Origin of the sequence: Grimontia hollisae CIP 101886 (assembly GCF_000176515.1) — a bacterium.
Taxonomy (GTDB): domain Bacteria; phylum Pseudomonadota; class Gammaproteobacteria; order Enterobacterales; family Vibrionaceae; genus Enterovibrio; species Enterovibrio hollisae.
Genome location: NZ_ADAQ01000008.1, coordinates 1 through 112,995 on the forward strand (window position 1 = coordinate 1; position 112,995 = coordinate 112,995).

123 protein-coding genes and 1 rRNA gene (1 of these 124 only partly in view) are annotated in these 112,995 nt (G+C 51.6%); 38 read left to right on the forward strand and 86 right to left on the reverse strand.

Annotated elements, in window-relative coordinates; all coding sequences use genetic code 11:
* From VHA_RS01795 to fkpA, 40 genes are all read right to left on the reverse strand, one after another.
* Window positions 1–78 (reverse strand): 16S ribosomal RNA (locus tag VHA_RS01795); the annotation flags it as partial.
* 856 nt (window positions 79–934) lie between these two features.
* On the reverse strand, window positions 935–1,321 hold the full coding sequence (gene rplQ, locus VHA_RS01800; protein ID WP_005501232.1) for a 50S ribosomal protein L17: 387 nt from the start codon (window positions 1,319–1,321) through the stop codon (window positions 935–937).
* Between the two features lie 35 nt (window positions 1,322–1,356).
* Window positions 1,357–2,346: a DNA-directed RNA polymerase subunit alpha gene (locus VHA_RS01805; RefSeq protein WP_002541536.1), complete on the reverse strand. Its 990-nt coding sequence runs from the start codon at window positions 2,344–2,346 to the stop codon at window positions 1,357–1,359.
* Between the two features lie 23 nt (window positions 2,347–2,369).
* On the reverse strand, window positions 2,370–2,990 hold the full coding sequence (gene rpsD, locus VHA_RS01810; protein ID WP_005501237.1) for a 30S ribosomal protein S4: 621 nt from the start codon (window positions 2,988–2,990) through the stop codon (window positions 2,370–2,372).
* Between the two features lie 30 nt (window positions 2,991–3,020).
* Complete coding sequence (gene rpsK / locus VHA_RS01815; protein ID WP_002541534.1) at window positions 3,021–3,410, reverse strand: 30S ribosomal protein S11; 390 nt, start codon at window positions 3,408–3,410, stop codon at window positions 3,021–3,023.
* Window positions 3,411–3,429: 19 nt separating this feature from the next.
* Window positions 3,430–3,786, reverse strand: a complete 357-nt coding sequence (rpsM, locus tag VHA_RS01820) for a 30S ribosomal protein S13 (protein ID WP_002541533.1) — start codon at window positions 3,784–3,786, stop codon at window positions 3,430–3,432.
* A 147-nt stretch (window positions 3,787–3,933) separates the two neighbouring features.
* Window positions 3,934–4,047 carry a 50S ribosomal protein L36 gene (gene rpmJ / locus VHA_RS01825; protein ID WP_000868186.1) on the reverse strand — a complete coding sequence of 38 codons (114 nt, stop codon included), beginning with the start codon at window positions 4,045–4,047 and terminating at the stop codon, window positions 3,934–3,936.
* A 26-nt stretch (window positions 4,048–4,073) separates the two neighbouring features.
* The gene (secY, locus tag VHA_RS01830) at window positions 4,074–5,399 is read right to left on the reverse strand and encodes a preprotein translocase subunit SecY (RefSeq protein WP_005501240.1); all 1,326 of its coding nucleotides are present in this window, start codon (window positions 5,397–5,399) and stop codon (window positions 4,074–4,076) included.
* Window positions 5,400–5,421: 22 nt separating this feature from the next.
* The gene (gene rplO, locus VHA_RS01835; RefSeq protein WP_005501241.1) at window positions 5,422–5,856 is read right to left on the reverse strand and encodes a 50S ribosomal protein L15; all 435 of its coding nucleotides are present in this window, start codon (window positions 5,854–5,856) and stop codon (window positions 5,422–5,424) included.
* 5 nt (window positions 5,857–5,861) lie between these two features.
* Window positions 5,862–6,041, reverse strand: a complete 180-nt coding sequence (gene rpmD, locus VHA_RS01840) for a 50S ribosomal protein L30 (protein ID WP_002541431.1) — start codon at window positions 6,039–6,041, stop codon at window positions 5,862–5,864.
* A gap of 6 nt (window positions 6,042–6,047) precedes the next feature.
* A complete protein-coding gene (gene rpsE / locus VHA_RS01845; protein ID WP_005501244.1) occupies window positions 6,048–6,545 on the reverse strand; it encodes a 30S ribosomal protein S5 in 498 nt (165 codons plus the stop codon).
* A 13-nt stretch (window positions 6,546–6,558) separates the two neighbouring features.
* The gene (gene rplR / locus VHA_RS01850; protein ID WP_005501245.1) at window positions 6,559–6,912 is read right to left on the reverse strand and encodes a 50S ribosomal protein L18; all 354 of its coding nucleotides are present in this window, start codon (window positions 6,910–6,912) and stop codon (window positions 6,559–6,561) included.
* A 9-nt stretch (window positions 6,913–6,921) separates the two neighbouring features.
* Window positions 6,922–7,455: a 50S ribosomal protein L6 gene (rplF, locus tag VHA_RS01855; protein WP_005501246.1), complete on the reverse strand. Its 534-nt coding sequence runs from the start codon at window positions 7,453–7,455 to the stop codon at window positions 6,922–6,924.
* A 10-nt stretch (window positions 7,456–7,465) separates the two neighbouring features.
* A complete protein-coding gene (rpsH, locus tag VHA_RS01860) occupies window positions 7,466–7,858 on the reverse strand; it encodes a 30S ribosomal protein S8 (protein WP_005501247.1) in 393 nt (130 codons plus the stop codon).
* 23 nt (window positions 7,859–7,881) lie between these two features.
* Window positions 7,882–8,187: a 30S ribosomal protein S14 gene (gene rpsN / locus VHA_RS01865; RefSeq protein WP_002541426.1), complete on the reverse strand. Its 306-nt coding sequence runs from the start codon at window positions 8,185–8,187 to the stop codon at window positions 7,882–7,884.
* Between the two features lie 17 nt (window positions 8,188–8,204).
* Window positions 8,205–8,744, reverse strand: a complete 540-nt coding sequence (gene rplE, locus VHA_RS01870; RefSeq protein WP_005501248.1) for a 50S ribosomal protein L5 — start codon at window positions 8,742–8,744, stop codon at window positions 8,205–8,207.
* 17 nt (window positions 8,745–8,761) lie between these two features.
* The gene (gene rplX, locus VHA_RS01875) at window positions 8,762–9,076 is read right to left on the reverse strand and encodes a 50S ribosomal protein L24 (RefSeq protein WP_005501249.1); all 315 of its coding nucleotides are present in this window, start codon (window positions 9,074–9,076) and stop codon (window positions 8,762–8,764) included.
* Between the two features lie 12 nt (window positions 9,077–9,088).
* Complete coding sequence (gene rplN, locus VHA_RS01880) at window positions 9,089–9,460, reverse strand: 50S ribosomal protein L14 (RefSeq protein WP_005501250.1); 372 nt, start codon at window positions 9,458–9,460, stop codon at window positions 9,089–9,091.
* A gap of 158 nt (window positions 9,461–9,618) precedes the next feature.
* Window positions 9,619–9,873, reverse strand: a complete 255-nt coding sequence (rpsQ, locus tag VHA_RS01885; protein WP_005501254.1) for a 30S ribosomal protein S17 — start codon at window positions 9,871–9,873, stop codon at window positions 9,619–9,621.
* Complete coding sequence (gene rpmC, locus VHA_RS01890; protein ID WP_002541421.1) at window positions 9,873–10,064, reverse strand: 50S ribosomal protein L29; 192 nt, start codon at window positions 10,062–10,064, stop codon at window positions 9,873–9,875. The genes rpsQ and rpmC overlap by 1 nt, the downstream gene beginning before the upstream one ends.
* On the reverse strand, window positions 10,064–10,474 hold the full coding sequence (gene rplP, locus VHA_RS01895) for a 50S ribosomal protein L16 (RefSeq protein ID WP_005501256.1): 411 nt from the start codon (window positions 10,472–10,474) through the stop codon (window positions 10,064–10,066). The genes rpmC and rplP overlap by 1 nt, the downstream gene beginning before the upstream one ends.
* A gap of 11 nt (window positions 10,475–10,485) precedes the next feature.
* A complete protein-coding gene (gene rpsC / locus VHA_RS01900; RefSeq protein ID WP_005501264.1) occupies window positions 10,486–11,175 on the reverse strand; it encodes a 30S ribosomal protein S3 in 690 nt (229 codons plus the stop codon).
* A 19-nt stretch (window positions 11,176–11,194) separates the two neighbouring features.
* On the reverse strand, window positions 11,195–11,527 hold the full coding sequence (rplV, locus tag VHA_RS01905) for a 50S ribosomal protein L22 (RefSeq protein WP_005501278.1): 333 nt from the start codon (window positions 11,525–11,527) through the stop codon (window positions 11,195–11,197).
* Window positions 11,528–11,538: 11 nt separating this feature from the next.
* Entirely contained in the window at window positions 11,539–11,817 is a 279-nt protein-coding gene (gene rpsS / locus VHA_RS01910; RefSeq protein WP_002541417.1) for a 30S ribosomal protein S19, read from the reverse strand.
* A gap of 20 nt (window positions 11,818–11,837) precedes the next feature.
* Entirely contained in the window at window positions 11,838–12,662 is an 825-nt protein-coding gene (rplB, locus tag VHA_RS01915) for a 50S ribosomal protein L2 (protein ID WP_005501279.1), read from the reverse strand.
* Between the two features lie 19 nt (window positions 12,663–12,681).
* Complete coding sequence (gene rplW / locus VHA_RS01920; RefSeq protein ID WP_005501280.1) at window positions 12,682–12,984, reverse strand: 50S ribosomal protein L23; 303 nt, start codon at window positions 12,982–12,984, stop codon at window positions 12,682–12,684.
* Window positions 12,981–13,583 (reverse strand): 50S ribosomal protein L4, encoded by a 603-nt coding sequence (rplD, locus tag VHA_RS01925; protein WP_005501281.1) that lies wholly within the window; start codon window positions 13,581–13,583, stop codon window positions 12,981–12,983. The genes rplW and rplD overlap by 4 nt, the downstream gene beginning before the upstream one ends.
* A gap of 16 nt (window positions 13,584–13,599) precedes the next feature.
* Window positions 13,600–14,229 (reverse strand): 50S ribosomal protein L3, encoded by a 630-nt coding sequence (rplC, locus tag VHA_RS01930; RefSeq protein ID WP_005501282.1) that lies wholly within the window; start codon window positions 14,227–14,229, stop codon window positions 13,600–13,602.
* Window positions 14,230–14,243: 14 nt separating this feature from the next.
* Entirely contained in the window at window positions 14,244–14,555 is a 312-nt protein-coding gene (gene rpsJ / locus VHA_RS01935) for a 30S ribosomal protein S10 (RefSeq protein WP_005501283.1), read from the reverse strand.
* A gap of 391 nt (window positions 14,556–14,946) precedes the next feature.
* Window positions 14,947–15,429 carry a bacterioferritin gene (gene bfr / locus VHA_RS01940; protein ID WP_005501284.1) on the reverse strand — a complete coding sequence of 161 codons (483 nt, stop codon included), beginning with the start codon at window positions 15,427–15,429 and terminating at the stop codon, window positions 14,947–14,949.
* A 79-nt stretch (window positions 15,430–15,508) separates the two neighbouring features.
* Window positions 15,509–15,700 (reverse strand): (2Fe-2S)-binding protein, encoded by a 192-nt coding sequence (locus VHA_RS01945; protein WP_040528006.1) that lies wholly within the window; start codon window positions 15,698–15,700, stop codon window positions 15,509–15,511.
* A 194-nt stretch (window positions 15,701–15,894) separates the two neighbouring features.
* The gene (gene tuf / locus VHA_RS01950) at window positions 15,895–17,079 is read right to left on the reverse strand and encodes an elongation factor Tu (RefSeq protein WP_005501288.1); all 1,185 of its coding nucleotides are present in this window, start codon (window positions 17,077–17,079) and stop codon (window positions 15,895–15,897) included.
* A 104-nt stretch (window positions 17,080–17,183) separates the two neighbouring features.
* Window positions 17,184–19,280, reverse strand: a complete 2,097-nt coding sequence (fusA, locus tag VHA_RS01955; protein ID WP_005501290.1) for an elongation factor G — start codon at window positions 19,278–19,280, stop codon at window positions 17,184–17,186.
* A gap of 72 nt (window positions 19,281–19,352) precedes the next feature.
* A complete protein-coding gene (gene rpsG / locus VHA_RS01960) occupies window positions 19,353–19,823 on the reverse strand; it encodes a 30S ribosomal protein S7 (protein ID WP_005501295.1) in 471 nt (156 codons plus the stop codon).
* Window positions 19,824–19,921: 98 nt separating this feature from the next.
* A complete protein-coding gene (gene rpsL / locus VHA_RS01965) occupies window positions 19,922–20,296 on the reverse strand; it encodes a 30S ribosomal protein S12 (RefSeq protein ID WP_005501297.1) in 375 nt (124 codons plus the stop codon).
* A 179-nt stretch (window positions 20,297–20,475) separates the two neighbouring features.
* Complete coding sequence (gene tusB, locus VHA_RS01970) at window positions 20,476–20,766, reverse strand: sulfurtransferase complex subunit TusB (RefSeq protein WP_005501299.1); 291 nt, start codon at window positions 20,764–20,766, stop codon at window positions 20,476–20,478.
* 9 nt (window positions 20,767–20,775) lie between these two features.
* Window positions 20,776–21,132 carry a sulfurtransferase complex subunit TusC gene (gene tusC, locus VHA_RS01975; protein ID WP_005501301.1) on the reverse strand — a complete coding sequence of 119 codons (357 nt, stop codon included), beginning with the start codon at window positions 21,130–21,132 and terminating at the stop codon, window positions 20,776–20,778.
* 8 nt (window positions 21,133–21,140) lie between these two features.
* Window positions 21,141–21,533, reverse strand: coding sequence for a sulfurtransferase complex subunit TusD (tusD, locus tag VHA_RS01980; RefSeq protein ID WP_005501303.1), 393 nt, complete (start codon window positions 21,531–21,533; stop codon window positions 21,141–21,143).
* Window positions 21,530–22,252 (reverse strand): helix-turn-helix transcriptional regulator, encoded by a 723-nt coding sequence (locus VHA_RS01985; protein WP_005501304.1) that lies wholly within the window; start codon window positions 22,250–22,252, stop codon window positions 21,530–21,532. The genes tusD and VHA_RS01985 overlap by 4 nt, the downstream gene beginning before the upstream one ends.
* Before the next feature lie 168 nt (window positions 22,253–22,420).
* A complete protein-coding gene (fkpA, locus tag VHA_RS01990; protein ID WP_005501307.1) occupies window positions 22,421–23,197 on the reverse strand; it encodes an FKBP-type peptidyl-prolyl cis-trans isomerase in 777 nt (258 codons plus the stop codon).
* A gap of 121 nt (window positions 23,198–23,318) precedes the next feature.
* On the opposite strand from fkpA, the gene VHA_RS01995 reads away from it, so the two are divergent.
* Complete coding sequence (locus tag VHA_RS01995) at window positions 23,319–24,296, forward strand: WD40 repeat domain-containing protein (protein ID WP_005501308.1); 978 nt, start codon at window positions 23,319–23,321, stop codon at window positions 24,294–24,296.
* Window positions 24,297–24,309: 13 nt separating this feature from the next.
* Window positions 24,310–24,534: a SlyX family protein gene (locus tag VHA_RS02000; RefSeq protein ID WP_005501309.1), complete on the forward strand. Its 225-nt coding sequence runs from the start codon at window positions 24,310–24,312 to the stop codon at window positions 24,532–24,534.
* Between the two features lie 72 nt (window positions 24,535–24,606).
* Here the strand turns inward: VHA_RS02000 and VHA_RS02005 are convergent, their stop codons facing one another.
* Window positions 24,607–25,575: an isoaspartyl peptidase/L-asparaginase family protein gene (locus tag VHA_RS02005; RefSeq protein WP_005501310.1), complete on the reverse strand. Its 969-nt coding sequence runs from the start codon at window positions 25,573–25,575 to the stop codon at window positions 24,607–24,609.
* Between VHA_RS02005 and VHA_RS02010 the strand changes: the two genes are divergently transcribed.
* Entirely contained in the window at window positions 25,574–25,858 is a 285-nt protein-coding gene (locus VHA_RS02010) for a hypothetical protein (RefSeq protein WP_040528009.1), read from the forward strand. The genes VHA_RS02005 and VHA_RS02010 overlap by 2 nt on opposite strands.
* Here VHA_RS02010 and slyD read toward each other — a convergent pair.
* The 4 genes from slyD to kefG form a co-directional block, all read right to left on the reverse strand.
* Window positions 25,855–26,454: a peptidylprolyl isomerase gene (gene slyD, locus VHA_RS02015; RefSeq protein ID WP_005501311.1), complete on the reverse strand. Its 600-nt coding sequence runs from the start codon at window positions 26,452–26,454 to the stop codon at window positions 25,855–25,857. The genes VHA_RS02010 and slyD overlap by 4 nt on opposite strands.
* 100 nt (window positions 26,455–26,554) lie before the next feature.
* Window positions 26,555–26,764, reverse strand: a complete 210-nt coding sequence (locus VHA_RS02020) for a YheV family putative zinc ribbon protein (RefSeq protein ID WP_005501312.1) — start codon at window positions 26,762–26,764, stop codon at window positions 26,555–26,557.
* A gap of 38 nt (window positions 26,765–26,802) precedes the next feature.
* The gene (gene kefB / locus VHA_RS02025; protein WP_005501313.1) at window positions 26,803–28,599 is read right to left on the reverse strand and encodes a glutathione-regulated potassium-efflux system protein KefB; all 1,797 of its coding nucleotides are present in this window, start codon (window positions 28,597–28,599) and stop codon (window positions 26,803–26,805) included.
* Window positions 28,599–29,162, reverse strand: a complete 564-nt coding sequence (gene kefG / locus VHA_RS02030) for a glutathione-regulated potassium-efflux system ancillary protein KefG (protein ID WP_005501314.1) — start codon at window positions 29,160–29,162, stop codon at window positions 28,599–28,601. The genes kefB and kefG overlap by 1 nt, the downstream gene beginning before the upstream one ends.
* Before the next feature lie 261 nt (window positions 29,163–29,423).
* Between kefG and VHA_RS02035 the strand changes: the two genes are divergently transcribed.
* The 6 genes from VHA_RS02035 (at window position 29,424) to VHA_RS02060 (ending at window position 35,295) form a co-directional block, all read left to right on the forward strand.
* A complete protein-coding gene (locus tag VHA_RS02035) occupies window positions 29,424–31,346 on the forward strand; it encodes an ABC transporter ATP-binding protein (RefSeq protein ID WP_005501316.1) in 1,923 nt (640 codons plus the stop codon).
* Window positions 31,289–31,804 (forward strand): TIGR02444 family protein, encoded by a 516-nt coding sequence (locus tag VHA_RS02040; RefSeq protein WP_040528011.1) that lies wholly within the window; start codon window positions 31,289–31,291, stop codon window positions 31,802–31,804. The genes VHA_RS02035 and VHA_RS02040 overlap by 58 nt, the downstream gene beginning before the upstream one ends.
* Before the next feature lie 319 nt (window positions 31,805–32,123).
* Window positions 32,124–33,104 (forward strand): hydrolase, encoded by a 981-nt coding sequence (locus VHA_RS02045; protein WP_005501318.1) that lies wholly within the window; start codon window positions 32,124–32,126, stop codon window positions 33,102–33,104.
* A 42-nt stretch (window positions 33,105–33,146) separates the two neighbouring features.
* Window positions 33,147–34,124, forward strand: coding sequence for a DUF3187 family protein (locus VHA_RS02050; RefSeq protein ID WP_005501319.1), 978 nt, complete (start codon window positions 33,147–33,149; stop codon window positions 34,122–34,124).
* 14 nt (window positions 34,125–34,138) lie between these two features.
* Window positions 34,139–34,354, forward strand: coding sequence for a YheU family protein (locus VHA_RS02055; RefSeq protein ID WP_005501320.1), 216 nt, complete (start codon window positions 34,139–34,141; stop codon window positions 34,352–34,354).
* 71 nt (window positions 34,355–34,425) lie between these two features.
* Window positions 34,426–35,295 carry a phosphoribulokinase gene (locus tag VHA_RS02060; protein WP_005501321.1) on the forward strand — a complete coding sequence of 290 codons (870 nt, stop codon included), beginning with the start codon at window positions 34,426–34,428 and terminating at the stop codon, window positions 35,293–35,295.
* A 132-nt stretch (window positions 35,296–35,427) separates the two neighbouring features.
* On the opposite strand, the gene VHA_RS02065 is transcribed toward VHA_RS02060, so the two are convergent.
* A complete protein-coding gene (locus VHA_RS02065) occupies window positions 35,428–35,835 on the reverse strand; it encodes an OsmC family protein (protein ID WP_005501332.1) in 408 nt (135 codons plus the stop codon).
* Window positions 35,836–36,071: 236 nt separating this feature from the next.
* Between VHA_RS02065 and crp the strand changes: the two genes are divergently transcribed.
* Window positions 36,072–36,704 carry a cAMP-activated global transcriptional regulator CRP gene (gene crp, locus VHA_RS02070; protein WP_002535199.1) on the forward strand — a complete coding sequence of 211 codons (633 nt, stop codon included), beginning with the start codon at window positions 36,072–36,074 and terminating at the stop codon, window positions 36,702–36,704.
* A 172-nt stretch (window positions 36,705–36,876) separates the two neighbouring features.
* Entirely contained in the window at window positions 36,877–37,071 is a 195-nt protein-coding gene (locus tag VHA_RS02075; protein ID WP_005501335.1) for a hypothetical protein, read from the forward strand.
* A gap of 17 nt (window positions 37,072–37,088) precedes the next feature.
* On the opposite strand, the gene VHA_RS02080 is transcribed toward VHA_RS02075, so the two are convergent.
* The 11 genes from VHA_RS02080 to rpe all read right to left on the reverse strand — a co-directional run bounded on the left by VHA_RS02080 (window position 37,089) and on the right by rpe (window position 52,629).
* Window positions 37,089–37,880 (reverse strand): DUF1338 domain-containing protein, encoded by a 792-nt coding sequence (locus tag VHA_RS02080; protein WP_005501336.1) that lies wholly within the window; start codon window positions 37,878–37,880, stop codon window positions 37,089–37,091.
* 18 nt (window positions 37,881–37,898) lie between these two features.
* Window positions 37,899–39,356: a succinylglutamate-semialdehyde dehydrogenase gene (astD, locus tag VHA_RS02085; RefSeq protein WP_005501337.1), complete on the reverse strand. Its 1,458-nt coding sequence runs from the start codon at window positions 39,354–39,356 to the stop codon at window positions 37,899–37,901.
* A 12-nt stretch (window positions 39,357–39,368) separates the two neighbouring features.
* Entirely contained in the window at window positions 39,369–40,385 is a 1,017-nt protein-coding gene (gene astA / locus VHA_RS02090) for an arginine N-succinyltransferase (protein WP_005501339.1), read from the reverse strand.
* 43 nt (window positions 40,386–40,428) lie between these two features.
* Window positions 40,429–41,646, reverse strand: coding sequence for an aspartate aminotransferase family protein (locus VHA_RS02095; RefSeq protein ID WP_005501341.1), 1,218 nt, complete (start codon window positions 41,644–41,646; stop codon window positions 40,429–40,431).
* A 318-nt stretch (window positions 41,647–41,964) separates the two neighbouring features.
* Window positions 41,965–42,543 carry an aminodeoxychorismate/anthranilate synthase component II gene (locus VHA_RS02100; protein ID WP_040528072.1) on the reverse strand — a complete coding sequence of 193 codons (579 nt, stop codon included), beginning with the start codon at window positions 42,541–42,543 and terminating at the stop codon, window positions 41,965–41,967.
* Window positions 42,544–42,622: 79 nt separating this feature from the next.
* Window positions 42,623–43,591, reverse strand: a complete 969-nt coding sequence (locus VHA_RS02105) for a response regulator (protein ID WP_040528015.1) — start codon at window positions 43,589–43,591, stop codon at window positions 42,623–42,625.
* Window positions 43,581–46,910: a PAS domain S-box protein gene (locus tag VHA_RS02110; protein ID WP_005501345.1), complete on the reverse strand. Its 3,330-nt coding sequence runs from the start codon at window positions 46,908–46,910 to the stop codon at window positions 43,581–43,583. The genes VHA_RS02105 and VHA_RS02110 overlap by 11 nt, the downstream gene beginning before the upstream one ends.
* A gap of 170 nt (window positions 46,911–47,080) precedes the next feature.
* Window positions 47,081–49,891: an ExeM/NucH family extracellular endonuclease gene (locus tag VHA_RS02115; RefSeq protein WP_005501346.1), complete on the reverse strand. Its 2,811-nt coding sequence runs from the start codon at window positions 49,889–49,891 to the stop codon at window positions 47,081–47,083.
* Between the two features lie 267 nt (window positions 49,892–50,158).
* Complete coding sequence (gene trpS, locus VHA_RS02120; RefSeq protein WP_005501348.1) at window positions 50,159–51,175, reverse strand: tryptophan--tRNA ligase; 1,017 nt, start codon at window positions 51,173–51,175, stop codon at window positions 50,159–50,161.
* Between the two features lie 77 nt (window positions 51,176–51,252).
* Window positions 51,253–51,951, reverse strand: a complete 699-nt coding sequence (locus tag VHA_RS02125) for a phosphoglycolate phosphatase (protein WP_005501350.1) — start codon at window positions 51,949–51,951, stop codon at window positions 51,253–51,255.
* Window positions 51,952–51,954: 3 nt separating this feature from the next.
* Window positions 51,955–52,629: a ribulose-phosphate 3-epimerase gene (gene rpe / locus VHA_RS02130; RefSeq protein WP_005501352.1), complete on the reverse strand. Its 675-nt coding sequence runs from the start codon at window positions 52,627–52,629 to the stop codon at window positions 51,955–51,957.
* 186 nt (window positions 52,630–52,815) lie between these two features.
* On the opposite strand from rpe, the gene VHA_RS18530 reads away from it, so the two are divergent.
* Window positions 52,816–53,028, forward strand: a complete 213-nt coding sequence (locus VHA_RS18530) for a DUF2970 domain-containing protein (RefSeq protein ID WP_081455980.1) — start codon at window positions 52,816–52,818, stop codon at window positions 53,026–53,028.
* On the opposite strand, the gene dam is transcribed toward VHA_RS18530, so the two are convergent.
* The 9 genes from dam to pilM form a co-directional block, all read right to left on the reverse strand.
* Entirely contained in the window at window positions 52,947–53,852 is a 906-nt protein-coding gene (gene dam, locus VHA_RS02135; protein ID WP_005501354.1) for an adenine-specific DNA-methyltransferase, read from the reverse strand. The two genes, VHA_RS18530 and dam, sit on opposite strands and share 82 nt — an antisense overlap.
* 102 nt (window positions 53,853–53,954) lie before the next feature.
* Entirely contained in the window at window positions 53,955–55,460 is a 1,506-nt protein-coding gene (locus VHA_RS02140) for an AAA family ATPase (RefSeq protein WP_040528017.1), read from the reverse strand.
* Between the two features lie 30 nt (window positions 55,461–55,490).
* Window positions 55,491–56,567 carry a 3-dehydroquinate synthase gene (gene aroB, locus VHA_RS02145; protein WP_005501358.1) on the reverse strand — a complete coding sequence of 359 codons (1,077 nt, stop codon included), beginning with the start codon at window positions 56,565–56,567 and terminating at the stop codon, window positions 55,491–55,493.
* Between the two features lie 15 nt (window positions 56,568–56,582).
* Window positions 56,583–57,101 (reverse strand): shikimate kinase AroK, encoded by a 519-nt coding sequence (gene aroK / locus VHA_RS02150; protein WP_040528019.1) that lies wholly within the window; start codon window positions 57,099–57,101, stop codon window positions 56,583–56,585.
* 283 nt (window positions 57,102–57,384) lie between these two features.
* Window positions 57,385–59,121: a type IV pilus secretin PilQ gene (locus tag VHA_RS02155; protein ID WP_005501371.1), complete on the reverse strand. Its 1,737-nt coding sequence runs from the start codon at window positions 59,119–59,121 to the stop codon at window positions 57,385–57,387.
* A complete protein-coding gene (locus tag VHA_RS02160) occupies window positions 59,118–59,648 on the reverse strand; it encodes a pilus assembly protein PilP (RefSeq protein ID WP_005501373.1) in 531 nt (176 codons plus the stop codon). Before VHA_RS02160 ends, VHA_RS02155 begins: the two co-directional genes overlap by 4 nt.
* Window positions 59,645–60,238, reverse strand: a complete 594-nt coding sequence (locus VHA_RS02165; protein WP_005501375.1) for a type IV pilus inner membrane component PilO — start codon at window positions 60,236–60,238, stop codon at window positions 59,645–59,647. The genes VHA_RS02160 and VHA_RS02165 overlap by 4 nt, the downstream gene beginning before the upstream one ends.
* The gene (locus tag VHA_RS02170; RefSeq protein ID WP_040528021.1) at window positions 60,228–60,818 is read right to left on the reverse strand and encodes a PilN domain-containing protein; all 591 of its coding nucleotides are present in this window, start codon (window positions 60,816–60,818) and stop codon (window positions 60,228–60,230) included. Before VHA_RS02170 ends, VHA_RS02165 begins: the two co-directional genes overlap by 11 nt.
* Window positions 60,808–61,743 carry a type IV pilus biogenesis protein PilM gene (pilM, locus tag VHA_RS02175; RefSeq protein WP_040528023.1) on the reverse strand — a complete coding sequence of 312 codons (936 nt, stop codon included), beginning with the start codon at window positions 61,741–61,743 and terminating at the stop codon, window positions 60,808–60,810. Before pilM ends, VHA_RS02170 begins: the two co-directional genes overlap by 11 nt.
* Window positions 61,744–61,889: 146 nt before the next feature.
* On the opposite strand from pilM, the gene VHA_RS02180 reads away from it, so the two are divergent.
* Entirely contained in the window at window positions 61,890–64,400 is a 2,511-nt protein-coding gene (locus VHA_RS02180; RefSeq protein ID WP_040528025.1) for a penicillin-binding protein 1A, read from the forward strand.
* Window positions 64,401–64,453: 53 nt separating this feature from the next.
* Here the strand turns inward: VHA_RS02180 and oxyR are convergent, their stop codons facing one another.
* Window positions 64,454–65,359 (reverse strand): DNA-binding transcriptional regulator OxyR, encoded by a 906-nt coding sequence (oxyR, locus tag VHA_RS02185; protein WP_005501383.1) that lies wholly within the window; start codon window positions 65,357–65,359, stop codon window positions 64,454–64,456.
* A gap of 144 nt (window positions 65,360–65,503) precedes the next feature.
* Here oxyR and VHA_RS02190 point away from each other — a divergent pair, with 144 nt between their 5' ends.
* The 3 genes from VHA_RS02190 to VHA_RS02200 all read left to right on the forward strand — a co-directional run bounded on the left by VHA_RS02190 (window position 65,504) and on the right by VHA_RS02200 (window position 68,175).
* Entirely contained in the window at window positions 65,504–66,235 is a 732-nt protein-coding gene (locus VHA_RS02190) for a glutathione peroxidase (RefSeq protein ID WP_005501386.1), read from the forward strand.
* Between the two features lie 80 nt (window positions 66,236–66,315).
* Window positions 66,316–67,767 carry a dihydrolipoyl dehydrogenase gene (locus tag VHA_RS02195; protein WP_005501393.1) on the forward strand — a complete coding sequence of 484 codons (1,452 nt, stop codon included), beginning with the start codon at window positions 66,316–66,318 and terminating at the stop codon, window positions 67,765–67,767.
* A gap of 162 nt (window positions 67,768–67,929) precedes the next feature.
* Window positions 67,930–68,175, forward strand: coding sequence for a DUF3624 domain-containing protein (locus tag VHA_RS02200; protein WP_040528028.1), 246 nt, complete (start codon window positions 67,930–67,932; stop codon window positions 68,173–68,175).
* A gap of 46 nt (window positions 68,176–68,221) precedes the next feature.
* Here the strand turns inward: VHA_RS02200 and argH are convergent, their stop codons facing one another.
* The 4 genes from argH to argC form a co-directional block, all read right to left on the reverse strand.
* Window positions 68,222–70,099, reverse strand: a complete 1,878-nt coding sequence (gene argH / locus VHA_RS02205) for an argininosuccinate lyase (protein ID WP_005501397.1) — start codon at window positions 70,097–70,099, stop codon at window positions 68,222–68,224.
* Between the two features lie 37 nt (window positions 70,100–70,136).
* Window positions 70,137–71,348 (reverse strand): argininosuccinate synthase, encoded by a 1,212-nt coding sequence (locus tag VHA_RS02210; protein ID WP_005501398.1) that lies wholly within the window; start codon window positions 71,346–71,348, stop codon window positions 70,137–70,139.
* A gap of 69 nt (window positions 71,349–71,417) precedes the next feature.
* Window positions 71,418–72,197 (reverse strand): acetylglutamate kinase, encoded by a 780-nt coding sequence (gene argB / locus VHA_RS02215; protein ID WP_005501400.1) that lies wholly within the window; start codon window positions 72,195–72,197, stop codon window positions 71,418–71,420.
* Window positions 72,198–72,207: 10 nt separating this feature from the next.
* Window positions 72,208–73,215 carry an N-acetyl-gamma-glutamyl-phosphate reductase gene (gene argC, locus VHA_RS02220; RefSeq protein ID WP_005501402.1) on the reverse strand — a complete coding sequence of 336 codons (1,008 nt, stop codon included), beginning with the start codon at window positions 73,213–73,215 and terminating at the stop codon, window positions 72,208–72,210.
* A gap of 497 nt (window positions 73,216–73,712) precedes the next feature.
* Between argC and ppc the strand changes: the two genes are divergently transcribed.
* Window positions 73,713–76,343 carry a phosphoenolpyruvate carboxylase gene (gene ppc, locus VHA_RS02225; protein WP_005501404.1) on the forward strand — a complete coding sequence of 877 codons (2,631 nt, stop codon included), beginning with the start codon at window positions 73,713–73,715 and terminating at the stop codon, window positions 76,341–76,343.
* A gap of 352 nt (window positions 76,344–76,695) precedes the next feature.
* Window positions 76,696–77,268, forward strand: a complete 573-nt coding sequence (locus VHA_RS02230; protein WP_040528029.1) for a PadR family transcriptional regulator — start codon at window positions 76,696–76,698, stop codon at window positions 77,266–77,268.
* Window positions 77,269–77,348: 80 nt separating this feature from the next.
* Here the strand turns inward: VHA_RS02230 and metF are convergent, their stop codons facing one another.
* The 3 genes from metF to VHA_RS02245 all read right to left on the reverse strand — a co-directional run bounded on the left by metF (window position 77,349) and on the right by VHA_RS02245 (window position 82,092).
* Window positions 77,349–78,239, reverse strand: a complete 891-nt coding sequence (metF, locus tag VHA_RS02235; protein ID WP_005501408.1) for a methylenetetrahydrofolate reductase — start codon at window positions 78,237–78,239, stop codon at window positions 77,349–77,351.
* 245 nt (window positions 78,240–78,484) lie between these two features.
* Window positions 78,485–80,929, reverse strand: coding sequence for a bifunctional aspartate kinase/homoserine dehydrogenase II (locus tag VHA_RS02240; RefSeq protein WP_005501410.1), 2,445 nt, complete (start codon window positions 80,927–80,929; stop codon window positions 78,485–78,487).
* Entirely contained in the window at window positions 80,926–82,092 is a 1,167-nt protein-coding gene (locus VHA_RS02245) for an O-succinylhomoserine (thiol)-lyase (RefSeq protein WP_005501411.1), read from the reverse strand. Before VHA_RS02245 ends, VHA_RS02240 begins: the two co-directional genes overlap by 4 nt.
* Window positions 82,093–82,328: 236 nt before the next feature.
* Between VHA_RS02245 and metJ the strand changes: the two genes are divergently transcribed.
* Window positions 82,329–82,646 (forward strand): met regulon transcriptional regulator MetJ, encoded by a 318-nt coding sequence (gene metJ, locus VHA_RS02250; RefSeq protein WP_005501412.1) that lies wholly within the window; start codon window positions 82,329–82,331, stop codon window positions 82,644–82,646.
* Between the two features lie 76 nt (window positions 82,647–82,722).
* Here metJ and VHA_RS02255 read toward each other — a convergent pair whose 3' ends face one another.
* The gene (locus tag VHA_RS02255) at window positions 82,723–83,979 is read right to left on the reverse strand and encodes a malic enzyme-like NAD(P)-binding protein (protein WP_005501413.1); all 1,257 of its coding nucleotides are present in this window, start codon (window positions 83,977–83,979) and stop codon (window positions 82,723–82,725) included.
* 423 nt (window positions 83,980–84,402) lie between these two features.
* Window positions 84,403–84,615, reverse strand: a complete 213-nt coding sequence (rpmE, locus tag VHA_RS02260; RefSeq protein ID WP_005501414.1) for a 50S ribosomal protein L31 — start codon at window positions 84,613–84,615, stop codon at window positions 84,403–84,405.
* A 249-nt stretch (window positions 84,616–84,864) separates the two neighbouring features.
* Here rpmE and priA point away from each other — a divergent pair, with 249 nt between their 5' ends.
* The 7 genes from priA (at window position 84,865) to rraA (ending at window position 92,578) form a co-directional block, all read left to right on the forward strand.
* Window positions 84,865–87,060 carry a primosomal protein N' gene (gene priA, locus VHA_RS02265; RefSeq protein WP_005501416.1) on the forward strand — a complete coding sequence of 732 codons (2,196 nt, stop codon included), beginning with the start codon at window positions 84,865–84,867 and terminating at the stop codon, window positions 87,058–87,060.
* A 160-nt stretch (window positions 87,061–87,220) separates the two neighbouring features.
* Window positions 87,221–88,249, forward strand: a complete 1,029-nt coding sequence (gene cytR / locus VHA_RS02270) for a DNA-binding transcriptional regulator CytR (RefSeq protein WP_226926545.1) — start codon at window positions 87,221–87,223, stop codon at window positions 88,247–88,249.
* A gap of 81 nt (window positions 88,250–88,330) precedes the next feature.
* Window positions 88,331–88,888: an SPOR domain-containing protein gene (locus VHA_RS02275; protein WP_005501418.1), complete on the forward strand. Its 558-nt coding sequence runs from the start codon at window positions 88,331–88,333 to the stop codon at window positions 88,886–88,888.
* 138 nt (window positions 88,889–89,026) lie between these two features.
* Window positions 89,027–89,551, forward strand: coding sequence for an ATP-dependent protease subunit HslV (hslV, locus tag VHA_RS02280; RefSeq protein ID WP_005501419.1), 525 nt, complete (start codon window positions 89,027–89,029; stop codon window positions 89,549–89,551).
* A gap of 13 nt (window positions 89,552–89,564) precedes the next feature.
* Window positions 89,565–90,899 carry an ATP-dependent protease ATPase subunit HslU gene (gene hslU, locus VHA_RS02285; RefSeq protein WP_005501420.1) on the forward strand — a complete coding sequence of 445 codons (1,335 nt, stop codon included), beginning with the start codon at window positions 89,565–89,567 and terminating at the stop codon, window positions 90,897–90,899.
* Between the two features lie 143 nt (window positions 90,900–91,042).
* Window positions 91,043–91,948 carry a 1,4-dihydroxy-2-naphthoate polyprenyltransferase gene (locus tag VHA_RS02290; RefSeq protein WP_040528032.1) on the forward strand — a complete coding sequence of 302 codons (906 nt, stop codon included), beginning with the start codon at window positions 91,043–91,045 and terminating at the stop codon, window positions 91,946–91,948.
* Between the two features lie 144 nt (window positions 91,949–92,092).
* Window positions 92,093–92,578, forward strand: a complete 486-nt coding sequence (rraA, locus tag VHA_RS02295) for a ribonuclease E activity regulator RraA (protein ID WP_005501422.1) — start codon at window positions 92,093–92,095, stop codon at window positions 92,576–92,578.
* Between the two features lie 57 nt (window positions 92,579–92,635).
* Here the strand turns inward: rraA and zapB are convergent, their stop codons facing one another.
* The gene (gene zapB, locus VHA_RS02300; protein ID WP_040528033.1) at window positions 92,636–92,878 is read right to left on the reverse strand and encodes a cell division protein ZapB; all 243 of its coding nucleotides are present in this window, start codon (window positions 92,876–92,878) and stop codon (window positions 92,636–92,638) included.
* A 232-nt stretch (window positions 92,879–93,110) separates the two neighbouring features.
* On the reverse strand, window positions 93,111–93,335 hold the full coding sequence (locus VHA_RS02305; RefSeq protein WP_005501424.1) for a hypothetical protein: 225 nt from the start codon (window positions 93,333–93,335) through the stop codon (window positions 93,111–93,113).
* A 143-nt stretch (window positions 93,336–93,478) separates the two neighbouring features.
* Here VHA_RS02305 and glpK point away from each other — a divergent pair, with 143 nt between their 5' ends.
* The 5 genes from glpK to VHA_RS02330 all read left to right on the forward strand — a co-directional run bounded on the left by glpK (window position 93,479) and on the right by VHA_RS02330 (window position 98,376).
* Window positions 93,479–94,984 carry a glycerol kinase GlpK gene (gene glpK, locus VHA_RS02310; RefSeq protein ID WP_005501430.1) on the forward strand — a complete coding sequence of 502 codons (1,506 nt, stop codon included), beginning with the start codon at window positions 93,479–93,481 and terminating at the stop codon, window positions 94,982–94,984.
* Between the two features lie 156 nt (window positions 94,985–95,140).
* The gene (glpX, locus tag VHA_RS02315; protein ID WP_005501431.1) at window positions 95,141–96,148 is read left to right on the forward strand and encodes a class II fructose-bisphosphatase; all 1,008 of its coding nucleotides are present in this window, start codon (window positions 95,141–95,143) and stop codon (window positions 96,146–96,148) included.
* Between the two features lie 206 nt (window positions 96,149–96,354).
* Window positions 96,355–96,972, forward strand: coding sequence for a helix-turn-helix transcriptional regulator (locus VHA_RS02320; protein ID WP_005501432.1), 618 nt, complete (start codon window positions 96,355–96,357; stop codon window positions 96,970–96,972).
* 38 nt (window positions 96,973–97,010) lie between these two features.
* On the forward strand, window positions 97,011–97,754 hold the full coding sequence (locus tag VHA_RS02325; RefSeq protein WP_005501433.1) for a ferredoxin--NADP reductase: 744 nt from the start codon (window positions 97,011–97,013) through the stop codon (window positions 97,752–97,754).
* Window positions 97,755–98,037: 283 nt separating this feature from the next.
* The gene (locus VHA_RS02330; RefSeq protein ID WP_005501434.1) at window positions 98,038–98,376 is read left to right on the forward strand and encodes a DUF3135 domain-containing protein; all 339 of its coding nucleotides are present in this window, start codon (window positions 98,038–98,040) and stop codon (window positions 98,374–98,376) included.
* A gap of 67 nt (window positions 98,377–98,443) precedes the next feature.
* Here the strand turns inward: VHA_RS02330 and VHA_RS02335 are convergent, their stop codons facing one another.
* Window positions 98,444–98,791 (reverse strand): 5-carboxymethyl-2-hydroxymuconate Delta-isomerase, encoded by a 348-nt coding sequence (locus VHA_RS02335; protein WP_005501435.1) that lies wholly within the window; start codon window positions 98,789–98,791, stop codon window positions 98,444–98,446.
* Window positions 98,792–99,071: 280 nt separating this feature from the next.
* On the opposite strand from VHA_RS02335, the gene tpiA reads away from it, so the two are divergent.
* A complete protein-coding gene (gene tpiA / locus VHA_RS02340) occupies window positions 99,072–99,842 on the forward strand; it encodes a triose-phosphate isomerase (RefSeq protein ID WP_005501436.1) in 771 nt (256 codons plus the stop codon).
* A gap of 112 nt (window positions 99,843–99,954) precedes the next feature.
* Window positions 99,955–100,419 carry a tRNA (cytidine(34)-2'-O)-methyltransferase gene (locus tag VHA_RS02345; protein ID WP_040528036.1) on the forward strand — a complete coding sequence of 155 codons (465 nt, stop codon included), beginning with the start codon at window positions 99,955–99,957 and terminating at the stop codon, window positions 100,417–100,419.
* Window positions 100,420–100,444: 25 nt separating this feature from the next.
* Here VHA_RS02345 and cpxA read toward each other — a convergent pair whose 3' ends face one another.
* Together cpxA and VHA_RS02355 are read right to left on the reverse strand one after the other, a co-directional pair.
* The gene (gene cpxA, locus VHA_RS02350; protein WP_005501439.1) at window positions 100,445–101,818 is read right to left on the reverse strand and encodes an envelope stress sensor histidine kinase CpxA; all 1,374 of its coding nucleotides are present in this window, start codon (window positions 101,816–101,818) and stop codon (window positions 100,445–100,447) included.
* Window positions 101,818–102,513, reverse strand: a complete 696-nt coding sequence (locus VHA_RS02355) for a response regulator (RefSeq protein ID WP_040528077.1) — start codon at window positions 102,511–102,513, stop codon at window positions 101,818–101,820. The genes cpxA and VHA_RS02355 overlap by 1 nt, the downstream gene beginning before the upstream one ends.
* Window positions 102,514–102,693: 180 nt before the next feature.
* Between VHA_RS02355 and VHA_RS02360 the strand changes: the two genes are divergently transcribed.
* The 3 genes from VHA_RS02360 to pfkA all read left to right on the forward strand — a co-directional run bounded on the left by VHA_RS02360 (window position 102,694) and on the right by pfkA (window position 105,442).
* Window positions 102,694–103,176, forward strand: coding sequence for a CpxP family protein (locus VHA_RS02360; protein WP_005501447.1), 483 nt, complete (start codon window positions 102,694–102,696; stop codon window positions 103,174–103,176).
* A 147-nt stretch (window positions 103,177–103,323) separates the two neighbouring features.
* A complete protein-coding gene (gene fieF / locus VHA_RS02365) occupies window positions 103,324–104,220 on the forward strand; it encodes a CDF family cation-efflux transporter FieF (protein WP_040528038.1) in 897 nt (298 codons plus the stop codon).
* A gap of 259 nt (window positions 104,221–104,479) precedes the next feature.
* Window positions 104,480–105,442 (forward strand): 6-phosphofructokinase, encoded by a 963-nt coding sequence (gene pfkA / locus VHA_RS02370; protein ID WP_005501449.1) that lies wholly within the window; start codon window positions 104,480–104,482, stop codon window positions 105,440–105,442.
* Between the two features lie 81 nt (window positions 105,443–105,523).
* Here the strand turns inward: pfkA and cysE are convergent, their stop codons facing one another.
* The 4 genes from cysE to VHA_RS02390 all read right to left on the reverse strand — a co-directional run bounded on the left by cysE (window position 105,524) and on the right by VHA_RS02390 (window position 108,636).
* A complete protein-coding gene (gene cysE / locus VHA_RS02375; protein ID WP_040528079.1) occupies window positions 105,524–106,369 on the reverse strand; it encodes a serine O-acetyltransferase in 846 nt (281 codons plus the stop codon).
* 218 nt (window positions 106,370–106,587) lie between these two features.
* Window positions 106,588–107,604, reverse strand: a complete 1,017-nt coding sequence (gpsA, locus tag VHA_RS02380; RefSeq protein ID WP_005501453.1) for an NAD(P)H-dependent glycerol-3-phosphate dehydrogenase — start codon at window positions 107,602–107,604, stop codon at window positions 106,588–106,590.
* Between the two features lie 18 nt (window positions 107,605–107,622).
* Window positions 107,623–108,096, reverse strand: coding sequence for a protein-export chaperone SecB (secB, locus tag VHA_RS02385; protein ID WP_005501455.1), 474 nt, complete (start codon window positions 108,094–108,096; stop codon window positions 107,623–107,625).
* Between the two features lie 99 nt (window positions 108,097–108,195).
* A complete protein-coding gene (locus tag VHA_RS02390; protein WP_005501457.1) occupies window positions 108,196–108,636 on the reverse strand; it encodes a rhodanese-like domain-containing protein in 441 nt (146 codons plus the stop codon).
* A gap of 443 nt (window positions 108,637–109,079) precedes the next feature.
* On the opposite strand from VHA_RS02390, the gene gpmM reads away from it, so the two are divergent.
* Window positions 109,080–110,618, forward strand: coding sequence for a 2,3-bisphosphoglycerate-independent phosphoglycerate mutase (gene gpmM, locus VHA_RS02395; RefSeq protein WP_005501461.1), 1,539 nt, complete (start codon window positions 109,080–109,082; stop codon window positions 110,616–110,618).
* A 190-nt stretch (window positions 110,619–110,808) separates the two neighbouring features.
* Window positions 110,809–111,972, forward strand: coding sequence for a peptidoglycan DD-metalloendopeptidase family protein (locus VHA_RS02400; protein WP_050778523.1), 1,164 nt, complete (start codon window positions 110,809–110,811; stop codon window positions 111,970–111,972).
* A 102-nt stretch (window positions 111,973–112,074) separates the two neighbouring features.
* Here VHA_RS02400 and tdh read toward each other — a convergent pair whose 3' ends face one another.
* A protein-coding gene (gene tdh / locus VHA_RS02405) for an L-threonine 3-dehydrogenase (protein ID WP_005501465.1) crosses the window boundary here: on the reverse strand, window positions 112,075–112,995 show its 3' portion. The gene runs 120 nt beyond the window's last position; 921 of the gene's 1,041 nt are visible here — the last part of the coding sequence; its start codon lies beyond the right edge, outside the window — the gene reads right to left on this strand; it ends in the stop codon at window positions 112,075–112,077.

Consider the following 112,995-nt stretch of genomic DNA (forward strand, 5'->3'; position numbering starts at 1 on the left):
ATGTCGCTGCCGCTCGACTTGCATGTGTTAGGCCTGCCGCCAGCGTTCAATCTGAGCCATGATCAAACTCTTCAATTAGAATCTTTTCTGCCCTTCCTCACTTTGAAAAAGTGAACAAAGGCGGCTCAACGAATACTGATATAAATTGACTGTGCTCTTATTGGTTTTCACGTTTGAAAACGTGAAATCAAAACAGCTCAAGGCTGTACCAATTTGAATTGGTCACTCAGTTCGTTGATAAATCTTTTGTCTATCAATGACGAGTGCCCACACAGATTGCATAGGTCAAATTGTTAAAGAACATTGACTTTAAGAAGCTTTGCTTCTCACCGTCAGGGCTGCGAATTTTACGCTGCCGGGCGATGAAGTCAAGAAGAAATTTTGAGATTTTTCAGTGTGGTTTGCACCCCCTCAAAACACCTTATTGACTTGCCTCTCGGAGCAATTTCCCCTCGAAGCGGGCGGCCATTTTACTGATCCACTTTAATGCGTCAAGCATTTATTTTTGACCCAGTTTTAAGGCTTTCGCCGTACCGGTTTGGATGGGCATTTCCGTATTGGAAGCCGCTCTCCGTGTCGGTGAGGCGGCATTATAGGGAGGCAGAAAAATCTGGCAAGACTTTTTTAATGTTTTTTATAGAAAATAGCGTTCTTGAATAAATTTCGGGCAAAAGGCTTATTTTTACTCATTTTATCCATATCAAATATACAGCAAGCTGTGAATGCCTAATAATGCACTGCGCCACAAGGTTAAATATTTGTCCATACTTGAAGTGGATATAGAAAAGCGTACAGAGCTTCGTGTAAGCATCAATCGCTGATATCAATGGCTTGTTAGAGGTTCTATCAGAATAGACAGTGATATTTGAAAAAATACAGACAAGTAAAAAGCCAGGCTTAGCCTGGCTTTTTATCAGAATGGACCGAGAGCGAGTTACTCAGCTGTTTCTTCAGCAGCTTGCTCTGGACGATCTACCAACTCGATATAAGCCATAGGGGCTTTATCGCCAGCACGTACACCGCATTTCAGAATACGAGTGTAACCGCCTGCACGAGAGGCAAAACGTGGACCCAGTTCATTGAACAGCTTCGCTACAACCGCGTCGTTGCGGGTGCGAGCGAATGCAAGACGACGGTTAGCAACACTGTCGTTCTTTGCTAGGGTAATCAATGGCTCAATTACGCGACGCAGCTCTTTTGCCTTAGGCAGAGTAGTTTTGATAACTTCATGAGTTACCAGAGAGCTAGCCATGTTGCTGAACATCGCTTTGCGATGGCTGCTGTTGCGATTGAGTTGACGACCACTCTTACGATGGCGCATGACCTAATCCTTCTAACTAAGTAATCAGAATCTGATTAATCTTCAGCGATTGATGCTGGCGGCCAGTTTTCCAGGCGCATACCCAGAGACAGACCACGTGAAGCCAGCACGTCTTTAATTTCAGTCAAAGACTTCTTACCGAGGTTTGGCGTTTTAAGAAGCTCAACCTCAGTGCGCTGTACCAGATCACCGATGTAGTGGATCGCTTCTGCTTTCAAACAGTTAGCAGAGCGAACAGTTAGTTCAAGATCGTCTACAGGACGCAGTAGGATCGGATCGAACTCTGGCTTCTCTTCTTTCTCTTCAGGAACTCGTACATCACGCAGATCTACGAATGCATCCAATTGCTCAGCAAGAATCGTTGCTGCGCGACGAATAGCTTCCTCTGGATCAAGCGTACCATTGGTTTCCATATCGATAACCAGCTTGTCTAAGTCCGTACGTTGTTCAACACGTGCTGCTTCAACATTGTAAGCAATACGGTCTACTGGACTGAACGTTGCATCAACAAGCAAACGGCCGATTGGGCGCTCATCTTCTTCAGTATGAATACGCGCTGACGCTGGTACATAGCCGCGACCACGCTCTACCTTGATTCGCATACTGATTTCAGCATTTGAATCTGTCAGATGGCAGATCACGTGTTCTGGGTTCGCAATCTCAACACCACCGTCATGGGTGATGTCGCCTGCAACAACAGGGCCTGCACCAGACTTATTTAGGGTAAGGATAACTTCATCTTTACCCTCTACCTTAACGGCCAGGCCTTTAAGGTTAAGCAGGATTTCCAGGATATCCTCCTGTACGCCCTCTTTGGTGCTGTACTCGTGCAACACGCCGTCAATCTCTACTTCTGTCACTGCGCAACCAGGCATAGACGACAGTAGGATGCGACGTAGAGCATTACCTAGGGTGTGACCAAAGCCACGCTCTAGCGGCTCAAGAGTTACTTTTGCGTGCGTCGAGCTAACTTGTTCGATGTCAACGAGACGCGGCTTAAGAAATTCTGTTACAGAACCCTGCATTGTGTCCTCTCTTTAGTTTAGCCTTACTTAGAGTAAAGCTCGACGATCAGGTGTTCGTTGATGTCAGCAGACAAATCTGAACGCTCTGGCAGACGCTTGAAAGTGCCTTCCATTTTGTTGCTGTCTACTTCGATCCAAGTTGGCAGCTCGCGCTGAGCAGCAATTTCAAGTGCTGCTTTGATGCGTGCTTGGTTTTTAGCTTTCTCACGAATGCTAATAACGTCGTTGGCCGTTACCTTGAAAGAAGGAACGTTAACCACTTTACCGTTAACCAGGATCGCTTTGTGGCTTACCAGCTGACGTGATTCTGCGCGAGTTGCACCGAAGCCCATGCGGTAAACCACATTGTCCAGACGACCTTCCAGAAGTTGCAGCAGATTTTCACCTGTGTTGCCTTTCAGGCGAGCAGCTTCTTTGTAGTAGTTACGGAATTGTTTTTCCAGTACGCCGTAGATGCGACGAACTTTTTGCTTCTCACGAAGCTGAACGCCGTAGTCAGACAGACGACCACGACGCGCGCCGTGTACGCCTGGGGCGTTGTCAATTTTACACTTGGTATCAATCGCGCGTACGCCTGACTTCAGGAACAAGTCAGTACCTTCGCGACGGCTAAGCTTCAGCTTAGGACCCAAATATCTTGCCATGATCTTTCTCCAGAATTCTAAGAAACAGCGTTATACGCGGCGTTTCTTAGGTGGACGACAACCGTTATGTGGGATTGGAGTCGCATCAACAATGTTAGTGATACGGAAACCAGCCGCATTCAGAGCGCGAATTGTAGATTCACGACCTGGACCTGGGCCCTTAACCATAACTTCCAGGTTCTTCAGGCCATATTCTTTAGCCATCTCACCACAACGCTCAGCAGCAACCTGTGCAGCAAACGGCGTTGATTTACGAGAACCACGGAAACCAGAACCACCTGCAGTTGCCCATGCAAGAGCATTACCTTGACGGTCAGTAATGGTTACGATTGTGTTGTTGAAAGACGCATGAATGTGCGCTACGCCGTCAGCAACTTGCTTGCGTACGCGTTTACGTGCGCGATTTGGTTGTTTAGCCATAGTACTTTACCTACCCCGATTATTTCTTGATCGGCTTGCGCGGACCCTTACGGGTACGAGCATTGGTCTTCGTACGCTGACCACGTAGTGGCAAGCTGCGACGATGACGCAAACCGCGGTAACAACCAAGGTCCATCAGACGCTTGATGTTCATGGAAACTTCACGACGTAGATCACCTTCTACAGTGTACTTGGCAACGCCATCACGCAGTAGATCGATCTGCTCTTCAGTTAGTTCACTGATCTTAGTGCTTTCAGCAATACCAGTTTCAGCCAAGATAGCTTTTGAACGGGTTTTACCGATGCCATAGATCGCAGTCAGTGCGATTACAGCATGCTTCTGATCAGGAATGTTAATGCCTGCAATACGGGCCACTATTCACTCCTAGTACTTTATCAAGAAGAACCGCTGCAAAGCCCGTTTAGGATACGCAGCGGCCATACCACTTCTTTTGCACACACAAAAGGTGGGCTGGCTAATGTAGCCAGCCTGCCTAAATTTTGCAAGAAAAATATTCTGCTATTAGCCTTGGCGCTGCTTGTGCTTTGGCTCACTGCAAATCACGCGAACAACACCGTTACGCTTGATAACTTTACAGTTACGGCAGATTTTCTTAACGGAAGCACGAACTTTCATTGCTAAACTCCGTAAATGACAATCTGTTATCGGCCGTAGCCTTTCAGATTGGCTTTCTTCAACACGGACTCATATTGTTGAGACATCAGATGTGTCTGAACTTGAGCCATAAAGTCCATGATTACTACGACTACGATAAGTAGGGATGTGCCGCCGAAATAGAAGCGTACATTCCAAGCAATCATCATGAACTCGGGGATCAGACAGATAAAGGTAATGTACAACGCACCAGCTAAGGTCAGTCGTGTCATCACTTTATCAATGTACTTCGCAGTCTGCTCGCCCGGGCGAATACCAGGTACGAATGCACCAGACTTCTTCAGATTGTCTGCTGTCTCACGCGGGTTGAATACCAACGCCGTGTAGAAGAAACAGAAGAAGATAATCGCTGCAGCATAAAGAATTACATACAGAGGTTGGCCTGGGCTTAGTGCCAACGACACGTCTGCCAGCCATCCCAGCTGTTCACTTTGGCCAAACCATTGGGCCAAGGTGCCTGGAAACAGGATAATACTTGATGCAAAAATCGCTGGAATTACGCCTGCCATATTTAATTTCAATGGCAAATGAGTGCTTTGCGCTGCAAAAACACGACGGCCTTGCTGACGCTTCGCGTAGTTAACGACAATTCGACGCTGACCACGCTCAACAAACACCACAAACGCAATTACCGCGAATGCAATTACCGCAATCAACAGAAGAAGAAGCACGTGCAATTCACCTTGACGCGCTTGCTCCGCTGTCTGTCCGATAGCGGATGGTAATCCTGCAACGATACCCGCAAAAATAATAAGGGAAATACCGTTACCAATACCACGCTCAGTGATCTGCTCACCTAACCACATCAAGAACATGGTACCAGTGACCAGACTCACAACAGCGGTAAAGTAGAACCCAAGGCCAGGGTTAACCACAAGCCCAGGAATCATACTTGGCAAGCCCGTAGCGATACCAATCGCCTGGAACGTTGCCAACACCAGCGTACCGTAGCGGGTGTACTGGCTAATCTTGCGACGGCCAGACTCCCCTTCCTTCTTCAACTCAGCCAAGGCTGGATGAACCACCGTGAGCAGCTGGACAATAATCGATGCCGAAATATACGGCATGATACCCAGCGCCAGGATAGAAGCACGCTCAAGAGCACCACCAGAGAACATGTTAAACAGTTCAATGATGGTGCCTTGTTGCTGTTCGAACAGATCGGCAAGTACAGCAGCGTCAATACCAGGAATTGGCACAAAAGAACCAGCACGGAAAACCAATAACGCGCCTACCACAAACAGTAGACGGCTTTTCAGCTCCGCAAGTCCACCTTTTGCACTACTAAAATTTTGTCCTGGTTGTTTTGCCATCTGTACCTCGTCCTCGAGCTAATTATTCCTCGATTTTACCGCCAGCAGCTTCGATTGCAGCTTTAGCGCCTTTAGTAACGCGAAGACCTTTAACAGTCACTGAGCGAGCAATCTCACCAGACAGTACGATTTTCGCCGTACGGATGTCTTTAGTGATCACGTTAGCTGCTTTCAGTGTCTCAAGGCTTACTACGTCACCGTCAACTTTAGCCAGCTCGCTCAAGCGAACTTCAGCTGCAGTCAGGCTCTTACGAGAAGTAAAACCAAATTTTGGCAGACGCTGTTTCAAAGGCATTTGACCGCCTTCAAAACCTGGGCGTACAGAACCACCTGAACGTGATTTCTGACCTTTGTGACCACGGCCACCCGTTTTGCCCAGGCCTGAACCGATACCACGGCCAACGCGCTTCTTAGAAGGCTTTGAACCTGCAGCCGGAGATAGAGTATTCAGACGCATTGTGATTACTCCTCCACTTTAACCATGTAGTAAACTTGATTGATCATGCCGCGTACGCAAGCAGTGTCTTCAAGTTCAACAGTGTGGTTGATGCGACGTAGGCCCAAGCCACGCAGGGTAGCTTTGTGTTTCGGCAAACGGCCGATTGAGCTACGAGTCTGAGTTACTTTGATTGTTTTAGCCATGTCGAATTACCCCAGAATTTCGTTTACAGGCAGACCACGCTTAGCAGCTACCATTTCTGGAGACTTCATACCACCCAGACCATCGATCGTTGCACGAACGATGTTGATTGGGTTGGTAGAACCGTATGCCTTTGCCAGAACGTTGCGAACACCCGCAACTTCCAGAACTGCACGCATCGCACCACCTGCGATGATACCTGTACCTTCTGATGCTGGCTGCATGTACACTTTAGAACCAGTGTGGCGGCCTTTAACAGCGTGGTGCAGCGTACCGTCGTTCAGCGCAACAGTAACCATGTTACGGCGCGCTTTTTCCATCGATTTTTGGATAGCAGCAGGCACTTCACGGGCTTTACCGTAACCGAAACCTACGCGACCATTGCCATCACCCACTACAGTCAGAGCGGTGAAGCTGAAGATGCGACCACCTTTAACCGTTTTAGATACACGGTTAACAGCAATCAGCTTCTCATGCAAATCACTTTGTTGTTTATCGTTAGCCATCTTTCCGCCTACCTTAGAATTTCAGACCAGCTTCACGGGCAGCTTCTGCCAGTGCAGCCACACGGCCGTGGTATTGGAAACCGGAACGGTCAAAAGCAACAGTCTCGATGCCTTTTTCCTTCGCACGCTCAGCAATAGCTTTACCTACAGCTGCCGCCGCGTCTTTGTTACCGGTGCTTTTCACTTGCTCACGGATCGCTTTTTCTACGGTAGAAGCAGCTGCGATTACTTCGGAGCCATTTGCCGCGATAACCTGTGCGTACACGTGACGTGGAGTACGGTGTACCACTAGGCGAGTCGCACCCAGTTCAGCAATCTTGCGACGCGCTCGGGTCGCACGACGGATACGAGCAATTTTCTTATCCATAGTGTTACCTTACTTCTTCTTAGCTTCTTTAGTACGCACAACTTCGTCAGCGTAACGAACACCTTTACCTTTGTAAGGCTCTGGCTGACGGTATGCACGGATATCAGCAGCGACTTGACCAATCAATTGTTTGTCTGTACCAGTCAAAACAATTTCAGTTTGGCTTGGGCATTCTGCTTTGATGCCTGCAGGCAGTTCATGTTCAACAGGGTGTGAGAAGCCCAGAGTCAGAGCGACTGCGTTACCCTTCATTGACGCACGATAACCAACACCTTTCAGGATCAGTTTCTTGGTATAGCCTTCAGTAACACCAACAACCATGTTGTTCACCAGCGCACGTGCGGTACCTGCTTGAGCATTAGCTTTAGCAACACCTTCACGTGGGGCAAACGTCACAGCATTGTCTTCTAGGCTGACTACCACTGCATTGTTGATAACGCGGGTCAATTCACCTTTGCTACCTTTTACAGTGATTTCCTGACCGTTCAGTTTCACCTCTACGCCGGCAGGAATAACTACGGGTGCTTTTGCAACACGAGACATTTCCTACTCCTTATGCTACGTAGCAGATGATTTCACCGCCCAGGCCCGCTTTGCGAGCTGCACGGTCGGTCATCAAACCTTTTGAAGTTGATACTACAGCAATACCCAGACCACCCATTACAGAAGGCAGCTCATCTTTTTTCTTATAGATGCGCAGACCTGGACGGCTTACACGCTGGATTTGCTCGATAACTGGTTTAGCTTCGAAGTACTTTAGAGTAACTTCCAGCTCAGGCTTAACTTCGCCAGAAACAGCGTAGTCAGCCACATAACCTTCAGCTTTCAGTAGCTCAGCAATTGCCACTTTCAGCTTTGACGAAGGCATCTTAACAGCAACTTTCGCTGCTGCCTGACCATTGCGGATGCGGGTCAGCATATCCGAAATCGGATCTTGCATGCTCATAAGTCTTTACTCCCGTGATTCAATTACCAGCTTGCCTTACGCAGACCCGGAATCTCGCCTTTCATGCAAGCTTCACGAACCTTGATTCGGCTCAAGCCGAATTTGCGTAGGTAGCCATGTGGACGACCAGTCTGGTTGCAGCGGTTACGCTGACGAGACTTAGCAGAATCACGCGGAAGAGTTTGAAGCTTCAGGACGGCATCCCAACGCTCTTCTTCAGACGCATTAACATTTTTGATGATAGCTTTCAGTGCTGCACGCTTCTCAGCGAACTTTGCTACCAGCTTCGCGCGTTTTACTTCGCGCGCTTTCATTGATTGCTTAGCCATTACAGTAACCCTTCACCTTACTTACGGAATGGGAAGTTAAAGGCAGCCAGCAGAGCTTGACCTTCCTCATCAGTCGCCGCTGAGGTCGTGATAGTGATATCAAGACCACGGATACGATCTACTTTGTCGTAGTCGATCTCTGGGAAGATGATTTGCTCACGAACGCCCATGCTATAGTTACCGCGACCGTCGAAAGATTTCGAACTAACGCCACGGAAGTCACGCACACGTGGAAGAGCGATTGAAATCAGACGCTCCAGGAAATCCCACATACGCTCGCCACGCAGGGTTACTTTACAACCAATTGGGTAGCCCTCACGGATCTTGAAGCCAGCAACTGATTTACGTGCTTTTGTGATCAGCGGCTTTTGACCTGAGATAGAAGCCAGGTCTGATGCTGCATTTTCAAGCAGTTTCTTATCGTTGATTGCTTCGCCCACACCCATGTTCAGGGTGATCTTTTCGATCCTTGGGACTTGCATGATACTCTTGTATTTGAACTTTTCAGTCAGTTCTTTTACAACAGTCTCTTTGTAGTAATCATGCAGTTTCGCCATAGTGTACTACTCCAGAATTACTTGATAGTTTCGCCATTCGATTTGAAGAAACGCACTTTTTTGCCGTCTTCGAATCGGAAGCCTACACGGTCTGCTTTACCAGTTGCAGCGTTGTAGATAGCCACGTTAGAAACGTCCACTGCAGCTTCTTTTTCTACGATGCCACCTTGGATGCCCAGAGCCGGTACAGGCTTCTGGTGTTTCTTAACCAGGTTAATACCTTCAACGATAACTTTACCGGTGGTCAGAACCTTCGTTACTTTACCTTTCTTGCCTTTGTCTTTACCAGCAAGAAGGATAACTTCGTCGTTACGACGGATTTTAGCTGCCATTTTAACCGCTCCTTACAGAACTTCTGGCGCCAGAGACACAATCTTCATGAACTTATCGCCACGAAGTTCGCGTGTCACAGGACCAAAGATACGAGTACCGATTGGTTGCTCAGTATTGTTATTCAACAGTACGCAAGCATTACGGTCGAAGCGAATGACAGAGCCGTCTGGACGACGAACGCCTTTACGGGTGCGAACTACAACCGCCTTCAGGACATCACCTTTTTTTACTTTACCGCGTGGGATTGCATCTTTAACGGTAACTTTGATGATATCGCCGATATGGGCGTAGCGACGGTGTGAACCACCCAGCACCTTAATACACATTACACTGCGAGCGCCGGAATTATCGGCTGCATCCAGCATACTTTGCATTTGGATCATTGTTAGTGCTCCGCTGTTATTACATCTAGACCCATCTCGGGTCGGGCTGCCTCATTACAAGGGCGGCGAATAATAACACTATTTTTTGAAGATGGGTAGATAAAAAATAAACGGCCCCAGAAAAGGAGCCGCTTCGTTTTTATCGCCGGAAAGCTACCTTACAGGCGTGCTTTCTCAACTACGCGTACCAATGTGTGAGACTTAGTCTTCGACAGTGGACGGCACTCACGGATTTCAACGGTATCGCCTTCTGCGCACTCGTTGTTCTCATCGTGAACGTGCAGTTTAGTAGTCTGACGAACAAACTTACCGTAGATTGGGTGTTTAACAAAACGCTCAATCGCAACAACGATAGATTTATCCATCTTGTCGCTCACTACACGACCTTGTTGAGTACGGATTTTGTCGCTCATTATGCGTTGCCCTTCTGGTTCAGAACGGTTTTAACACGTGCGATATCGCGACGAACGTTCTTCAGAGTGTGAGTTTGCTGAAGTTGACCAGTAGCCGCTTGCATGCGCAGGTTGAATTGCTCACGCAGCAGACCCAGCAGTTCTTCGTTCAGCTGCTCAACGCTCTTTTCGCGAAGTTCTTGTGCTTTCATCACATCACCGCCTTAGTTACGAAAGTGGTTTTGATAGGTAGTTTACGAGAAGCCAGCTCAAATGCTTCGCGAGCAAGGCTTTCAGAAACACCATCCATCTCGTACAGGACTTTACCTGGTTGGATTTGTGCAACCCAGTAGCTCACAGAACCCTTACCTTTACCCTGACGAACTTCCAGTGGTTTGGTAGTGATTGGCTTGTCTGGGAACACACGGATCCAGATTTGACCCTGACGCTTGATGTGACGAGTCATAGCACGACGTGCAGCTTCGATCTGACGTGCAGTGATACGACCACGACCAACAGCTTTCAGGCCGAAGGTACCGAAGCTTATGTCAGTACCTGCAGCAAGACCGCGGTTACGACCCTTATGCGTCTTGCGGAACTTAGTACGTTTTGGTTGAAGCATCGATAGACTCCTTACTTACGGCCTTTACGCTGCTTCTTAGGCTTCTCAGCCTGAGGCTCTGCTACTGGCATACCGCCCAGAACTTCGCCTTTGAAGATCCAAACTTTGATACCAATTACACCGTAAGTGGTGTGAGCCGAAGAAGTTGCGTAATCAATGTCAGCACGAAGTGTGTGCAGTGGCACACGACCTTCACGGTACCATTCGGTACGAGCGATTTCAGCACCGCCAAGACGGCCGCTTACTTCCACTTTGATACCCTTGGCACCCAGACGCATTGCGTTCTGTACCGCGCGTTTCATAGCACGGCGGAACATTACACGACGCTCTAGCTGAGACGCGATGCTGTCACCAACCAGTTGTGCGTCAAGCTCAGGCTTGCGTACTTCTGCGATGTTGATTTGAGCAGGAACACCTGCCAGTTGTGCAACGCGAGCGCGCAGTTTTTCTACGTCTTCGCCTTTCTTACCGATAACAACACCTGGACGAGCGGTGTGGATAGTCACACGGATGCTCTTCGCAGGACGTTCGATAACGATACGAGAAACAGACGCTTTAGACAGTTCTTTAGTCAAGAACTGACGTACCTTGAAGTCGCCGTCTAGGTTATCAGCGAAATCTTGGCTGTTAGCAAACCAAGTGGAATTCCATGGCTTACAGATGCCAAGACGAATACCATTAGGATGTACTTTTTGACCCATTGCTTTCTCTCCTCGTCTCTTAGCGGTCTGCTACAACAACAGTGATGTGGCTAGAACGCTTCAAGATGCGATCGGCACGGCCTTTTGCACGAGGCATGATGCGCTTCATGACTGGGCCTTCATCAACGAAGATTTTCGCGACAGACAGATCATCGATGTCTGCGCCTTCGTTATGCTCAGCGTTTGCAATTGCAGACTCCAGCACCTTCTTGATCAGAGTTGCAGCTTTTTTATCGCTGAAAGTCAGGATCTCGATTGCTTGTGCAACGTTTTTACCGCGCACTTGGTCTGCTACCAAACGTGCTTTCTGAGGCGAAATACGAGCAAAGCGATGTTTAGCAATAGCTTCCATATCTTAACTCCTTAACGCTTCTTAGCTTTCTTATCCGCAGCGTGGCCGCGATAAGTACGTGTTGGTGCAAATTCGCCCAGCTTGTGACCGATCATCTCATCAGTGATGAAAACAGGTACGTGCTGACGACCATTATGGACAGCGATGGTCAAACCGATCATCTGAGGGATGATCATTGAACGACGGGACCAAGTCTTAACAGGCTTCTTGTCACCGCTTTCCACCGCTTTCTCTACCTTCTTCAGCAAGTGCAGGTCAATAAAAGGACCTTTCTTGAGAGAACGTGGCATGGCTTATCCTCTGATATAAATTACTTGTTACGACGACGTACGATGTACTTGTCGGTACGTTTGTTCTTGCGGGTCTTGAAGCCTTTAGTTGGCATACCCCAAGGAGATACTGGGTGACGACCGCCCGAAGTACGACCTTCACCACCACCGTGTGGGTGATCCACTGGGTTCATTGCAACACCACGTACTGTTGGACGAACGCCCTTCCAGCGAGTCGCACCTGCTTTACCCAGTTCACGCAGCATGTGCTCTGCGTTACCCACTTCACCGATGGTCGCACGACCTTCAGAAAGAACTTTACGCATCTCACCAGAACGCAGACGAATCGTCACGTATGCGCCATCGCGAGCTACGATTTGTGCGTATGCACCTGCTGAACGAGCCAGCTGTGCACCCTTGCCAGGCTTCAGTTCAACGTTGTGAACAGTAGAACCAACTGGGATATTGCGCATTGGTAGGGTGTTACCTACTTTGATCGCAGCATCTGAACCAGATTGGATCTGGTCGCCAGCTTTCAGGCCTTTAGGTGCAATGATGTAACGACGCTCGCCGTCTGCGTACAGAACCAGTGCGATGTTCGCGCTACGGTTTGGATCGTATTCTAGACGCTCAACTTTCGCTGGGATGCCGTCTTTAGTACGTTTGAAGTCAATTACACGGTAGTGTTGCTTATGACCACCACCGATGTGACGTACAGTGATACGACCGTTGTTGTTGCGGCCACCAGTCTTCTGGTTTTTCTCCAGAAGCGGCGCGTAAGGCTTACCTTTGTACAGGTCAGCGTTAACAACTTTAACAACGTGACGACGACCCGGTGAAGTAGGCTTACATTTAACAATTGCCATTTTCTGTTACTCCTCCGTCTTACTCAGCGCCGCCAGCGAAGTCGATGTCTTGACCTTCTTTCAAGATAACGTACGCTTTTTTCACGTCAGAACGACGGCCTTGGCGCATACCTTGACGTTTGGTCTTACCCTTAGTGATAAGAGTATTTACAGACTTAACTTCAACTTCGAACAGTTTTTCAACTGCCGCTTTGATCTCTTTCTTGGTTGCATCCATCGCTACTTTGAAAACGATAGTGTTCGCGTTTTCAGCAGCCATGGTTGCTTTTTCAGAGATGTGCGGAGCACGTAGAACTTTCAGGATACGCTCTTCAGTGATCATCCCAGCATCTCCTCAACTTGCTTAACTGCAGCTGCAGTCATAACTACTTTGTCGAAAGCGATCAGGCTAACTGGGTCGATGCCTGCTGCGTCACGAACGTCAACCTTGTACAGGTTACGCGCTGCCAGGAACAGGTTTTCATCAACTTCTGCAGTTACGATCAGAGCTTCTGTCAGCTCAAGCTCTTTCAGCTTAGCGATCAGCTCTTTAGTTTTTGGTGCTGCTACTGAGAAGTTATCAACAACGATCAGACGCTCTTGACGAACCAGCTCAGACAAAATGCTCTTCAGAGCACCACGGTACATTTTCTTGTTAACTTTCTGGCTGTGGTCCTGTGGACGAGCTGCGAAAGTTACACCACCCGAGCGCCAAATTGGGCTACGGATTGTACCTGCACGGGCGCGACCAGTACCCTTCTGACGCCATGGCTTAGCACCGCCACCTGATACGTCTGAACGGGTTTTCTGAGCACGAGTACCTTGACGGGCACCAGCTGCGTATGCAACGACTACCTGGTGAACCAGAGCTTCGTTGAACTCACGCCCGAAGGTAGTTTCGGAAACAGTTAGCGCATCAGCGCCTTTTACTACCAATTCCATTACTATCTCCTCGACGTTACGCTTTAACGGCTGGTTTAACGATCACGTTGCTGCCAGTCGCACCTGGTACTGCACCTTTGATAAGAAGCAGTTTGCGCTCAGCGTCAACACGTACGATCTCAAGGTTCTGAGTAGTAACACGCTCAGCACCCATGTGACCTGCCATTTTCTTGCCTTTGAATACGCGACCTGGAGTCTGACATTGACCGATAGAGCCAGGAGCACGGTGAGACAAAGAGTTACCGTGGGTCATATCTTGGGTGCGGAAGTTCCAACGCTTAACCGCGCCTTGGAAGCCTTTACCTTTAGATGTGCCAGTAACGTCTACTTTTTTGATGTCAGCGAACAGATCGACATTCAGCTCAGCGCCTACTTCGAATTCTTCGCCGTTTTCCAGACGGAATTCCCACAGACCGCGACCAGCTTCAACACCTGCTTTCGCAAAGTGACCAGCTTCTGGCTTAGTGATACGGCTTGCTTTCTTAACGCCTGTAGTTACTTGGATAGCAGAGTAACCATCAACTTCAGGAGTACGTACCTGAGTAACGCGGTTAGTTTCTACTTCTACAACGGTTACAGGGATAGATACGCCTTCTTCAGTGAAGATGCGAGTCATGCCCACTTTACGACCGACTAGACCAATCATTATTAACTCCCCTCTTAACCTAGGCTGATTTGAACATCAACGCCCGCAGCAAGGTCAAGACGCATCAGAGCATCAACAGTTTTATCTGTTGGTTCAACGATGTCGATCAGACGCTTGTGAGTACGGATTTCGTACTGATCACGCGCATCTTTGTTTACGTGCGGAGAGATAAGAACGGTGAAGCGCTCTTTACGGGTTGGCAGTGGGATTGGACCACGTACCTGCGCACCAGTGCGCTTAGCGGTTTCAACGATTTCCGCGGTAGACTGGTCGATCAAACGGTGATCGAAAGCCTTCAGGCGGATACGGATACGTTGGTTCTGCATTAGACAGAGCTCCAAATTAAAAAAATACACAAACAATATCGCCACTCAACCCTGACAAGACAGGGGAATGCCGATTGATTTATGTGAAACCGTAGTATCAAGATCTGATACATTGTCAGTCATTTTATATGACTGCGAACATAAGCGGAGTGTACATTACCGACCTCATCAGACAATGTCTATAGCGATGGGTCTTCCTCCTGTGCTCATTGGTTCACAACTGCGCGTGTGAAACGAATTGTTTCGGCAGTGCGGGGCATTATACAGATCACAAATCCGTTTGCAAGTGCGGTTTAAAAAATAATCAGGAAGATTACCGTGCGATTTGTCGCTAGGCAGAAAGATAGAGAAAACAACTGAAAGTTAACCCCATGCCCTTTTTACACCGGGTTTAGGTGTCGTCGCATTCTATGATTTGTGCTTGGTTGTAATTTTGGATACCGACTTTCTCAATAAGGCCGAGTTGAGTTTCAAGCCAATCCACATGCTCTTCTTCATCTTCAAGAATGTCCCGAAACAGGTCACGCGATACATAGTCACGTACACTTTCAGCATATTCGATGGCATCACGCAGATCGGGGATAGCATCCATCTCTAACGCTAAATCACATTCCAGCATTTCTTGTGTGTCTTCTCCAATACGTAACTTTCCCAAATCCTGAAGATTCGGGATCCCCTCTAAAAAGAGGATACGTTCAATCAAGTCATCCGCATGTTTCATCTCATCGATTGACTCTTGGTACTCTTTCTCTGCAATGACGCTTAAGCCCCAATCTTTATACATACGGGCATGCAGGAAATACTGATTAATGGCAATCAGTTCGTTGGCTAGAATGTTGTTGAGATGTTGGATGATTTTAAGATCGGCTTTCATCAGGCGCACTCCTTTACTCGGCATCTATTAAACATAGAACCGCGCAGCGGCCTGTCAATGCTAAATACATGTTACAAATTCAGCATGCCTGCTTATACAGTGAATTGGCTGTGGCTTCTTGCAAAAGCTCTTTAGTTGGACGAATGCATTTACCACACTGTGAGCCCAATGGGGTCATTTTACGAATTCCACGAATATCAGTCACACCCTGATCGTAAGCAAGCTTCTTGATCACTTTGTCAGAAATTCCATGGCAAAGGCAAACATACATTTTGTTTTTCTCGTAACATGAATCTAACAATAAATATAAACAATAATGGTTCGTATTTCTAATTAATTTGTCCAATTAATGTTCTTTTTCTGAACGGGAAAAGGCAATTAAAAGGAATGGTGTTTTCATCGCTCTAAACGTAAAAAAGGACGCCGAGGCGTCCTTTCTCTGACATTGTGCTGTCAACGCTAAAATTAAGCGATGATCTTAGCAACAACACCTGCACCAACGGTACGGCCACCTTCACGGATTGCGAAGCGCAGACCTTCGTCCATTGCGATTGGCGCGATCAGCTCAACGATCATCTTGATGTTGTCGCCTGGCATTACCATCTCAACGCCTTCTGGCAGTTCGATAGTACCGGTCACGTCAGTTGTACGGAAGTAGAACTGTGGACGGTAGCCTTTGAAGAACGGAGTATGACGGCCGCCTTCGTCTTTAGACAGAACGTATACTTCTGATTCGAACTTGGTGTGAGGAGTGATAGAACCTGGTTTCGCCAGTACTTGACCACGCTCAACTTCGTCACGCTTGGTACCACGCAGCAGAACACCTACGTTCTCACCTGCACGGCCTTCGTCCAGAAGCTTACGGAACATTTCAACACCGGTACAAGTGGTCTTGGTAGTCTCACGGATACCAATGATTTCAACTTCGTCACCGACAGTGATAACACCTTGCTCAACACGACCAGTTACAACTGTACCACGGCCTTGGATTGAGAAGACGTCTTCGATTGGCAGGATGAATGGCTTGTCGATCGCACGCTCTGGCTCTGGAATGTAAGAATCCAGCGCTTCTGCCAGTTCGATGATCTTCGCTTCCCACTCAGCTTCACCGTTCAGTGCACCCAGTGCAGAACCGCGAATAACTGGGCAGTCGTCGCCTGGGAAGTCGTACTCAGACAGCAGCTCACGCACTTCCATCTCTACCAGTTCCAGCAGCTCTTCGTCGTCAACCATGTCACACTTGTTCATGAAAACAAGGATGTATGGAATACCTACCTGGCGACCCAGCAGGATGTGCTCACGAGTTTGTGGCATTGGACCGTCAGTTGCCGCAACAACCAGGATACCACCGTCCATTTGCGCAGCACCGGTGATCATGTTCTTCACATAGTCAGCGTGTCCTGGGCAGTCTACGTGCGCGTAGTGACGTGAAGGAGTATCGTACTCTACGTGTGAAGTAGAGATAGTAATACCACGCTCACGCTCTTCTGGTGCGTTGTCGATAGATGCGAAGTCACGCGCTGCACCGCCGTAGTTTTTCGCCAGTACAGTACAGATTGCTGCGGTCAGAGTAGTTTTACCGTGGTCAACGTGGCCGATAGTACCAACGTTAACGTGCGGTTTCGTACGTTCAAATTTTTCTTTAGACACGATCGTGTTCCTTCCTAGTTGTGAGCCGCACCCACCGTCGTGAGTGCGATCAGAAGTTTTTATCAATGCGGGCCAATAATGCCAGCATTAAAACCGCCTATCAATCAAGAACGCTCTGCGATGATTGAATCAGCGATGTTCTTTGGAACTTCAGCGTATTCACTGAACTCCATAGAGTAAGATGCGCGGCCCTGAGTCGCTGAACGCAAGTCAGTTGCGTAACCAAACATCTCAGCCAGTGGGACCTGTGCGCGAATGATCTTCAAGCCAGCTGGACCTTCATCCATACCACCAATCAGACCACGGCGACGGTTCAGATCACCGACTACGTCACCCATCCAGTCTTCTGGCGTGGTGACTTCCACTTTCATCATGGGCTCAAGAATGACAGGTTGTGCTTCAAGCGCACCTTTCTTGAACGCCATCGATGCAGCGATCTTAAACGCCATTTCGTTGGAGTCAACATCGTGGTAAGAGCCATCAAACAGGGTCGCTTTTACATCAAGTACTGGGTAGCCAGCCAATACACCGCTACTCATTTGTTCTTCAACGCCCTTACTGACAGCACCGATGTATTCCTTCGGTACCACACCACCAACGATTTCATCTACGAAAACAAAGCCCTCACCTGGCTCAGATGGCTCCAGTTTCAGCCATACATGACCGTACTGACCACGGCCACCAGACTGTTTGATAAACTTGCCTTCGACTTCAGTCTTACCACGGATGGTTTCGCGGTACGCCACTTGTGGCTTACCTACATTACATTCAACGCTGAACTCACGACGCATACGGTCTACGATGATGTCGAGGTGAAGCTCGCCCATACCGGAAATCAGGGTCTGGCCTGACTCATCATCGGTTTCAACGCGGAATGATGGATCTTCTGCTGCCAGTTTACCCAGCGCAATACCCATTTTTTCCTGGTCAGCTTTAGAGCGTGGCTCTACGGCGATCTGAATGACCGGCTCAGGGAAGTCCATACGCTCAAGGATCACCTTAGCGTCTTGTGCACACAGAGTGTCTCCCGTTGTGACATCTTTCAGACCAATGGCCGCAGCGATATCACCTGCACGAATCTCTTTGATTTCTTCACGCTTGTTCGCATGCATCTGTACGATTCGGCCAAAGCGCTCACGCTTTTGCTTCACTGAGTTGTATACAGTATCGCCCGTGTTCACCACGCCTGAGTAAACACGCAGGAATGTCAGGCTACCCACGAATGGGTCAGTAGCAATTTTGAATGCCAGCGCAGAAAACGGTTCGTTGTCATCAGAATGACGTTCGATCTCGTTACCGTCTTCGTCTTCACCTTTGATCGCTTTCACATCAACAGGGGAAGGAAGGAACTCAATCACAGCATCCAGTACTGCCTGCACACCTTTGTTCTTAAATGCCGACCCACAGGTCGCCAGCACGATTTCGTTATTCAGTGTACGTTCACGCAGAGCTTGCTTGATTTCGGCTTCGGTCAGTTCAACACCTTCTAGGTACTTGTCCATCAGCTCTTCATTTGCCTCAGCTGCGGCTTCTACCAGATTCTGGTGCCACTCTTCAGCCAGCTCTTGCATGTCTGCCGGGATGTCTTCATAGGTGAAGCTCATGCCCTGATCAGCTTCGCTCCAGTTAATCGCCTTCATCTTGATAAGGTCGATAACGCCGCGGAAGTTTTCTTCAGCACCGATATTCAGGTGAATCGGCACTGGGGTTGCGCCCAGTCGAACTTTAATTTGTTCAACCACACGCAGAAAATCTGCACCTGCCCGGTCCATCTTGTTGACGAACACGATACGGGGAACTTCATATTTGTCAGCCTGGCGCCAAACGGTCTCAGACTGAGGTTCAACACCGGAAGAACCACAGAATACAACTACGGCACCATCCAATACGCGCAGAGAACGCTCTACCTCAATGGTAAAGTCAACGTGTCCTGGGGTATCAATGATGTTGATGCGGTGCTCAGGGAATTGTGCATCCATACCGCGCCAGAAAGTTGTAGTCGCAGCGGAGGTGATGGTGATACCACGCTCTTGCTCCTGCTCCATCCAGTCCATGGTTGCCGCACCATCGTGCACTTCACCAATTTTGTGGGAAAGACCGGTATAAAACAGGATACGCTCTGTTGTTGTAGTTTTACCTGCGTCTACGTGCGCACAAATACCGATGTTACGGTAGCGCTCAATAGGGGTTTTACGAGCCACAGTAGTATCCTCTTACTAAGGGTATCCTTAGAGTGTGGTTTAGGCGCGACCGGAGCCGCGCCCAAAAAGGTATTACCAGCGGTAATGAGCGAATGCTTTGTTCGCTTCTGCCATACGGTGAACGTCTTCACGTTTCTTAACGGCAGTACCTTTGTTCTCAGAGGCATCCAGCATTTCGTTAGCCAGACGCTGAGCCATAGATTTTTCACCACGCTTACGCGCAGCTTCAACCAACCAACGCATAGCCAGCGCGTTACGACGCACAGGGCGCACTTCTACTGGTACTTGGTAAGTTGAACCACCAACACGGCGAGATTTAACCTCTACCGCAGGGCGTACGTTTTCAAGAGCTTGCTCGAACACAGACAGGTGCTCTTTACCAGAACGTTCTGCCATGATGTCCAGTGCACCATAAACGATTTTTTCAGCAGTCGACTTTTTACCGTCAACCATTACGATGTTTACAAATTTTGCCAGCAGCTCTGATCCGAACTTTGGATCCGGCAGGATTTTACGCTGACCAATTACGCGACGACGTGGCATGGAAATTCTCCGTTGTCTTCTTCAGGTTTTATCCAAAACTTTTCAGTTTTTTCAAAATTACAAATTAATTAGTGTTTGGCCTTACTTAACGGATTCCATTAAGACTTAGGACGCTTCACACCGTACTTAGAACGACCTTGTTTACGGTCATTAACACCTGCACAGTCAAGTGCACCACGAACAGTGTGGTAACGCACACCTGGAAGGTCTTTAACACGACCGCCACGGATCAGAACAACGCTGTGCTCTTGCAGGTTGTGACCTTCACCACCGATGTATGAAGTCACTTCATAACCGTTAGTCAGGCGAACACGGCAAACTTTACGCAGTGCCGAGTTAGGTTTTTTAGGCGTAGTGGTGTAAACACGAGTACATACACCACGTTTTTGCGGACACGCTTCCAGCGCAGGCACGTTGCTTTTTGCAACTTGCTTCATGCGTGGCTTGCGTACCAGCTGGTTAATAGTTGCCATTAAATAGCTCCTGATATTACTTACGTATAAGTGTGAAAAATCTATGCCCCACAAAAGTAGGGACGCGAAATTTTAGATGTCGTCAATTTGGGTGTCAAGATTTATACAACGATCTTTCCCCTGAACGTTTTATAACCGCCGCATTCCCAAGCCTTTACGCTAGTCGAAAACAGGCCTTTTCACCATGTCATTTGCGTGACATTCCGGACGGTAAGCTCAACAAACCCTTCCATATCAACAAGTTCAAATTGTGACGCGATCTGCGATCCGATCCCACGGGCTACGAGGTCCTCTTTCAGTACATAAATACGGCGTCCGGACGAAATCAGGCGCTCTTGCCACTCTCCGCCACAAACGGCCGCGATAACGGCATCTTCTAACAGCAGGATCTCACTGTGTTTTTCCGAATATCGCAGACAATGCCCCAGAGCTGAGGAGGTATACGGTGAGGTTTTTACAATATGAAGCATGGCCAATCCTTAAAATTGAAGCACCTTAGCACACTGACTGAGGGAAGCCGCTATCGCTTGTGGCGACACTTTTTCAGCCTCAATAATCAGTGGCAGTGCATCTAGGCCACGTTCTTTGAGCGACTCGGCACAAACATAGATCTCTTCCACATCACAAAGGGACAGCATTTTGAAGGTGGAAATATAGTCACGACAAAGGATGTCATCAGGCTGCTGGCCAGCAAGCAGTTGCATCACGCCATCGCCGACAAAATAGAGCACCAAGTCTTCGCTGTAATTGGACGTTGCCAGGATCGCATCCAACCCTTCTCGTCCAGACGCGCAGCCATGAGGCGCGGAGGAAAAAACAAACCCCAGTTTTTTCATATCTCCCCCTAAAACTGGATAACGCGATCGGCGGTCAACAGCGCTTCAGAAAGTGCACCAAGGCCCGCCTGAGAAAAACCCTCAGCCATATTTGATGAAGGCAGCCCATGCTGGCTGGCTTCATCCTCACTGACTTGCCCACGGCGCAGCGCAGCGGCGACGCAGGTTTCCAGCTCAACACCGTGCTCATGGGCAAGGGATTGCCACGCGGCGACCAAATCAAACTCATCATTGGCAGGCACGGTCAGGGACGAGGCATTTGACACACCGTCCTGATAGAAAAACACACGCGTTAACGTGTGTCCTTTCCCAATCAGCGCTCTGGCAAAACGGTACGCAGTCCGTGATGACTGGCGTCCGTAAACCGGGCCATTCACCACCAACACATATGTCAGACTCATTTTTCGCCGTCCTCACCTTTACGCTGACGGATATAGAGATACACCGTGTGCTTGGAGATATTGAGACGGTCCGCCACCCGGTTGATGGCATCTTTGATATCGAAAATACCCTTATCAAAAAGCTCCATCACGATCTGGCGATTCTTGGTGTTGTTCGAGACCGACTTATCCGCATTGATTTCTTCAATCGTACGTTCTACCGTTTGGTCTACCAATTCATCCACATCGCTGGCGAAGTTAACGCTAGACACCGCCTGCCGGGCTTCCTCCGTTGGCATAAACGCCTGCAAGACCTGGGAAAACGGCGCATCTAGGTTGATGTTAATACACAATAGGCCAATCACACGATTATCCGCATTTCGGATAGCCACCGTAATGGATTTCATCAGGGTGTTGCCCTTGGCACGGGTAAAGTAAGCGCGGGAAAAGTTACGTTCAGAGCCTTCAATATCACGCAGCATACGCAGCGCCAAATCCGTGATCGGCGAGCCGACCTGACGGCCTGTGTTTTCACCATTGGCAATTTTGATCGCGGAGGTATTCAGATCTTCCAGCGAGTGCAACACGATTTCACAGTGCTGACCAATCAAGGCCGCCAGACCATCAACCACGGCCTCATAAGATTTCAGGATAACGCGGTCCGTGTCTGTGAAAGGATTACTCTCGATAACGTCACTCTCGACGATTACGTCCGCACCAAAGCTGTCTGTCGATACCACAGGCTTATCTTCCTTATTATTGGATTTCGTTTACCGCGGGCAAAGATAAACGAAAGCTGCAAACTTTAAAATCTAGCAGTAAGTTTAACAGACTCGCTTCAAAAAGACGCAAAAACCCCCGGCAAAAAGCCAGGGGTTTCTATGGTCAACAAAGAGACTGCTGAGGGATTACCCTTCCGCTTTGTCACCTTTGTCTTTAATTTCAAGTAACTCGACTTCGAAGACCAGCGTCGAATTAGCCGGAATTGCAGGTGTATCCTGAGAGCCGTATGCCAGTTCAGGCGGAATAACAAACTTGAACTTGGAACCCACAGGCATCAGTTGAACCCCTTCTGTCCAGCCCGGGATCACACGGTTCAACGGAAACGTTGCTGGCTGGTCACGATCATATGAGCTGTCAAACTGGGTACCGTCAGTCAGGGTGCCCTTGTAATGCACTACCACAGTGTCTTCTGCCGCAGGCTTGTTACCTTCGCCCATTTTCTCGACCAGATACATCAGACCAGAATCGGTGGTGTTTACGCCTTCGGTCTTCGCAAACTGTGCGCGGAATTCTTCACCGGCTTTCACCGCAGCCGCGGCTTTCTCCTGTGCTTTTTCCTGCGCCAACTGGGCAACACGTTGGTCCAGCGCCTGCAGTGCCTGTTGCGCTTCTTCTTCGTTTAGTTTGGATTTGTCGGCAAATGCATCCTGCACACCTTGCAACACCAGATCGTTGCTCAGTGACAGACCCAGCTCTTGCTGCTGTTCCAGGTTGGCTTTCAGGTATTGCGCCAAAGACGCACCAATCGCGTATGCCGCTTTGTCGTCTTCGGTTGCGAATGTCACGGTTTCAGCAGCCACAGGCGCTTCTACTTTCGCCGTTTCCTCTTTCGCTTCTTCCTGACAACCGACTGCAAGTGCAACAGTGGCAGCCAGCAACGACATTTTAAAAACTGATTTCATGAGTAACTCCGTTGGTATAAACCCACATTTCTTCTATTCGCTTACGCGACAACGGTGCGAAAGCCCAAAACGATCAATATACTCGACGTTATAGGGGTCCAAGATAAGGAACACAAGGGCTATGCGACAATTCGTCCGCACATTTTGCTTATTTCTGACACTGTTAGCACTTTCAGGATGCTTTCATTCCACTGATGAAGCCCAGCGATGGGCGCTGGATCCTGACGGTGTCACCCGTTTCAGCCTGAGCCGCGACGGGCGTTTTGCCCTTATCGCCTCGACATCACGTGGCATTGATTTGTGGGATTTAGTACAAAACAAAAAGCTGGCCGAGTTCGGTGATCAGGACCCGGATAAAAACACCGTCATCGCCAGTCACATTTCCGACAACAACCGTTATGCCATTACCGCCACCTCACAAAATTTTGCTGTGTGGGACTTGGCATGGGGACAAGCCGAAGGGCTCTGGTCGATTTCTGACGGCATTATCCGCGATGTGGGCATCAGCAATAATGGTCAGAAAGTGCTGCTTGCCCTCTCTAACGGCAAAGCCCTGTTCGTGGACTTAGGCACAGGAAGGCGGCTGGAGTTCCTTGCCCACCGGGATAAAGTGAACAGCGTTTCCCTTGCCCCCAATGGCAAGTTCGCCCTCTCTGGTGGCAATGACCACAATGCCTTTTTCTGGAGCACCGAGACCGGGCAAATTCTCAACACGTTTCCCCACGATCACCGCATTACCCGTGTCGCGCTTCACCGCTCCGGCAAGTATGCATTCTCGGCAGACGGCGATGACACCGCCATCATCTGGGATTTGTCCACCGGTGAGCCCAAAAGTGAGCTCAACATGTTCCATCGCCACCCTAACTTTTCTACTGCCCGTTTTTCTGATGATGGCAGTAAACTCGTAACCGGCACACCCGGCAGGCGCGTAGAGTATTGGGATACAGAAAGTGGCGACAACCTCGGCCGCTGGTTAGCCCGGGAACAACAAAATACCCGCCCTCCCAGCGCGGTGGTGTATGATGTGGCGATTGATCCCACCGGCCGCGTGATTTCCGGCTCCTCTGCCGGTATTGCCCAGGCCTGGATAGCCGAGTAACAGAGAAACCCGCATGACTGAGACAGAACAACTTCTGCAGAAACAAATTGACGATCTGGAAATCAAGCAGGCATTTCAGGAACAAACTATTGAAGAGCTGAACGACGCCTTGACCCAGCAACAAAGAACCCTTGACAAGATGAATACCCAGATTGCCTTTCTGGTGACCAAGCTGAAGGCCATGGAACCAGCAAATATTGCCAGCATGTCAGAAGAGACACCGCCACCGCATTATTAATTTCGGGATACCGGGAAGAGCCGGTCCTTGGTACGGGGAAGAGCAAAGCAGCTCCTCCCCAGGACCCAAGGCCTAGTTTCCGCTCTCTACCCGCAGTGCCTCATCCGCAAAAATCGCTACCAGCGCTTCGCCGTTTTCATTGGCTGTTGCACGGTACATCCCCGGGCAATTCAGTTCAAAATTAACCTGCCCAGTAGCGTCAATCGCAATCACCCCACCTTCTCCACCTAGGCGTAAAAAGTCGCCGTGAATCACATCACGACATGCCTGCTCAATTGATGCATTGCCAAATTGCATGCGTCCTGCAATGTCTCCCGCTACGGTACAGCGCATAAGAAGCTCGCCCATGCCGGTTGCCGAAACAGCGACATTACCGTTGCGGGCATAGTTACCACCACCAATAATCGGTGTGTCCCCCACCCTGCCCCAGCGCTTGTTGGTCAGACCGCCAGTGCTGGTTGCTGCCGCAAGGTTGCCGTCTTTGTCCATCGCCACCGCACCAACCGTACCGTATTTCTTTTCATCCGGGTAGCGCGCTTCCGACAACGCAACACCACCGATCTTTTTCATCATTTTCAGTTCGTTGTAGCGACGGTCTGTAAAAAAGTAATCCTGCTCGATGTAGTCATAGCCGCACTCTTTAAACGCAAACGTTTCTGCACCTTCTCCGGCCAACATGGCATGGGGGCTTTTTCGCATCACATCTCGGGCAAGCTGTACTGGATTTTTGATGTGACGGATCAAAGTGACCGCCCCGGCATCCAGGTTACTGCCATCCATCACCGATGCATCCATCTCCACAGTCTCTTCATAGGTGAGCACCGAACCTTTCCCGGCGTTAAACAGCTCACTGTCTTCCATCACCGTTACCGCGGCGACAGTGGCATCCACCGCCGTTCCACCCTGCTCCAACACTGTGTATCCTGCCAGCACCGATTGCGCTAGTGCTTTTCGGTACCCAGCTTCCAGTTCAGGTGTCATCAAGCTGCGTTCAATGGTGCCGGCACCACCATGGATAGCTATAGAAAATGGGGGGGTCATGACGATTCCTTTCGTTGATGGGTACTGGGTACTGGGTACTGGGTACTGGGTACTGGGTACTGGGTACTGGGTACTGGGTACTGGGTACTGGGTACTGGGTACTGGGTACTGGGTAAGACATGATTTTGGATGGTGTCGAAATATAGAGTCAAGCTCTGGCTCTTCCCAGGACCCTCATTTCCCAGAACCTAGGTCCTATCCAAAAAAAGCAAAAACGCCACCCAGTTTCCCGGATGGCGATATATCAATCAAAGGTCTAAAGCCTGCGGCTATTTACGATTAGTGCGAGCCGCAACCGCCGCCACCGCAGCACTCGTGGTCGTCGCCTTTGTCTTCGCCGCCACAACAGCCATGACCGTCACCACCACAGCAGCCGCCTTCGTGGTCATGGTCGTGACCGCCGCAGCAGCCGCCAGACTGGTGAATATGGCCATGGGCAATTTCTTCTTCTGTTGCCGCACGCACGTCAACCACCTCCACGTTGAACGTCAGAGTCTGGCCCGCCAGCATGTGGTTACCGTCAACCACCACTTCGTCACCATCCACTTCGGTCACTTCTACCGGGATCTGGCCCTGATCAGTCTCAGCCAGGAAGCGCATACCGACCACGATCTCGTCAACACCCTGGAACACGTCCGCAGGAACACGCTGAACCATGGCATCCAGGTATTCGCCATAAGCTTCTTCCGGCGCCACTGTCACTTCGAAAGTATCGCCAGCTTCACGGCCTTCCAATGCATTTTCCAGCCCTACGATCAGGTTGTTATGACCTTGCAGGTATTGCAATGGCATCTCTTTGGTTGACTCATCAACCACAATGCCGTCTTCATTTTTCACTTGGTAAGCAATGCTTACTACCACGTCTTTAGTGATTTTCATCTTAACTCCGGAAGCGGTTTGGGGTACCAGCCCTGCGTTTTTGCCAGCGGCACCTGCTCATTTCGGCGCCGATGATACAAAAACTTTGGGCAGGCGACTATTACTGCGGTTTAAATATCCCTATTACTTGCGCATCCTGCTGCTGAACTGTTGCCCCAGCCTCCTCTGATGAGACTGGCGATCGGCGGTCAGTATGACCACATTTTACACACTCCACCACTTCCACGTGGTGCTCTTTCCACCAGCGCAGGGTATCGCTTTCTTTACATGAAGGACACGTTGCGCCGGCAATAAACCGTTTCTTGGCCATATACTTCCTTGCCTTGATGTTATTGTTGTCTGAATCTGCTATTCACGGTTCCAACTCTGGTGCCGTTCTGTGTCCCCTTTCATTTCAAGGTCGAACAGCTCTTCAAGCTCCAGCCGGGCTTCTTTGGTTCGCGTTGCCGCGGTGACATCCTCACCGTGGTAGGGTTGCATCTCATGAAGGTGCGTTTCATCCAGCTTTCTGAAAAATGCTTCCGCGCGTTTGGCTTTATACGGGTGCATCCCGAGGGCGATCAATGTCTGTTTGCCCAAATCCAGCGCACTTAAAAAGGTTTCCCGGGAAAACCCTTCCACATTGTGACCCAACAACTGGTTTGCTTCTACCCGGCTGCGAGCGCGGGCGAGCACTTTAAGGTTAGGAAAGTGCTGCTGGCAAAGGTGCACAATTTCCATCACCTCTTCCGGCGAATCAGCACAAACGATAATCGCTTCTGCTGTTGAAGCGCCGGCTGCCCTTAGTAAATCAAGTTGGGTGGCATCACCGTAATACACCTTATAGCCAAACTGCCGCAACAGTGCGATTTGTGAGGGATCGCGCTCCAAGATAGTCAGTTTGATTTTATTGGCAAACAGCAAGCGCCCAACCACCTGACCAAAACGGCCAAACCCGGTAATAATCACACGTGCACCGTCATCATCAAAGGATTGGGCTTCCGGCATGGCGGATTCAGCATTGATGGTGCGGGCAAACCATTTAGATTGCAGCATCAGCAACACCGGCGTTGTCATCATCGACAGGCTCACTACCACCAGCAGGAAAGCATTCTGATCAGGATTTAATAGGTTTTCACTGCGTGCTGCGGTAAACAGCACAAAGGCAAACTCCCCCCCCTGACTAAGCAGTAAGGCGACCTGACTACGTGATTTTGCGCTCCCCCCAAAAAGACGGACCAGGCCATAAATGATCGCGGCTTTCACACCAACTAAGGCCACCACTGCGGATATAATTTCCACCGGATACTGCAACAGCAGACTCAGATCCACCGCCATGCCAACTGCAATGAAGAAAAGACCAAGCAACAGGCCTTTGAACGGTTCGATGGCGATTTCCAGCTCATGGCGATATTCACTTTCCGCCAGCAGTACGCCCGCCAGAAAGGTCCCCAACGCCATCGACAGCCCCAGAGATTGCATACCAAGGGCAATACCTATCACCAACAGTAGGGCGGTCACGGTAAACATTTCTTTGACCCGGCTAAGCACGACCCAGCGAAGGAGTGGCCGCAGCAGGTAATGACCACCGACCAGCAGCGCCAGTATCGCTCCCAGCATGATCACCACATCCAGCCAGGTACCGGCGGCACCACCCGCCATCGCCGGCAACACCGCCAGCATGGGGATCACGGCGATATCCTGAAACAGTAACACCGCAAAGCCAGACTGCCCCGCCTCGCTGCGCATCAGCCGCTGTTCTTCGATAATCCGCATCGCAATGGCGGTGGAGGACAACGCCAATCCCATACCTACTACCAGGGCATCGACTCGCCCGACATCCCAGAAATAGGCGATAAGGGCAATCACCAAGGTGCTAATGAATACTTGGGAGCCACCAAGGCCAAGGATCGGCCGGCGCATCTGGATAAGCTTTTTCGGGTTCAGTTCAAGACCAATCAAAAACAGCAGCAGTACAACACCGAGCTCAGCAAAATGCAGAATGGCTTCTACATCGGTGATAAGACCCAACCCCCAGGGACCTATCACCACACCGGCAATCAGATACCCCAGCACCGATCCCATTCCCAGATGCTGGGCCAGGGGCACGGCCACCACCGCCGCAGCAAGGAAGATAAGGGCATCCGTGAGATAGTTATACTCCATCACACCACCTCCGGCACCGGATTACAAAGCCAGTCCACATACAGCTCGGCATGTGCTTCCCTGTCTTCATCACTCACCCGACGCGCCCAATGGAGCACCAGAGGGGCAACCCAACGCATCTGGCATAGGAGTGCGGTCAGTTCAAACGGCTGGAGTAACTCGTCCATGCTGTATTTGTTATAACCCGTCTGACTGAAGGCTTCGGCCGCTCCACCGGTGGTGACAGCAAAGCGGCAGGTTTTGCCTGCCAGTGCGTTACCACCACCATGGGCAAACCCTTTGCCCAGCACCACATCAATCCACTCTTTAAGCAATGAGGGGCAGGAGTACATTTGCAACGGGTGTTGGAATACAATCACATCGTGTCCGAGCAACAGTTCTCGCTCATGGTGGACATCAATAATAAAGTCCGGATAGGCGGCATAGAGGTCATGTACCTTGACATGTTCAAGCTGACCGGCAGCTTCAATCATCCGCTTATTCGCCACTGATTCGTACGGATCCGGGTGAGCAAAGACCACCAATACTTTTGATTTGAACAAAGATGTTGTAAGGGTATCCATTTCGCAGCAAAAATCCTTTTAACTGTGACCGATTAGCCGGGGAAAAAGGCAATAACGTCGTCGTTTTATACTCTTTTATCATGACACAAAACTGACCCGTCTGTGGTGCTCGGTGCCTGCCCTCCACCATACGGTAAATCGCCTTTTTTTTCATCGTGGTCCCTCTTTGACTGCCATTTACTTAAGGAAACGTCTGGCCTGTGATATAAATGCGCCAGATTTTTTCGACACCCAATCCTGCGGCCGGAGCCGCCCAGAGTCATGATCACTATTTCTGATATTCAGCTACTTCGTGGCGGCAAACCGCTGCTTAACCAGGCATCTGCAACCATTCACCCCGGAGATAAAGTCGGTCTGGTCGGTAAAAATGGCTGCGGTAAATCCTCCCTGTTCGCGTTATTGAAAGGCGAATTGTCCTTAGATGCTGGCAGCTGTAATCTCCCCAGTGGCTGGCAAATGGCATGGGTAGCTCAGGAAACCCCGGCACTTGAGCGAGAAGCTATCGAGTATGTCATTGATGGCGACCGTGAATACCGCGCGCTGGAGCAGGCACTGCGCGCTGCCGAAGCCGCTGATGACGGCCATAAAGTGGCCACCCTGCATGACAAGATTGATGCCGTGGGGGGGTACAGCATTCGCGCCCGTGCGGCAGAGTTGCTCGACGGTCTGGGGTTCCGCCAGGAACAGATGCGCTGGAACCTGACCCAGTTCTCCGGTGGCTGGCGTATGCGCCTGAACCTCGCCCAGGCACTGATCTGCCGCTCAGACCTGCTACTGCTTGACGAGCCGACCAACCACCTGGATTTGGATGCCGTCATGTGGCTGGAAAAATGGCTGCAAAACTACCGTGGCACCCTGGTACTGATTTCCCATGACCGTGATTTCCTCGACCCTGTGGTCAACCGGATCATCCATATCGAAAACGAACAGCTGAACGAATACACCGGTAACTATTCGGCGTTCGAAACCATGCGTGCAGAAAAACTCATTCTGCAACAGGCAATGTACCAGAAGCAGCAAAAGCAGATGGCACATATGCAGTCCTACATCGACCGCTTCCGCTACAAAGCCAGCAAGGCTCGCCAGGCACAGAGCCGTATCAAAGCCCTCGAACGGATGGAAAAGGTGCTGCCCGCGCAGTTTGATAATCCTTTCAGCTTTGAATTCCGCGAACCGTCGGCGCTGCCAAACCCTATCCTGATGATGGAAGATGTCTGCGCGGGTTACGGTGATACCCTGATCCTGGAAAAAATCTTCCTGAATCTGGTGCCCGGCAGCCGCATTGGCCTGCTGGGACGCAACGGTGCAGGTAAATCAACACTTATCAAGCTACTTTCCGGAACCGTGCCGCCAAAAGCCGGCGAGCTCCGTTACTCCCAAGGGGTGAAAATCGGGTATTTCGCCCAGCACCAGCTGGAGACCCTGCGTGATGACGAAACCGCCCTGCAACACCTGATGCGGCTGGCACCGGAAGCCACTGAACAACAGCTTCGCGACTACCTCGGCAGTTTCGGTTTCCATGGCGACAAGGCACTGGACGTGATTGCACCTTTCTCCGGTGGCGAAAAAGCGCGGCTGGTGCTGGCACTGATCGTATGGCAAAAGCCCAACCTGCTGCTACTCGACGAACCGACCAACCATCTGGATCTCGACATGCGCGCCGCACTGACCATGGCATTGCAGTCTTTTGAAGGTGCAATGGTGATTGTCAGCCACGATCGTTACTTGCTGCGCGCCACCACCGATGATTTGTATCTGGTGCACGACCGTAAAGTGGAGCCGTTCAATGGTGACCTGAATGACTACTACCAGTGGCTGAGTGAACTGCAACGTTCAGAGCGCCGTCAGGAGCAGGCAGACAACCCCAAAACCACCGGGGCGAATACGCAGGCGGCCCGGAAAGAGCAAAAGCGTCTGGAAGCCGAGTTCCGCCGCCAGACCGCGCCAATTCGTAAGAAAATTGACACGCTGGATACACAGCTCGAAAAATTCTCTGTCAAAATTGCAGACATTGAATCTCAATTGGCAGAACCTTCTCTTTATGACGCATCCAACAAAGAGAAGCTCACGGAATTGCTGCGAGAGCAGGCAACAGCGAAATCATCGCTTGAAGAGGTTGAACTGGAATGGATGGATCTTCAGGAACAACTGGAGCAAATGGAAGCGGCGTTCCAAAGCCGCTGAAACAACAAGCCACGGTCGATGGGCTGTGGCAGTTTTGTCTGCATCACTACGGTCAGCAGGAAGTCAAACACGCCTGTCTGAAGCTGCAAGACCAGTGTAAAGGCAATGTAAACCTTGCCCTTTTGCTGGCCTGGCTGGAAGATGCCGGTTTCACCCTTTCGGCCCCTTCCCTGACAGCGCTGCGCCATTCGCTGGTGCAGTCAGAAACCCTGATAAGCCGCTACCGCCTGATGCGACGTGAACTCAAACCCCAGCTTTCACGGGGCGCCTACCAGAAAATGCTCAACTATGAGCTGACACTGGAAAAATTCCAGCAACAGGCGCTGATCACCTGCATCAACCAGCTTCCCTGGGAAGAACACACTTCCTCAGCGCTGGCGGCGTATTGTTCCCAACTGGAAGGCGACGGAGGTCATCTCTATCCAACACTGATGAAAGGGCTTCACACTTTCTCCTGATAAAGCCCCAATATGGCAGTCTTCGCGTTGCTATACCAAGAGTCTGCCTGCCCCACCTTTACCCATAAATGGCGGTGCATTGACATCTTACACCCAGATAAAAATCAGGCAGGATGCCGTCAATGTCCCCATCAGGCGGTTGAATACCATCCAGCTTCGCTCGCAACATCAGCCAAACATCATAGACCGCGCACAGATAACCCGTTTCAAATAAAACTAGGCAAATAGAACTGGCACTTTGGTAGAGCCGTATGAAAAACTGGCACGGTTGCTTGCCAACCCACCTATCACCGAATTTACCTTGTAAGAGAAAAAGATAGTGACTGAATCACTCCCCTTTGTTCCACTGAAAGGCGGTAAAAACCCGCACATCCAGACCCTGTTGCCCCGTTTTCTGCGCAGAAAAGCGGTGTTTGAGCCAGTGTGGGAGCGCCTTGCCACGCCGGATGGTGATTTTCTGGATATCAGTTGGACAGAGCCACCGTCACAGGCGAGCAACAAGCCGGTTGTGGTCTTATTTCACGGCCTTGCAGGCTGTTTTTACAGCCCGTATGCCAATGGACTGCTTAATGCTTTTAAACAGCAGGGATGGCTGGGCGTACTGATGCACTTTCGCGGTTGCAGCGGTGCGCTGAACAGGCTGCCACGCAGTTACCACTCGGGTGAAACCAGCGACGCCCGCTTTTTTCTCGAACACTTGCAAGCACGCTTTCCAGACAGTCCCAAAGCCGCAGTTGGCGTCTCTCTCGGTGGCAATATGCTGGTCAGGTATCTGGCGTCATACCGAAGTGACCCCATCATCCGGGCTGGATGTGCAATTAGCCCTCCCCTCAATCTGGCGGCCTGTTCGCAGCGTATTAACCAAGGGTTCTCTAAGATCTATCAGGCCTACCTGTTACGTTCAATGAACCGCACTCTCCATAACAAGTTGGCGCGCCACCCACAAATTGGCCATTGGAAAAGCGGTGACACTATCGATATATCGACCTTGTACCAGTTTGACCAAACTGTCACCGCTCCCCTCCATGGTTTTGGCGATGCAGAAGATTATTACCGACAATGCAGTGGCTTAGATGTGTTGCAAGATATTGCGACGCCATTAAAAGTGATCCATGCTAAAGACGATCCCTTTATGACCGAGGCGGTGATCCCTAATGCGCCGCTGCCGGAAAATATCGAGTATCACCTGACCGATTATGGCGGTCATGTTGGATTTATCTCAGGCACCTTGAAGCAACCGGATTTCTGGTTGGAAAGAGAAGTGCCACGCTGGCTACCCCTGCACATTGAGGCCGGATAACGGCTCTACAACACGAATAAAGCAGGGTAAGAGAGGTGAACCATGGCAACATTTCGCGCTGTTTGTTTATGTTTTCTGTTGTTCTCTCATATTGGACAGGCAGATGACAGTACGCCACCGAGCTTCGGACCGCTGATTGTCCAAAGTCAGGCGCCGCTGCAAATCACTGGGCTTACCCCCATCTTGCAAGATCCCTTGTCACTCAACGCTGGACAAAGCGACCTCTTTGCCAGCGCCACTGTTGGCAGCGTTTGGGCCAACACTCCGGAATACCAACTCGACTATTACCACAACCAATTTATGGCAGGCTTTCTCCATGCATTGGATGAGCAAAAACGGGTAGGTCTATGGCTGCAATACCGCTACGCCGCCAACAACCGGCTGGATGGCCTGACTGAAGCCTTCCACCGCTTCTTTGGTATCGACCAAAATGGGCGTACAGAGGTCGATGAAGATAGGTTCTACATCGATATTCCCGCAACGATGGACGCGCCGGCAAAGGATTTTGTCGGCGATGCTATCATCAGTGCCATCAATGTCTATGGCGAGCAAACACTTTATCAAACGATGCACCATGCCGTCAGTGCGGGGGTTACCCTGTTCTTCAACCGCGTAAACCACGGGGTATTTGCCAATACGTCTTTCGAGCAAGCGGCACAAATCAACTATGGTTATCACCATGAAAAACACCGCCTGACTGCAACAGTCGCATTGGTTCACCGTCCGGATAAGCCCCAACACGTTATGGCGGTGAAACCCTGGGGCGTACATGCTGGTATCAGCTACCAATACCGCTGGCTTGATAACCACGAGCTTATTGGCGAATACCTTATTTCTCAGGGCAAAGGTGATGATCCCAGGCTGGGTGAGTTTAACGCCCTGGTACATGAATTTGCGCTGGGCTACCGCTACCTTTTTGGCTCCAGTGCGCTAGAATTGGTCGCGCTTGAAAATATGTTTAACCACGACAACAGCACCGACATTGTCTTTAGTGCTACTTTCCGGCACCGTTTTTTGTAGTAGGTAATGCCCCCATGATTGTTCCCTGGCAAGAGATCCCAGAAGAGACCCTGAGAAATCTGATTGAACACTTCGTGCTGCGTGAAGGCACGGATTATGGCGAGCAGGAAGCCAGTTTTGCGGACAAGGTAGAACAGGTTTATTTCCTGCTCAAAAACAAAGAAGCTGTCGTCGTGTATTCCGAACTGCATGAAACGGTGGATATCAAACCTGTGCGATCACTTGCTTAGCCCCCCCAACTTGACCCAGACACCAAGACCCTGTTAACTGTTGCCATCTTTCTACATTGACAGGGTTTGTCATGTCTGCAAAACATCCCATTATTGCAGTCACCGGTTCATCCGGCGCAGGAACAACTACCACCTCTGATGCTTTTCGCAAAATTTTCAATATGATGAAAATCAGCGCAGCCTGGGTGGAAGGTGACAGTTTTCACCGTTATACCCGTCCCGAAATGGACGTAGAAATCCGAAAAGCGAAAGAGCAGGGCCGGCATATCAGTTACTTTGGCCCCACCGCCAACGACTTCCCAAGGCTCGAATCTTTTTTTAAGGAATATGGCGAGCAAGGTACCGGCCAGTTCCGCCGCTATCTCCATACCTTTGATGAAGCAGTGCCTTACAACCAGATGCCAGGCACCTTTACTGCCTGGCAGGATTTACCGGCCAATACTGATCTTATGTTCTATGAGGGGTTGCATGGCGGTGTGGTCGACGGTGAAAACAACGTCGCCCAACACGTCGATTTGCTGATTGGTATGGTACCAATTGTAAACCTGGAGTGGATCCAGAAGTTCGTCCGCGACACCCGCGATCGCGGCCACTCCCGTGAAGCCGTCATGGATTCTATTGTCCGCTCGATGGATGATTACCTGAACTACATCACCCCACAGTTCAGTCGTACCCACATTAACTTCCAGCGGGTGCCGACAGTAGACACGTCCAACCCGCTCAATGCCAAAGGGATCCCCAGTCTGGATGAAAGTTTCGTGGTGATCCGTTTCCGGGGCATCAAACATGTTGATTTTCCTTATTTGTTGGCGATGATCCAGGGATCTTTTATGTCACGCCACAATACCCTGGTGGTCCCCGGCGGCAAGATGAGCTTTGCCATGGAGCTCATTATCCGCCCACTTATCCAACAGCTGATTGAAACCGGCAAGATAAGCTAGACCTTTTGTCCCCCAGGTAAGCACCGCAACGGTATAAACAGAAACTTGTCTGATAGCCTCCCCCCCCCAAAAAGAAACCGGAGGAGAAGCTTCCCCCTCCTTCGGTTTCAGATTGGTAACAATGTTACACATTCAGACGGTCTCAATAACTTCATAACTGTGCGTCATTTCTACCCCCGCACCGAGCATCAAACAGACCGAGCAGTATTTTTCAAGGCTGTCTTTTACAGCCGTCGCCACCAGGTTTTCATCTAAATTTTTGCCCGACACCACGAAATGAATGTTAATACGGGTAAACAGGCGCGGTGCTTGCTCACGCCGCTCTGCGCTGAGCTCTGCCACGCAAGACGTGACCTGCTGTGCGCCTGCTTTCAGTGCAGCGACCACGTCAACGGAGCTGCAACCGCCAGCCCCCATCAATACCATTTCCATTGGACTTGGCGCATTTTCACCACCATTTCCATCCATCACAATACTGTGACCAGAATTTGATAGTCCGAGGAAGGTCTCATTTCCACACCATTTGACGTTCGCTTGCATTACTTGCCTCCAATTACTTTCAGTGTCGTGATCTTGTCCACGTTTTTAGCCTTTAATAGCGGCCTAAGTCCATATCAAAATCAAGAAATCGTGCTGGAAAAAGGATAAACTCAATGGCTCAAACAGAGAGCTTGTAGCCTGACTGCTGACACTTTATGCTATCCAACGGACTTGTGCCGCAAAACGGTGGGCTAAGGAAGACTCATCAGGCAACAACTGCAGAGGAAATGAGAGATATGGTTCCAGGAAAACCTCAAACAGACCCAACATTAGAGTGGTTCCTTTCACACTGCCACATTCATAAGTATCCGTCGAAAAGCACACTTATCCATGCTGGTGAGAAAGCCGAGACGCTGTACTACATTGTCAAAGGTTCTGTGGCGGTACTGATCAAGGATGAAGAAGGCAAAGAGATGATCCTCTCTTACCTCAATCAGGGCGACTTCATTGGTGAGTTAGGCCTATTTGAGGAAGATCAGGAGCGTACCGCTTGGGTTCGCGCGAAATCTCCATGTGAAGTTGCAGAAATCTCATTCAAGAAATTCCGCCAGCTGATCCAGGTGAATCCGGATATCCTGATGCGCCTGTCTTCTCAGATGGCTCGCCGTCTGCAAGTGACCAGCCAGAAAGTCGGTGACTTGGCGTTTCTGGATGTCACCGGTCGTATTGCACAGACACTGCTGAACCTGGCAAAACAACCCGACGCAATGACCCACCCAGACGGTATGCAAATCAAGATCACCCGTCAGGAAATCGGTCAAATCGTTGGCTGTTCACGTGAAACCGTCGGCCGTATCCTGAAGATGCTGGAAGAGCAGAACTTGATTTCCGCACACGGTAAAACCATCGTGGTATACGGCACCCGTTAGGCCTAGCCGCGCCACAGCGGATAAGAGAAGCCACCGTTTTTGCGGTGGCTTTTTTGCTGGTTAAGTGATCACAATCACGTCGGTTTCCCTGCCATTCGGGCAGTTGAGTGCTAAATTTCAATACAAATTATGCATGCATTTGCGCACAGTCGTTGTAGCAGGGAGCATCGACATGGACATGGAACTTCAGCACTTTTCAACTCCATCACCCAAGCCGCCCATCATTGCGCCACCCGGACACCTCAGTACAGAGTTGACCGGTTTCAGCGATCCGGGGCACTACCAGATCCAGCGTATGCTGGGAGAAGACCGTCGACGCTTTGATACCCCGGTTAACGGCGAGTGGCCTTCGCCACAGGCCTACTGAGCAAGCAAAACATCCCGTCAGTTGGTGCTTTCAAATATCTTGTCTGCCGAGGCCTCCACAAAGCCCTGGTAGAGCGAGCCATCATCCAGCGGATAGCGCTTGGCAAACTCATAAAACCCACCCGGCACACATTTTTCACCGTCACTGAAGCGCACCATTACTTTATCCGCCATGGTTGATGACTGTTCAAGGAAAACCTCTGGACTGCCTTTGACTTCACCACCCGATTCATTGATAGAAAAGCCAGATTGACGCAGCACATCATTGACCCCTTTCACCGAATCTAAGGTGCTCAACGGATTCACACTGACAGTAAAGTGATTGGCACCAAAGCCATGGGCTGACAGCCAACCGGCATACTCACTCTCACTTGCCAGCGTCTGGTAGGTATCAAAGTCGATATCCCACAACCTGCCGCCATAGAGAAAGGCGGGATCGTCCAGCGCCGTTTCATCAACCTGATCCACCAACGCACGCACCGCCATCTGTAACCTTGAAGAACACTGCCCGACTAAAAGCTCACTGATAAACACTTTGGGCGCATCAGGATTCGGGTGCTCAAAATGGCGCGCAAACAGCTTCTTCGCTTTGAACTCATATTCCCCTTTGGGTTCATAGCCGATGGCGATAAAAGGGGCCGCCAGACGATCAAGCCCCACTTTGGGCAGCGCAAAAGTGCGCAGCGCGATGTGATCATTGAGCAGCGGTGCACCTTCTTCCAACAGCGCATGTACCTTCGCTGCGGAGGGACACAAACGCGTGATGTAATCTTGCCAAAGTCCGTCGAATAAAGCCTGAACGCGTTCCATCATATCCTCCTGATACCATTAGAGAGTAAGCCCCGGGCTAAGCTGTGAGGGAAGCGATACGTCGCTCCCTTCCATCGATGCCATTGGGTAGGCACAATAATCAGCGGCATAATACGCACTGGGGCGAAGATTACCGGACGCACCCGGCCCACCGAATGGGGCATCGCCGCTTGCGCCAGTAAGTTGCCGGTTTCGGTTCACAATGCCGGCACGGATGTGATCAAGAAAATATGCCCACTCCGCATCATCTTTGGACACCAAGCCCGCTGACAGGCCATAACGGGTATCGTTGGCAAGCTCCACTGCCTGCTCAAAGGTGTCATAGCGCACCACTTGCAGCAATGGGCCGAAATATTCCTCATCCGGCAGTTCGACGATGTTGCTCACCTCAATGATACCGGGAGACACCACTGCATCATGCAGCAATTCCGCCTGCAGCAGCGGCTCACCACCCAAAGATTGCAGATTCGCCTGCGCTGCCAGAATGCCTTCAGCGGCGCGGACAGACACCTGCGCTCCCATAAACGGGGCGGGGTTGTCAAACTGGCCGCCGACACGGATATTTTTGGTCATTTCAACCAGCCGGTTTAACAGGGCGTCCCCCCGCTCCCCTTTTGGCAGATACAAACGGCGGGCACAGGTACAACGCTGCCCGGCGCTGATAAAAGCAGACTGAATAACCGTATAGGCCGTGGCATCCAGCTCGCCGAACTGTTCGGAGATCACCATCGGGTTGTTCCCCCCCATCTCCAGCGCCAGCATTTTTCCAGGCTGGCCAGCAAACTGGCGGTGTAGGATATGCCCGGTATTGGCACTGCCGGTAAATAACAGGCCATCAATATCTTTGGATTGCGCCAGCGCTTCACCGGTTTCCCGGCCTCCCTGAACCAGATTGATAACCCCTTGCGGCAGACCGGCTTCAATCCACAGCTTGATGGTTTCTTCTGCGGTTTTGGGTGTCAGGTCTGACGGCTTGAACACCACGGTATTTCCGGCAAGAAGTGCAGGCACAATGTGCCCATTTGGCAGGTGCCCCGGGAAATTATACGGCCCGAAAACGGCCATCACTCCCAGTGGGCGGTGACGTAATACCGCCTGGGTGCCGGCCACATCTTTGGCACGCTCCCCGGTGCGTTCGTGGTAGGCGCGCAATGAAATCGCAATTTTGCCCACCATAGCCGCCGCTTCGGTACGGGTTTCCCACAACGGCTTACCGGTTTCCTCTGCAATCACAATGGCGATATGTTCGCTGTTTTCTTTCACTTTTTCGGCGAAACGCTCAACCAGGGCCTGGCGCTCCGAGAATGGCGTATTCTTCCATTTGACAAACGCCTTCCGTGCAGCACTAACAGCGGTGTCAACCTGAGCAGGCGTTGCCGCCTTGCCCGACCAGATAGTTTCACTGTTAAACGGGTTAAGCGAATCAAATGCCTCACCTTCCCCAGTCACTGTTTTATTATCAATCCATTGAGTCATTGATTGCGTCTCCTAAACTGACACCAGCCGTACTGTCTCACCGTCTTCCACCCCCAGCGCTTCTGCCACATCCCTACCGATAAGGGCTTCGTTGCGCTCCTCATCAATGGCCACCTTGGTTGCGGTGGCACGGAAGTTTTCAAAATCGCTGTTACAAACCAGATAATCCTGTGCACTGCTGTGCTCGGCGATCTTCACTCTGGCGGTGAATGACCGTCGAATGGAATCTATATTCTGGCGAAGGCATTCCACCGTCGGGCCTGCATCGAAAATGTCGACATAGCCACGGCAGGTGAAACCTTCTTTTTCCAAAAGGCGGAGCGCCGGTCGGGTTTTCTCGTGCACCTGACCAATCACAGCCCGGGCCTCCTCGCTCAGCAAGCTGGTATAAATTGGCAATTTTGGCATCAAATCGGCAATAAAGCCTTTCTGGCCAGTGCCCGTCAGATAATCCGCCAAAGTGAAATCAATTGAGAAGAAATGCTCTTTCAGCCATGCCCAGAACGGGGAATTACCGTCTTCGTCTGAGACACCACGCATCTCGGCAAACACCACGTCTGAAAACTTTTCCGGGAATTGTGCCAGCATGAGAAAGCGACATTTAGACAATAATTTACCGTTCAGCCCGCCACGGAATTCCGGACGCAAGAACAAGGTGCAGATTTCTGTTGCACCGGTGTAATTGTTGCCAAAAGTCAGCACCTCCACCACATTGTGTACATTAAGACGGCGCGAATGGTGGACGATTTTGCTGATGTGATAGCTGTAGAACGGGTTATCCATCCCAATAGCGGCTTCAATGCCTGTGGTGCCGGCCACGTCACCCGTTTCGGTGTCTTCCGCCACCATCAGGTAGCCTTCCATTCCCGGCACCTGAGCGTTACGGGCAAAGCTTTCCAGTGAATGATCAATCCGCCCTTTGATAAGGGTTTCATCCACTGGCAACGAGGTAAAACCATGTCCCGACTCCTCGGCACACAGCATCAGGGCACCAAAATCCGTTTCCCTGATTGGGCGAATTACCAGCATCGTACTTCCTCCTGATGCAACGGAGAGCCTAAACCGCCAGGGGTTAAGCCGCCGTCAGCGTTGCCAGCGCGCGATCCAGCCGCGCCAAACCTTCGTCTACTTCTTCTTTGGTAATGACCAGTGATGGGGTCATGCGCACCACATTAGTGCCAGCAACCAGCAACAATAAGCCCTCGTCCCCGGCAGCTAACAACACATCCCGGGCACGCCCTTTCCAGTCGTCATTCAGCACTGCACCCATCAGCAGCCCCTTGCCACGGATTTCGCTGAACATCTTGTATTTGGCATTCAGCGCTTGCAGCCCTTCACGAAACCAGCCTTCTCGCGTTTTCACGCCTGCAAGCACCTCCGGTTTACTGACTTCGTTCACCACTGCCTCTGCCACAGCACATGCCAGGGGATTACCACCGTAGGTTGAACCGTGGGTGCCGACCTTCATGTGGGCCGCCAGTTTTTCCGTGGTCAGCATGGCACCGATAGGAAAACCACCACCCAGTGACTTCGCCGTGCTGAGGATATCTGGCGTCACGCCAGTTTGCTCATAGGCGTAAAACGTACCGGTGCGACCATTGCCCGTCTGGACTTCATCGAAAATCAACAGGGCATTGTGCTTATTACAAAGCTCACGCACCCCTTGCAAGAATGCAGGATCTGGCGAAACAATACCGCCTTCCCCCTGCAACGGCTCCATCATGATGGCGCAGGTTTGGTCAGACATAGCCGCAGCAAGCGCGTCGAGATCGTTATAAGGCAAGTGGGTGACCCCTCCCGGCTTGGGACCGAAACCGTCAGAATAGGCGGCCTGACCGCCAACTGTCACGGTGAAGAACGTTCGACCATGAAAGCCCTGCGTAAACGCAATAATTTCGCTTTTCTCCGGCCCGTGGACATCCACCGCCCAACGGCGCGCCAGTTTCAGTGCCGCTTCGTTAGCTTCTGCCCCAGAGTTGGCAAAAAAGACCCGCTCAGCAAAGCTCACTTCCGTCAGTTTTTTCGCCAGACGCAACGCTGGGGCATTGGTCATCACGTTACTCAGGTGCCACAGTTTGTCAGCCTGAGCCTTCAGCGCGTTGACCATCACAGGGTGGCAATGGCCGAGACAACTTACGGCGATACCGCCGGCAAAATCGATGTATTCACGACCGTCCTGATCCCAGATTCGCGACCCCTTGCCCCGATCAGGGATCATTGCCATCGGTGCATAACACGGCACCATTACCTCATCGAACAGTTTACGTTCTACTTTATGTTCGGCTGTCATCGCTCATATCCTTCTGTCGATTCTGCTATAAGCATAGTATTTACATTTCATTAACCACATCAATAGCAGAAAATTTCATTATCCCGGACTGTAAATAAAGGGAAATTCATCCAAGTATCATAGTTATGCGCGAAGAAGGCGAAATGATTAATAGAACAAGCGGTAAGAGTGTCTTTCCTGTTGGGAAACAAATAGAAAGTTGTCAGACAGAAATGAATAAGGTTTCACTGTTAATAGCAGGAAAGTGACGATACGAAAATGTAAAAACAGTGATAACGATCGGCTTTCACCGGCGGTAAAAGCCCGCATAAAAAGGCGTCAGTAACGGGAAAGAAAGTTTTGTAGCAACTGGTGCCCCTGCTCAGTCAGAATACTTTCCGGGTGAAATTGTACGCCTTCCAGTGCCAGAGTCTTGTGACGGATCCCCATGATCTCATCAAACTGCCCATCCCGCTCTGTCCACGCGGTGATCTCAAAGCAAGCCGGCAAGGAGTCGGCCTGCACGACCAGAGAGTGATAGCGGGTCACGGTCAGCGGATTCTTCAGCCCGTGGAATACTCCACCGTTATTGTGTTTGACCGGGCTGGTTTTGCCATGCATCACTTCTCTGGCGCGGACAACCTTGGCACCAAAGACCTGTGCCAGCGCCTGGTGCCCAAGGCAAACCCCCAGAATAGGCAGTTTCCCGGCAAAATGGGGAATGGCTTCAAGGGATATACCAGCATCATCCGGGGTACAGGGGCCGGGGGAAATCACCAGATGGCTCGGTGCCATGGCTTCGATATCAGCAATCGTGATGGTATCGTTGCGGTGCACGTCAACATTGACACCCAACTGACAAAAATATTGATACAGGTTGTAGGTAAACGAATCGTAGTTATCAATAATCAGCAGCACTGTTGTTCCCATCGCGTCCTGCCCGCCACACATCCGCGGGACTGGGCGCAAATCCTAACACAGCATCATCACGGCTGCATCAGTACTCGTTAATGGGAAGCACAGGCGTTGGCCAGGGTGAAGACAGCCAGTCACCATACAGGCGGCAGAGCTCTTCACTGTTTTCATCGAGAAGATGAATTAACCGGGGATCAATCAGGGTGCCTGCCTGATGTGACAAGGCTAAAATCGCCGCATTTACGCGTTCAACCACGCTGCCGAAGCTTCTTTCTACGGCTTGATCAAGTGCCTCTGCTGCCGTCACTACCCGGCATTCCTCGGGGATTTTATCTGCCCCAATTTCCGGGAAACCCGTGCCGTCCCAACGCACATTTTTGTAAGTCAGCAAGGTGGCAGCCACGCAGGCAAACCCTTTGGTCGCTACGGATAACAGCAATAAACTGCGGTTTTCTGCCGTGATGCTGCTCCCCCTGTCATCCCACAGCCCGCCAATAAAACAGAGTGGGTACGCCAACCCAATGTCTTCGGCTTTAGATTTGGTAAGGCCATATTTCACCGCCAGCCATTCGCAGCATTTGGCAATACGCGGGGCGGCTATTTCCACCTCGTTGTGGCGCAATGCCGCAACAGCAGCAATCTGGTTCACGATCAACTGGTAATTTTCCCGCATAATAGTCGCCCGCGCCTCACCAAGCAGGTTGGCGACCCGGCTTTTCACCAGATCAGGTGACACTGGCTTTATCAGAAAGTCGGCCGCACCACTTTTCAGTCCTTCTACCTCACTTTGATACTCATCAAGCGCCGACACAATGATCACTGGAATATGACTGACCGAGTCTTCGTGCTTCAGAGCACGGCACACTTCATAGCCGTTCATCCCCGGCATCATAATATCCAGCAGGATCAGGTCCGGGCGCTGTTGTATCGCCAGCTCAATGGCCCGCTCACCGCTTTTGGCAAAGATCAGCGTGTAGTGTTCTTGAAGAATAGTCCGCATCACATGCAGGTTGCTCGGCTCATCGTCAACCACCAGCACCTTATACTCCATAACCTTGTACCCCCGTGTTCTGTGACACTGGCATCTGCTCCATCAACGTCACCACCAGACGGTATGCCTCATCCAGCTCGAAGTTTTCCACGGATGTTACAAACTGCAACAGCTGGGAGGGCGACACGAACCCCGCCATGATTGGCACCAATTCCTTATACAGCGCCTCGTCGTATTGCCCTTCCGCCAGCTTACTGATAAAGACTTCCGCTTTCCGTTCAAAAACATCCTGAGGAAGATTGGCGACGATAGCTCCCTCTTCCAGTTCTTGCTCCCTAACCCCCAGATAAGCGAGCGCCCGATCAAACGTTGCCCGGAGCAATGCGTTCAACGGTTCGAGCTTCGATTCAGCCTTGGCCACATCCCCAGCCTCCACATCCCACAACAAACGTGTAAGATCATGCTCAACCATCGAGAAACCGATACTTTTTGCCGCATCCCGCGCCTGTTTTAGCAACGGCTCCAATGCTTCTGGCTGCTCTTTCATCTGTTGACGGAGCTCTTCCGACAAATCGGCATAGTGACGGTGAAACTCCCGAATAACGCTGATTAGGATTTCATTGGTTGGCCAGTGCTGAAATGCCCAGGCATCGTCAAATAAATCCAGCGCTTCACTGGGTGGGTTAAGGACTGCAATATTGTCATCATTCGCCCCATAGCACTGTGCCAGCATGGTAAAGATATCCTCGCAGATAAACGGCTTGTCGACAGTGAAGTCAAAGCCAAGTGCATCCCACTGATCATAGGAAGTAGCATCCACGGCAAGCTTCATGGCCACCACTTTCAACGGTTCATCACGGCAAACCGCTGCCCAGCTTTTGAGGGTTTCCGGGGTCGGATAGTGCGCGCCACTGAGATAGGCATCGAGAAAGACCACATCCACCGGCTGGGTTTTCAGCACATCTTCCACAGCATCGAGATGGGTAACAGTGAGCACTTTCACCCCTTGTCGCAACAACATATCCCTCAGTTCTTGCTGGTTCCGCTGCACATCGTCAATCACCAACACCTCAAGGGGCGGCAGGGTGACACTGACACTTCCGTTATCACGCATTTTTGACGAATTCTGGGCAGGGATCAGCGGTAGGTCAGCGTACATCACCGAACCGTGAATCGACTCGCCATCAAACCACAGGTGTCCCCCCATCAATTCAATCAGCTGAGTGACCAATGTGGCCGACAGGGTTTGCCCCGTGTTGATCGACTCATCTTCCCTCACCGCGTTTTGGTCACGAGCAAAGCTTGAGACGGCAAAACGTACCATGTCGTAAGTTGGCAACACATGCAGCGCCACGTATCCTTTCTCGGTCCGGGTCAACGCACTGCGCATCATGTTTTGCAGGAGTTGTTTAATACGGCGTGAATCCCCGACATAGTGTTCCCAGAGTGCTTCGTTGTAATGCAAGCTGACATGGAGATCACGAGCCTGCACGGTTTCACGGGCGATAAATTCAATCTGACGGCAAAGCTGCACCAGAGAAAAGTCAACGATATCGAGCGGCAGGGAATGGCTTTCCAGTTTTGAGGTATCCAGAATGTCGTTGATCAGCCTGAGCAGGCTGTTACCCGATTCACGGATCACCTCCAGATGGTGACGGTGAGTGCGGTTTTTCGTCTCCTCAATCAAAATATCCGTCAGCCCGAGAATCGAGTTCATCGGTGAGCGGAATTCGTAACTCATGTTGGCAAGAAAAGAGGTTTTTGACTGGGCTGCCCTTTCTGCAAGGCGTATTTTCTCTTCAACAACCTCTTCCTCTTCATGTTTTTCGGTGACATCAAGAATCACGCCATCAATCCATGTACTGCCATCCTCAGCGCGATAACTCTGGCCAATCTCCCAGAACCACTTCTGCTCATCATCACGGGTGGTAAACCGGTACTGACAATCATATCTACCGTTGCGGCGGGGTGCCTGTTCCCGCGCTTTCTGGTAGCAGCCGATGTCTGCCGGGTGAATACGGCCAACGAAATGGGAAAGCCCGTTTTCACTGGTCAGAAGAGACGCGCTGTACCCGGTCAGGGACTTGGCTGCATCACTGATAAATACAATATGCCGGCTTGCCCCGGTCATTTCCCGAAACGCCATACAGGGTAAATTGGCCACCAGCGCACGGTATTGCTTGGCATTCTCACGTAATGCCCATGCCATGCTGCGCTGTTCGGAGATATCTGATACCACGGCCACGAACTCATGCTGCCCCATGCTCCCATGGTGGCCAATTGACAGCCTGACAGGCAGCAGGGAACCATCTCGGCGTTTTGCCATCACCTCACGCACCGACCCCACCACCGAAGGGCCACGCCGTTCAAGGTAATTTTGAATGTACATATCGTGACGGTGCTGATGCTCATCAGTGACCAGCAAACGGATGTTTTTTCCTATCACTTCATACGCAAGCCAGCCAAAGATCCGCTCTGCGGTCCGGTTGAAGAAGGTAATGTTACCCTTCCTGTCTATCGCGATGATGGCATCAGTCGCCGTCTGCAGGATAGAGGTAAGCTGTTCTTCACGCTGGCTGTACAAGCGCGCTTCGGCGTGACTGCAAAGCCAGGCATTGGCAAGCTGGTTGAACACGACGATAAACATCAACAGAAACGCCAGAACCAACACCACATCCAGCGTCGAAAACACCACCGTTCCATCACGAAGCGGTTGGGCAGACAGCACAACCGACGCACTGGATGTCAGCGTAATCACCAGCAATGCCAACGTAATACAGGCGCCACTGACCAAACCTTCAGTCAGGTTTTTATCCCAAAAGCCGCTTCTGGGCGGTGAAAAGCGACGCCAGATAGCAATAGTCACTAACGCTGCTGCGACCATAACAGACAAGCTGAAACGGGCCATATCGAGATGTGCAATCGACACCCTATTCACTCCGGCAAACACCAGCAGGTTCTGAAGCACCATGGCAGTGACGATCAATCCTGACGCGATAATGATCCGGGAAGAAGCATTTTGGGCAAACGCAACCATACGCAGGGCGACAACATTTAATGCAACCGTGACCAACAAGGGCAAAAACAGCAACAGGGGTTGAAACCCGAACGCCTGGTAAATGGGACTGATGGAGACGTTAGCGACAACAATCATCGACATGCTGACGCTCAGGGTCAGGGCATTGACCGGCACAGAGGAGAGCCGTAGCCAGGGTTGCCGCTTCTCCTGCAGCGGACGATGAATAAAACTCATGGTCGCCGCTAACATGGCGGCCATGGCGGCCAACAGCTGGAGCCAAGGGTCAACGAATACCACCGGCAACAGTTTTTCTGTTCCCGAAGGCAGGAGAAACATCGACAGTGATTCAATGATCGACATGAAAACTTCCGAAACCATAAGGCGGTGCTTTACATTCAGCACCACAAATTCAAGACACCGCACCGCTCGTGAGACACGTTTAAAGCTTAGTCAAGAATCTGCAGGCAACCCATTAAAAGGGCAGAAAAAAACAGGCTCCGGGAGGAGCCTGCTCATGAAGACATTGAGGACTATCTGATCTTACAGCTAAATCCCTGAAAGACAGCGCGGGCATTGTCCCCCAGTACGGTCTCACCGCAGGGAATGCGGATAACACCCCACAGGCGGTAACCCAGCGTGACTTTATCGCCATACCGGGCACCGATATCATCGAAGTAGGCACTCTTTTCGGTATATTTACGGTTGGCTTTCCAGCGCAGCCAAGGACGCTCACCATCCACTTTCCCGTTCACTGTCGGCTGAACCCAGAAGAAGCTCTTGTTCTTAAAGTGCAGTTTGAACGCCTGCGGTTTTTCCGGATAGCGCAAGCTGACAATCACCGGATCATGGTCGGACGACGAGTACGGATTGGTCGATTTCACCAAATCGCCGGTAAAACGGCTGGGGTATTCAAACAGAGAGCTTTCTACCGAATTGATATGCCAGTCCTCAATCCCAGTCATTTTTTTCAGCACGCTGGCGTTACCCAGGGCGTGGTCAAGGCTGCCCAGCTCCCCGTCGAAGGTGTAGGAGAAAGCCTCATCACCCAGCACTTCGCTGGCAAGGTTGATGTAACCAAAGCCGTCACCCACTTCACGGGCGGTTTCATCAAGCGTCACGCCTGCAACCGAGGTGCCAGCGGCGGTGACAATCTTACGTTTTGCGGTATCGGCATCGTAGTCAGTCAGCAGACGAATAGGGTCTTCCTTGGCATAGGCATTGAAATCCCCCAGCGCAATCACGTCACCTTTTACGTCAGCCAATGCATTCCCCAGCGTTTCTGCTGCCGAAACACGGAACGCATTGCAGCGTCCCTGAAGATCTGCCGGATCATCGTCAAACTCACCCGCCACCCAGTCTTCATAGCAACCTGATCCTTTCGACTTGAAATGACTGACAGCAACAGACAAGGTTTCACCGTGGTTGAGGCTGAACGTTTGCATCAGGCTGTCACGTTGGAATTTGTCCAGCTGGCGAATTTCGCCCTGAGGGTTTTCACCGCTAATGTGCTGCTCAGGCATGCGTATCACCCTGGCATCCCCTTTCAGTTCAACGCGGGCCGGACGGTAGATCAATGCTACCTGAATCGCATCGCTGCCAAGGAAAGCGCCTTCGGTCAGGTCAGCCTCAGCAGGGATAACATACGCATAATGATCAGCGCTATCCGCAAACTGGGCATTCAGCTCAGCCACCAGGTTTGCCAGTGCCCCATTGTCGCCAAAACCGTTGTTTTCAACTTCCATCAAACCCACGATATCAGCATCAATAGCGGTCAGAGCATTGACGATTTTTGCCTGCTGAAGTGCAAACTCTGCCGCATCTTTGGCACCACGGTTACACCCATTTGATGCGTCGGCATCGGCCTGATCGTCACAGGTAACATTAAGATCCCCGCCAATGGCGCTGGCACTGGTGAAATAGTTGAGCACATTGAAACTTGCGACTTTCAGGTTAGTGCCCTCAAACACTTTAGGGGCCGCAGTGCGATCTTGTTCACGGACAAAATCACTGGCTACCAGCGCATTGGTGGCTACCAACCGGTAATCATGGAAACTGTACCCAATCACCCCTTCAAGGTTGGTGACAGTATCGCCAATCCGGATATAACCTTGCTCGGCATCCAGACCGGGGAAGTAAGGCACTACGCCATCCGGCGCTTTACGGTCAGATTCGATAACCAGCTGGTTGGCATCATTCGCAGCGGCTAAGGCCACTGCATCCCCAGAGCCAGCCATGTAAAGCTGGGTCGGTTTGACGTTTGGCGCTTCATGTGACAGCACCATGTTGTTGCGGAATGCATCGAAGTCAAAACCGAAGTTACGGGTCACCACCAGATCGCTTTCACGGGTCAGGCGTACTTTCATGCCTTCATGGCGCTCCAGCGCGTCATCCAACGTCTCACCGTCTTCAACTACCAGCGCGGTTGCAGGCAGTTCACCCAGGGTATCGAGCACTTCCCATTGCTTGTCTGACGCATCCAGTTGAGTCTGGTTAAAATACTCTTTCACTGTACCGGCAACACATACCTGCATGCCCGGTTCAATCCCTTGTGGTGCGTCGCCCGTGTAGATAAACAGGCCATCAGAGGTTGTCTTGTCGCCATCGCCGTTGGCATCCTGCAGCCAGAAACCTTTATACAGGCTTTCCGTGACCGCAGTCACTACGCCTTCGACATAGTACGTTCCCGGCGCTTCAAAACGGCCTTCCGGCACCAGCGGGCTGCGATCGCCACTGCCTTGAATAGCATAGGTTGGGGTCAGGGTTTCCCCGTCACAACTAAAGGTACTTCCGCCGCCACTGTCACAAGCATCAACACCGTCACACCCCAGACCGTCAAAGGTATCCTGGGCGAAAGGCAGCCATGCGACAGCAGCATCAAATGCGGAGGTGGGCTCGGTGCGTCCGGTACTGCCATCACGACGGCGCAGTGTCACGTCCTTACCATAATTGCTGCTGTTGCCCAACTGCCCAAGGCTGTCCAGCACCTTCTCGTTGTCATCGACCAGAGCGACCACATCATTGCCATTAAACGTCAATGAGCCTGACGTTTGTCGGGAAACGCCGGTGATCTCTCCGTCTGCATTGCTGTTGGCAACCACATAGCTTTCACTGGCGCCAAGGGAACCGGAAAGAGGAATGCTGCGACTAAAAGTAGTGTCGCCGTTAAACGCTATCTTTAGCGAGAGGGAGTCGAGGGAGACTGAAGCTGGCCCGGTATTGGTCAACTCAATGGCTTTGTTATTCGACAATCCTTCGACATATTCCGTAATGATCACATCGGCACTGGCAGGCCATGCCGAAACGAGAGCCAGAGCTAAAGGGCTCCATGTAAAGTTCTTCATTTGCGGTCCTTATTTGCGAGTGAAGTCATAAACACTGCAAATGATTTAACAGCTCGCCATGTCATTTAAGTGACGGACACCACAATTTTTTATTTCAACAATAAGTCTTGCATGATTTATTGGGATGGCGTTCCGCAATCAACAGTTTCAGATAACAACGGGGTTAAGTTGAAAGCGTGAGGTGGTGGCAATCAGGGTGTTCGAAGGGGGAAAACAAAGAAGCAGCGGACGTCCGCTGCTTCTTGGGGAAGATTTTTCTGGGAAGGATTATGGACGCACGACAAAGCCGACCACGTCGTAAACCTTCTTCAGGGTGTATGCAGCCCGGGCTGACGCTTTCTCTGCACCGGTTTTCATCACCTGATCCAGATACGTACGGTCCGCACGGTACTCTTTGTAGCGGGCCTGAACCGGCTCCAGCATAGCAACGACGGCATCCGCAGTGTCGGTTTTCAGGTGGCCGTACATCTTGTCTGCATACTCAGCTTCAATCTCGGCAAAGCTTTTACCTGTCGCCACAGACATCAGTCCCATCAGGTTTGCCACACCCGGTTTGTTTTCAATATCAAACAACACACGTGGAGGCTCATCAGAGTCAGTGACCGCTCGTTTGATTTTCTTGGCGATGGATTTCGGATCTTCCAGCAGGCCAATCACATTGTTGCGGTTATCGTCCGACTTCGACATCTTCTTGGTCGGATCTTGTAGGCTCATCACCCGGGCACCCACCTGTGGGATATAAGGTTCCGGTACGGTAAACACCTCACCATAGAGGTTGTTGAAACGGATAGCGATATCGCGCGCCAGCTCCAGGTGTTGCTTCTGGTCATTACCGACCGGCACCTGGTTTGCCTGATACAACAGGATATCAGCGGCCATCAGTACCGGATAGCCAAACAGGCCAGCATTGATGTTTTCCGCGTGGCGCTGGGATTTGTCCTTAAACTGGGTCATGCGGTTCAGCTCACCCATCTGCGCGTAACAGTTGAGTACCCAACCCAGTTGTGCATGCTCTGGCACATGTGACTGGATGAAAAGGTTACTTTTCTCCGGGCTGACCCCCACGGCCAGACACAGCGCCAGCGAATCCAGGGTGGCTTCACGCAGCTTTTCTGCTTGCTGACGAACCGTGATCGCGTGCAGGTCAACGATGCAGTACTGGCAATCGTAATCATCCTGCATTTGCTCCCACTGACGCAAAGCTCCAATGTAGTTGCCGATACTGAGTTCACCAGAGGGCTGAACACCGCTGAGTACAATGGGTTTGGTCGTAGGATTGCTCATGTTGTTTCTGTTCCTGTCAGTCAATTCAGCCAGCAGGACTGCTGGCTGTCATTTCGAGAAATACGCGACGTATTAATTTACGCTGTTTTTCCGGTGCTGAGAACCGTTAAAAGCTGGTTGAAGTGGTCAGCCACAAATTCTGGAGCACTGTCGCTGATGGGTTCACCATAGTTATATCCGTAAGTCAGGCCAACTGAAGCGAAACCGGCGTTTTTCGCGGCGAGGATATCGTTTTTGGAATCCCCCACCATCAGCATGTTGGCATCTTCCAGACCATGCTTATCACGCAAGCTGAAAAGACCTTCCGGATCCGGCTTGTTGGTAGGCAGGGAATCGCCACCAATCACATCGGTGAAGTAGTGCGCCAAATCCAGATCTGCAAGGATTTCCGGCACAAACTGATACGGTTTGTTGGTCACAATGCCCAGGATATAACCTGCTGCTTTCAGCGTTGACAGGGTTTCTTTCACCCCCGGATAGATGATGGTTTTACTGTGACCGTTGTTGGCGTAGTGGAAGTCAAAACGCGCGCGCACTTTTTCGTACAGCGCCTGATCCAGATCCGGTTTAATGGTGACGCTCTGGCTCAAGGCACGCTTGAGCATGATTTCTGCACCGTTGCCAATCCAGTGGCGCACCTCATCGTCAGTCACGGTGTGCAGGTTGTTGTCTGCCAACGCCATGCGGATAGCTTCCGCCAGATCCGGCACGCTGTCTACTAGCGTTCCGTCCAAATCAAACGCGATATATTTGATCGTATCAAAGTTTACCGTCACGGTTTATTTTCCTACTTTACTGAGTTCTGCCCGCATTTCGTCGATCACGGCCTTGTAGTCTGGCTGGCCGAAAATGGCAGAGCCTGCCACAAACATGTCCGCGCCAGCTTCTGCGATTTCACGGATATTATCCACTTTCACGCCGCCATCAATTTCCAGACGAATATCTCGGCCACTCTCATCAATACGACGACGCACTTCACGCAGTTTGTTCAGGGTTTCCGGAATGAAAGACTGGCCGCCAAAGCCCGGATTCACCGACATCAACAGGATCATATCCAGTTTGTCCATCACGTGATCCAGGTAATGCAGTGGGGTCGCAGGGTTGAACACCAGACCGGCTTTACAACCGTGTTCTTTGATAAGCTGCAGACTGCGATCGATATGCTCACTCGCTTCGGCGTGGAAGGTGATCATGCTGGCACCCGCTTTAGCAAAATCCGGAATGATACGGTCAACCGGCTTCACCATCAGGTGTACATCGATGGGCGCGGTAATGCCGTAGTCACGCAGCGCTTTACAGATTGGCGCACCAAAGGTGAGGTTGGGTACATAGTGGTTGTCCATCACATCGAAATGAACCACGTCAGCCCCTGCCGCCAGCACTTTTTCTACGTCTTCACCTAAACGTGCAAAATCCGCCGAGAGAATCGACGGCGCAATGAGAAAATCCTTCATCCTGTAGCCTCACTGTAAAATGGCATTACCCGAAATTCGACGCAATTCTACCCGATTGCACCCCATCTGTCTTATCAGATCCATAGATGCCAACCATAAGCGTTAGATGTTGAAGTTGGGACAGACTCATACCGCCTGCCTGAACTAAGCTAGAAACAACAGCCAGTCAGGAGCACAGTCATTACTATGCCAGGAAACAGGTCTGAGCAGGAAAAAGTCAACGTGGCCGACGTCGTGAAAAGTGTCTTCGCAGCCATGTTTGGTGTGCAGTCAGACAAAAACCGTCAACGGGATTTTCAGCAATCCAGTATGGTGCCTTATATCGTTGTCGGTTTTGTGTTTGTCGCGGTGTTTGTATTGGCGCTGATAGGGCTGGTGTCGCTTGTTACACCGGAGTAAGGCAGTTCAGGGCTTTCAAACAGGGCCAACAGCTCATCCACTTTATTGCGGCCGCCGCCATTACGGCTGATAGTGCGTTTCACTTTGACCATATTGAAGTGTGCGCCATGATACAGACTCCGGGTCAGCGCCGTGTCGTGGTTGGAAATCAGTACCGGAACACGTCTTTCGATACTCACCTTTCTTGCCCACTCGCCAAGTAATGCCTGATCATCGAGGCTGAAACCGCTGCTGGCATAGGTGGTGAAATTCGCGGTAGTCGACAGCGGCGCATAAGGTGGATCGCAATAAATCACGCTGCCACGGCGGGCACGTTTAAAGCTTTGCGGGTAACTTTCACAAACAAACGTCGCTTTTTTGGCTTTTTCTGAGAAAAACTCAAGCTCGGCCTGCGGGAAGTAAGGCTTTTTATATGAGCCAAACGGCACATTGAACCCGCCCTTTTTGTTGTAACGGCAAAGGCCATTAAAGCCATGGCGGTTCATGTACAGGAAATAGAGTGAGCGTAGATACGGATCTTTGCTTTGATTAAACTCTTCACGAATCGCAAGATACGCCGATTTCTGGTTGTATTCCGGCGTAAACAAGCGCTTTGCATCGTCAATGTAGCGTTCAGGATCTTGCTTAAGCAGATTATAGAGATTGATCAGATCTGGATTGATATCTGCCAGGCGGTATTGCTCATAGTCGGTATTGAGAAACACCGATCCTGCACCCACAAACGGTTCAATCAGCTTTTTGCCTTCCGGCAGGTGCCTGCGGATATCTTCGACCAGGGAATACTTACCCCCCGCCCACTTCAAAAAGGCACGATGCTTTTTCATTAATATGTATCCACCACCACAGACGCTCGAAAGGTGGCGGATTGTATCTCATTTTTCACCATCAATCAGCGTAAATTCGTGCCAGTTTGCACCCAGGACCAATCAGTTAACCAGTTCGATTTCTTTATGAATTTGGACAAATGACTTTGCCCAAGGCGCCAGTGCCTGAATATTGGCTGGCAGCTGCAGTTCAGCACGCCGGGCTTCGACCACCGATGGGTAGTCGCCAAGCAGCACCATAAACCAGGCCTCACCATTGCGGCGTGTTTCATACACCATCACACGATCCGCTATCTGGTATTGCTGTACAAACGCATTCACTGCCTGCCGAGATTGCAACGCGGCCAGTTGCAGCGCGTAGCGCGATTCCGGTACGGTCAGCAGCAGTTGATTCGCTAACGGGACATCGGCACTGGTTGAGGGCTGTGCCAAAGATTCAGCAGCGTCAGCCTCTTCGATCTCGTTCTCCTCAACCGGCGCGGCAGGCGCTGGCTCAACGCGGACGGTATTTTCCGCTGGTACAGCCAATTCAGGGATAAGGGGTTCATCCACTGCGCGGGTGCCATCGCCCCCTACCGCCTGCTCATCGATAATGGCATCCACGACCTTGTCAGGGACGACAATCCGGCGGCTCTGGTCACGGCGACCGACGGTCATCCCTTCCACGGAAGGCGTTTGCGGCAAGACGACCTCATCGTCGGTCACTTCTGTTGTATTCGTTGTTGCCTGCCCGTTGTCCTGCGTCCCATCCTGCGGCTGCTTCGCCTCTCTTTCTTCCAAAATGGCCGCCCGTTCTTTCACGCCGTCAGGCACAACCGCTTCTGCAACACTCTCTTCTGATAACAAGTTTGGACTAATAGACCACCAAACCAGCCCTCCTCCCAAAACCAATAGCAGCAACACCAATAAAACCAGTGGGAGGGGGGAGCGACGTTTCTTTTCTTCCATTGCAGCGGTCTCCTGCTGTTCCAGCCCTCGAAGGGCTCCGGGTAAAGAAGGCAATGATGCAGCTTTCTGTTTCAGGGCGCGCCGTTGAGCGGCATCCAACTGGCGGCTGACCATCATCACCTCAATAAACATTTCACGTTCATTGTCCGCCAGAGGGCTGATTTCAAGCTCTAGTGGCTTGATGCCCTGCCCATACGAGACTTTATGCAACCACTTGTTGAGCTTGCCGCGCAGGCTGAACAGCAAGACATTGATTTGCCAATTGTCGCGCTGTTGGGCTTCAGTTACCAAGGCCCAAAGCTCGGCAATCAGGTTGGCACTCAACCGCTGTGCATTATCAATCACTACCAACGCGTGGATACTGCGGCCTTCGAGCATAGAATCAAGACTTTGCAGCATCGAATCCTGCTCATTGAAGACACCATCACGCACGATTTGCCTGAGAATAATGGCACGATGCTGGGCATCCTGCTGACTTGGATTACAGATTAGAAGGGATTGGACAGGTTCATTAGCCCAGTTTTCGAGATAGCGTTCACTGAGCCAGGTTTTTCCCGCCCCTGATTCACCCGTGATCTGGACAAGGTTGGAGCTGAACCGGGTTAGAAACTGGATTCTTGATAAAAGTTGGATCTGGCTGTCCAGATCCAACGCAATCATTTCATGGGAGCCTGTCATATACAAACCCGCTTAGTGTGTCTTAATGACCTCAGCAAGCGTTTCAGGGGTTACATTTGCAACGACTTCGGCTGAACCAATGGCGGTAGGCAGCACGAAGCGCAGTTGCCCGGAAAGCACTTTTTTATCGCGTTTCATGTGTTTAATAAAGGCATCATAGCCCATGGAGGTGGGTGCTTTCACGGGGAGATTGGCTTTTTCAAGTAAGGAAGTGATACGGCTAACATCTTCTGGTGTCAGCAATTGTTGGTGAGCCGCTGTCACCGCAGCCATAACGGTGCCAGCAGAGACTGCCTCACCATGCAACCAGTTTCCGTATCCCATTTCAGCTTCAATCGCATGACCAAACGTGTGTCCGAGGTTGAGCAGGGCACGGATACCGGATTCTTTTTCGTCTTTCGCCACCACATCAGCCTTGATCTGGCAACAGCGTTTAATGGCGTACACCAATGCATCGGCATCCAGTGTATTAAGTCGTTGATAGTTTTGTTCCAGCCAAACAAAAAAATCATGATCGGCGATAATGCCGTATTTGATGACTTCAGCCATCCCGGCAGCAAACTCGCGCTGGGGCAAGGTTTTCATCACGTCAATGTCTATCACTACCGCTTTGGGCTGATAAAACGCCCCAATCATGTTCTTGCCCAGCGGATGGTTAACGGCGGTTTTACCCCCGACAGAAGAGTCTACTTGGGAAAGTAAGGTGGTAGGCACCTGAATAAAGTCCACACCACGTTGATAGCAGGCAGCCGCAAAACCAACCACATCGCCAATCACTCCCCCACCCAGGGCAACAATCAGCACGTCACGGCCGTAATTCCCCTCTAGCAGGAAGGTGTTGATAGTATTGAAGGTGTCGAGGGTTTTATACTGCTCGCCATCAGGAAGTGCCAGCAACGCTGGCTCACCGCCAGCGTTGCGCAGGGTTTCCATAAGCAAGTCCGCATAAAGCGGCGCGATGGTGTCATTAGTAACCACCACCACGCGACGTCCCAGCGCGTCAGAAAATAAACCAGGATTGGCGAGCAATCCGGCACCAATTGAAATGGGGTAACTTCTGTCGCCTAAGCTTACGTCGATCCTTTCCATGGAATCCCTTGTTGATTAATGATTTTCCAACAGTTCGATGATTTGGTTTGCCACCACTTTGGCGCTTTGGTCGTCAGTACGCACCACATAGTCCGCAATTTCTTCGTACAGTGGGTTGCGCTCAGCCGCCAGCGCTTCCAGCACTTCACGCGGTTGCTCAGTTTGCAGCAGTGGACGTTTTTTGTCGCGCTGCGTACGTGCCAGTTGTTTCTCAATGGTGGTTTCCAGGTAAACCACAATACCACGGGCAGACAGACGGTTACGGCTCTCTTTACTCTTGATTGAGCCACCGCCGGTTGCCAGAACGATACCTTGTTTTTCAGTCAGGTCGTTGATGACGTTCTCTTCGCGAACGCGGAATCCCTCTTCACCTTCAACATCAAAAACCCATGCAATGTCTGCCCCTGTGCGTTCTTCGATCACAGTGTCAGAATCGTAAAATTCCATGTGTAGTTGTTGTGCCAGGTGTCGACCAATTGTGCTTTTGCCAGCCCCCATTGGACCTACAAGAAAGATATTTCGTTTTTCAGCCATTTTAAGCAGTTTACGCGCGGTTAAATGAAAACAACATCGCCCACAGGCTTGTTAATCGAAAGCCTGAGGCGCCAAATTCCTCACAGATAATTCGTGATCAGACCAAAAATTATCTCAGGTCGACTGGGCATTTGGCAACTTAAAATACGTTTCGTGGATGCTTTAAATTCCCGGTTACTGGCAGAAAGGCATATAAAAAGGCAGAAGTTCACACTTTTTGTGACCTTCTGCCCCTCCTTATCATGTGCCCATGAGCTCATGTAAGACAATGATAAAATTAAAGTTATTGAGTCATTACTCTCGGAGTAACAAAGATGAGCAGTTCCCGTTTGCCAGTGGTTTCATAGTTTCGTCTAAAGAGCTGCCCCAGCCCGGGAATATCCCCCAATAACGGGATCTTATCGACGCCTTCCATCATTTCATGTTGATAGATACCACCGAGTACCACCGTTTCTCCGTCATTGACCAGCACCTGGGTACCGATGCGTTGGGTATTGATGGCCATTGCCTCACCGGTTCCGGCTTTTACCGTGCCCGCGGGTTTATCCTGGGTTACCTGAAGATCCAGCACCAGCTTATTGTCCGGGGTGATTTGCGGTGTCACCGACAGGCTCAATACCGCTTTTTTGAATGACACTGCCGCCGCGCCACTGGAAGAGGCTTCCAGGTACGGCAGCTCAGTGCCCTGCTCAATGTAGGCTGGGCGCTTGTTGGTGGTCAGGAGGCGGGGGCTGGAAATAATCTCAGCACGTGATTCCGCTTGTAGCGCAGAAAGCTCTAAATCCAGCAGCAGGTCCTTACCAAGATTGGCGACAGAAAATGCGATACTGGTGGCATTCGGACTAATAGCCCCTAAGTTCACATTCAAAAGGTCATCCAGCATCAGCTCATCAGGTTCATTGTCCGCACCAACGTCAATTCGATCTGAGTGCTGCCAGTTACCTTCAATTGACCCACCCATGGTGAAATTACCATTTTGGCTGTTCAATCCCCAACGCACCCCAATTTCATCCAGTGTGCCTTCATCCACTGTTACAATGCGCGCTTCAATTTCTACCTGATCGACCGGAATATCCAGGGAATCAATCAGCGATTTCACCACCTCGATATTGTCAGACAGGTCTTTGATCACCAGCGAGTTAGTCCGTGGGTCAACGGCGATACTGCCGCGCTCTGACAGCAGGCTGATCCCCCCCTCTTCGGCATCACTGCCACCCAGCATCTCTTTAAGGTCAACCGCATTGGCATACTTAATCTGGATAACTTCCGAGCGCAGCGACGCAAGCTCTCGTGCCTGACGGCGTTTTTCCAGAACCAGACGCTCTTGCTCATCAAGCTCGATTTTAGGGGCCACCAACAAGATGTTACCCGTCTGGCGTTTATCCAGTCCTTTCACATTGAGAATAGTATCCAGGGCTTTTTGCCAGGGCACATCATCAAGGCGCAGTGTCAGGCTGCCCTGAACGGTGTCGGAGACCACCAGATTAAAGCCATTGTGTTCGGCGACCATCTGCAGTACAGAACGGACAGGGATATCCTGGAAATTAATGGAAATATTCTTATTACGTTTGCCTTTTTTCGGGCTGGTATTCCTGCTGGATGGTAAAGAGGCGTAGGGAAAAACTTCTACCGTCAGGACGTTGTTGGTCTGGTAATAGTCATAGCCAAAGTGACCGGATGTGGTAACTAACAGCTCAACATCGTCTTCTATGGGTTTAACCGCCAGGTTTTTTGTGCCTTTCCCGACATCCCTGAGGCTTCTGACACCAACGAGGTTATCCTCTACCGACGTGCCTTTAAGGCTGATAGCAAGGCCAGTGTCCGTTTTATTAAAATTGGTCACTACCGACTTGTCTTCTAACGTCAGGGTTAACAGGGTTTTACCGTTTTCCCCATCTGTGACATCAATTTGTTGCAATTGGTTCTCCGCCAGTGCCCATGGTGCGGCAAAGATAGCTGCAGCTACCCATCCGGCCATGGCCAGCTTCTGGCGTTGGCATCCTTTCCTCAGGCTTTTCATTGCTTACCCTTTTGATTGTTATTCAGTGCCAATCTGACGTTGCGAACCTGCCAGCAACCCAAACCGTCAGGAAGGTGTTCTGTAATTGATAACGTGTGTTGACTGATGCTGTCGACCCGTCCACGGTTGTTCCCTAATACCCGTCCAAGCCCCACCCGATGGATGGTATCGTCCGGCGCAGCAACCAGTGCCCAATAGCTGCCAGGCAAACCGATAACACCTTTGAATTCGAGTGAAGACAGCTCATAACTCTCTAGAGGATCTTTTAGCGGTAAGCCATCCGGCTGCCAGCAGTCCCCTTTCACCAGCTTCTCTTCTTCTGTGGCGGACGGTAGGACAAAGGGGTCGGTATCCACGCCCGGAGAGAAAGGAACCGGGAAATATGTCGGCTCTGGCGGCAAAGGGGTCGCCGTGACTTTTGCCGATGCGTAGGTTTTGACGATAAAACGTTCCAGGTCGTCGTTTCTTCCGTCAGACATACAGGCAGTCAGCAACAGGGTGCCAGCAGCCATGAAAATCACTCTCATGGTGTCGCCTCCGGCTGGTTTTCATAACGGTAGGTATGGGCGGTAACAGAAAAGCGCAGTTTTTCTCTCTGTTCACTTTCGCGGGAGAGCGTGAAGCCCTGCAAAGCAACAATCCTCGGCAACCTCGCAATCGCCGCAGAAAACTGCCCCATGCTGGCATACACACCGGTCAATTCGATATCCAAGGGCACCTGATACAACCAACCCACATGCTTTCCTGTCTTCCAGTTCAGTTTTTCAAAGCTGAGGTTGTATTGCAGGCCCGTATCGTTGATGCCAGCCAGCAACAGAGCAAGTTCATCTTCACCCGGTAACTGCTTCGTTAAATCGCTATAAAAACGCTGGAGTTCTTCAACCTGCTCATCCACATCTGGCAAGGCAGCAACCTGTTCAGCTTTGATGCGAAACTGAGTTCGTAACAGATTTTCTTCCTGTCTGGCAAGCTCCACGTCCTGCGTCGCGGGCAACACCACGAAAAAAAACGCCATCAACAACAGGACCGTCGCCAAGGCTATCAGGAGGATGTTTTGTGCCGTCTCCGGCCACTCGGGGATCTCATCGACCTCCCAATCGCGCCAATCAGCGGCCATTGTTGTTATCCTCCTCAGGCAATTCCAACGTCACGTAATCAGACAAGTAGAAGGTTGCCCGGAAATTTTTTGCGACCCGTGACGGGCTTCCTGCATTGTTGATGATCGAATGGATCTGGACGTGTTCAACGCCTGCATTTGACTCAAGCAGCGCTAACAGGCTGGCGAGTTTAGCATTGTCCCGACTACGGCCTTCAATCATGACGGAGCCCACCGTCATAGAAACCTTGTCCAGTACCACACCATCTGGGATAACCTGAGGCAGGAGGTTAAACAGTAAGGTGGCATTATTACGCTGCTTTTGCAGTGAGTTCACCAGAGTAAGGCGACGTTGGAGTTCATCGCGTTCGACTTCGCGCTTAGCAAATTCCCTCAGGGAAGTGTTCAACTGGTCAATTTCCTGCTGCAAACGGGCATTCCTTGCCTCTTGCTGTGTCAGCTGGTGATACACCACCCAACGCCCAGCGACCACTAACAGGCTGACCAGTACAAGCCCAAAGACAGCTTTGTTGAAAAAGCGCCGGCGCGTCGCCTGGCGCAGCATCTCTCGCCAGGGAAGGAGGTTGATACTAGAGCCCATCCATCACCCCCCTGAGCGCCAGTCCAATCGACGTCGACCAAGCTGCAGCGGGCTCGTCCAAACGTTCAACCAGTGAGGGGGAATAGCTCAATCCCTGCAAGGGGTTCAGCGCCCGGACTTTCCAGCCAAGCGCCTCCTCCAGCGCAAATACATCCAGCTTTTTTGCCCTATCGCCCGATAGCCACACAGTAGAAATCCGGGCCCCCTGGAGCTGGGTAGCAGCGAGCTGGTACTGGCGCTGGACCGTCTCGGCCAGCTGTTGGGTATACGGTGTCCTGTCGCCATCACCGTGTTCCTCCACGTCAACCGGTACAGGAATTTCACGGTAGAAGTGCCCGCCCTTGTTATCGTCCAGACAGATTTGCAGGCGTTCAGTGCCTACATCTACCATCAGTGACAACCCGTTATCAGGCTGAAAACGCTGATGCTGGTTATACAGACGCATCAGGGCATGGGTTTGCAGTTCGATCACTGTCAGCTTGTAGCCGACCGCATCGAGTGCGGACAAGATCTCTTTGAGCATTGGCTTACGGCAGGCATAGGCCTCTACCCCATCGCTGCCCGGCAGAGGGCGGTAGTCGTACAGCAGGTCGTCCATCGGCAATCCCAGGCTTTCACTGAGTTGCAGGCCAACCTGCACATATTGCTCATTTTCCGTAATATCCGGCGAGGTAGGAAAACGTTTGGTGGCCACATTGCTTTGTGCCACCCCCATGATTTGCCGGACAGGCCATTGCCAGGGAGCCCTGCAAGCTTTACGCAGCTGTTTTTTTACAGTGTTGAGGGCTTCCTCAAGGGACATACTGTGACGGGAAGCAACAACGAGTGCCTGCAGCCTTAACGTCTTCCCGCGTTTCTGGATCATGGCTGCCCTCACGCATTGCGTGCCGACATCGATTCCCATAGCCGAAGTACTACCAAACATTTGAAATGCCACCTTCTAAAAAGTCAGCATCAAGTAACTTTTTTGAAAGTTCTCTCAGCAGATTCGTTATTTTTTGCTCAGTTCTCTTTATACTACGGACACTATTGGTTTGAACGACTCGACTGAAAACTTACGGGAAATATCAAGTGAAGTTCATTAAGCGACTGCTTATTCTTGCAATAATTTGCATATTACTTGGAGTGGGTACAATTTTTGGGTTTTATCTCTATGTAAAACCGGAATTGCCAGATGTTGCCACCCTCAAGGATGTTGAACTGCAAACCCCGATGCAGGTATACAGCGCCGACGGTAAACTGATTTCCCAGTTTGGTGAAAAACGCCGTATCCCAGTCATTTATAAAGACATCCCACAGGATCTCATTGATGCGCTTATCGCCACCGAGGACAGTCGTTTCTACGATCACCCAGGTATTGACCCTATCGGTATTACCCGTGCGGCTATCGTGGTGGCAATGTCCGGCAGTGCCAAGCAGGGAGCGAGTACGATTACCCAGCAGCTGGCACGTAACTTCTTCCTTTCCAACGAGAAGAAGATCATGCGTAAAATCAAAGAGATTTTTATCGCTATCCACATCGAGCAACTGCTGACCAAGCAGGAAATCATGGAGCTGTACGTTAACAAGATTTTCCTGGGTTACCGTTCTTATGGTTTTGGCGCAGCAGCGCGGGTTTATTTCGGCAAAGACCTCAATGATCTGACTCTGAGTGAAATCGCGACCCTGGCCGGTATGCCCAAAGCCCCCTCAACCATGAACCCAATTTATTCATTGGAACGTGCAACCCATCGCCGCAACGTGGTGCTGAAGCGTATGCTCGATGAAAGTTACATTACCCGCTCTGAATATGAACAGGCGAGAAATGAGCCGATTATCGCCCGCTACCACGGCGCAGAAATCGAAATCGACGCGCCCTATATTGCAGAGATGGCACGCGCCTGGGCTGTAGAAAAATACGGTGAAGATGTCTACGAGTCAGGCATCAAAATCTACACTACGGTTGACTCACGCCTGCAACAGGCTGCGGAAAACGCTGCGTTAAACAACCTGCTGGCATATGACGAGCGCCATGGCTACCGCGGCGCTGTCGCTACCCTTTGGAAGGCTGGTACGGCCCCCTGGGATGCAGAAAAGATTGCAGAACACCTGAATAAACAACCGACGTATGGCTGGCTCAACCCAGCCGTCGTGATGGCAGTGGCAGGTAAAACCGCACAAGTGATAATGCAAAGCGGGGAAACGGTTACCCTGCCTTGGAATGGCCTGAAGTGGGCACGCCGTTACAAAACGGATAACCGCCAGGGCACAGCACCAAAACAGGCAGCCGACATCCTGACTGCCGGTGAACAAATATGGGTTCGCCAGGTGGGTAACGAATGGCATTTAAGTCAGGTACCGGATGCAAACACTGCCATGGTTGCGATGTCGCCGGAAAACGGCGCTATCAAGGCACTGGTTGGTGGCTTTAACTTTGTCCACAGCAAGTTTAACCGCGCCACCCAATCCGTACGCCAGGTTGGTTCGGCTATTAAGCCATTCATTTATTCCGCAGCCTTGGATCAGGGCATGACGCTGGCCACCCTGATTAACGATGCCCCCATCAACAAATGGGACTCCAGTCAGGGGACTGCATGGCGTCCGAAAAACTCGCCACCGACGTATAGCGGTCCAACCCGCGTTCGCATCGGTCTGGCTCAGTCAAAAAACGTCATGGCCGTTCGCGTGCTACGTAAAGTAGGTCTGGATGAAACCATTGACTTCCTGACCCGCTTTGGCTTTAAACATGACGACCTGCCACGCTCTGAAACACTGGCGCTCGGGGCAGGCAGCCTGACACCAATGGAAGTGGCGCAGGGCTTCAGTGTGTTCGCCAATGGCGGCTACTACCTCAAACCTTACTATATCAGCAAGGTGGAAGATCCGTTTGGTGAATTGCTGTTTACGGCCAAACCACAATCCATCTGCCATGAAAACTGTGGCAACATGCGCTCCCAGCTAGACGCTGACAACCTGATGGAAGAAGAAAACCTGCTTGAGCAAACGGCAGCAATGGAAAACGAACCGGCATATGCCCCCCAGGTGATCAGCGAGCAAAACGCTTTTCTGGTGCGTGAGATGCTGGAAGCCAACATCTGGGGCGGTGGTGACTGGGCGCAGGGAACAGGTTGGAACGGCACTGGCTGGCGCGCCCAAAAGCCACTGAACCGACGTGATATTGGCGGCAAAACCGGTACCACCAATGATTCAAAAGATGCCTGGTACAGCGGTTTTGCACCGGGGCTGGTGGCCACCGTCTGGGTTGGCTTTGACGACCACTCACGGACACTTGGACGCACCTCACACAACGCAAATCTGGACAATACTCAGGTTTCCGGTGCGGAAGCCGGCGCAAAGACGGCCCAGCCCGCCTGGATAGACTTTATGGTCGATGCCCTGGTTGACGTCCCGGAGCAACGTAAGGTGATCCCGTCAGATATTGTGAAAGTGCGCATCGACCGTGACACCGGCCTGCTGACCCGCAGCAATGACAGCAGCTCGCTGTTTGAGTACTTCGAGAAAGGCACCGAGCCGACCGAGTACGTGTCTTCTGCTGCCACCAACGGCAATATTTATGAATCAGAAGGTGAGGAGCTGTTCTAACGCTTTCATCAAAGACAACAAAGGCGCCAACCGGCGCCTTTGTTGTCTCTGTTTTAGCTGACCGGATTGCAAACTCCGGTCATGGTCTCAGAGATCACACCAGCCAGCTTCTCATAGCGGGCGCGCAGCGGTGAACCCGGGCGGTAAGCTAAAATGACCAGCCGCTGTGGCTCAGGATCAACCGCTTTGACATACACAACACCATCACGATGCATACTCTCCGGCACAGACAATTTCGGCAGCAAGGTGATACCGGTTTGTGCTGCAACCATGTTTCTCAGGGTTTCCAGACTGGTTGCACGAAAACGTGCGTCTTCCTTGGCACCGGCGGCAAAGCAAAACCCCATCGCCTGATCGCGAAGGCAATGACCATCAGCCAACATCAGTAACGTCTCTCCCTGCAGATTGGGCATTGGCACTTCTTTCTCATTGACCCATTTATGGCCTTCAGGCAACGCCAGCAACATAGGTTCAAGATAAAGCGGGATTTCCTTGAAGTGTTCTGTCTCTTTCACTGACGCCAGAATGATGCAATCCAACCTCCCTTCATCCAACTGCTGTACCAATTGTTGGGTCTGGGCCTCATGCAGGAAAAGCTCAAGCTCCGGGAATGCTTTTTTTACAACAGGCACGATGTGTGGCAACAAATAAGGGCCAACCGTTGGAATAAAACCCACATGCAGTGGACCGGCCATCTCCTCCCCCTGCTGACTTGCCATCTCTTCAAGCACCCTGACTTCCATCAGGATCTTCTGCGCCTGGCGAACCAGTTGCATCCCCGCATCCGTAAACAGCACTTTGCGGCTGGTACGTTCCAGCAATACCACACCCAGCTCATCCTCCAATTTGCGGATTTGGCCGCTTAATGTTGGCTGGCTAACAAAACAGGCTTCCGCTGCTTTTCTGAAATGCTGGTGCTCAGACAGCGCTACCAGGTATTCGAGATCGCGAATATTCACACCACACCTCTTGATAGTTTTCACTTATTAAAATGATAAACCCAATCAATTAGAACTATCCACCCCTTTCCCCCTAATATACACACATCAACCGGGAAATCCGGGCTAACAAATTGAAATAAAACATATTTAAAAGGTAATACAATGGAGTTTATGAACAAAGAAGGCCAAAAAGTACCAAGCGTGACATTCCCAACCCGCCAGGGTGATCAATGGGTAAACGTGACGACCGACGAGCTGTTTGCCGGTAAAACGGTAGTGGTATTCAGCTTGCCAGGTGCTTTCACCCCAACATGTTCCTCAACACACCTGCCACGCTATAACGAGCTGTATCCGGTGTTTAAAGAACAGGGTGTTGACGACATTCTTTGTATCTCTGTGAACGATACATTTGTGATGAACGCATGGAAAGCCGATCAAAAAGCAGACAACATCACCTTCATCCCAGACGGCAACGCAGCATTCACCCGCGGCATGGGAATGGCCGTTGCCAAAGATGACCTAGGTTTCGGTGAGCGTTCATGGCGTTACAGCATGCTGGTAAAAGACGGCGTGATCGAAAAGATGTTCATTGAACCTAACGAGCCAGGCGACCCGTTTAAGGTGTCTGACGCCGACACTATGCTGAACTACATCGCACCGGATCATAAGCTGCAAGAATCAATTACGGTATTCAGCAAACCAGGTTGTCCTTTCTGTGCCAAGGCAAAACAACTGCTTATCGACAACAAGCTACAATTTGAAGAAATTGTGCTGGGTCAAGATGCGACCACGGTGAGCCTGCGTGCAGTCAGCGGCCGTGCAACCGTGCCTCAGGTATTCATTGGCGGTAAACATATCGGTGGCAGCGACGAGCTGGAAGCGTACTTCGCATAACACCGACAGGGGCAGCGCAAGCTGCCCTGCCTTTTCAAAACGACATTAACGCTTATCACTGGAATGACCCGGAGAAAAACATGAACACCTTGAATGTAGATGTTGCCATTATCGGTGGAGGCACGGCAGGCCTTGGTGCATACCGTGCAGCCAAAGCCCATACCGACAGTGTTGTGATCATTGAAGGCGGCCCTTACGGCACCACCTGTGCACGCGTGGGATGTATGCCATCCAAACTGCTGATTGCCGCCGCAGAAGCAGTGCACCACATTAAGAAAGCGCCGGGTTTTGGAATACATCCTCAAGGTGACATCAACATCAACGGCCGGGAAGTGATGGATCGCGTCAAGCGCGAGCGTGACCGCTTCGTTGGCTTTGTTCTTGAAGGTGTCGACGAGATCCCCGCAGAAGACAAAATTGCCGGTTACGCAAAATTCGTCAATGACAACACGCTGTTGGTCGATGACCACACCCGCATTGAAGCGAAACGCATCGTGATCGCGACTGGCTCACGTCCAACCTGGCCTGCCCCCTGGAACGAGCTGGGCGATCGCCTGGTCGTCAACGACGACGTGTTTGAGTGGGATGACCTGCCAGAATCTGTCGCTGTTTTTGGCCCGGGCGTCATCGGCCTTGAGCTTGGCCAGTCACTGCACCGCCTTGGCGTGAAAGTGAACGTATTCGGGGTCGGCGGTCAGGTGGGCCCACTGACAGACCCAGCGGTAATGGCCTATGCCAACAACGCGTTTAACGAAGAGTTTTATCTCGACGCTGACGCCAACATCGAAGAGATGGTGCGCGAAGGCGATAAGGTTCATATCCGCTACCTCGACAAACAAGGCAAGCAACAACAGATTCAGGTCGACTATGTGCTGGCAGCTACCGGTCGTCGCCCAAACATCGACAAGCTGGATATCGAAAACACCGGCATGGTACTGGATGCGCGAGGTGTGCCAACGGCTGACCCCTACACCATGCAAACCAGCGTGCCGACGATTTTCATCGCCGGGGATGCCAGCAACCAAATCCCTCTGCTGCACGAAGCGGCGGATCAGGGTCGTATTGCTGGTGACAACGCAGGTCGTTTCCCGGATATCCGTGCCGGGTTGCGCCGCAGCAAAATCGCTGCCGTGTTCTCCGACCCGCAAATCGCCATGGTGGGAGAAACCTACAAGGAAATCACTGAACGCCTCGGTAAATGTGGCTGTTTTGAAACCGGTGTGGTGTCATTTGAAAATCAGGGCCGCTCACGGGTGATGCTGCGCAACAAAGGCGTGCTACACGTTTACGGCGAACAAGGCACTGGCCGTTTCCTTGGTGCAGAGATGATAGGCCCGAATGCGGAGCACCTCGCACACCTGTTGGCCTGGGCACACCAGAACCAGATGACCATTTCGCAGATGCTGGATATGCCTTTCTATCACCCTGTGATTGAAGAAGGTGTCCGTACTGCCCTGCGAGACCTGAATGCCAAACTGCACTTAGGTCCTGAAATGATTAAACATTGCCTGGATTGCGGTCCTGGCTGTTAAAAGACTCAAGCGACAACCAGAAACCTGAGCAAAGTCATCCCCTTACTTGCATAACTTGCACGTTCACAAAACTCCCCCAAGAGTTTGTGCTTTGCCCTCCTTTGACGGAGGGCTTTTTTCTTTGTAGGCTGCAACCTGTTGATAAATTTAGGCCAGTTATCCATGAGTTGCCGTTTCTGCCAAGATGCCTCGTTAACGATTCGTGCCAAGCTCGGACGCTGTAAGCGCTGCATGATCCAGCTTGCTGTAATGAACCTGGTTCTGTGGCCAATTTGGTTTGTCGGCTTCCGTGACACCCCAACCTCGATTGAATCGATCGCTTTGCTGTTTGGCGCCGGTGCCAGCGCCCTGCTGCTGACGTTGCACCTGATACTTGCCCCGTTTCGCAGGGACAAATCCAAGATGTAAAAAAACCGGCCTGAGCCGGTTTTTGAATCCGAGTAACCACATCCCTTTACGCCACATTGGCTTTGGCAATCAGTCTGTCCTGATCGAATGTAAACTCCAGTGCCACTTCATCACAGGCATGCAGGCGCGGACAAAGCTCGCAATCTTTCATCACCTTCTCAGGTAACAGGGATTTAGAGGTTGGAATAAAACCCAGTCGCATAAAAAACTCCGGCACCCGTGTTAACACGAACACTTTCTTGATCGCCATACTATCGGCTTTTTTCAGCAGATGCTGCACAATCGCACTGCCCTGTCCCTGATGCTGCCAACCGGCCTCCACCCCCAACGAACGCACTTCCGCAAGCCCGGAGTCATAAACATACAGTGAGGCACAGCCGGTCACTTCCCCCTGATGTTCCGCGACCGCAAAGGAGCCAATATCGCGCACCAGTTCATTGCGCTCACGCGGCAGGTTTTCACCCAGCCCTGCCCAGTAGGCCACCATGCCTTCAATCGCATCAAGGTCGGTCAGGCGTGCACCGCGCACTTTGACGCTGGGCGAGTAGCGTTTTTCAAGACGCTTCTCTGCCTGGCTGATGGCGTATTCCACCTGATTCGGTGCCACCCCACCCAGCGCACAACGCTTCTCAAGGCAGGAATCTATCGTCAGGACAGGATACACATCGTCATCGATCACTGGCGAGAACTGCTTCATCTCCTCAAGGGAGAGCTCTTCCAGCGCGCAGCCTTTTTCAATCGCCGCGACCACAGCAACACCGACAATATGGTGGGCCTCACGGAATGGTATGCCCTTGGCAACCAGATAATCCGCCAGCTCAGTGGCGTTGGAATACCCCTGCATTGCCGCTTCCAGCGTACGTTCTTTGTTGATTTTGATGCCATCAAAACAAAGCGCTGCCATCTCAATGCAATCAAACCAGGTGTCGAGTGCGTCAAACAGCCCTTCCTTGTCTTCCTGCATGTCTTTGTTGTACGCAAGTGGCAGCGCTTTCACTGTCATCATCATCGCAGACATCGCGCCATAGACACGGCCGGTTTTACCCCGGATAAGCTCCAGCGCATCCGGGTTTTTCTTCTGTGGCATCAGCGAAGAGCCCGACGTTACGGCATCCGCCAGCTCAACAAAGTTGGACTCACCCGAGTTGTAGAAAATAAGGTCTTCCGCCATACGCGACAGGTGCAACATAGACACCGACGCCACCGACATCAGCTCCATCACGTGGTCACGGTCAGAGACCGAATCCAGACTGTTGCGGGTCGCACGGCGAAAGCCCAGGCTATGGGCTAAGGCTTCACGGTCAATGGGATACGCTGTGCCTGCCAAGGCGCCAGAACCCAGCGGGCAGGTATCCAGACGGTTCAGGGCATCATTGAGGCGCGAGTAGTCACGTTCAAACATCTCTACGTAAGCCAGACACCAGTGGGCAAAGGTGACTGGCTGGGCACGTTGAAGATGGGTATAGCCCGGCAGCACCGTGTTCTGGTTTTCTGCCGCCACTTTCACCAACTGGTTTTGCAGTTTATCGAGGGCAAGGAGAAGTTGCTGACCCTGCTGCCGACACCAAAGCTTAAGGTCAGTCGCGACCTGATCATTCCGGGAACGACCGGTGTGCAGCTTTTTACCCAGATCGCCGACTTTGGCAATCAGTTGCTGCTCCACCCAGCTGTGAATGTCTTCCGCATCCGAGCGCAGGATTTGCTCGGGGTCTTCCATTACCGCCAGCTTGATTTCGTTCAGCGCCAGCTCAAGGCGTTGTTGCTCCATCTCAGACAACACACCCACTGAACGCAGTGCCTTTGACCAGGCAATCGACCCGACGATGTCCTGCTCCGCGAGGCGATAGTCAAAACGCAACGAATCGTTGAACTGCTTGAACCGCATGTCTGCTGCCTGACTAAATCTTCCGCCCCATAGCGCCATATTGACTTCTCCTTAAAACCCGGTTGCTTCCAGCTGTCTATTTATGTTTCTTTTCGTTCAGCGCACGAATGCGGCTCGACAGCGAGTAGAGGCGGATAAAGCCACCAGCATGGCTGTGATCGTATACGTCATCTTCACCAAATGTGGCGAATTCTTCTGAATACAGGCTGTTGAGCGAGCGCTTCTGCACTACTGTAGCCTGTCCTTTATACAGTTTCACTACCACTTCACCACTCACAGGCTCTGCCAGTGACTCAGCAGCGGCCAACAATGCCTTACACAGCGGGGTGAACCAACGTCCATCGTAGATCAGGTGCGACGCTTTCAGGCCAATTTCTTCGCGATATTCGAAGCAGTCTTTATCCAGCACCAACTGCTCAACGCCACGCAAGGCTTCCATCATGATAGTGCCCCCCGGGGTTTCATAGCAGCCGCGGGATTTCATGCCAACCAGACGGTTTTCAACGATGTCGATACGGCCAACGCCATGACGCGCCCCTTTTTCGTTGAGTGTCGTCAGCACCTGATACGGACTCATCCGCTCGCCGTCCACCGCAACCACTTCGCCTTTTTCCACCAGTAGGGACACTGTTTCCGGTTGGTCCGGTGCCTGCTCAGGGTCAACCGTCCATACCCAGCACAGATCGTTTGGCGCATTCCAGGTATCTTCCAGTACCCCACCTTCGGTGGAAATATGCCAGGCATTGGCATCACGGCTGTAGATTTTCTCAAGGCTTGCCGTACAGGGAATGTTACGCTCCGCCAGATAATCCAGCAGGGCTTCACGTGAACGCAGGTTCCACTCACGCCAGGGGGCTATCACTTTCAGTTGGGGTGCCAGTGCGGCAAACGCACTTTCAAAACGTACCTGATCATTACCTTTACCGGTACAACCGTGACACAGTGCATCTGCACCCACTTCCAGTGCACATTCCACCTGCGCTTTGGCGATGATAGGACGCGCCATAGACGTGCCCAGCAGGTATTTACCTTCATAAACGGCGCCGGTTTTCAGGCTTGGGTAAATGTAGTCGGCAACCATCTCTTCTTTCAGATCAGCGATGTAGCACGCTGATGCGCCGGATGCGATGGCTTTCTCTTCAATGCCGACCAGCTCTTCTTCGCCCTGACCCACATCGGCAACGAAGGCCACCACTTCACAGTCATAGTTTTCTTTCAGCCATGGAATGATCGCAGACGTATCCAGACCGCCAGAGTATGCAAGTACTACCTTTTTGATATCGCTCATTTTAACTTCTCCTTGTTGACCGCTCTGACGGTCAGTACAGGCGGTAACGACTAATAAACTCTGTGTTGATTAAACCGTGAAACAGGTGCCGATATTGCGGCCGCCAAACAGGTCAGCCAGTTTATCGGGATAACGCCAGCTCGCGATCTGGATAGGACGACCCAGTGCGTTTGCCGCCTCAAACGCCGCTTTCACTTTGACGATCATGCCGTCGGTGATCACGCCGCTTTCAATTAATTCGCCTGCGGATTTCTCATCCAGCGTCGGCATCAGCTTGCCTTTGCCATTGAGTACACCGCTGACATCTGACAACAAAACCAGCTCAGCATCCAGCGCCGCCGCAACGGCAACGGCAGCCTGATCGGCATTGACATTCATCAGTTCGCCTTCTGCATCAATGCCGATAGAGCTGATGATGGGCACCGCACCTGCGGCAAGAATGGCTTGCAGCACAGTGGAATCACCGGGTGTTGCCTTGCCAACATTCCCCAGTTCAGGGTCAAGTTGGGTCACCTGGCAAAGGCCACCGTCGGCCAGACTCAGCCCCACGGCGTTTATGCCGCATTTAATCGCTTCACCCTGAAGTAACTTATTTGCAGTACCGGCCAGTGCGCCGGCCACCACATTGATGTGATCTTTTGGGGTGACACGCAAACCCTGCTTTTTCTCTACCTTGAGGTTCAGCGCTTTCATCAGATCATCCACCAGATAGCCCCCGCCATGGACAATCACCAGTTCACGGTGCGCCGCTGTCTGATATTGGTTAATAGCCGCGAAAAGCTTATCCAGCGTTTCTGTACAGGACAGGGCCGCACCACCCAGTTTCACTACCAATGGACGTAAACTCATTGCCGCTCTCCTAAACAATCGCCGTCATCGGCGAGAAGCCAAACCGAATGTTTATGCATTGCATCGCCTGACTCGCAGCCCCTTTGAGCAGGTTATCAATCGCAGAGGTCAGGATCAGGTGCTGCCCTTTGACTGACCAGCCAATATCGCAAAAGCCTGTGTTCTGTACTGACTGAAGTTTGGCACTTTGACCAGCCCCCAGCGGGCGCACCAAAGGCTGGTTTTGATAGGCATTTTCAAGCGCTTCCGTCACCTGTGTTTCACTGACGCCGTCTGCCAGTTTCACCGTGATGGTGGCAAGGATCCCGCGCTTAAAGTTCCCCAGATGCGGCGTGAAAATCACCTCACAGCCAAGGTGGGTTGAAATTTCAGGTTGGTGACGGTGGGTAAACACCCCGTAAGCATGCAGACCCACTTCGCAAAAACTGTTGGTCATCGACGCTTTGCGGCCAGCCCCAGACACACCGCTGACAGCATTGATCACTGGCCACTGCCGGGTATCGACAAGCCCAGCATCGAGCAGTGGTTTCAACGCCAGCTGGGACGCGGTCGGGTAGCAACCGGGCACTGCAACCAGATCTGCCGTGGCAATGGCGTCACTGTTCCACTCTGCAAGACCGTAAACGGCTTTTTCCAGCCAGTCGCCGTGCTGGTGGGTAAAGCCGTAGTAATCGGTATAAAAGCTGTCAGACTGGACACGGAATGCACCCGATAAATCAAAAACTTTACACCCCGCAGCCAGAAACAGCGGCGCAATGTCATGGCTGACTTCGTGCGCTGTAGCCAGCAACACCACATCGGCCTCGTCCGCGACTGCCGCAATATCGTTTAAAGGTTGCAGTGGCAGATCAACCAAGCCTTTTAACGTACCATGCAACTCGCTGATGGCTTTGTGCGCATCGGCACTGTTTTCAGACACATACAGACCTGACAATGCAAGCTCAGGGTGAAGGAATACCATTTTGGTCAGTTCGGCACCGGTGTAGCCACTGGCACCAACGATCACTGTCTTTAGCATGAAAAATCCGTTTAATTTTTTGGGTTGAATGATGACACATTCAGCTCGCTCAGCTGCGGGAGGGGCAAGGATGCCCAACGTGGTTTAACGTCGGCGTCGTCGCTGGAGAGTGGGGATCGTGAACCTATCCATATTCGTATCGTACCTTTTTAGCATCGTACCTTTTCGCTGCTTCCATGAGCTAATTTCTGGCGAGTTATGATTGTTTATTCTATCAAAGTGAATTTATATGTGATTTTTAACGTTATAACTGACTGATGTCAACACCCTGTTTAAAATAATATCACCGCTCTGCGACGGGCAGCGGCTTTCTCATCGATCCGGTTGTTTGCATGTAATTTTGTTACAATCCTTTCCATACTTTTTGTCTGGTTAAGGGATAGGTAAAAAAGCAGCAAAATAGTGCCGGGAATAATTGACCTCGATGCCACTCATTGGCTAGATTGGGCCATTAGGATTGCAACTAGGATGTAACAAAGTTACGAAATGGAAGCCTTATGAATGAAAAGTACGACGCCCTGAAAAGCAACGTCAGCATGCTCGGACACCTGTTGGGCAATACCATTAAAGATGCCCATGGCGAAGCATTGCTGGCCAAGGTAGAAGAAATCCGCCAACTGTCTAAATCGGCTTCCGCAGGCAATAAAGAAGATCACGCAAAGTTGATCGATGTACTGCAAAACCTGCCAAACGACCAGTTACTGCCGGTAGCACGTGCGTTCAGCCAGTTTCTTAATCTCACCAACATCGCAGAGCAATACCATTCCGTTTCGCGCCACTGTGCAGAGCAGGTGTGCAACCCAGATACCCTTGACGATCTGTTTATACGCCTGAAACACGCAGACGTGTCAGACAACGAGCGTGACAACGCGGTTGACGATCTGAAAATTGAGCTTGTACTGACTGCCCACCCGACCGAAATCGCGCGCCGTACTACTATTCATAAACTGGTCCAGATCAATAAATGTCTGTCGAAGCTTGAGCTGGGCGATCTCTCTTCGGGCGAACGAGCTAAAACCGAGCTCCGCCTCGAACAATTGATTGCCCAAGCCTGGCACTCTGATGTGATCCGCAAACAACGCCCCACCCCGCTGGATGAAGCCAAGTGGGGATATGCGGTGATTGAAAACAGCCTTTGGCAAGCGGTACCAGAGTTCCTGCGCCAGTTTGACCAGAAGATGAAAAACCACCTGGGTCGAGGCCTTGGCGTAGACGCTTCCCCTATCCAAATTTCAAGTTGGATGGGCGGCGACCGCGACGGTAACCCGTTTGTCACCGCCGATGTCACCCATGAAGTCCTGCTGCTGTCACGCTGGAAAGCCGCCGACCTTTACCTTGGTGACATCCAGGAGTTGATTAGCGAGCTATCCATGACCCGTTGTAATGATGTGGTTCGGGCAATGGCCGGTGACCAGCACGAACCGTACCGTGCGATCCTTAAATCGCTGCGCCAGACGCTAACCAACACACTGAAATACCTGGACGAGAAAATCCATGGCCGCCGCAGTGATGAAAAAGATATCCTGACCCATATCGACCAACTCTGGACGCCATTGCACGCCTGTTACCAATCGCTGCATGAATGTGGCATGGGCATCATCGCAGACGGCCTGTTGCTCGATACCCTGCGCCGTATCCGCACCTTTGGGGTGAACCTCATCAAGCTGGATATCCGCCAGGAAAGCACCCGTCACGCTGATGTGCTGTCTGAAGTCACCCGCACACTCGGTATGGGCGACTACAGCCAGTGGAGCGAGCAGGACAAACAGGCTTTCCTTATCCGCGAGCTGAGCTCGAAACGTCCCCTGCTTCCACGTGACTGGGAGCCGTCTGACGAGGTGCAGGAAGTACTCGATACCTGCCGCATTGTGGCACAGCAGCCACGGGAAGCTCTGGGGGCCTATGTGATCTCCATGGCGCGTACTGCCTCTGACGTGCTGGCCGTTCACCTGTTACTGAAAGAAGCAGGTTGCCCGTTCCGCATGGATGTGTGCCCGCTGTTTGAAACCCTGGACGATTTAAATAATGCCAAATCCGTGATCAAACAGCTGTTAAGCATCGACTGGTACCGCGGATTTATCCAGAACTTCCAGATGGTGATGATTGGTTATTCGGATTCCGCCAAAGATGCCGGAGTAATGGCGGCAGGCTGGGCACAATATAAAGCCATGGAGCAACTGGTTGAACTTTGCGAAAGCGCCGGTGTTGACCTGGTACTGTTCCATGGCCGTGGCGGCTCTATTGGCCGTGGCGGTGCACCGGCACATGCAGCTCTCCTGTCCCAGCCACCACGCAGCCTGAAAGGCGGCCTGCGTGTGACCGAACAAGGCGAAATGATCCGCTTCAAACTGGGTCTGCCGGATGTAGCGATTCAGAGCCTGAATCTTTATGCCAGCGCGATTTTGGAAGCCAATTTGCTGCCACCACCAGAACCGAAGCAGGAATGGCGCGATCTGATGGAAACCCTGAGTGAAGTCTCCTGCGAAGCATACCGGGATGTCGTGCGTGGTCACAAAGATTTCGTGCCCTATTTCCGTGCTGCCACGCCAGAGCTGGAGCTGGGTAAACTGCCTCTTGGGTCGCGCCCCTCTAAACGCAACCCGAATGGCGGCGTCGAGAGCCTGCGTGCGATCCCATGGATTTTTGCCTGGAGCCAGAACCGCCTGTTATTACCTGCTTGGCTGGGTGCCGGTCAGGCCATCCAGTTCTCTATCGACAAAGGTCACCTGAAGTCCCTGGAAGAAATGTGCCGTGAATGGCCGTTTTTCTCGACCCGTCTGGGCATGTTGGAAATGGTCTTTACTAAAACCAGCCCATCCATCTCCCGGTATTATGACGAGAAACTGGTGGACCCATCACTGTGGACGCTGGGCAAAGAGCTGCGTAAGCGCCTGGCGGAAGACATCAAAGCTGTACTGATGGTTGAAAATAACGCCCACCTGATGGAACAAAACCCCTGGGGGGCCGAATCTATCCGCCTGCGAAATATTTATGTTGAACCTCTCAACATGCTGCAAGCCGAACTTTTGTGCCGGACTCGTGCCACAAATGAGGGAAATACGGAACTTGATGAGGCACTGATGGTGACCATTGCAGGTATCGCAGCAGGGATGCGAAATACCGGATAATGAGAAAAATGTATCATTTATAAGAAAGGCTGCCATGTTGCAGCCTTTTTTATTTTTTGGACGTCTTTTTCGTTTGTTGTTGCATTGATAATGTTATTAATATGTTTTCTTGCCTGTTCTTAATGTTGTCATGACAAAGGTATAGGCAAAACACCGAAGTATAAATAATCGTTTAAGTGTATTCATTCAGCACGTTTTTCGCACCGCATTGTTCGGTGCATTGTTGGCAAGAAGTGCTGTGTGTATGACAACGAAAAACGTGTCGATCCGCCCATGTAGTGGAACAAATAAATTCGCCACAGAGCGACATCCCAGGGTTATGGATCGCCTTTTAAGATTTTGGATAGAAGAGATGTCATTACCGCATGTAATACTCACGGTGCTCAGCCACCGTGACGCAACTGGTTACGATATAACCAAAGAGTTTTCTAACGCTATCGGGCACTTCTGGAAAGCCAGCCATCAGCAGGTCTATCGTGAACTCAACAAACTCGCCGACATGGGCGCCGTGAGTTGCCGACTGGAGCCGCAAGATGGTAAACCTGACAGAAAGGTCTACTCCATCACGGACATTGGCAGACAGAGCCTTTATGAATGGCTCCTGATGCCTGCCAAACACCCCACTGAACGCGATGAAGTGTCGGCAAAATTATTGACCTGCAGCATTTTCGACCCCGCACCCATGATCGAACACATGCACGCACTGATGGATCAAAGCCGCCTCCAACTGAGTCAGTTTCGGGATATGGAACGCAGCCATTATGCGGATACTGCCCAGCTAACCCGGGAAGGTCGCTTGGAAAGGCTGACCCTGCGCCGCAACATTCTTCGCAAAGAGGCATGGCTGACCTGGGCAGAAGAAGTTCTGTTTGAGCTTAACGCCATGGAAACCATGTCGATAAGCAAGAAAGTCGCTGCGCAGTAAAAGGGGTTCCTAAAGCAAAAACCGTCGCAATACGACGACGGTTTTTTGTTTCTGGTGTTCAGGCTGTTGACCTTTTGCCGTTAAACCGTGGGACGCACACCCAGTGTATGGCAAAGCGCGTAAGTCAACTCTGCACGGTTTAGGGTATAGAAGTGAAAATCCTTCACCCCTTCACGGCTGAGAACGCGAACCATATCGATCGCATTGCTTGCCCCAACCATCTGGCGGGTAACCGGGTCGTCTTCCAGGCCGTCGTATTGCTTGTGCATCCAGGCCGGGATGCGCACATTGGTCATGTTGGCAAACTTTGATGCCTGCTTAAAGTTAGATACTGGCAGAATGCCCGGAATGATCTCAACATCGATCCCTGCTGCTGCGCAGCGGTCACGAAAACGCAGGTAGCTCTCGACATCAAAAAAGAACTGGGTGATCGCACGGTTGGCGCCGGCATCCACCTTCCGTTTGAGATTAATAAGATCGGCCTGCGCACTCTTGGCTTCCGGATGGACTTCTGGATAAGCGGCTACGGAAATATCAAAGTCCGCTTCACCTTTTAAAAGCTCAACCAGATCAGCGGCATACATATCCGGTTTCTGGCTTTTCTCAGGCAAATCACCACGTAATGCCACAATGTGGCGGATACCACTGTTCCAGTAATCACGGGCAATGTCACGCAGCTCGTCACGGCTTGCATCAATGCAGGTCAAGTGGGGGGCGGCCTCAATACCGGTTTCCTGCTTGATGCTTTTAACGATGCCGTGGGTGCGGTCGCGCTCGCCGGAGTTTGCACCGTATGTGACAGACACAAATTTGGGTTTCAGGGTTTTCAGACGTTGTACCGATGCCCAAAGTGTTTGCTCCATCGCCTCTGAGCTTGGCGGGAAAAATTCAAACGACACATTGATGTCGCCGTTCAAATCAGAAAGGTTTTGATTCAGTGCATCCAGATGGCTGGCGTGTGAGTATCCCATAACGTCTCCCTACCCCGGCATGTTCTGCCGGACAATCCTTTTAAATCGACATCCATTTAGACGTCTATATGTCTAGATATTGAATTGCGAACAATTTAAAGTCAACCGACTTCACGTGAATTTTATTCATGATCATCATCTACGTCTCTCATGCTTACGCCATTATCGTTAAAAGATAGCGGATACCTGTTTTCAGGAGACGAAAAAGCGGAGACCCCGCTCCGCTTTCTACTGTAAGGATGTGATTATTTCAGCAAGGATGCGATGCGATTCAAGTCAGAGAGCAGCGCCCCTGCTGTCACATCACGTCCAGCGCCCGGTCCGCGGATCACCAGCGGGTTTTCACGATACCACTGGCTTTCAATCGCAAAGATATTATCGCAGGGCAAGAGGTTGGCCAGCGGATGCTCTTCCGGCAACACCTCGATACCTACCCGTGCCTTGCCATCGCGGGAAAGCCTTGCGACGTAACGAAGCACACCTTGTTCTTTTTTCGCACGCGCCAGCCACTCTTCCAGTGCGTCATCAAGCTGGGCACTTTGATCCAAAAACGCATCCAGCGACAGTGTCGACAAGGCTTCCGGCACCAGTGACTGCACCTGAACCTGTTCAGGCTCCAGATCCAGCCCTGACTCACGGGCCAGGATCACCAGTTTACGCATCACATCTGCACCACTGAGATCCTCACGCGGATCCGGTTCAGTTAATCCCTGCTGCCACGCCTGTTCCAACAACTCACTGAATTTAACTTCGCCATTGAACTGCTGGAACAGCCAGGACAATGTGCCGGAAAAAATACCGGAAATCGCAATGATTTGGTCACCACTTTCCCGCAAGTCACGCACGGCATGATTGACCGGTAATCCCGCACCGACGGTCGCGTTGTAGAGCCAGAATCGGCCGGTTTTGGTAAAGGCATCCTGCACCTGGTGATACAACTCACCACTGGCTGAGCCTGCCACTTTATTGGCAGAGATCAGGTGATACCCGTGCTCGGCCAGATCCAGGTATTGCAGCGAAATCGGTGCACTGGCAGTGACGTCTAACACCACAATGTCATCGTAAGGGTGGTTCAGCAGTGCCGCCAGCCACTCATTGCCCTCATAAGGTGTTGCCACCTCATCAAAGCGGGACATCACGATGTCAGCATCGATACCATCAAAATCAACCCACTGGTTGTCACTGTCCAGCACCGAAATCAGCTCAAAATTCATGCCATGGCGCTTTTCCAGTGCAGCCTTCTGCTCGGCAAACAGGCTGAGCCAGCGGCTGCCGATATTGCCCTTGCCAAGCAGTACCAAGCCAATACGGCGCTGCGCCTGAAACAGGGCGCGGTGAATATCAGATACCAGTGCCGCCGTGTTGGTCTTACGCAAAATGGCGGCGATGCTGAGACCGCTGGCGGATTCAGAAATAAATTCAATCGGCTGGCTGCGAAGCTGCTGGTAAAAACCATGGCAATGGACCGGGTTTGCGGTAACCCCTGCACCGACAGCCGCCACCATGCTATACCCTTCGCGCAGCCGGATATCGGCGGGAATACCGGCATCCTGCAACTGCTCCAGCACGCTGTTTACCACTTCGGCGGTGTACGCCAGTTGAATGCGGTGTTGGTCTGCACTGAAACAGGCTGCCAGAGGCTGGGTTTGGTGACGGGCCAGTAAGCGTTCAATATCACGTTGCGCGGCCATAAAATCGTGAGCACGTGGCACATCCAGTTGCAGCAGACACACATCGCCGAGCGATGTAATGATTTTGGCGCCGCGGCCTGATGCCAGCACGCGTTCAATACGGGTGGAGCCAGATTCCGGCTCGTAACTGCAACGCAGGTTCAAATCAATGCTGCTTTGTGCCACCGGTTGCAAGGTGCGGGTGTGCAAAACCGGCGCAGCCAGACGCGCCAACTCTGCCGCTTCGTCAAGGCGCAGCAGTGGCAGCAAGCAGGCGTCACCGACAATGCGTGGGTCAGCACTGTAGACACCGGCAACATCACTCCAGATGGTTACGCGGCTGACATCCGCCAGTGCACCAATAATGGTGGCAGAGTAATCTGAGCCATTTCGTCCCAGCAGAACGGTTTCACCGGCAGTGTTTTGCGCCATAAAACCGGTGATCACGATACGGCGTTTGGTGTGCTGGACAAGTTGTTCTTTTAACAACGGCCAGGAGCTTGCCCGATCGACTTCCGGCTGCGCGGCACGTTCTGCGCGCAGGAACGTCCGGGAATCGAGCTTCACTGCTGGCATGCCAAGCTGAGTCAACAATGCCGATAACAGGCGCGCTGACCAGACTTCACCAAACCCCTGCGCCCAGGCGCGCTGTGCGCTAGACAGCGGGTTTTCTGCCGCTTGTGCCAGCACACTGAAATCCTGATACAGGGCATCAACCAGCACCTGTTTTTGTTCGCCTTCAATCAGGTTTTCAATCAAATCCTGCTGATATTTGCGCAGGCTATGCAATGCTTCATGGGCCAGACGGCCGTCTTTACCCAATAAGGTCAGCCATTCAATTAACCGGTTGGTGGTTTTACCTGCGGCTGACACCACGATGATATCGGTCTCACCACTGTATTGCGTCAGGATACGGGCAACGCGGCGAAAGCAATCTGGATCGGCAAGGCTGCTGCCACCAAACTTGTGTAACTGACGGGTCTGCGACTGCTGAGGGGATACAACTTCAACCGCGCTCATTGCTGGTTCTCTCTTACTTTATCGAATGCTTGTTTCAGGTCGGCGACGAGATCGGCCTTGTCTTCCAGACCGACTGACAGGCGAAGCAAGGTAGCTGCAAGGCCCGCTTCTGCCTGTGCGTCGTCCGACATGGCCCGGTGTGTCATGGAGCCGGGATGGGTCACCAGACTCTCTACACCGCCCAATGATTCGGCCAACGTGAACAGCTTAAGTGACGAAAGGAAAAGTTTCAGCTCACTTTCGCCACCTTTAAGCTCAAAGCTCAACATTCCACCAAAACCTGATTGTTGTTTCTTCGCAATCTCATGTCCCGGGTGGGTGGGCAGCGCCGGATGGTAGATGGTATTCACCAGAGGCTCCTGTTTCAGGTAGTCCAGCACAGCTGTGCTGTTTTCCTCATGCTGGCGCATGCGTGCGCCTAACGTACGAAGGCCACGCAACGTCATATAACTGTCAAACGCATTGCCGGTCGCCCCGATACAGTTTCCCCACCATTTCAGATCGTCATACAGCCCGGCATCTTTGGCGACCACCACGCCGCCTACCGTGTCAGAATGTCCATTGATAAATTTGGTGGTCGAGTGCACAACAAAGTCTGCTCCCAGGTTCAGGGGCTGTTGCAGTACCGGTGACAGGAAGGTGTTATCTACCCCCACCCAGGCTCCTACGTCGTGGGCTTTTTCACAAATGGCGGCGATATCTACTACCCGGAGCAACGGATTAGATGGGGTCTCCAGCCATACCAGCTTTGGCTGCTGTGCCAATGCCGCTGCCAGCACTTCGGGGTTGGTCTGGTCAACAAACTCGACCTTGAATGCCCCCATGCGGGCGCGGGAGTCAAGCAGCCGGTATGTGCCGCCATAGCAATCGTGCGGCGCAATGATCAGATCATCCGGTGACAACAGGGAAAGCAGCAGGTTGATGGCAGACATGCCGCAGTTGGTCACCACTGCCCCCGCGCCGTTTTCCAGTTCTGCCAATGCCGTTTCCAGCAGGGATCGTGTTGGATTACCACCACGGGCGTAATCATAGGTTGGCACAGTGCCAAATTCCGGAAATTCGTAGTTGGTCGACAGATAAATCGGAGGCACAACGGCGTGGTGCTGCGAATCTGTGGTGATACCGGTGCGGACGGCAATGGTTGCGGACTTCTTGTCGCTCATGGCGTGCTTCCCTGTCTATGGATGATCGAACTCAGCGCATTCACAGATCAAAACGTGATCTGATGGGTATTTGGTCAACCTTAACCATTCAAGACTAAGACGTCAACACTTCTAGACGTCTATATGTCTTTACTTGTAGCGGTTAATATCGCTAAAATTTGGGTTTCATCCAACCTGGGTTGTGTTTTCCGGCGTTGGCAGCGATTTAGAACCTAAACTGCTAAAGAAGGTGAACAATGGCAGACTGGAATGGCGAATATATTAACCCTTACGCCGAGCATGGTAAAAAGAAAGAGCAGGTAAAGAAGATCACCGTTTCTATCCCGCTGAAAGTGCTTAAAATCCTGACGGACGAACGTACTCGTCGCCAGGTCAACAATCTGCGCCATGCCACCAACAGTGAACTGCTGTGTGAAGCATTTCTGCATGCCTATACCGGCCAGCCACTGCCAACGGATGATGATATTCGCAAGGATAAGAGCGATAGCGTACCGGCTGAAGCCAAGCGTATTATGAAAGAACTTGGCATCGAGTTTAACGAAGAAGAGTATTGATTTCGTTAGCGCTGCGACAGGATACAAACAAAAAACCAGCCGAGTAGCTGGTTTTTTTATTTATGGTTGAAAACCCTTAGATTTCTTTGTCGGCCATGTAGTTTTCAGGCATATCAATACGCGCAACGCCTGAGTCTACCGCTGCCTGTGCTACTGCTTTGGCAACGCGAGGCAACAGACGGGGATCCATCGGTTTTGGAATGATGTAATCCTTGCCAAATTCGAGTTTATCGACACCCGCCGCTTTTAAGACGCTTTCCGGCACTGGTTCCTTGGCAAGGCTACGGATCGCTTCCACTGCTGCCAGTTTCATGTCATCGTTGATTTGGCTGGCACGCACATCCAGCGCACCGCGGAAAATGAACGGAAAGCAAAGCACATTGTTAACCTGATTCGGGTAATCAGAACGACCGGTACCCATGATAAGATCATCACGCACTTCATAGGCCAGCTCCGGTTTGATTTCCGGATCCGGGTTCGAGCAGGCAAACACGATAGGCTTATCTGCCATCAGCTTCAGTGCTTCCGGCGGCAGCAAATCCGGGCCTGATACCCCCAGGAAAATGTCCGCGCCTTCAATCACGTCTTCCAGTGTGCGCTTGTCGGTATTGTTGGCAAACAACTGCTTGTATTCGTTGATGTCATCACGGCGGGTATGGATCACACCCTTACGGTCCAGCATGTAGATTTTCTCACGCTGTGCACCGCATTTGATAAGAAGTTCCATACACGCTACCGCTGCCGCACCGGCGCCCAGACAGATAATCATGGCTTCTTTGATGTCTTTGCCCTGGAGCTCCAGCGCATTGAGCATACCCGCCGCGGTCACAATCGCTGTGCCGTGCTGGTCGTCATGGAATACCGGCACATTACAGCGCTCAATCAATTGTTTTTCGATTTCAAAGCAGTCCGGCGCCTTAATGTCTTCCAGGTTAATGCCACCAAAGGTGTCAGCGATATTGGCAACGGTGTCGACGAATTCTTCGATAGTTCGGTGTTTGACTTCAATATCGATAGAATCTAGACCTGCAAACCGCTTGAACAGCAGCGCCTTACCTTCCATTACTGGCTTGGATGCCAGTGGACCCAGGTTGCCCAGACCCAAAATCGCGGTGCCGTTTGAAATCACGGCCACCATGTTGCCTTTGGCGGTGTATTTATAAACGTTATCAGAATCTTGTGCGATTTCACGGACCGGCTCAGCCACGCCTGGGCTATAAGCCAGCGCCAGATCTTCAACGGTATCAGCAGGTTTGGTAAGTTCAACGGAAATTTTACCCGGCACCGGATACGCATGATAGTCCAGTGCCTGTTGGCGTTTGTCTTCAGACATGTATTGTTCCTGATTTCATTGTTATTGGCTAAAAGGGCCCTCTGCCTGACCCATTACCTTGCTGATGATGGTTCCCGCAAGCAGGGCTTCCCATATCAACAAGTGGCGGAATATGCGCATTCCCATGTTTCTGTATCTTGCCGATCTCCCTACACTGGCACTGATGTATCCCTCTATTGAGTCTAGTGGACTCAAACAAAAGACACGCATCACCGTTTCGGGTCATTGAGCCGAAGACATAGAGAGTTAAAATGTTAACGCAGCGCGAATCGCAGGACCAGCAAGGATTTATGCCTGATTATTTTCGCTTGGAAAAACTGTCTCAGTCTACTTACACTCCATTATGCAAAAGGTCTTACAAGCGGTATCAGGAAACAAAAAAGGGTGCTTTCGCACCCTTTTTTTTCATTATGAATCGCACAATTATTTGCTAGCAAGCACACCGAAACGTTTCTTGAAGCGGTCAACACGACCACCGGTGTCAACTACGCGCTGAGTGCCAGTGTAGAATGGGTGGCACTTGTCACATACGTCCAGGTTGATGTCTTTACCCAGCGTCGTTTTGAATTCAAAAGTGTTACCGCAAGAACATTTTGCAGTTACTGCGGTGTATTCTGGATGGATACCAGCTTTCATAGGGATAACCTCTAATCTAAGGCCGTGTCGCTCTCCCGAGCCTATCGGGCACCACACGTCGTTAACAAACAGTTTGTAAGGCGCGAAATTCTAATCAAGGTGACCGTCGATCGCAACTTTTTTGTTCAATTCATTTTCACCGGTCATCACCGCGCGATGCCAAAGAAAATCACCGCCAGCCTTTGCGCCTGCCAACAGCATGGGTACACTGTCGCCAACCTTGTCTGATTGCCTAAGCGTTATCGCACCATGACCCCAACGATTGCCCAGGTGGCGCTGCCCGTTCCGCTATACAAAACCTTCGATTACTGCATTGCCGGTGAAAGGCCTGTCGTGGGAGGACGTGTGCGCGTGCCTTTCGGCAAGCAATATAAAGTGGGCGTCGTCACGGCATTGACTGATAGCTCAGACTTTCCTCTTGAGCAACTCAAGCCCATCAATGCCGTGCTGGACACCTCACCACTTTGGACGCCACCTCTATATAAAGTGTTGAACTGGGCAAGTGGCTACTACCAGTATCCACTCGGTGATGCACTGGCTACCGTGATGCCAGGCGCGCTGCGCAAAGGCAAACCGGCCACCCGGGAGCGCGAGAGATACTGGCAACTGACTGAAACGGGGAAAACACAGCCGCTGTCATCACTCTCCCGCGCTCCAAAACAAGCACGCGTGCTGACCCTGCTTCGCCACGGTGCTATGGCACACAGCGATCTGCTGGAAGAAGACCTGACTGCTGCTGTCCTGAAAGCGGTGGAGGAAAAAGGCTGGATTGAAACCACCAACGCCCAGCCCACCAAACCCTGGCAGCCAGATTATGCAGTGATGGAAGAAAAGCCTAGGCTGAACAGTGAACAGGCCATGGCGGTTGCCACGATTAATGCCAATCCTGACTTTGCCTGTTACCTTATCGAAGGGGTGACTGGCTCTGGCAAAACCGAGGTATACCTAAACCTGCTGGAACCGGTGTTAACACGTGGCCAGCAAGCGATGATCCTGGTGCCGGAGATTGGCCTCACACCACAGACCATCAACCGCTTTAAACGCCGTTTTAACGTGCCAGTCGTGGTGATGCATTCCGCATTAAATGACACCGAACGCCTCAATGCCTGGCTTGCCGCACGCGACAATGAGGCTGCGATTATTATCGGCACCCGCTCTGCCCTGTTTACTCCCTGCAAGTCCCTCGGCATCATCATCGTTGATGAAGAGCATGACGCATCCTATAAACAGCAGGATTCATTCCGCTATCATGCCCGCGACCTGGCAGTGATGCGTGGGCATGAGGAAAACATTCCTGTGGTGCTGGGCTCTGCCACCCCCTGCCTTGAAAGCCTGCATAACGCAAAAACCGGGAAATACCATCACCTGATTTTGTCCGTGCGGGCAGGGAATGCCCTGAAAACCCAGAATGGCGTATTGGACATTCGGGGCCTCTATCTGGAAGCCGGGCTGTCCGCCCCTTTGATTGCCGAGATGCGAAAGCACTTGTCGCAAGGCAACCAGGTGATGCTGTTTTTAAACCGCCGTGGTTATTCCCCGGCCATGATGTGCCATGAGTGCGGCTGGCTGGCAGAGTGCCAGCGCTGTGATGCCTATTACACCCTGCACCAGAGCAGTCATGAGCTTCGCTGCCACCACTGTGGCTCACAACGCCCCATCCCGCACCAGTGCGGAAGCTGTGGCTCAACACAGCTTATCAGTGTCGGGGTGGGTACCGAGCAACTTGAAGCCCAGCTTGAAACCTTGTTCCCGGAATACAAAACCATCCGTATTGATCGCGACAATACCCGCCGGAAAGGGTCATTGGAAGCCTACCTCAATGCAATTCACAACAAGGAATATCACATTCTGATTGGCACCCAGATGCTGGCAAAAGGCCATCATTTTCCCGACGTTACCCTGGTGGCTCTGGTAGACGTCGACAGCGCGCTGTTCAGCAATGATTTCAGGGCGCCAGAACGGCTGGCGCAGCTTTTTATCCAGGTTGCCGGCCGCGCAGGACGCGCCAGCAAACCCGGGTACGTGCTGCTGCAAACCCACCACCCCGAGCACGCCTTGCTGCAATCACTGGTCCGCAAGGGGTATGACAGTTTTGCCGCTGATGCACTCAATGAGCGGAAAATGGCCCACTTGCCTCCGTTCAGTTATTTCGCCCTGATCCGGGCAGAAGCCCACCACAGTAGTGAGGTCGAACAATTCCTGCATCAGGCGCGTACCGTGCTTGAGGCCACGCCGATCCCTGATGATGAATGTGCCGTCATGGGTCCGGCACCGGCACCGCTTCACCGCAGGGCCGGACGATTCCGCTGGCAATTGGTTTTCCAGGCACCTAACCGCCGGATTTTACAACAAAGATTATCGATGGCACTGCCCGCTATCCGACAGCTTCCACTGGCGAAAAAAGTCCGTTGGTCACTCGACATCGAACCGCAAGACATGAGCTGATGCAATTTCATTCACTTAAACCGACCGAGATCACGGTATTCTTGTAATTACTGTTAACATGACCGTGTTTAATACATCGCCATCAGATTAAGATAGGCAAGTGGACAAACATTGTCCCGTTGCTGAAGGTCCCGGTCACCTCTGGGAAGCATCGCCAATCATAACGAGAAAGAGGAATGACACTATGGCGACAATGAAGGATGTTGCCCATCTGGCCGGCGTCTCAACCGCGACGGTATCCCGCGCACTGATGAATCCGGAAAAAGTCTCGGCATCTACCCGCAAAAAAGTTGAGCAAGCGGTTATGGAAGCGGGCTATAGCCCCAACTCGCTGGCAAGAAACTTACGTCGTAATGAATCAAAAACCATCGTCGCTATCGTCCCTGATATCTGCGATCCCTATTTCACAGAAATCATTCGTGGTATCGAAGAAGCAGCAATGGAAAACGGGTACCTTGTGCTGCTGGGTGACAGTGGGCAACAGGAAAGCCGTGAAAGTTCTTTTGTGAGCCTGGTTTTCACCAAGCAAGCTGACGGTATGCTCCTTTTAGGTACTGATCTCCCTTTTGACGTCAGCAAACCCGAACAGAAGAACCTGCCCCCTTTGGTCATGGCCTGTGAATATGCCCCCGAACTGGAACTGCCAACCGTTCACATCGATAACCTGACAGCGGCATTTGAAGCCGTGAACTACCTGGCCCAAGTTGGCCATAAGCAGATCGCACAGATCACCGGAAACCCAGATGCCGCATTAACCCAATTCCGCGTACAGGGCTACCAGCAAGCACTGCGCCGTGGCGGGATAACCATTAACCCGGCATATACTGTGACCGGTGACTTTACATTCGCGGCTGGTGCCCGTGCCATGACTACCCTGCTGTCGCTACCTACACCACCGACTGCGGTGTTCTGTCACTCCGATGTGATGGCAATTGGCGCCATGCAGCAGGCAAAACGTCTGGGTTTCCGCGTTCCGCATGACATTTCCATCGTCGGCTTTGACGATATCCAGTTCGCCGAATATTGCGATCCGGCGCTGACTACTGTCTCCCAGCCACGTTATGACATTGGTCGTCAGGCAATGTTAATGCTGCTGAAGATCCTGAAAGGCAGCGATGTGCAAGCAGGTTCACGCCTGCTTGATGCACAACTGGTGATCCGCGAGAGTGTCGCCCCCCCTTCACGATAATCGGACTTGACCGGTACTGGCGTGTGTCTTCACAAGCCAGTACCATATAGCCTTCATTGAGCAGAAAAGATACCAGAATCAGTGGCAACCAGAGATTACGTCAAACGTGGCAAAGCGCCACGGAAACCGACCCGAAATACCAAAAAACAACCACCCAAGCCGGTATTCCCGTTGAAATGGGCGTTCGTTGCGCTGTTTCTGGTCGTGGGCTTTGGTTATGGTCTCTACTACCTCTCTACCAGCGAGCCACCTGCCCAACCCGTCGTGGAAACCCGGCCGGCAACCAACCCCCAGCCAAAAGACGGAGAAGTGATACCACCGAAACCTGAGGAGAAGTGGAGCTACATCGAAGAGCTGGAAAACAAGGAAGTGAAGGTGGAAGCCAATGAACCTGAACAACCCAGTCGCCCATACCTGATGCAATGTGGCGCCTACCGCAGTGCCAGTCAGGCTGACGAGCGTAAAGCCTTAATTGCCTTTCAGGGCCTGCAAAGCCACATTAAAACCAGTCAGGGTGAAAAAGGGCTATGGTACCGTGTGGTGTTGGGGCCTTATCCCATGAAACGGGATGCTGAGCGAGACCGCAACCTGCTGCGCCGTGCGGGAATTGAGCCTTGCGCCATCTGGTACTGGGACTGATGATTTTGACGCTGAACTGATTTTGAACAGTTAGAGGGCAACGCAGTGCTTTGCCCTTGAATTTATTGTCTCCCGTCCCCACCTTTGCTGTAACAACCCATACTGGTAATAACCAGAAAGAAAAGTAGAGGTTCTTCCGTGACAACTATCGTTTCTGTTCGCCGCAACGGCAAAGTAGTGATCGCCGGCGATGGCCAGGTGTCACTGGGTAATACCGTCATGAAAGGCAATGCCCGTAAAGTCCGTCGTCTGTATAACAACAAGGTACTGGCAGGCTTTGCCGGTGGTACAGCAGACGCGTTCACACTGTTCGAGCGTTTTGAACGCAAACTGGAAATGCATCAGGGTCACCTGACAAAAGCAGCCGTTGAACTTGCCAAAGACTGGCGGACTGACCGTGCACTGCGCCGCTTGGAAGCCTTGCTGGCGGTCGCCGATGAAACCGCCTCACTGATCATCACAGGTAACGGTGACGTGGTACAGCCGGAACACGACCTGATTGCCATCGGCTCTGGTGGTAACTTTGCCCAGGCGGCAGCAATCGCACTGCTTGAAAATACCGAATTGGATGCCCGGGAGATTGCTGAAAAATCCCTGACCATTGCTGGTGACATCTGTGTCTTCACCAACCAGCACCACACCATTGAAGAACTCGATTATTAAAGCAGGATCCAGCATGTCTGAAATGACCCCACGCGAAATCGTATCCGAATTGGACCGACACATTATCGGTCAGAACAAAGCCAAACGCGCGGTGGCGATTGCCCTGCGTAACCGCTGGCGCCGTATGCAGCTTAATGAAGAGCTGCGTGCAGAAGTCACCCCAAAAAACATTCTGATGATTGGACCCACCGGTGTGGGTAAAACCGAAATTGCCCGCCGCCTGGCCAAGCTGGCGAATGCGCCATTTATCAAAGTTGAAGCCACCAAATTCACCGAAGTCGGCTATGTCGGTAAAGAAGTGGAAAGCATCATCCGCGATCTGACAGACGTGGCGATTAAAATGACCCACCAGCAGGCGATGGAAAAAGTGAAATTCCGCGCTGAAGAGCTGGCGGAGGAGCGTATTCTGGATGTTCTGCTGCCGCCACCACGTGATGCCTGGGGCCAGTCTGATGAGCCCAAAGCTGACTCTGCAACCCGCCAGAGCTTCCGTAAGAAAATCCGTGAAGGCAAACTCGACGATAAAGAAATCGAGATTAATCTGGCAGCACCACAAATGAGCATGGAGATCATGGCACCTCCTGGCATGGAAGAAATGACCAGCCAGCTGCAAAGCATGTTCCAGAACCTCGGTGGTGGCACCACATCGAAAAAGCGCAAAATGAAGCTGAAAGATGCCCTGAAAGCAGCCACCGAAGAAGAAGCGGCCAAGCTGGTTAATCATGAAGAGCTGAAAGAACAAGCCATTGCAGCGGTGGAAAACAACGGCATCGTGTTCATCGATGAAATTGACAAAATCTGTAAGCGCGGTGAAAGCTCGGGCCCGGATGTGTCACGCGAAGGTGTACAACGCGATCTGTTGCCGCTGGTCGAAGGCAGCACGGTATCCACCAAGCACGGTATGGTAAAAACAGATCACATCCTGTTTATCGCCTCGGGAGCATTCCAGGTGGCATCACCGTCAGATCTGATCCCTGAGCTTCAGGGCCGCCTTCCTATCCGTGTTGAACTGGAAGCCCTGTCTGCGTCTGACTTCAAACGTATCCTGACCGAGCCGAATGCGTCACTGACCGAGCAATACATAGCGCTGATGGGCACCGAGGATGTCAACCTGACCTTTACCGAAGACGGTATTGAAGAGATTGCCAATGCCGCCTGGCGTGTGAATGAGAAAACAGAAAACATCGGTGCCCGACGCCTGCACACCGTGATGGAGCGTCTGGTTGATGAGATTTCTTTCAGCGCCAGCGAACGCGGTGGCGAGTCTTTCGAAATCGACGCCGAGTATGTACGCAATTGTCTGGAAGAGTTGGTTGACGACGAAGATCTGAGCCGCTTTATCCTGTAAGCATCCGGCAAAAAAACTCACCGAGGGCAGCACATCGCTGCCCTTTCTTATGGCAGATATTTCCCAGTGTGGGGATTGTTATTGCCCCCCACCGAAAAAACACCAATAATGCTCTCTGCGTTAACTCATTCAATGCCAAGGCTATGTCCTCATCTACTCTCAAAACCTGGCTCGATGCCGCACGTCCCAAAACCTTGCCACTGGCCATTGCCTGTATTTTGTGTGGCAGTGCCGTTGCAGCGCAAACTGCACAGTTTTCCTTTACCCTGACGGCATTGGCTCTAGTAACAGCACTCTTACTGCAAATCCTGTCCAACCTTGCCAATGACTACGGTGACGCAGTAAAAGGCACCGATAACGAAGTCCGGCTTGGTCCCAAACGCACCATACAACAAGGCCTGATCACACCGCAGACCATGAAAAAAGCCATGGCTGTCAATGTGATACTGACCGTCACTGTTGGGGCGACCCTGATATTAACTGCTTTCGACAACGCCACAGACATCCTGAGCTTTGTTGGCCTTGGCGCCTTGGCCATCGTAGCCGCCATTTGCTACACCGTGGGCAACAAACCCTATGGCTATAAAGGGCTTGGCGATCTATCAGTATTGATTTTTTTTGGCTGGCTGGGTGTGGCCGGCACCTACTATTTACAGGCTGGAACGCTGAATACTATCGTCTTGTTGCCAGCCACCGCATGCGGCCTGCTGGCCGTCGGTGTGCTGAACATTAATAACCTACGTGATATCGACAATGACCGAGCCTGTGGCAAACATACTCTGGTAGTGCGCATGGGGCCGAAATGGGGCCGTACCTACCACCAGATTTTGCTTGCGACAGCCTTTGCCTGCTTCGCCCTGTTTGCCCTGATACAACCTGTGGGATGGCACGGCTGGCTGTTTATATTGGTCCTGCCACTGGCCATCAAACATGGTTATGCCGTCATGACGTCACCGGATGGAGAGAGCCTGCGTCCGATGATGGGAGACATGGTACAGGTCGCGCTGCTGACCAACGCATTATTTGCAGCAGGCATCCTACTTCATTAATACACGGGATTGACGGCCAGAGGATTTGTGCCGTCAGTCATTGCAAACCCCCGGCTTGTCGTATACTTTTTTGCTTAGGGTGACGCGAGGCTTAAGCCCGCGCCACAACGATTCGGCCACTAATTGCCAAAGAGAAGTCTGATTATGGAATACAATACCTCTGAACTGTGTGACATGTACCTGGATCAGGTGGATGTTCTTGAGCCTATGATGAGCTCCTACGGCGGTCGTAGCTCGTTCGGCGGTCAGGTGACGACCATCAAATGCTTTGAAGACAATGGACTGATTCGTGAAGTGGCCGAACAGGACGGTCAAGGCCGCGTGATGCTGGTCGACGGCGGTGGATCGCTGCGCCGTGCACTGATTGATGCTGACATTGCCACACTGGCAGCTGAAAACAACTGGGAAGGCATCGTGGTGTACGGTTGTGTACGCGATGTTGACGCTATTGATGAACTGGATATCGGTATCCAGGCATTGGCATCGATTCCTGTTGGTGCGGATACCCAAGGGATTGGTGAGGTAGACGTGCCGGTCAATTTTGGTGGGGTCACATTCCTGCCGGAAGATCATCTGTATGCCGACACCACAGGCGTTATCCTGTCGCCGGAACCGATTGATATCGAATAGTCCTGTGTCAAACGCAGAGAGAAAAACAGAGCCAATTGGCTCTGTTTTTGTTTGGGCTTACTCGACTTCTTCAATCTTACCGAGCAGGCTGCGAATGCGTTGTTGCCATGCTTCCTGATCAGCCTTCAGCCGCGCATTTTCCTGCTCTAATGCTTCACGGCTTTCACGGATAGTCTCCGCTTCACGGCCCAATGTTTCGTTTTTCTCTTTCAGTTCTTCGATTTCCATTTGCAGCAACGAAATTGTGTCTACTGCCATCTGAACTTTGGCTTCAAGCTGCTCTAAAATTTCCAATGACATCAAGGCCACCTATCTGTTCCAACTTATAAGCGCATTGCGCAATTTTCTCGCCAAGGCTTGCCATCTCTGGCTTCTGCCCTTGAGCGCCCCAGCAGCTATTCTAACTGTGCCTGACCAATGTCGCACCTTTGGATTTCCTATTTCAGTCACAAGCGAACAAAAAAACAGCAGCTCCAACGCTCCCTCAAAAACCTTATTGGAGGAGGCTCTGCCTCAATACGCACTAATACGACTAAAAATGCGATATTGCACAATTTTTATTCAAAACCGTCGTGTTAAGTTGGCAAAGATCGTATCTTCCTTGGAGTATTCCAAGACTTGCCGGATTCGGCCAGGCTGTCAGTTCACTGTCAGCCTTTTCTTTTGGATTTTTCACCCCTTTCTCAACATCAAGCTCAACATCAAGGAATAAATGCTCGAAATCACTCAAAAAAGAACAAATAATGAGCGAACGCACATTTTACTCCTTAATGGCTTTCCGAAATTGGTTTCCCCGATAAAGTGGCTATACCTCCCCCTGATTACCTTGGCAAGGTATCCTGTTACCTGATGTATCAGGGCAGATAACGCTAAGCTTTCAATAAACCGCAAGGAGATCCCATGAGCACCGAGCCAACGTATATTGTCGCCCTGGATCAAGGAACCACCAGCTCACGCGCCGTGATCCTTGACCACGATGCCAATATTGTTACGGTCGCCCAACGCGAGTTTGCCCAGATCTATCCCCAAACCGGCTGGGTAGAACACGATCCACTGGAAATTTATGCCACCCAGACTGCCACGCTCGTCGAAGCCATGGGAAAAGCCGGCATTCGCTCTGATGAAATTGCCGCCATCGGCATCACCAACCAACGTGAAACCACCATTGTCTGGAACCGCCATACCGGCAAACCCATTTACAATGCTATCGTCTGGCAATGCCGCCGCACCGCCCCAATTTGCGAACAGCTCAAATCCGATGGCATGGAAGATTACATCCGTGAGAACACAGGGCTGGTGGTCGACCCCTATTTCTCCGGTACCAAAATCAAATGGATTCTGGATCATGTCGACGGGGCCCATGAACTGGCGCAACAAGGGGATCTGCTGTTTGGTACTGTCGATACCTGGCTGATTTGGAAGATGACTCAGGGACGCGTCCATGTCACCGATTACACCAACGCCAGCCGCACCATGCTATTTAACATCAATACCCTCGAGTGGGACGAAACCCTGCTCAAGGCGCTGGGTATTCCATCGTCGATGATGCCGGAAGTGAAATCGTCATCAGAGGTTTACGGCAAGGCTAATCTGGGTGGCAAAGGCGGCACCCGGGTGCCAATCGCCGGGATCGCGGGCGATCAGCAAGCCGCGTTGTTCGGCCAGATGTGCGTGGAAGCTGGGCAAGCCAAAAACACCTATGGCACTGGCTGCTTTTTGTTGATGAATACCGGCAAAGAGAAAGTCACCTCAAAAAATGGTCTGTTAACGACCCTTGCCTGCGGCCCAACGGGCGATGTTGTTTATGCGTTGGAAGGCGCTGTCTTTATGGGCGGCGCATCCATCCAATGGTTACGCGACGAAATGAAGCTGTTGACCGATGCCAAAGACTCAGAATACTTTGCCACCAAGGTTGACACCAGTAATGGGGTGTATGTAGTGCCAGCATTTACTGGGCTTGGCGCCCCGCACTGGGATCCGTATGCTCGCGGCACCATTGTCGGTATTACCCGGGGTGTGAATGCCAACCATATAATCCGTGCCACTCTGGAAAGTATTGCCTACCAGTCACTGGATGTACTGACTGCCATGGAGGCCGACTCCGGGATCAGGCTCGATTTCCTCAAAGTCGATGGCGGGGCCGTGGCTAACAATTTCCTGATGCAGTTCCAGTCTGATGTGCTGAACACCGAAGTTCAACGGCCAACAGTCACCGAAGTCACCGCACTGGGAGCCGCCTATCTCGCGGGTCTTGCCGTTGGCTATTGGCACTCGATTGACGAGCTGAAAAACAAAGCACAAATTGACCGGGTTTTCACCCCGTGCGAAGACGACGGCAAACGCGAACGCCGTCACCGGGGTTGGCAACGCGCCATTGAATGTGCCAAAGGCTGGGAGCGACCTTAACCGACATTGCGCCTTTCCCCCAGAAAGGCGCAACTTGCCTTAAAAACGCAAACGTTTCCTCTTGCTTATGGTAGAATCCGCGCCGAGTTTTTTGTTGTCGGCGTCCTCCCCGGTAACACTCTCCCACATTCATGTATCAAGTTCTCTGGAGTTAGAATGAAACGCGATTTGGCGATGGCTTTTTCACGCGTCACAGAAGGCGCAGCACTGGCAGGTTACAAGTGGCTGGGCCGCGGTGATAAAAACGCAGCTGACGGCGCTGCGGTTGAGGTAATGCGCGTTTTACTGAACAACACCGAGATTGACGGTGAAATTGTGATTGGTGAAGGCGAAATCGATGAAGCGCCGATGCTCTACATTGGCGAAAAAGTGGGCTTAGGCGGCGATGCTGTCGATATCGCCGTTGATCCGATTGAGGGAACCCGCATGACCGCCATGGGCCAGTCCAACGCGCTGGCCGTACTGGCTGCCGGTGAGAAAGGCACGTTTCTTAAGGCCCCAGACATGTACATGGAGAAACTGGTGGTAGGCCCAGAAGCCAAAGGGGTTATCAATATCGAGCTGCCACTTCGCGACAACCTGATCAACATCGCCAGTGCACTGGGTAAATCGCTCGACGAGTTGGTGGTGACTACGCTGGCAAAACCTCGCCATGATGCGACCATCCATGAAATGCAGCAGATGGGTATCAAGGTGTTTGCGATCCCTGACGGCGACGTGGCGGCCTCTATCCTGACCTGTATGCCAGACAGCGAAGTGGATGTGATGTATGGCATCGGCGGCGCACCGGAAGGGGTGGTGTCTGCCGCCGTGATCCGCGCTTTGGGGGGTGACATGAATGGCCGTCTGCTGCCCCGTCATGAAGTAAAAGAAGACAACGCTGAAAACCGCCGTCTCGGTGAGCAGGAAATCGCACGCTGCAAGGAAATGGGCATCGACACCCACGTGCGCCTGAAAATGGAAGACATGGCCAGCAGCGACAACGTGATTTTCTCCGCCACCGGCATCACTAAAGGTGATCTGCTGGAAGGCATTACCCGCAAAGGCAATATCGCTACCACCGAAACCTTGCTTGTCCGGGGGAAATGCCGCACTATCCGCCGCATTAAATCGACCCATTATCTGGATCGTAAAGACGATGCGGTGAAGGCAAATATCCTCTGATCCCTCACCATAAAATGGGTAAAAGCACGTTCCGGCGTGCTTTTTTTGTTCCCATACCTTTTTCATCGCCATTTCAGGACCTGCCTTCCCATGAACGTAGCAAAGCGTAAAAGGACGGTGCGAGTCATCATTAAATAAGTAAAGACATTGCTTTATTTAGCCACATCCACACATAATGACACATCTGGAACCGTGACAAAGACGCAATGAAAACAGTCGATAAAATCCTGCACAAGATAAAACGTGAAGGCGCGGTCAGCGCACGTGTGCTTGCGGACGAGATGGGCCTGACCACCATGGGGATCCGCCAACATTTGCAAACCATGGAAGATGAAGGCTTAGTCAATTTCAGCGATATTCGCGTCAAAGTCGGCCGTCCAACCCGCCATTGGTCACTGACCGCAGAAGGTCACCGCCGTTTTGCTGACAGCCATGGTGATCTGGCTGTCTCTGTGATTGATTCGGTAGAATCTCTTTTTGGCGAAGCGGGACTCAAAAAAGTCATTGCCCAGCGCGAGGAAAAAACATTACAGCATTATCGTGATGCGCTCAAAGATTGCCATAATTTGAAGGCTAAACTTGAAACCTTGGCGTATCTTAGAGAGAGTGAAGGTTACATGGCTGAGCTGCAGGAAGTGGATAACGGCTTCCTGCTGATCGAAAATCACTGCCCTATCTGCCAGGCCGCCAAGCGCTGCCCGATGCTGTGTGAATCAGAGAAAAATATTTTCCATACCGTTTTAGGCGATAACTATCAGATCACGCGGGAAGAACACATTATCGAAGGACAACGCCGTTGCATTTATAGGGTTCAATCACGATAGTCACTGCACACACATTATGGATTGCATGAGGAGGATGTATGGCCACCTGGATCAAAGCGAAAGTTATTGAAAACCGTCGCTGGAATAAAGATCTGTTCAGCCTCGTCCTCGACGCCGACGTTGATCCCTTTATTGCCGGGCAATTCACCAAGCTTGGCTTGGAAATCGACGGGAAAATCATTCAGCGCGCCTATTCTTTCGTCAATCCTCCCAACAGCAAATACCTCGAAATCTATGCGACCCGGGTTGCTGATGGTTTATTGTCACCCCGACTGCATGCCCTGGAAGCCGGTGAAACGGCTCTTATCACTAAAGAGGCCAGTGGCTTTTTTACTCTTGATGAAATCCCGAAAGGCGAAGATTTGTGGATGCTGTCCACCGGCACGGCAATTGGCCCCTTCCTGTCGATTCTGCAGCAGGACGAGGTCTGGCAACGCTTTCGCAAAGTGGTACTGGTTCATGCCGTACGCTTCTCTGCGGATCTGAGCTATCAGGCCGAAATTAACGGGCTAAAACAAAAACGTAGCGATCAAATCATCGTGCAACCCTTTGTCAGCCGGGAGCCTAAAGCCGGCGCACTTTCAGGACGCATAACCCATGCACTGGAAGATGGCTTGCTGGAACGTGTGGTGGGACTCAAACTGACCGCAGAGAAAAGCCAGGTCATGCTGTGTGGTAACCCTCAGATGGTCAAGGATGTCCGTGCCATTTTGCTCGACAAAGGGCTGGAGAAAAACCTTCGCCGTAAACCCGGTAACATCACTACCGAGCAATATTGGTAACCTTTTGCGGCCCCGGCCTATTCGCCTCAGGAGGGAAAAGTGCACGGTTTTTCCCTCAACAAACAAAACGCCAAACACTTTCACCGCAATTCTTATCATTGAGAAACCCTAATACCGTATGCCGTGTTTTAGGTCACAATCAATCAATTACCTGTATCAAAGCCAAAACACACCTTAGCAGTTAACACTCAACGTCTCATTATTGAGGCATTTACGCAATTGAGCGCTTATTTTTTAACCGTATAGTCAAAGGCAAGTCATGCGCAGCCAGAGGAGTCATGCCATGAAAACCTTGCCTTCATTTGACGAATTAAAAACGTTAGCAGAGAGCGACCCACACGCGCTGGAAGCACTGCGGCTTGAAATGAGCGAAGCGATCATTGAGAGCGCCTGTAAGCACATGCAGCCACAACTGCGGGCACAGATGAGCCATATCAACCGGGTGATTGCATCGGGGAAAAACCCTCACCACGTTAACACACTGCTGATGAAAGAGCTGATGCGCCAGTTTGATCGCTTCGCAACCGCAGTGAATAACCCCGCGGCGTTGACAGAGCGAAGTGCGACCGTCACCACATTACACCCCAAACACAATCAGGCCACGGTTGCGATAGAAGGCTAACCCCATTTGGGGCAGTAGTCTGCTACCGCCCCTTTTTGCCTTCCGCATTTACGTCGACCTCTTCGCATCAACGCGCTACTTTCGCGTACCAACGTCTGTCCATATCCCGCACGTCTACGGTTAAACTCGCCACGTCTGATGCGTGTTGCTGCACCACATCCAGCAATGCATGGCTGAGACTGCGCTTCTGTTCCTCATTCCGCCCATCGAGCAACCACAGGGTAATGTGGATAAAGTTCTCCTGATCATCCTGCTTACCAATCAACCAGTCATGACAGGCATAAGCGCGGGACTTCACATCACTGGCGCCAAAAACACCGCTGCCAATTGCCGTCTGGTGCAACCCCTCTAACAACTGGCCAATACTCACCCGCTCTGAAACCGGGTCGCTGTATTCCATGACAATATGGGGCATAACTCACTCCTTGTTACGATAATGAGCCACTTTACCCCAGCATTTCGGACGATTGTTACTGGAGAGAAGAATATTCTCCCCAGATCACACCGCTTCGTTTTTCTCGCAGGTAGCCCAATCCGAAAATTAATAACGGAATTTTGTTACTCAAAGGTTCACATTTGCGCATAAAACAAGTACAAACGATGACGTTTATGATTTTGGACAGGAAACGCTGGCAGCGGTGCTGCTATTGTTTCCGCAACTGAATATCGATAATTGGATTACGGAGGAATTCCCTATGCGCCGTCCATTGGTAATGGGTAACTGGAAACTTAACGGCAGCAAAGCCATGGTAACAGATCTGATCAAAGGCCTGGACGCACAACTGGCTGACGTTGAAGGTGTAGACGTTGCTATCGCACCACCAGTGATGTACCTGGATTTGGCAGAGCAGCTGCTGGGCAAGGCAGAGAGCAAAATCCTGCTGGGCTCTCAAAACGTTGACGTGAATGCAAGCGGCGCGTTCACCGGTGATATTTCTCCGGAGATGCTGAAAGACTTTGGTGCGACCCATATCATTATTGGTCACTCTGAACGCCGTCAATACCACGAAGAGTCTGACGAGTTTGTCGCCAAGAAATTTGCCTTCCTGAAAGCGCACGGTCTGGTGCCTGTACTGTGTATCGGTGAATCTGAAGCTCAGAACGAAGCAGGCGAAACCGTGGCAGTGTGTGCACGCCAAATCGACGCCGTGATCAACACCCAGGGCGTTGAAGCACTGAACGGCGCCGTGATCGCATACGAGCCAATCTGGGCGATCGGCACAGGTAAAGCGGCAACAGCAGAAGACGCACAGCGTATCCACGCAGAAATCCGCGCGCACATTGCAGCGAAAAGCGAAGACGTGGCGAAGAACGTCATTATCCAGTATGGCGGTTCTGTTAAGCCTGAAAACGCCGCCGCCTACTTCGCACAGCCAGACATCGACGGTGCCCTGGTCGGCGGTGCAGCCTTGGATGCCGCAAGTTTTGCCGCGATTGCGAAAGCTGCCGCACAAGCAAAAGCGTAATTTCCCCTATATGAAGAAAAGGAGAGGCCCCGGCTTCTCCTTTTTTGTTTCTGCTTTATCCGCCTATATCCGCCCGCTATACTGCGCTTTTCTATTTGGCGAGTCTGCATCCATGTTTCATATTGCACTCCATGAACCCCAGATTGCCCCAAATACCGGCAATATTATTCGTCTTGCAGCGAACACGGGCTGTAAGCTTCACTTGATTGAGCCCCTAGGCTTCAATTTCGAAGAGAAAAAACTGCGCAGGGCCGGACTCGACTACCATGACCTGACGAATATTACCCGTTATCCGGATTACGCAACATTCTTGGACGCTATGGGTGATCGCCGCATCTTTGCCTGTACCACCAAAGGCAGCCGTCCACATTCGGATATCAACTATCAGGCAGGTGACGTATTCCTGTTCGGTTCAGAAACATCGGGATTACCAGACGACATACGGAATGCCTTTTCACCAGACCACCGGATCCGTGTCCCGATGTTACCCAATAACCGCAGCCTGAACCTGGCCAATTCAGTCTCTGTCGTTTGTTATGAAGCCTGGCGCCAGTTGGGATTCAAAGGGGGCTTATAAACAGCAAAAGCCGTTTATCGCCGCCTTATTGATTCATCAGCTTTAATGAGAGCAAGACTGTCAGGCCACCATTTTCATTGATCGACGCGCTGGCACTGCCACTGTGCTGGCGCATGGCACTGTCGGTGATCGCCAGCCCAAGCCCGGTGCCGCCACTTTGCCTGTCCCGTGCGGTCGATACACGATAGAAAGGCCGGAAAATATCGCTCAACATCTCCTCCGGCACACCTTCCCCATCGTCACTGACCCTGACAGCTAACTCACGTCCGGCCAGCGAAAACGACACCGTCACCTTGGCCTCCGCGTATCTGATGGCGTTGCGCACCACATTTTCCAACGCGCTGCACAAGAGGTTTCCATTCCCTTCGATGCGCGCATCCGGAATCGTGTCATACACCAGAGATTTTCCACTTTCGCGCGCTTCAAACTCCGCGTCCTGCAACAGGGTTCCCCAAAGTTCTGGCAGTGTGAACACGTCGCGCTCCGCATGGCTGTTGAGCTGCATGCGTGACAGCGACAGTAAATCAGCAATCATCTGCTCCATCCGCTCAGCTTCAGTATCGATGCGGGCGAGGTCAGGACTTTCTCCCTGTTTTCGAATAGCCAGTGCATTGGCCATGCGCAGACGGGTCAACGGGGAACGAAGCTCATGGGAAATGTCTGACAGCAGACGCTGTTGACCACTGATCATCTGGTTAAGCGCAGTCACCATCTGGTTAAAACTCGCACCGGCCTGGCTAAATTCCCTCGGCCCGGTTTCCAGCGAAGGGTCGGTTTCAAAACGCCCTTCCCCGACCCGTTCAGCCGCCGCCTGCAGCCTGCGAGCCGGACGGGTGACCGCCCACGCCAACCAGAGCAACAAGGGAGTACTGACTGCCATCGTAACCAACAACAACTGGAAAGGCCGATCGAGGATTTGTACATAAAATGGCGGTTTTTCCCGCCATAATTTACCGACATACATCAGTGCCTGCGCACTGCCGTCTTCAATCAGGAAGGGCCCCGCCAACATCCAGCGGCCATACAGGCGTTGCACCGGTTCATCAGGGTCATCCGCCAGTGAGGTGAAGTTTTTCAACATCCGGCTGCTGCCGTGGTGTCCCCTCACCAGCTGCTCACCGTCCAATGTGGTGAAGTAAAATTTCACCGGCGTACGATCCGGTTGCATTCTTTGTAACCGGATCAGTTTTTGCTTGAGCGTTCCCTGCATGGTGGATACTTCCGCCGAGATCTTTTTAGACAGTTCAGTGAACTCCATTTTCATTGATGGCGGCACAGTGTGTTGCTGGCGGGGATCGCTGTGCTGGGCAAACAACACCGCAATCAACACCAGCAGCAATGTCAGCCAGAAGATAGCAAAAATGCGACCATAAAGGCTCTTGATCGTCGGCAATTTCATTAGGCCTCCACCAGCAAATAGCCACGACCGCGCAGGGTTTTAATACGCGGTTTGCCATCTTCACGCTCCGGCAGTTTTTTTCGGATGTTGGAGATATGCATATCGATAGCACGATCAAACGGCGCCAGACGCTTGCCCAACACGTTCAGGCTGATATCTGCCTTCGCCACTACACAGCCTGGTTGCTTGATAAGGTAGGCCAATAACGCCGTTTCTGTACCGGTCATATCAATCAACTGAGCCTGACAATAGACCTCCATTTTGCCGGGATAAATGACGATATCCTGGTATACCAGCTTATCATTTGGCTCTTCACTGCGTTTTCCTTCGCCATGTTTGGCGGTGCGGCGTAGGATGGCGCGCATTCGCGCTAAAAGCTCACGATCAGAAAACGGCTTCGGCAGGTAATCGTCAGCACCCAGCTCCAGGCCCATCACGCGATCGATCTCTTCCCCTTTGGCGGTCAGCATCAGCACAGGTGTCTCCCAGCTATCACGGAGGCGGCGCAGGGTTTCCATCCCATTCAGTACCGGCATCATCACATCCAGCAAGACCAAATCTGTCTGATCACTGATTTTATCCAGCCCTTCCTGACCATTGTTTGCAATCTCAACCTGATAGCCCTCCAGCTCCAACAGGTCGTGAAGCAGGCTGGTCAGTTCTGTGTCGTCATCAATAAGAAGAATGTTTGCCATGTGGTGTGCCCAATACGGTTTCATCATCGTTAGTATCTGCCATTCAACACGGTGATTCCATGTGTAAGTCTTAGGTTTACCCGGCTTTACATTGCTTTACGTAGCAATCACACCGGTTTACATCCCAAGGGGTAAAGTAGCTCCCATCAAGTAACACAAACAAAAACCGGAGAGGACACCATGAAATTTTCAAAACGTATTGCTGTAGCAGTTATTGCTTTGCCTTTAATGATAGGTTCAGTGTCTGCGATGGCATTTGGCGGTAAACACCACGGTGATGAAAGGATGCATGGCGGTAAAGACATGATGGGTAAGCACCTGTTGCGTGGTATCGACCTCACAGACGCGCAGAAAGAAGAAATGAAAGCCCTGCGCCAGCAGAACCGGGAAGCCATGCAAGCCAACAGGGCAGAATTCCATGCTCAAATGATGGCTGAACGCCAGCAAATGCAAGCACTGATGTTGGCCGACAACTTTGATGAAGCGGCTGTCCGCGCACTGGCAGAAAAGATGGTTGACCAGCAAGTTGAGCGACGCGTCGCAATGCTGCAAAGGAAACATCAAATGCTAAGCATCCTTACCCCTGAACAAAAAGCGCAGGTAAAAGAGAACATGGCGAACATGTCAGCGCGCATGGAAAAGTGCATACAAAAGAACATGTAAGAGTATCGCGACGCCTCCAGCAACCAGTCTCCCATCAAAAACCCATGCTTTCCCTGTATCGCATGGGTTTTACCTTTCCTGCCAGTACGTTAAATCCCTCTAAAAAAACGTTATACTGCCCCCAGTGCATTTATATTGATGATGGTTATGACAGAGAAATACGCCCGACTCGTTCAGGCCGCTGCTTGGGCAGCCACCCTGACCGCCACCTTTCTCCTTTTCATGAAACTTTTCACCTGGTGGTATACTGGTTCTGTCAGCTTACTGGCATCACTGGTCGATTCTTTGATCGACCTTTTGGCCTCCGTCACCAATCTGGTGGTGGTGCGTTACGCCCTGCAACCGGCCGATGAAGAGCATAAATTCGGGCATGGGAAGGCAGAATCACTGGCCGCTCTGGCGCAGTCAGCATTTATCGTCGGTTCAGCCTGTTTCCTGTTGCTTAATGGCGTCGAACGCCTGTTTAAGCCCACAGAACTTCACCATCCGGAAGCCGGTGTCCTGATCAGTGGTATTGCGACAATCATTACCGCGGTACTGGTGTTGTTCCAAAAATGGGTGGTGCGTAAAACCGGCAGCCAGGCCATTGCTGCCGACTCACTGCATTATCAATCTGATCTATTGATGAACATCGCAATTATTGTCGCCCTCGGCCTGGCCTGGTATGGCTTTCCGGTGGCAGATGCCATTTTCGCTATCGGTATTGGGATTTTTATTCTGGTCAGTGCCTTTAAAATGGCGTATGACGCGGTACAGTCACTGCTTGACCGTCAGCTTCCAATCGACGATCAGGAGAAAATTTACACACTGGCCTCCACAGTCCCCGGTGTAGAAGGGGTACATGACTTGCGCACCCGTCAGGCAGGGGCAACCCGCTTTATCCAGCTTCACCTTGAACTTGATGACAACCTGAAGCTCGTTGACGCCCACAGAATTGCAGACGCGGTGGAAGACCGCTTAGAAATCGCCTATCCGGGCGCAGATATCCTGATTCACCAGGATCCGGTCTCAATCGTAGGAAAATCTCCCCGAGAGCAAATTTAATACACGCGAGAACACGATTATTTGCAACGGTTACTGATATTTATCAACGAAAAATGTTATCTAAACTGTAATAGTCTTTCATAAGTAAGAAAGTTACAGTTTCAAACGGTGTGTCGGCAAGCTAAACTGGCACATCTCGAATGTTGAGGCAAACCCGCGTTACCCGCTAAGACTTTCACTGCAAAGCAGGGGTGGGATGACTGCGCCAACACAGAGTATATGGATTTGAAATTTCAATTCCCAAAGTCAGAGGGTAACCATGGTTAGTAAAATTGGTGTTTTGACCAGTGGCGGTGACGCCCCAGGTATGAATGCAGCGATTCGTGGCGTTGTTCGTGCCGGACTGAGCGAAGGTCTGGATGTTTACGGTATCTACGATGGCTATCAAGGCCTGCACCAGAATCGCATTGAGAAACTGAACCGCACCAGCGTGTCAGACATTATCAACAAAGGCGGCACCTTTTTGGGTTCAGCGCGTTTCCCTGAATTCAAAGAAGAAAAGGTGCGCCAGCAAGCCATCCAGAACCTGAAGATGCACGGCATCGATGCTCTAGTTGTGATCGGTGGTGACGGTTCATACATGGGCGCGAAGAAGCTGACCGAGATGGGCTTCCCATGTATCGGTCTGCCGGGGACCATCGACAACGATATCCCAGGTACTGATTACACCATTGGTTACCTGACAGCACTGAATACGGTTGTTGAAGCCATTGACCGCCTGCGCGATACCTCCTCTTCCCATCAGCGTATCTCTATCGTCGAAGTGATGGGCCGCCATTGTGGCGACCTGACCCTGGCAGCATCTATTGCTGGTGGGTGTGAATATCTTATCACTCCGGAAACTGGCTTGGATAAAGAAAACCTGCTGGCGAAGATCAAAGAAGGCATCTATAAAGGCAAGAAACACGCGATCATTGCTATCACTGAGCTGATGACCGATACCAACGAACTGGCGAAATACATTGAAGCCGAAACGGGCCGTGAAACCCGTGCCACCATTCTCGGTCATATCCAGCGCGGCGGCCAACCACGTGCATTCGACCGTATTCTGGCGTCCCGTATGGGCGCATATGCGGTAGAACTGCTGATCAATGGTGAAGGTGGCCGTTGTGTGGGTGTCCAGAATGATAACTTGGTTCATCATGACATCGCTGATGCCATCGACAACATGCGCCGCCCATTCCGTAAAGATTTATACGAAGTCGCGGCCAAACTGTTCTAAATGAGCCACTGGCGGTAAAAAACGGAGCACTTGAGCTCCGTTTTTTGTGCCTGTCACTTTTGTGCATAACACAGTTGGCGATTAAATGCCGTCGCCTTCGCTAAACGTCTGGCTGCATTTAAACTTCTGATCCATATCCAAAGACGGCTTATCACTGCTCGGCGCACCAACAATTTTCGCCGGTACACCAGCGGCCGTCGTATGTGGCGGTACGTTGATCAGCACAACAGAGCAGGCTGCCACTTTCGCCCCTTCCCCCACTTCAATGTTACCGAGGATTTTCGCGCCTGCGCCAATCATGACACCCGAGCGGATTTTCGGGTGACGATCGCCCGACTCTTTACCGGTACCACCCAGAGTCACATCCTGAAGGATAGAAACATCATCTTCGATCACCGCGGTTTCACCAACGACGATGCCAGTGGCATGGTCAAACATGATGCCTCGGCCAATGGTCGCTGCCGGGTGCACATCGACCTGACAGGCAACAGATATCTGGTTTTGCAGGTAGACAGCCAACTCACGGCGGCCTTGGCGCCATAACCAGTTTGCCACACGGAATCCCTGGAGTGCATGGAAGCCTTTCAGGTACAGCAAGGGCGTAGAGTAAAGTTCAACCGCGGGATCACGCTCGACTGTGGCGCAAATATCACACGCTGCCGATTCCACAATACACCTATCACCGGCATACGCTTCCTCTATCACTTCACGCACCGCCATCGCGGGCATGCTGGGCGTTGCCAGTTTGTTGGCGAGAATATAACTCAGTGCACCACCCAGTGAATCATGTTTGATGATCGTGGCATGGAAAAAGCTTGCGAGCATGGGTTCACGCTCAGAGTGTTCTTTGGCTTCCCGCTTAATGGCTTGCCAGACTTTTTCCTGCTGGCACGTTTTATCGCGGCCTTCACCGCACATCCTTTGCATTCTGATACCCATATCTTCTGTCATAACATTGCGTTCGCCCACCTCTTTATCCATGAGGTGTTGCGATGAAACTTAACCTAAGTGTGACATAGAACGCCAAACAACCCAAGGCAATGGCTTCGCCAAACGGATGGAATGGCCTTCCGTCCCTGGTTTGTCGCAAATTAAAAACGCGAGACCTTCGCCCCGCGTTTTATAGACCCGACCAAACGGAGAAATCATTCAGACGTGCGTTGACGTGCCAGCAAATCCTGCGCTGCTTGACGGGCATCTTTCCCCTCATACAACACCTGGTAAATCTGCTCAACAATCGGCATTTCAACGCCAGTGCGTTTTGCCAGTGCCCGGACTTCCTTGGTATTACGGTAGCCTTCCACCACCTGGCCAATGTCATCCTGCGCTTCATTCACACCTTTACCCTGCCCCAACGCCAGACCAAAACGACGATTGCGGGATTGGTTATCGGTACAGGTCAGCACCAGATCACCCAGTCCTGCCATGCCCATAAAGGTTTCACGTTCTGCGCCCAGCGCTACGCCAAGGCGTGTCAGCTCAGCCAGTCCACGGGTAATCAGTGCTGTCCGGGCGTTGGCACCGAAGCCAATGCCATCAGACATCCCCGCGCCAATTGCAATCACGTTTTTCACTGCACCGCCAAGCTGGATGCCAATAAAGTCACTGTTGGCATACACACGGAACGTGCGGGTACAGTGGATTTTCTCCTGAAGATCAGCAAGAAATTCTGCATCTGGCGACGCGACTGAAATCGCGGTTGGCATGCCCGCTGCCAGCTCTTTTGCAAACGTTGGGCCGGACAATACTGCCAGCGGCACGTTTTTACCGAGTTGCTCCCGTGCCACATCTTGCAGCAAGCGGCCGGTTTCTGGCTCCAGCCCCTTAGTGGCCCAACAGACCCGCTGGTCATCCCGAAGGAAAGGCTTTACCTGTGACAATACCTGACCAAAAACATGGCTGGGCACCACCACCAGAATGTCCCGGCTGGCCTGAATAGCCTGTTCGAGATCCGCGCTCAGGATCAGGGAATCGGGAAAGGTGACACCCGGCAGAAACGCTTCATTTGCGCGATCAATGTCGAGCTGCGCTATGTGCTCAGGTTCATGTCCCCACAGCACCACATTGGCCCCGTTACGGGCCAGTGAGATAGCCAGTGACGTCCCGTATGAGCCTGCACCCAATACGGTCATAGCCACATTGGCGTTAGCGATATCTGTCATCAGTGTCAACCTTACTTCTTACGCGTCAGCGCCGTCTTTCGTTTGCGCTTGTTGGTTTTGCAGGTAGTTCATGAACAGTGCGTCAAAGTTAACTGGCGCCAGGTTCAACTGTGGGAACGTACCTTTCACCACCAGGCTAGAAATGGTTTCACGTGCGTATGGGAACAGGATATTCGGACAGAATGCCCCCAGGCAGTGTGCCAGTTGCGGCGCTTCCATCCCGTCGACAGTGAAGATACCGCCTTGTTGCACCTCACACAGGAAAGCATTTTCTTTGCCGTTTTTCACGGTGACAGTCAAACGCAGAACCACTTCGTAAACGCCTTCACCCAGCTCGCGGCTTTGGGTGTCCAGGTCTAGGTTTACATCTGGGTTCCACTCTTGCTGAAACACTTCTGGAGAGTTCGGCGCTTCGAAAGAGACATCTTTCAGAAAGATGCGTTGAATCGCGAAATTTTGTTGCGGTTGTTGGTTGGTTGCTGCTTCAGCCATAGTGATAAATCCTTGTTATTTGGACAAATGCTTTCGCGCATTTTAAAACGTGTCAGGCAGCCCTGTGGGCTGCCCTGAAAATCGTGATACCGCCAGCCGTTATTTTTTCTTCTTGCTGCGGATCAGTGGCAGGTTTGCCTCATTCCACGAGATCAGGCCGTCTTTCAGAACATTGACGTTCTCGTAGCCCGCTTTTGCCAGTGCATTGGCACTTTCAATCGCGGTTTGACCCGTCTTACACACCAAGATAATGGGGTCAGACTTATGTTTTTCAATCTCAGCGGCATTATTGGCTTTGATGTCTTTCGCCAAAACGTGAAGTGCGCCCGCAATATGGCCACTGCGGTAGTCGTCGCGGCTACGAATATCGACAAACACGCCATTTTCACGGTTTACCAGCACGGTGGCTTCGTTGGGAGTGATGGTTTTATACGGTGCAGTTTTCTGCTTGATGACTGACAGGATCAGCGCAACAATCAGACCAACCCACACCAGGGACAAGATCAAATTGGCTTGTACAAATTCAATAAACTGCTGCATGGCTCGCTTCTACTAAGTGTCGGCACAAAAAAACGACCCCGAGTATACCCTTCAAACCGCTCAAATACAGCATAGGCTTGGATTTCCATCCCCCTGCTCACTGGCAATCAAGGCAAAAAACTTGAAACGGATCACGTTCACCCCAATATCTGTCTGGCAGGAAGACGCCATTACTGGTCCTGACGGCGCAGTTAACACGCCATCGATGCATCTAACCGGCTGATTTGTTTACTTACTACAGAAACCTCGTCGGTATTCGTCAACATCAAGAACTGCTCGAAAAGGTAAGACAATCCCTTACGCCAGCAATGACCGGGCCAGGCATCCTCCGTGACAGTATTTTTTAAGTGTTAGCAAAAAAGTTTGCCTACTGCTTAACCACTAAAATGTAGTAAAGTTACGCTAATTCACGAAATTTGAAATCGACATAAAGAGGGCACCGTATGTCTGCTAAGAAGCCTTTGGCACTTGTTATTCTGGACGGATGGGGTTATCGCGAAGACAGTAATGACAACGCGATTGCAAACGCAAAAACACCGATTCTTGATGGCTTGATGGCGGGCACCAGCACCCTGATCTCTGCATCAGGCATGGATGTTGGTTTACCAGAGGGGCAAATGGGTAACTCAGAAGTGGGACACGTGAATATCGGCGCTGGCCGTATTGTGTACCAGGATCTGACCCGTATCACCAAAGCCATTCAGGATGGCGAATTCTTCAACAACCCAGTACTGACCGGCGCAATCGACAAAGCAGCGAAGGCAGGCAAATCTGTGCACATCATGGGTCTGATGTCACCAGGTGGTGTTCATAGCCACGAAGATCATATTGCAGCTGCGGTTGAAATGGCCGTTCAGCGTGGCGCTGAAAACGTCTACCTGCACTGCTTCCTGGATGGCCGTGACACGCCACCACGCAGCGCCAAAGCCTCTCTGGAACGTTTCGATGCGCTGTTTGCGAAGCTCGGTAAAGGCCGCACGGCGTCTATCATCGGCCGTTACTTTGCGATGGATCGTGACAATAACTGGGACCGCGTCGAAAAAGCCTATGATCTGTTGGTTGAAGCAAAAGGTGAGTTTACCTATGGTTCGGCAGTAGAAGCGCTGGAAGCGGCGTATGCCCGCGACGAAAACGACGAGTTCGTAAAAGCATCTGAAATCCGTGCAGACGACCAGCCAGTTGCGGCCATCGAAGACGGCGATGCCGTTTTGTTTATGAACTTCCGCGCAGACCGTGCACGCCAAATCACCCGCGCATTCATGCCCGGTTTCGACGGTTTTGCACGCAGTAAAACCCCCGCGCTGGCAGACTTTGTGATGCTGACAGAATACGCCGCTGACATCGATACTGCCTGCGCCTATCCATCAGAAAACCTGGTGAATACGCTGGGCGAATGGCTGTCCAAGCAGGGCAAGACCCAGCTGCGTATCTCTGAAACTGAAAAATACGCACACGTTACTTTCTTCTTCAATGGCGGTGTAGAAGCCGTGTTTGAGGGTGAAGAGCGTGCACTGGTGGCCTCACCGAAAGTAGCAACTTACGACCTGCAACCGGAAATGAGCTCTGAAGAGCTGACCGATAAACTGGTTGAGGCCATTAAGAGCGGTAAGTTTGACCAGATTATCTGTAACTATCCAAACTGCGACATGGTCGGCCATACCGGTGTCTATGACGCAGCAGTGAAAGCGGTTGAAGCTATCGACCACTGCATTGGCCGCGTGGTAGAAGCCATTAAAGAGGTTGATGGCCAGTTGCTGATCACGGCTGACCACGGTAACGCCGAAATGATGGTTGACCCTGAAACAGGTGGCGTCCATACCGCGCACACCAACCTGCCAGTCCCCCTGATTTACGTGGGCAACAAAGACATTGCGCTGGTTGAAGGCGGCAAGCTGTCTGATCTGGCACCGACCATGCTGGCGTTAAGCGACATGGAAGCGCCAGCAGAAATGACCGGTAAACCGCTGTTTGTAGCCAAATAATACGCAGCAAAATCCAGTGACAGAAAACGCGCTTTCTCCGAGCGCGTTTTTTTATGCATTTTTGCCCGTCTCAATCCAATTTTTTTCTTAAAATAGAGCAAGTAAACCGGTTAATTTTTATTTTATAACTTGCGATGCTGAGACAGGCAGAATAATGCCAACACCCGATCCGCTTGATATACTGCCAGCCATGAAAAAGAAAACATTGCGCCATCTAGACTCCTTATGCGCCAGTGCCTTACGTGCTGGCGTTTTGCTGTGCCTGCTTGTTGCCCCCCTCGTGCATGCAAACGATGAACTGCTCTCTGGCATGAAAAATGAAATCTCCCGCCAGGAGCAGCAACTCAGCGCCAACGCAAAAAAGCTCAACGCGCTGCAATCGGCCCTGAAATCGCAGGAACAATCCATCGCAGCGCTCGCCAAACAGATGCGTGATGCCAATGCCAGCCTCCAATCCACCGAACAAGAGATCGCCACACTGAACCGCGAAAGCCAGCGCCTTGAACAATTGAAGCTGGGTCAGGTGGAATTACTGAAGGAATTGCTCAACAGCCAGTACCGGCAGGGGAAACATAGCGGGCTCAATGCCCTGTTAAGTGGCAAAGACACAGCCGATATGGATCGCATGACTGTCTACGCTGAACGCCTGTCAAAAGCCCGTACTGATGCCATTAACGATCTGGCAGCAACAGACACGGAACTGCAGCTCAAGCGCCACCAGCTTCAGACACAAACGGAAAAACAGAAAGCGCTGATTACCGAGCTCGCCGCAGACAAAGCCGAGCTCGAGAAAAAACAGCAGGCCCAGAAGAAAACCGCCAGTGCCATCCGTCGCCAAATCAGCAGTGACAAAGGCTACCTTGCTGAGCTTCGCAGCAATGAAAAACGCCTGAAGGCTGAGCTGGAACGCGCTGCTGAACAAGCCCGCATTGCCGCCGAGCAAGCAGCCGTCAAAATGGATGGCCTTGCGAAATACAAAGGCCGCATGCAATGGCCTGTTAAAGGCAGAATTCTTCACCGCTATGGCTCCGCCCAAACCGGGCAGCTTCACTGGAATGGTATCGTGATTGCCGCCAAAGAAGGCAGCGAAGTAAAAGCGGCGCACGACGGTACGGTTGTGCTCTCTAACTGGTTACGTGGCTATGGTCTGATGGTGGTGATTGACCATGGTAAAGGTGACATGAGCTTTTACGGCTACAACCAGGCATTACTGAAAAACGTTGGCGATACCGTGAAAGCGGGTGAGCCAATCGCCCTTGTCGGTAACAGTGGCGGACAGACTGCGTCAGCACTCTACTTTGAAATCCGCCGCAAAGGCAATGCCACCGACCCCACTCCCTGGTTGACACGTTAAAGGCCGGCGCCTGTTTCTCAGGCACTGATTCACAGGCACTTCGCCATGAAAAAAACCGCCGACGCGGTTTTTTTCATTTATAAGGCGGGTGGAAAGGCAAGGTTACTGGGTCCAGTCCAGGATAACTTTGCCTGACTGGCCGGAGCGCATCACGTCAAAGCCTTGCTGGAACTCATCCACACTGTAGTGGTGGGTAATGATTGGGCTCAAGTCCAGACCAGACTGGATAAGGCTCGCCATCTTATACCAGGTTTCAAACATCTCGCGGCCATAGATACCTTTAATCACCAGTCCTTTAAAAATGACCTGATTCCAGTCGATACCCATGTCTGAAGGTGGAATACCCAGCAATGCAATACGGCCGCCATGGTTCATGGCTTTCAGCATGCCATTGAACGCCGACGGGTTACCGGACATCTCAAGGCCGACATCGAAACCTTCACGCATGCCCAGATCGCGCATCACGTCTTCCAGCGTTTCCTCTGCCACGTTCACCGCGCGGGTCACGCCCATTTTGCGTGCCAGCGCCAGACGGTATTCGTTGACGTCAGTGATCACCACATGGCGCGCACCCACGTGCTTCGCCACAGCAGCAGCCATAATGCCGATAGGGCCTGCACCGGTAATCAGCACATCTTCACCGACCAAATCAAACGACAACGCAGTGTGAACCGCATTGCCGAATGGGTCAAAAATAGCCGCCAGATCGTCTGAAATGTCTTCCGGAATTTTGAAGGCGTTGAAAGCCGGGATCACCAGATACTCGGCAAACGCCCCTTCACGGTTGACGCCGACACCGATGGTGTTTCGGCAAAGGTGGGTGCGGCCTGCACGGCAGTTGCGGCAGTGTCCACAGGTGATATGGCCCTCACCCGACACGCGATCGCCAATGGCAAAGCCGCGCACTTCCTGACCGATACCGACCACTTCACCCACGTATTCGTGGCCGACCACCATGGGCACCGGGATGGTCTTTTGTGACCACTCATCCCAGTTGTAGATGTGCACGTCAGTACCGCAGAT

What these genes read in the sequence shown, in the direction of transcription:
- VHA_RS02155 (WP_005501371.1), bottom strand. Translation starts at nt 59,121, where the DNA reads ATGAAAAGCCTGAGGAAAGGATGCCAACGCCAGAAGCTGGCCATGGCC.
- VHA_RS02160 (WP_005501373.1), bottom strand. Translation starts at nt 59,648, where the DNA reads ATGAGAGTGATTTTCATGGCTGCTGGCACCCTGTTGCTGACTGCCTGT.
- astA (WP_005501339.1), bottom strand. Translation starts at nt 40,385, where the DNA reads ATGCTGGTAATTCGCCCAATCAGGGAAACGGATTTTGGTGCCCTGATG.
- rpsL (WP_005501297.1), bottom strand. Translation starts at nt 20,296, where the DNA reads ATGGCAACTATTAACCAGCTGGTACGCAAGCCACGCATGAAGCAAGTT.
- rplO (WP_005501241.1), bottom strand. Translation starts at nt 5,856, where the DNA reads ATGCGTCTGAATACTCTATCTCCGGCTGCAGGTTCAAAGCCTTCTAAG.
- rpsS (WP_002541417.1), bottom strand. Translation starts at nt 11,817, where the DNA reads ATGCCACGTTCTCTCAAGAAAGGTCCTTTTATTGACCTGCACTTGCTG.
- cpxA (WP_005501439.1), bottom strand. Translation starts at nt 101,818, where the DNA reads ATGAAATTGCCGACGATCAAGAGCCTTTATGGTCGCATTTTTGCTATC.
- metJ (WP_005501412.1), top strand. Translation starts at nt 82,329, where the DNA reads ATGGCAGACTGGAATGGCGAATATATTAACCCTTACGCCGAGCATGGT.
- rplV (WP_005501278.1), bottom strand. Translation starts at nt 11,527, where the DNA reads ATGGAAGCTATTGCTAAACATCGCTTTGCTCGTATTTCGCCTCAGAAA.
- metF (WP_005501408.1), bottom strand. Translation starts at nt 78,239, where the DNA reads ATGGGATACTCACACGCCAGCCATCTGGATGCACTGAATCAAAACCTT.
- VHA_RS02320 (WP_005501432.1), top strand. Translation starts at nt 96,355, where the DNA reads ATGAAAACAGTCGATAAAATCCTGCACAAGATAAAACGTGAAGGCGCG.
- VHA_RS02210 (WP_005501398.1), bottom strand. Translation starts at nt 71,348, where the DNA reads ATGAGCGATATCAAAAAGGTAGTACTTGCATACTCTGGCGGTCTGGAT.
- VHA_RS02290 (WP_040528032.1), top strand. Translation starts at nt 91,043, where the DNA reads ATGTCCTCATCTACTCTCAAAACCTGGCTCGATGCCGCACGTCCCAAA.
- VHA_RS02170 (WP_040528021.1), bottom strand. Translation starts at nt 60,818, where the DNA reads ATGGGCTCTAGTATCAACCTCCTTCCCTGGCGAGAGATGCTGCGCCAG.
- VHA_RS02035 (WP_005501316.1), top strand. Translation starts at nt 29,424, where the DNA reads ATGATCACTATTTCTGATATTCAGCTACTTCGTGGCGGCAAACCGCTG.
- VHA_RS02000 (WP_005501309.1), top strand. Translation starts at nt 24,310, where the DNA reads ATGACTGAGACAGAACAACTTCTGCAGAAACAAATTGACGATCTGGAA.
- bfr (WP_005501284.1), bottom strand. Translation starts at nt 15,429, where the DNA reads ATGAAAGCCGATCTTAAAATCATCCAACATCTCAACAACATTCTAGCC.
- kefB (WP_005501313.1), bottom strand. Translation starts at nt 28,599, where the DNA reads ATGGAGTATAACTATCTCACGGATGCCCTTATCTTCCTTGCTGCGGCG.
- rpsE (WP_005501244.1), bottom strand. Translation starts at nt 6,545, where the DNA reads ATGGCTAACGATAAACAACAAAGTGATTTGCATGAGAAGCTGATTGCT.
- VHA_RS02190 (WP_005501386.1), top strand. Translation starts at nt 65,504, where the DNA reads ATGGAGTTTATGAACAAAGAAGGCCAAAAAGTACCAAGCGTGACATTC.
- rplF (WP_005501246.1), bottom strand. Translation starts at nt 7,455, where the DNA reads ATGTCTCGTGTTGCAAAAGCACCCGTAGTTATTCCTGCCGGCGTAGAG.
- rpsK (WP_002541534.1), bottom strand. Translation starts at nt 3,410, where the DNA reads ATGGCTAAACAACCAAATCGCGCACGTAAACGCGTACGCAAGCAAGTT.
- VHA_RS02325 (WP_005501433.1), top strand. Translation starts at nt 97,011, where the DNA reads ATGGCCACCTGGATCAAAGCGAAAGTTATTGAAAACCGTCGCTGGAAT.
- glpX (WP_005501431.1), top strand. Translation starts at nt 95,141, where the DNA reads ATGAAACGCGATTTGGCGATGGCTTTTTCACGCGTCACAGAAGGCGCA.
- VHA_RS02050 (WP_005501319.1), top strand. Translation starts at nt 33,147, where the DNA reads ATGGCAACATTTCGCGCTGTTTGTTTATGTTTTCTGTTGTTCTCTCAT.
- rpmC (WP_002541421.1), bottom strand. Translation starts at nt 10,064, where the DNA reads ATGAAAGCACAAGAACTTCGCGAAAAGAGCGTTGAGCAGCTGAACGAA.
- rpsQ (WP_005501254.1), bottom strand. Translation starts at nt 9,873, where the DNA reads ATGAGCGACAAAATCCGTACTCAACAAGGTCGTGTAGTGAGCGACAAG.
- hslU (WP_005501420.1), top strand. Translation starts at nt 89,565, where the DNA reads ATGTCTGAAATGACCCCACGCGAAATCGTATCCGAATTGGACCGACAC.
- rplD (WP_005501281.1), bottom strand. Translation starts at nt 13,583, where the DNA reads ATGGAATTGGTAGTAAAAGGCGCTGATGCGCTAACTGTTTCCGAAACT.
- rpsD (WP_005501237.1), bottom strand. Translation starts at nt 2,990, where the DNA reads ATGGCAAGATATTTGGGTCCTAAGCTGAAGCTTAGCCGTCGCGAAGGT.
- gpmM (WP_005501461.1), top strand. Translation starts at nt 109,080, where the DNA reads ATGTCTGCTAAGAAGCCTTTGGCACTTGTTATTCTGGACGGATGGGGT.
- VHA_RS02240 (WP_005501410.1), bottom strand. Translation starts at nt 80,929, where the DNA reads ATGAGCGCGGTTGAAGTTGTATCCCCTCAGCAGTCGCAGACCCGTCAG.
- argB (WP_005501400.1), bottom strand. Translation starts at nt 72,197, where the DNA reads ATGAGTTTACGTCCATTGGTAGTGAAACTGGGTGGTGCGGCCCTGTCC.
- rraA (WP_005501422.1), top strand. Translation starts at nt 92,093, where the DNA reads ATGGAATACAATACCTCTGAACTGTGTGACATGTACCTGGATCAGGTG.
- VHA_RS02020 (WP_005501312.1), bottom strand. Translation starts at nt 26,764, where the DNA reads ATGGCCAAGAAACGGTTTATTGCCGGCGCAACGTGTCCTTCATGTAAA.
- pilM (WP_040528023.1), bottom strand. Translation starts at nt 61,743, where the DNA reads ATGTTTGGTAGTACTTCGGCTATGGGAATCGATGTCGGCACGCAATGC.
- VHA_RS02255 (WP_005501413.1), bottom strand. Translation starts at nt 83,979, where the DNA reads ATGTCTGAAGACAAACGCCAACAGGCACTGGACTATCATGCGTATCCG.
- rplW (WP_005501280.1), bottom strand. Translation starts at nt 12,984, where the DNA reads ATGATCACTGAAGAGCGTATCCTGAAAGTTCTACGTGCTCCGCACATC.
- glpK (WP_005501430.1), top strand. Translation starts at nt 93,479, where the DNA reads ATGAGCACCGAGCCAACGTATATTGTCGCCCTGGATCAAGGAACCACC.
- VHA_RS02040 (WP_040528011.1), top strand. Translation starts at nt 31,289, where the DNA reads ATGGATGGATCTTCAGGAACAACTGGAGCAAATGGAAGCGGCGTTCCA.
- rplQ (WP_005501232.1), bottom strand. Translation starts at nt 1,321, where the DNA reads ATGCGCCATCGTAAGAGTGGTCGTCAACTCAATCGCAACAGCAGCCAT.
- VHA_RS02095 (WP_005501341.1), bottom strand. Translation starts at nt 41,646, where the DNA reads ATGACAGCCGAACATAAAGTAGAACGTAAACTGTTCGATGAGGTAATG.
- argH (WP_005501397.1), bottom strand. Translation starts at nt 70,099, where the DNA reads ATGGCGCTATGGGGCGGAAGATTTAGTCAGGCAGCAGACATGCGGTTC.
- tpiA (WP_005501436.1), top strand. Translation starts at nt 99,072, where the DNA reads ATGCGCCGTCCATTGGTAATGGGTAACTGGAAACTTAACGGCAGCAAA.
- VHA_RS01995 (WP_005501308.1), top strand. Translation starts at nt 23,319, where the DNA reads ATGCGACAATTCGTCCGCACATTTTGCTTATTTCTGACACTGTTAGCA.
- trpS (WP_005501348.1), bottom strand. Translation starts at nt 51,175, where the DNA reads ATGAGCAATCCTACGACCAAACCCATTGTACTCAGCGGTGTTCAGCCC.
- VHA_RS02140 (WP_040528017.1), bottom strand. Translation starts at nt 55,460, where the DNA reads ATGATTGCGTTGGATCTGGACAGCCAGATCCAACTTTTATCAAGAATC.
- VHA_RS02195 (WP_005501393.1), top strand. Translation starts at nt 66,316, where the DNA reads ATGAACACCTTGAATGTAGATGTTGCCATTATCGGTGGAGGCACGGCA.
- priA (WP_005501416.1), top strand. Translation starts at nt 84,865, where the DNA reads ATGACCCCAACGATTGCCCAGGTGGCGCTGCCCGTTCCGCTATACAAA.
- aroK (WP_040528019.1), bottom strand. Translation starts at nt 57,101, where the DNA reads ATGGCTGAAAAACGAAATATCTTTCTTGTAGGTCCAATGGGGGCTGGC.
- rpmE (WP_005501414.1), bottom strand. Translation starts at nt 84,615, where the DNA reads ATGAAAGCTGGTATCCATCCAGAATACACCGCAGTAACTGCAAAATGT.
- VHA_RS02065 (WP_005501332.1), bottom strand. Translation starts at nt 35,835, where the DNA reads ATGCAAGCGAACGTCAAATGGTGTGGAAATGAGACCTTCCTCGGACTA.
- VHA_RS02115 (WP_005501346.1), bottom strand. Translation starts at nt 49,891, where the DNA reads ATGAAGAACTTTACATGGAGCCCTTTAGCTCTGGCTCTCGTTTCGGCA.
- VHA_RS02005 (WP_005501310.1), bottom strand. Translation starts at nt 25,575, where the DNA reads ATGACCCCCCCATTTTCTATAGCTATCCATGGTGGTGCCGGCACCATT.
- rpmJ (WP_000868186.1), bottom strand. Translation starts at nt 4,047, where the DNA reads ATGAAAGTTCGTGCTTCCGTTAAGAAAATCTGCCGTAACTGTAAAGTT.
- VHA_RS02105 (WP_040528015.1), bottom strand. Translation starts at nt 43,591, where the DNA reads ATGGAGTATAAGGTGCTGGTGGTTGACGATGAGCCGAGCAACCTGCAT.
- VHA_RS01945 (WP_040528006.1), bottom strand. Translation starts at nt 15,700, where the DNA reads ATGTATGTTTGCCTTTGCCATGGAATTTCTGACAAAGTGATCAAGAAG.
- VHA_RS02075 (WP_005501335.1), top strand. Translation starts at nt 36,877, where the DNA reads ATGGACATGGAACTTCAGCACTTTTCAACTCCATCACCCAAGCCGCCC.
- rplX (WP_005501249.1), bottom strand. Translation starts at nt 9,076, where the DNA reads ATGGCAGCTAAAATCCGTCGTAACGACGAAGTTATCCTTCTTGCTGGT.
- VHA_RS02390 (WP_005501457.1), bottom strand. Translation starts at nt 108,636, where the DNA reads ATGCAGCAGTTTATTGAATTTGTACAAGCCAATTTGATCTTGTCCCTG.
- rplE (WP_005501248.1), bottom strand. Translation starts at nt 8,744, where the DNA reads ATGGCGAAACTGCATGATTACTACAAAGAGACTGTTGTAAAAGAACTG.
- rplP (WP_005501256.1), bottom strand. Translation starts at nt 10,474, where the DNA reads ATGCTTCAACCAAAACGTACTAAGTTCCGCAAGACGCATAAGGGTCGT.
- VHA_RS02010 (WP_040528009.1), top strand. Translation starts at nt 25,574, where the DNA reads ATGACGATTCCTTTCGTTGATGGGTACTGGGTACTGGGTACTGGGTAC.
- zapB (WP_040528033.1), bottom strand. Translation starts at nt 92,878, where the DNA reads ATGTCATTGGAAATTTTAGAGCAGCTTGAAGCCAAAGTTCAGATGGCA.
- VHA_RS01805 (WP_002541536.1), bottom strand. Translation starts at nt 2,346, where the DNA reads ATGCAGGGTTCTGTAACAGAATTTCTTAAGCCGCGTCTCGTTGACATC.
- VHA_RS02345 (WP_040528036.1), top strand. Translation starts at nt 99,955, where the DNA reads ATGTTTCATATTGCACTCCATGAACCCCAGATTGCCCCAAATACCGGC.
- rplC (WP_005501282.1), bottom strand. Translation starts at nt 14,229, where the DNA reads ATGATTGGTCTAGTCGGTCGTAAAGTGGGCATGACTCGCATCTTCACT.
- VHA_RS02360 (WP_005501447.1), top strand. Translation starts at nt 102,694, where the DNA reads ATGAAATTTTCAAAACGTATTGCTGTAGCAGTTATTGCTTTGCCTTTA.
- VHA_RS02355 (WP_040528077.1), bottom strand. Translation starts at nt 102,513, where the DNA reads ATGGCAAACATTCTTCTTATTGATGACGACACAGAACTGACCAGCCTG.
- rplR (WP_005501245.1), bottom strand. Translation starts at nt 6,912, where the DNA reads ATGGATAAGAAAATTGCTCGTATCCGTCGTGCGACCCGAGCGCGTCGC.
- aroB (WP_005501358.1), bottom strand. Translation starts at nt 56,567, where the DNA reads ATGGAAAGGATCGACGTAAGCTTAGGCGACAGAAGTTACCCCATTTCA.
- tusC (WP_005501301.1), bottom strand. Translation starts at nt 21,132, where the DNA reads ATGAAAAAACTGGGGTTTGTTTTTTCCTCCGCGCCTCATGGCTGCGCG.
- rpmD (WP_002541431.1), bottom strand. Translation starts at nt 6,041, where the DNA reads ATGGCTAAAACAATCAAAGTAACTCAGACTCGTAGCTCAATCGGCCGT.
- VHA_RS02400 (WP_050778523.1), top strand. Translation starts at nt 110,809, where the DNA reads ATGAAAAAGAAAACATTGCGCCATCTAGACTCCTTATGCGCCAGTGCC.
- VHA_RS02165 (WP_005501375.1), bottom strand. Translation starts at nt 60,238, where the DNA reads ATGGCCGCTGATTGGCGCGATTGGGAGGTCGATGAGATCCCCGAGTGG.
- rpsN (WP_002541426.1), bottom strand. Translation starts at nt 8,187, where the DNA reads ATGGCTAAGCAATCAATGAAAGCGCGCGAAGTAAAACGCGCGAAGCTG.
- VHA_RS02330 (WP_005501434.1), top strand. Translation starts at nt 98,038, where the DNA reads ATGAAAACCTTGCCTTCATTTGACGAATTAAAAACGTTAGCAGAGAGC.
- crp (WP_002535199.1), top strand. Translation starts at nt 36,072, where the DNA reads ATGGTTCCAGGAAAACCTCAAACAGACCCAACATTAGAGTGGTTCCTT.
- astD (WP_005501337.1), bottom strand. Translation starts at nt 39,356, where the DNA reads ATGACTCAATGGATTGATAATAAAACAGTGACTGGGGAAGGTGAGGCA.
- secB (WP_005501455.1), bottom strand. Translation starts at nt 108,096, where the DNA reads ATGGCTGAAGCAGCAACCAACCAACAACCGCAACAAAATTTCGCGATT.
- kefG (WP_005501314.1), bottom strand. Translation starts at nt 29,162, where the DNA reads ATGGATACCCTTACAACATCTTTGTTCAAATCAAAAGTATTGGTGGTC.
- rpsJ (WP_005501283.1), bottom strand. Translation starts at nt 14,555, where the DNA reads ATGCAGAACCAACGTATCCGTATCCGCCTGAAGGCTTTCGATCACCGT.
- fkpA (WP_005501307.1), bottom strand. Translation starts at nt 23,197, where the DNA reads ATGAAATCAGTTTTTAAAATGTCGTTGCTGGCTGCCACTGTTGCACTT.
- VHA_RS02335 (WP_005501435.1), bottom strand. Translation starts at nt 98,791, where the DNA reads ATGCCCCATATTGTCATGGAATACAGCGACCCGGTTTCAGAGCGGGTG.
- rplN (WP_005501250.1), bottom strand. Translation starts at nt 9,460, where the DNA reads ATGATCCAAATGCAAAGTATGCTGGATGCAGCCGATAATTCCGGCGCT.
- gpsA (WP_005501453.1), bottom strand. Translation starts at nt 107,604, where the DNA reads ATGACAGATATCGCTAACGCCAATGTGGCTATGACCGTATTGGGTGCA.
- VHA_RS02080 (WP_005501336.1), bottom strand. Translation starts at nt 37,880, where the DNA reads ATGGAACGCGTTCAGGCTTTATTCGACGGACTTTGGCAAGATTACATC.
- rpsH (WP_005501247.1), bottom strand. Translation starts at nt 7,858, where the DNA reads ATGAGCATGCAAGATCCGATTTCGGATATGCTGACCCGCATCCGCAAT.
- argC (WP_005501402.1), bottom strand. Translation starts at nt 73,215, where the DNA reads ATGCTAAAGACAGTGATCGTTGGTGCCAGTGGCTACACCGGTGCCGAA.
- VHA_RS02230 (WP_040528029.1), top strand. Translation starts at nt 76,696, where the DNA reads ATGTCATTACCGCATGTAATACTCACGGTGCTCAGCCACCGTGACGCA.
- VHA_RS02110 (WP_005501345.1), bottom strand. Translation starts at nt 46,910, where the DNA reads ATGTCGATCATTGAATCACTGTCGATGTTTCTCCTGCCTTCGGGAACA.
- cysE (WP_040528079.1), bottom strand. Translation starts at nt 106,369, where the DNA reads ATGCAAAGGATGTGCGGTGAAGGCCGCGATAAAACGTGCCAGCAGGAA.
- rpsG (WP_005501295.1), bottom strand. Translation starts at nt 19,823, where the DNA reads ATGCCACGTCGTCGCGTAATTGGTCAGCGTAAAATCCTGCCGGATCCA.
- fieF (WP_040528038.1), top strand. Translation starts at nt 103,324, where the DNA reads ATGACAGAGAAATACGCCCGACTCGTTCAGGCCGCTGCTTGGGCAGCC.
- rplB (WP_005501279.1), bottom strand. Translation starts at nt 12,662, where the DNA reads ATGGCAATTGTTAAATGTAAGCCTACTTCACCGGGTCGTCGTCACGTT.
- pfkA (WP_005501449.1), top strand. Translation starts at nt 104,480, where the DNA reads ATGGTTAGTAAAATTGGTGTTTTGACCAGTGGCGGTGACGCCCCAGGT.
- VHA_RS02055 (WP_005501320.1), top strand. Translation starts at nt 34,139, where the DNA reads ATGATTGTTCCCTGGCAAGAGATCCCAGAAGAGACCCTGAGAAATCTG.
- secY (WP_005501240.1), bottom strand. Translation starts at nt 5,399, where the DNA reads ATGGCAAAACAACCAGGACAAAATTTTAGTAGTGCAAAAGGTGGACTT.
- tusB (WP_005501299.1), bottom strand. Translation starts at nt 20,766, where the DNA reads ATGCTTCATATTGTAAAAACCTCACCGTATACCTCCTCAGCTCTGGGG.
- dam (WP_005501354.1), bottom strand. Translation starts at nt 53,852, where the DNA reads ATGAAAAAGCATCGTGCCTTTTTGAAGTGGGCGGGGGGTAAGTATTCC.
- slyD (WP_005501311.1), bottom strand. Translation starts at nt 26,454, where the DNA reads ATGAAAATCACTAAAGACGTGGTAGTAAGCATTGCTTACCAAGTGAAA.
- VHA_RS02245 (WP_005501411.1), bottom strand. Translation starts at nt 82,092, where the DNA reads ATGAGCGACAAGAAGTCCGCAACCATTGCCGTCCGCACCGGTATCACC.
- VHA_RS02200 (WP_040528028.1), top strand. Translation starts at nt 67,930, where the DNA reads ATGAGTTGCCGTTTCTGCCAAGATGCCTCGTTAACGATTCGTGCCAAG.
- rpsC (WP_005501264.1), bottom strand. Translation starts at nt 11,175, where the DNA reads ATGGGTCAAAAAGTACATCCTAATGGTATTCGTCTTGGCATCTGTAAG.
- VHA_RS18530 (WP_081455980.1), top strand. Translation starts at nt 52,816, where the DNA reads ATGCCAGGAAACAGGTCTGAGCAGGAAAAAGTCAACGTGGCCGACGTC.
- rpe (WP_005501352.1), bottom strand. Translation starts at nt 52,629, where the DNA reads ATGAAGGATTTTCTCATTGCGCCGTCGATTCTCTCGGCGGATTTTGCA.
- ppc (WP_005501404.1), top strand. Translation starts at nt 73,713, where the DNA reads ATGAATGAAAAGTACGACGCCCTGAAAAGCAACGTCAGCATGCTCGGA.
- VHA_RS02060 (WP_005501321.1), top strand. Translation starts at nt 34,426, where the DNA reads ATGTCTGCAAAACATCCCATTATTGCAGTCACCGGTTCATCCGGCGCA.
- tusD (WP_005501303.1), bottom strand. Translation starts at nt 21,533, where the DNA reads ATGAGTCTGACATATGTGTTGGTGGTGAATGGCCCGGTTTACGGACGC.